Genomic DNA, 115,343 nt, shown 5'->3' on the forward strand with positions numbered 1-115,343 from the left:
GATCCGTCGGGCTATAAAGTCGTCTTCGTACCTTTCCGCGGCGGCCGCCCGAGCGGCGAACCCATCGATCTGCTCACGGGTTTCCTGAAAGACGGACACGCGAGAGGGCGCCCCGTGGGCGTGACGTACGATGAGGTGCGTGGTGTACTATATGTCGCGGATGATGTATCGAACACCGTCTGGCGTATTGCCCCACGGGGTGTAGCACGCCGCCCTTCCCCGCAGGCCACAACCCTGGGATCTGGCGAAACACGACCGCCGTCCACAGCGTCCACCACCAGGTAATTCCGTTTGGTAGCGCCGCCTGCAACCGGGATGGTGCTTGCGTCCATCGGATGCGCGCCTTGGATCGAATATCAAATCGTACGCTCAACAGCCTTTTCGGGATTGAGTAGATCGGAACATCCGCGCAGGCGCCCTAGTTAGTCAACCATGCCTGGATTTCTTCGTATTGACCGTATTTTAGTGGTGTTGATCGCCACCGCGCTTCTCTGTGTTCCCTCGGTATCGCACGCCCAGTCATCCGATCCCAAAGCGGGTATGGAGACGACGCAAGGCGACGATCTTGATTTGAAAATCCCACCCTCGGTGCCTGAAACGGCATTTTCTGGCGCTCGTTCGCGCGTAGTGCTTGCCGCGCAGGTTATGCTTGATCGGAGCCGCCATTCGCCCGGCGTGATCGATGGTCTCATGGGCGGCAACACGATGCGGGCGATCCGGCATTACCGACGAGCCCGCGGGCTTCCTGCCGAGGAAAGCCTCGATCCGCAGCTGATGCGATCCCTGATCAACTCGCAGACCGGTGAGATCTTCGAGACCTACACGATCACGCGTGACGACGTGGACGGACCGTTCTTTCGTGTGCCAAGCGCCATGTCGGCGATGGCAGCGCTGGAGCGTGTTGGCTGGACCTCGCCGCAGGAGCTGATCGCTGACCGGTTCCATATGGATGAGGACCTGCTTCGGGCGCTCAATCCGAAGGCCGATTTCAGCCGGGCGGGGACGCGGATAACCGTTGTCGCGCATGGCGCGGAGACGCTTCCTTCGCAAGTCGCCCGGATCGAGGTCCGCAAGTCGGACAATTCCGTCGTCGCTTTCGACGAACGGGGCAATGCCCTTGCCAGCTATCCCGCGACAGTGGGCAGCACCCAATTTCCCAGCCCGTCCGGTTCGATGGAGGTGGTCGCGGTAGCGCCTGATGCGAACTATACCTTCGATCCGAGCGGGCGTGAATGGGGTCCCGATGAAAAACTGATCATCCCGCCCGGGCCGAACAATCCGGTGGGCGGGATCTGGGTTGATCTGAGCAAACCCGGATACGGCATCCATGGATCGCCCGACCCGCAACTGATCGGCAAGACCGCCAGCCATGGCTGCGTAAGGCTTACCAATTGGGATGCCAAAGAACTGGCGGATGCGGTCGGGCAGGGGACGCGAGTAGTGTTCGCCAACCGGGCTGGAGGTGCATCGTGAGCGGTACTGACTATGCCGACCGGCGACGGCTGATGGTCCGCAATCAGATTGCCGCGCGCGGCATTCGCGACGAGGCGATCCTGTCCGCCTTTGCCGAAGTCCCACGCGAAGTCTTCGTCGACCCCGGCATGGAAGAATTCGCCTATGAGGACACCGCGTTGCCCATCCCTTCGGGTCAGACAATCAGCCAACCTTTTATCGTCGCTTGCATGATGGACGCGGCGGAAGTCGGGGCAGGCGACCGCGTGCTCGAAGTCGGGGCCGGATCGGGCTATGCGGCAGCCGTCCTCTCCCGCATTGCCGGGCAGGTCCATGCGATCGAGCGGCACGAGACGCTGGCGAGGCAGGCGGCGGCTCGGATCGAGGAGCTGGGCTACGACAATTGCGAGATCATTGCGGGCGATGGCCTGGAGGGATTGCCGGACGATGCGCCCTTCGATGCGATTTTGGTCGCAGCGCGGTTCGATAGCGTGCCCGACGCGCTCAAGCGGCAACTCAAAGTCGGCGGGCGGCTGGTCATTCCGGTGGGCGAGGAGGACGTCCAGCAACTAACCGCGATCATGCGGACGGGCGAGGACGAATGGACCAGCCAGGTCATCACTCCGGTGCGCTTCGTCCCGCTGCTCGAAGGCGTGGTGGCCGAAGACGGTTCGCGCGCGGCCAGCGATCATCGCAGCATGCGGACTGTGCCGTTGCCCGAAGCGATCGCAAAGGCGTGCGAGCCGCTTCCCGAAATCGACGACGAGGAATTCGCCGCCGCCTTCGATCGCTTCTCGGACAGGCGCGTCGTCATGCTGGGTGAATGCAGCCACGGCACGCACGAATTTTACGCGGCGCGCGCGGCGATCACGCGGCGGCTGGTCGAACGCCACGGCTTCACCATCGTGGCCGTCGAGGGCGACTGGCCCGATGCCGCCGCCTATCACCGCTTCGTTCGGGGGCAGAAACCGCCTGAAGGTGCGCAGCCGCCTTTCCGGCGCTTTCCGACCTGGATGTGGCGTAACACAGTCATGCCGCCTTTCCTGCGGGACTTGCGCACCATCAACACCGGCTTACCCGAGGGCCGCAAGGCCGGGTTCTACGGGCTCGACATCTACAACATGTCCGGTTCGATCGAGGCTATCCTGGTTTATCTCGACGAGACCGATCCGCAGGCCGCTGCTGTTGCGCGCGAGCGTTATGGCTGCCTCCATCCCTGGCAGTCCGATCCGGCGGTTTATGGCCGGGTGGCGCTGCGCGAAGGTTTCGCCGAATGCGAGGAGGCGGTCGTCCGGCAATGTCGCGACCTGCTCGACAAGGCTCTCGATAGCGACAGCTTCTCGGCGGCGATGAATGCGCGACTGGTTGCTTCGGCGGAGCGCTATTACCGCGTCATGTATTACGGCGGGGCGGGAAGCTGGAACCTGCGCGACAGCCATATGACCGACACGCTGGAACATCTGCTCGAGCAGGGCGGACCCGACAGCAAGGCGGTGGTCTGGGCCCACAATAGCCATATCGGCGATGCGCGCGCCACGGACATGGGCGCAGTGCGTGGCGAGCACAATCTCGGTCAGCTTGCGCGCGAACGCTGGGGCGATGATGTCGCGCTGGTCGGTTTCGGCACCCATAGCGGCACGGTCAGCGCCGCGAGCGACTGGGACGGCGAGCGGGAGGTGAAGTCCGTCGTCCCTTCGCGCCGGGATAGCTATGAGCGATCGTGCCACGATAGCGGGGTAGAGCGGTTCCTGCTGGATCTCGCGGCCGATCCCGCGCTGTCGCAGCGGCTCGCCGAACCGCTCCTCGAACGCTTCATTGGCGTCATCTACCGCCCCGAGACCGAGCGATGGAGCCACTACAGCGAAGCCGTGCTGCCGCGCCAATTCGATGCCTATTGCTGGTTCGACGAGACTAGCGCGCTCGAACCGCTTGAAGAGCATGATGATCGCCAAGGCGCGGCAGACACTTATCCCTTCGGTCTGTGAACCGGAGACCACAGCAAGCAGCCCAGGATGACAGCCATGACCGATACCCGCACGGAAACCGATTCCATGGGCGAAATCCGCGTCCCAGCCGACCGCCTGTGGGGAGCTCAGACGCAGCGATCGACAGAGAATTTCCGTATCGGGGAAGAGCGCATCCCGCGCGAACTGATCCATGCCCTCGGCCAGGTGAAACGCAGCGCGGCAATCGCCAACCGCAAGCTGGGCGTGCTCGACGAGACGCTGGCCGATGCGATCGAACACGCTGCCAGCAGGATCGCTGCAGGCGAGTTGGACGAGGAGTTCCCCCTTTCTGTCTGGCAGACCGGATCGGGCACGCAGTCGAATATGAACGCCAACGAGGTCATCGCCAATCTGGCCAACCGGGCGCTTGGCGGCGAGGTCGGGAGCAAGTCTCCGGTCCACCCCAACGACCATGTCAACAAGAGTCAGTCGTCGAACGACACGATCCCCACCGCAGTCCACGTCGCGGCGGTCACGGCGCTTAAAACGTCGCTCGCGCCTTCACTCGCGGCGATGCTCGCGGAACTGGATGCAAAGGCGAGCGCATGGAACGACATAGTCAAAATCGGGCGCACCCACACGCAGGATGCGGTGCCGCTGACGGTAGGACAGGAATTCTCGGGTTACGCCCAGCAAATGCGCGCCGGGATCAAGCGGATCGAGCAGGTTCTACCCGGCCTTCTCGAACTCGCGCAGGGCGGCACTGCGGTGGGCACCGGTCTCAACGCGCCAGCGGAATTCGGGCGGATGGTAGCGGATGAACTGGCGAAGGAGACCGGTTGGGCCTTCACCTGCGCGCCCAATAGGTTCGAGGCGCTCGCGGGGCAGGACGCGCTGGTTTTCGCGCATGGCGCGCTGAACTCGCTTGCGGCAAGTCTCTACAAGATCGCAAACGATATCCGCCTGCTCGGATCGGGGCCGCGCGCCGGCCTGGGCGAATTGTCGCTGCCAGCGAACGAGCCCGGCAGCTCGATCATGCCGGGCAAGGTCAACCCCACCCAGGTCGAGGCGCTGACGCAAGTATGCGTGCAGGTCTTTGGAAACCATGCGGCGATCTCATTTGCCGGGAGCCAGGGACAGTTCGAGCTGAATGCCTACCGGCCTGTGGTTGCCTTCAACTTCCTGCAGTCTGTGCGCTTGCTGGCCGATGCGTGCTGCAGTTTCACCAACAACCTTTTGAAAGGTCTGGAGCCGCGCCGCGAGAATATCACCGAGGGGGTGAAGAACTCGCTGATGCTGGTAACCGCGCTTGCGCCCGAGATCGGCTACGACAAGGCCGCTGAAATCGCCAAACGTGCGTACGAAGAAGGCACGACGTTACGCGAAGCTGCACTGGCGACCGGCTGGGTCAATGAAATGGATTACGACCGCATGACAAGACCGCAGACTATGGTCGGCCCCACCGATTAATACAGTGACGGGATGCGACAAACTGACTTTCCGTTCGGCAGGGGAAACCTTGCGCAGCGCTATCTATTGATTGGCTGAGGCAACCAAGGGGAGAAGGCTTGCCCGGCACGAAAACCGACACCAAGCCACTCGTTATAGTTACCGGGGCGACTGGCAATATCGGCGGCTCGCTATGCGAAGCGCTGGAGCGGGACTTCCGCGTCGTCGGACTGGACAGGAACCAGAAAGAAGGCGAGCGAGACATCTTCACTTTCGACATAACCGACGAGGCGCAATTCTGAAGAATATTTGGACCTGCGGCGTCAACCAGTCTTGGACCTGCTGGCTAGCGGGGTTGATCGGGGCGAGCTTCATGTTCATCTGCCTGATGCTGGGGCCGAGGGAACGCTTGCCGATGTCGACCAGGGCTACTGCACGCTCGAGCTAATGATCCGCTGACGATATGGAGTCCTCCGGCCTTATCGCGGTACTCGCTCTCGCGCTGCTGCCTTCGTTGGGCAATTTGCTAGGTGTGGCGCTGGCCGAGTGGCGCAAGCCGCCCGAATGGCTGGTCGGCGGCGCGCTTCATGCCGCTGCAGGGATCGCCACTGCAGTTGCCGCGATCGAACTCATCCCGCGTTCGCAGGAGCGGATCGAGGCCTGGCTACTGGTCGGGGCGCTGATCGTCGGGGCAATCTGCTCGGCGAGTATCGCCAAGGCCACACGGAAGATCCGCAACCGGATGGGTAGCGCCGCAGGCCGTGCGACCACTTGGGGTGCCTATGCCGCAGTGGGCGTTGACTTACTTACCGATGGGTTGATGACCGGCGGCGGGGGAGCGGTGGCGCGCGAACTGGGACTGTTGCTGGCCCTGTCTCAAGTTGCGGGCAATTTGCCGGGCGGCTTCGCCATCGCTGCCAATTTTCGCTCGGCAAAGATTACGCGCGGGCACCGGCTAAGCGCGCTGGCGATCTACCCGCTGCTTCCGGTGATCGGAGCGCTCGCAGGTTATACCATACTGGCCGGAGCCGGGGGTTTACTGACGGGCTTCGTACTGGCCGTGTTTGCGGGCCTACTGCTGACCGCGACGATCGAAGATATCGTACCCGAAGCCGACCAGCCGAAGGCCAAGCGCCGTATATCGAGCCCGTCCTTCGCGCTGGGATTCGGGGCGCTCCTGCTGACCTCCGCCTATCTTGGAAGGTGACAAGGCGTCGGATGCCGCGTCCGCAGGTCCTCGGAACACCTGCTACGCGGCTCCGTTGGCTCAACATGCAGCAGACCGCGACGCCATCATCGGAAACGACTGCCCCCTGGGATATCGTGACACAGCCCGGACCGGTACTGATCGCCGCGGTACACGCGGGCCACACGATCCGGGAATCCCTTAAGCCCTGGCTGGAGATCGGCGAGGCGGAGCGTTTGCGCGAAGAAGATCCACTGACCGACTTTTTTCTCGCCGCCGGCGACACTGTAGTCCGGGCCAACCGGTCGCGCTTCGAATTCGATCTTAATCGACCGCCAGAAAGTGCAGTAACCACTGATCCCGAAGATACCTGGGGGCTGCGTATCTGGAACCCCGCCTTGCCCGAACAGGAAAAAGTGCGCTCGCTTGCGCTCCACGGGCGGTTCTACGACTGGATCGCCCAGCGGGTGGAGGCAATGATTGAAGAGCATGGGCGAATTCTTGTGCTTGATGTGCATAGCTACAATCACCGGCGAGAGGGGCGCGATGCGGAACCGGATGATCCACGGGTCAGCCCCGATATCGACCTCGGGGCTACAACCCTGAACAAAGATCTTTATGGCGAACTGCTCGAACGATTCAGTGATGCCCTGCGTTCGCGGCCAGTTGATGGCCGGATTCCAGAGGTTGGTACCAATATTCGTTGGGAAGATGGCGGCCATTTTCCCGAATGGCTACATGCCGAATATGGTGATGCCGCCTGCGTGATAACGCTCGAATATAAGAAAATATTCATGGATGAATGGGGCCATTCGGCCGACATCCTCGCGCTACAAGATTTGCGCGAGGGCTTCCTTGCGGCGGTAGACGAGGCGCGCAAGTGGCTCGCTGCACACCCAGCGCCTGACCACGCACGGATCGAGGCGGGGTCGCCAACATGACAAGCCTCATGCCAGAGGGAAGTAGCCAAGAAATCGGCGACCAACCACTTTGCGAGGCCGCAATCGGTGTTGATCGAGCGCTTGCGAAAATGGACCGCAAAATCGATTGGCTCGAGCGACTGACTCCGGTCAATATTGACGCGATCTGGGACGGTTTTCAGGCTTCCGCCTTCCGGTCGATGCCAGACAGCCAGTATGGGGAGGGACTTGACCGGGATGCGCCGGTACTCCGCAGCGAGCTTTTCGAATTGCCCGTTCGCGAGATCAAAAACCCGCTCATCGAGGCGCTAATGCTCGAGAAGCAGCGCGAGCTTGATCGGCAGATCGAACTGGTGCGCATGCGTGACAGGGACGGCTTCATTTTGGCGAGTATCGATCTCTTTGGGCATGTCAGCGAACGGCTTCTCCAGACCGCGCTCGACCTGCTGGAAACCGTCCCGATCTTTCCTGCGGACGACGAGGATGTCGGCGTCATCGAGGTCTGTGAAGCGGCAGAAGCTGCGATTTCCGGCTATCGCAAGCGGGCCGTCGACTTCCGCTGTGCAGTGGTGATCGACCCCACACCGGGAACCTCGATGTACGTTTCCGCGGGTAATTTTCATGTTGCGCACGATTACCGCACTTCGCGACACCGGGTTAATCCCCTGATCGCCCACGAAATAGGCACCCATGTCGTAACGCGCCATAACGGACGTCGGCAGCCGCTGCACACATTGGCGGGAGGGCTTTGTGACTACGATGTCCTGCAGGAAGGGCTTGCGGTCCTCGGTGAATATCTCACCGGGTACCTTCCCGCCGAACGGTTGCGCATCCTTGCCGCAAGGGTTGTTGCCGCACACATGGCTGTAGAAGAAGAGAAGGGGGCCGAGATCTACGCCTGCCTGGTGGATGAACACGGGATCCGCTCGAAAGATGCATTCGACACCGCGGTGCGCGCGAAGCGCGGAGGCGGTCTGACGAAAGACGCGCTCTATCTTAAAGGGCTCGAAGAACTCATTGCCTATCTCAGCCACGATGACGAATTCGAGATTCTGTTCCTCGGTAAATTTGCGTTGAAGCAATTGCCCAGTCTGCAAAAGCTGATCGATCAGGGCATCTTACAACGTCCCGAGTTACTCCCGGCCTATTATGATGATGAGGCGGCTCGCCAGCGGCTCGCCCAAGCGCGCAAATTGCCCCTTCAGGCACTCTATCAGGAGACACCGCAGTGACTACGGAGAGGATCAAGCTGGCTTTCGTTGTCAACGATGTCGCTACAGAGCAAGACAATTACTCGACAATTCGCCTCGCCCGTAAAGCGGTGATGCGGGGACATGAGGTCGCGCTCATCGGGCTCGGCGACTTCATCTACGACTGGGAGGATGGCATTTGTGCCATGGCCATTCTCAGCAAAATCGATGAGTTCGAAGACGACACCGTCTATCTGGCGCACCTGCAGGACACCGAACTCGAGCGGACCAGGATCGTACTCAGCGAGTGGGACATCCTTATGCTCCGTAGCGATCCTGCTGAAGAACTGGTCTCGCGTAGCTGGGCACCGACATCCAGCCTGCTGTTCGCGCAGCTGGCCTCGCTCGAGCGGACGATTGTGCTCAACGACCCGCGGCATCTGACCGATGCAGTCAACAAGACCTATTTCCAGGGCTTTCCAGAAAGCGTGCGTCCTGCGACGACCATCACCCGCGAACTTGAGGAGGTCAGACGATTCCTCGACGCTCATGGTGGCAAGGGGGTTATCAAACCCTTGCAGGGTTCGGGTGGCCAGGGCGTTTTCCTTGTCGACAAGAAGAACCGGCAGAATCTTAACCAGATAACCGAAGCCGTTATTCGGGACGGTTATGCAATTGTGCAGGAGTATCTTCCCGCGGCCAAAAAGGGGGATCTGCGAATGATTACCTTGAACGGACGCCCGCTGATGGTCGAAAATACTTACGCCAGCCTCCATCGCTTTAGCCAAACCGAGGATCATAGGTCGAACATTTCGGCTGGCGGCGGGGTCGAGATGATGGCTCCCGACGAAAAAGCGCTGGCGATCGCGGAAATCGTCGGACCCAAACTGATCGATGACGGAATGTATTTGGCCGGTCTCGATATTGTGGACGACAAGATGATCGAACTGAACGTGGATACACCCGGCGGTGTCAGCTTTATGGAAGACCTCAGCGGAGTGGATTTCAGTGGCGCGATTATCGATGATCTGGAACGCAAGGTCCGACTGCAACGTCAATATGGCGGCGCGCTGACCAATCGTCAGCTCGCTGTCATATAGTGCAATGTGCGCTCCAGCAGCCTATCTATCTTCGTAGTATACGGTAACACCCAACTTTTTGTCCTGGGCGGTGAACATCGCTCCGCCAAGCTCGAGCGCATCAAACAACCTGCCGAGGTCTTCAGGGCTGACCGTCCCGTCAGTTTCGAAGCGCGTAACAATCGCATCACCGACCCCCGCCTTTTTGGCTAGGTCGCCTACTGACCAATCTAAGCCGGCTCGGGCCATCTTGCATTGAAGCGGATGCATAAGTTGTAAATTATCGTAGCTCGGCTCTTCAGACAAGGCTCCTGCTTTTTCACCTTCTGAAAACTAGTTTTAAAGCCCATTGAACGGAACCCTCGGGCTCGACAGTCTGCTTCGTCAAGAACGCAGCGGGTTCTAACTTGTTGCCGGAAACGCAGATGCGGTAGGTCAAGCTGAACTTTTCCCGAGGTGTTGCTAAGGCATCCACTCCCGGGAAGACTAGCTTCGCGTCCGCTTTTGGGGAGAGCAAATCGGGGAAGCTACGAATGAGATGAGGGCGCGAAGCTGACGATAGTAGGACAGTGAGACCAGAATTTTCCCAATGACTACCGTGCCCATCTCTTTCATGTCGGGTGCGCCACTAGCGAAGATTCGCGAAATTCTAGGATTCTCAAATTCAACCGACAGACATATGATGGGTGGTTATTAATCGAAAGCGGACTGGCGCTTTTCGGGAGCAGAAATCCGCCATACCCGTTCCGCCACAAGACGATTATTGCTACCCCTTGCTCGTGACATCGGGGAACGTTGCAAGACACCAGGGTGGGTTTTTCGCAGCTTGCCGCGCCCCGCGCTCAGTTCTGGTTCTTAGGACCTAGCACCGCCATCGGGAGGGCAGTCGGCAGACCCTCCGAACCCGCATTGCAATTGGCCAGATAGAGCAGTGCACTACGACTGGGGAGGAAGAAATAGCCTCCCGCCTTAAGGGTGACGTAGCGGCCCAACCCTTCAAGCTTGATGCTTCCCCCCGCTGTCGGGACGGTGAAGGTCCGAGCCGATCCCCCGCCGTTGCCCAGGAGCGGATCGTCCTCGTCATCCAGTGCATGAAAATGGGGTGCGCCAATCCAGCTGCGTTGGACGAACTCGAACTGACGCTCGAGATCGCCGCATATGGCCATGAAAAACAACCCTTTCTCCTTGCCATCATCTCTTTCATAGACACGTCCTCGGCGCATGAGCCGATGCCGGTTGACGATGGCGATTTCTTTCTCGTCGCCGGGCTGAAGGCTATCCCTAGGATTTGCGCGCCTGACATGCGAGCCGAGGGGGCACTGGAGGCCCCTCGGATCGTCCCGTCCGAAGTCCAGGACGAAATCCTCCCCGCTGACTTCACCCGCCCGCGCGGGATTTCGCAAGAGCGACGAGCCATTCTGCCAACGGCCGACCATCTTCGCCGCGACCCAGTCCGCATCGACGACCGATCCCAGCGCGCCGCTCAGATGGCGGTAACGGTTCCGGGTTTGAGCGGCGATATCGGCACAGCTCCGCGCGAACTCTTCGGGATGCTGCTCGAGAACGCGAACCGCCATGAAAGAGCCGTTTCGGGCGAAATCGCGAACCGTCTGCGGCGCGTGGGCTCGGCCGAAACGAGGATAGCGCCTTGCGGCGCTTGCCGTATCGGGGAGTATGTCGAAAGGATCGTCTTGTACGGGAACGGTCACCGAGGGCGGGAAATATCCCTGCGCATTGCGGTAACCGTAAACCATCTCTCCCGCGGGGATTACATCGTCGGGGTTGCGATCGCGAGCGCCCTTGAGAGAACCCTCGATGACCGGCTGCACCATACCATCGCGAAATCCGAAGTGGTCCGTTGGAAAACCCGTCTGATCCAGAGGCAGGGCATCTTGGCAATCGACCACCTGAGCTCCATGCGCAGAAGCGAGGGCGAACTGGAACGCCAGTCTCGCGCGATGGTCTTCCGCATCTGCGGAATACACGCACAGAATCGCGTCCACGGAAGACCGTCCCATCGCGTCGTCCCACCGGAGGGATGTCGTTGGGTCGTCGCCAAGACGCGCCGCCCGCTCGCGCATGCCCATCACGAATTGGCCGGGGAATTGGTCCATGAGGGGATGATCGTCGCCCACCAAGCGGCGGATGCCGCTAGCGCTCATCCCGATCGCAACGGCTCCCCCGACAGGATCGTTTTCCCCGAAGGCGATGCGAGACTGTTGAGCAAGCGTTTGATCGACGTCAATGGCATTGACGGCAAGCGTTTTGAGATGATCGTCGGCCCACTGGAGCGGAAAACCAGTCAGGGCACGCAGCCAACGGGCAGTCCGCTCAGAATCGTCCGCCAAGCGCAAGAGTATATAGGTCGCATATGGCAGCCTTCCGAAGCCGTTGAAGACGATGGCCTGAACTTCCTCGCTCTCTACCTCGCTGTCGGTCCGCGGGGAAGATCCGAACAGAGCGAGCCATTCTCTCGCCTGGCTGTCACTCACGGCTCTGGCTAAGCCGTCTCGGATCAATGAGTTACGGCGAATTTGGTCGGCCGTCAGATGGGGGAACCGCGCATACCAGAAGGCTGTCGGTATCTGCTTGCGCCGGACGTAGTGCTTGAACTGGTCGCCGTTGCGCGCTCCCTCGCCCATGAGATAACGGGCTGCCGGAAAGCCTTCGCAATTCGACCATACGGCGGTCTGCCCGATGTGCGCCCGCGTAATGAAATCTTCCAGATAGCTTTCCCAGCTCCCGTCGTAGTTCGACTGGAAGATCATCGTATCCGTGCCCGGCAATCGCACCCATCGCGCGAACTGGATCGTGCCCATGCTGAGAACGAAGCCGGGCCTGAAGTAATGGGTCACTACCTGACCGATACCCCACAAGGCGAAGGCGAGGGTGAAACGACGAAAAATCCCCCGCTTGAGAGGCGTGACCACGGTTATGTGATTCTTGACGTAACCCGGTAGATCTTCGCTCTGCGCCAGGGTCCTGAGATGGGCCAGCGTGGGACGTTCGGTATCAACCGGATCGCGGATCTCCTTCCACCGCAAGACTGCGACGGCGGCGCCGAAGATCAAAGCGAACAAGGCCAGCGTCGCCAACAGGCTCTGAAGAGCCAGCCAGGGAAGCGACAACCACAGCGCGGCACGATCCCCGTTTCCCGGATCGAGAACGAGGTAGAGAAGCGTTCCCGCGATCACAGCAATGGTCGTGAAACCCAACGCTACGCGCCTGAACAGCGAGGAGCGCAACACGATGTGCCAGAGCGTCGGACGGGTGGCGGCATCCCATCGTGACAACGCAGGTTCGCAGCCGGGCGGCTTCAGAAGCAGCGTCTCGAACTCCCGGCCCTTGGCGGCGAGCGCACGCCAGTCTGGATCACTCGCCAGTTTCGGATCCTGACGGATGAGGCGCCGGACATGGCCCAGAACGAGCGCCGGGCGGCTGCTTCGGCCGAGTTCCTTCGCCTGGTAGGCATCGATGGCTTGCCGGACATAACGTGACAGTTTGTCCTCGCGGGCGATTTCGCTCACCGAAAGGCCTGGCATGCCGTAGAAGTTCAGCGCGGTGGCCCCCCAGGGCTTTCCATGTACGCGGACGCGCTTGCCCAAGACATAGTCTACGAATTCCCCGGCTCCGGTGAAGTCTGTCGGCTCGAGGACGCGTCGCAAGGGACCCTCGATGGCCGCGATGACCGCAGCTGCATGGGAGAAATCACCATCCATGTCGATTTCGAGGAGTGCAATCGTCCGGACATCGTCGTCCTCGGCAAGATCGGCGGCCGTGAGAGAGAGGAAATGAACGGTCCCGGCCGAATCGAGGGTGTCGCGGATTGATTTGGAAGAGAATTCCGCTTCGATCTTCCGGTTGAGCGACGCGGCGTCCGTGCCACTCGGAAGGGGCAGGGCAAAGAGCAGCCCAGTCTGGTCGAACCCGTTCGAAGGGTGTTCGTCAGGCGATCGGGAATAGGTGAGGGGGGCATGGCGAGGATAGGGACCCAGCCATTCCATGCGGAGCTTCGCCAGCGACTTGTCGATGCCCTTGCATCGCAAGAGCGCTCCAATAGTCGGGGTGATCTGCGCCATCGCAAGATATTCGCCCAAGCATCGATGCGTGAGATGGCCGAAAAGAAGATCTGGCTTGCCTTCGCGATCGGCCTGGAAGGTGCCGGGGCGACGAAAGGCATGGGGATCGCGTAAGGCGGCCATGGTCGACACGAGAACCACGTTTTGTGCAGGAATGGTGAAGGTCGAGCCGTCGGGTCGCTCGACCGTGGTTTCGCGCGGGCACCAACGCCATTGACCCGGAGCCAGAGCGGGATCGAGCCGACCCGCTTCGAGCAGGATTCGTTCGAGACCAGCGGTGTCGTGGCCACGTGCGGCCACGATCGCGGCTTTGCGCGCCTTGCGGTTCTTCCGCAACAGGTTGAGCATCTTTCCGCCGGCGAGCGCATTGGTGGGGACGAATCCGACGGCCAGACCGATCAGTATCGCTCGCGCTTCGGCGTGTGTCGGGCCGTCTGCCTCTTCCCGTCCCATCCGCACGATCCGGCCCGCGAGCGTATCAGGCGGGGATGCCATGCTCGCGGCCGACGCCAAAGCACGATCGGCCAAGGGACGAAGTCGGGCGCCGGCCGCGCTTGCCAATTCGGCCGCCACGGGCTTTCCCATCGGATCTGCAAATAGGAAGTTGGACGAAGCGATGGTCCACTGCGCGAACTCGTCCGCGTCGCCTGGCGCGAAGCCGAAATAGCGACAACAGACTTCCGCGGCGACACGAGTGATCAGATCGCTTTGAGCGTCTATCTCCCCCTTGGCCGCCTCGAGCAAAGCGTCCGCAAAATCGGAGGAGAGCGCCGAGACCAGCGCAAGATCAGCCTTCGGATCGATCAACCTCTGGATGATCTTCTTTTGGCGTTCGTGGGCTGCGCCTTCGAGACCGAGGAGGAACGTCGCTCCTCCGGCGAGCGCCTTCATTTCCGGGCCGAACGGCGTGGGAAACAGCTCCGGGCGCTCGAGCACCAAGCGGACGTCCCGATCGCGGGTCAGGACCGTCAATCCTCCGATTCTCGCGACGGGAGCAAAAATCTGAAGGACTCGCAGTATGGGCCAAAGGAGCCTGCGATAGAGAGCGGCCGTCAGCCGTGCCTTCAACTTTCTCGAGCCGAGGCGCGAAATGTCGAAGGGCGGAACGTCGCGGGGTTCCGGGAGGATGTCGCCCGGCCGGTCGGAGTGGAGACGGGCATACTTCCACATCGTCATCGCTCAGGATTTTCCAACGGAGTAAAGGAGAGGCCGGTCGCCATCGTCGAATTCGACCGCTCGTCTCAATCTTCTTACCCAACTGGTATCCTGGAAAGGTATCCAGTCGAGCATTGCTCTATATCGGGCGGGATTTCCCTCGAGCATCTCGCTCCGGGCGCTGCGTGCTTCCTTCAACCGCCCAGCACAGCTGTGCGAGGCTGTTTCGATCACATGCGCGAGTACGTAGCCCGGATGTGTGGTCTTGATCGTCTGAGCGATTTCGATAGCTTCGTCGTAGCGCTCGAGCATCCAGTATACCGTTGCCAGTTCGCCGAGGGCAAAGAAGCGCTTGGCATCGAGAGGAGCGAGAAAGAGAGCATGCTGGAGCGGAGCGACCGCACTCTCGGCATCTCCCGCCAGATAATGAGCCGCCCCCAAATGCACGAAGGCCTGGGCTAGACTCGGATCCAGCTCGCAGGCGCGCCTTAGGTGCTGCATCGCCGTGCCCCCCCGATAGTGCCAGGTGTCGAGAATGCCATGAAACAGATGCCCCCGCGCATCCGTGGGATCGGCCCGCATGGCCGAGCGAATGAGCGGAGCGAGGTGGGAAGAGGCGGAGGTATCCGACCGGTCGATCCAGTGCTGCCACAGTTCCAGATTGGCCCGTAGCATCAGAAGCTCACCGTTCTCGGGATAGCGCTCCATGGCAGATTCGATCAGAGACCTAGCGAGGTCGAAGGATTCCCGGGTGAATTGATCGATATGAAACCGGATCCGCCAATTCTGCTCGGCGAGATCGAGCGGTTCATGGGGCTCGCCCAGCCGGAAATGGCGTTGCTCACAAGTGTCGAATGTCGCTCCGAAACAATTGACCGCTCGCGCTATCTCGGCCGAGAAGCTCGCATTGTCTCCCCTGTCGATCCGTCGGGTCTCTGTCCATCGAATGATCCGCCCCGGCATTTCCAGCAGCGCGAAATTGATTTCGGTCCCGCCGTCGGTCTCATGGACTTCCGAGCGTGCCAGATAGCGCACGCCGAGACGTTCCGAGACTGTTTCGCTCGACAGTTTTCCGTCTTGATCCGGCGAGATATCGTAGGCGGCGACGTTTGGCAGCCAGCGCACCTTCGTGAGCAAATCGACGAGCGAATGATAGGTGCGGTCGGCGGTCGACCGTGCTCCGTCCGAAGACCGAACTAACGAGGTGGGCATCACGGCGATCTGAGCTTTGAGTCGTCCTGTGGGATGGGCAGGTGGGGCAGAGCGCTCCAGATGCCTGTGGCCGGGTGCGGAGCGCTCTTCGAGTTCCGATCGCATGGCGCGGAGCCAATCCTCGAAGCCTTCTTCTCCGGCTAGATCCACCCCCTCGCAAAACTGTCTTTGCAGATGGTGCGTGGGATTCTCGAGAAAGTCGATCGTCACCTTGTCGGCCCTAAGCGACACCGTTCGCTGGCCGACGTCCAGGATGTCGAGGTCATGACGCGCAAGCAGGGTGCGGAGATTGGACAGTTCGCGCCGCAGACTGCTTTGCGCCTGCTTCTGGCCACGCGATCCCCATAGGACTTGCTGGAGCCAGACCCGCGAACGCTCTAGTCTGTCGGCCGTGGCGAGCAGGGCCAGCAGCGCAACCGCCTTCTTACTGGATATCTCGATCCTTTCGCCCGTGGTGGATTCCAACCTCGGAGGCCCAAGGAGATAGAGCCTAGATGTAATTTCACTGCCCATTGCGCCCCATATCGTCAGTCGCCGCGCCGACCTCAGAGTGTGTTGGATGCGAACCGCCCCGCCTTCTGTCGATTGCCGAGGCGGTTTCAATTTCGTTTGCGGACTTCCCCCGCTTTGGAAAGGGTTAATAGCCCAATAAGCGAATTTTTCACGAAACTTGAGCGCTTTGTTCACTCTCGGCGAGCGCTTTGCGAACGCCGGTTATCCGATAGCGCCCCTAATCCGCACGAATATCGAGAGCGGAGAAACGAACAGTTTTACTCAGGGATATTGGGGGTTCATCGAATGACCAGCAAAAAAACTCAGCTCGCGCTCGGGGTAGCGAGCGCAGCACTCATCACCGGTCTGACAGCTCCGGCGCAGGCGGCGTGCACGACGGACGGCAGCACCGTTACCTGCACGGCGGACAGCACTGCAGCGGAAGTCAATGCGGCGATGGCGGGAGTGGCGGGCGACGACGTCACTTTGGCGGTGCAGGCCGATGCTACGGTCGATCAGCCAGGTGGGGACGTCTCTCCCAGTCAGCAGGGCGCCGTCGAGATCGACAATGCCGGTGACCTCGGCGAGGACGCGGCCCGCGTCGGCATCTTCTATGTCGGCAATGACGCGGATGAGTTGAATACCTTCAGCCTCGACAACAGCGGCTCGGTCTCCGGTCGCGTGCAGATCTATAGCGTTGGCGGCGACATCAGCCTCGACAATAGTGGGCTGCTGGGCAACGGCGTGATCGTCGCGACCGCATCCGACGCTGCCGTCGATTTCACCAGCGCCGGCGACATCGACAGCGATTTCAACCCTGGCGTGGAAATATATACGCGCGGCGATATCGCCCTGGCTATCGACGGCAACGTCGGGACGACGGCGACCGACGCCGCGGCTTCGGACCTGCGCGACGTCATCGCCGGATCGCAGCAGTTCGTGTCCGATCCGTCCACCACGACGACCGAAACCACCGGCACGGCGACGACGACCACCACCTCATCCGGCTACGGCCGCGAAGGCGGTTCGGTCGCGGTCGCGGTTGGAGAGACCGCCAATACCGGGGCTATCACCGCTTATGGTCTGGAAGGAGCGTCAGTCTCGATCGACGGAGCGGTCGGCTCCGAAACGCAGTACAGTACGGTCTCGGCAAGTTCGAACACGGTTGAGGGCAGCAGTTCCACGGTGTCGACGGTCGACGGAGCGGATTCCTCTTCGGTGAGCACCAGCTCCACCACCGCTATCGGTGGGACCGCCAGCGTCGCTGTCGGCGAAACGGGCTCGGTGAGCGGCTTCGTCTCGGCGAACGGGCGCTCTGGCGCCGATGTCGAGATCGACGGGTCGATCGGGACCACCGCCGCGCCGGCAGGAGCCTTCGCCACGTCGAATGCTACCGACTCCGCAAACACCAATACAACCTCATCGGTCGGAGCGGTTTTCACCTCCACTACCGATCAGAGTTCCACGAGCGTCGGCGGCCTCGCTAGCGTGTCGGTAGGCGAATCGGGCGCTGTAACCGGTGGCATCTCGGCCAACGGTGTCGGCGGCGCCGAGGTCGCGGTGGATGGTACCGTCGGTCTCGCCGACGCCCCGAGCTTCGTCCAGGCTACTTCGAGCGGGTCGGCCGATACCTTTACCAACGAATTCGTTTCTGATGGAGCTACCGGGGCCAGTAGCTACGCCGAGGCGAACACTTCAGCCAGCAACGGCGGGAACGCCTCGGTCGAATTGGGCGAAACTGCCACGGCCTTCGGTTCGGTCAACGCCTTCGCAAACGGCGATGCCTCGGTTGGCAATGCCGGGGTGATCACCGGCTCGGTCTCGGCTTCCGCCTCGGGTAGCGAGAACGAGAGCGGCTTCTTGAGCGAGAACGACGGCGCCGGCTCGAGCGCCTCTGCAAGCTATTCGCGCTCGGCAGATACCGGCGGAAGTGCGTCGATCGTCAATGCGACCGGCGGCCTGATCGGTCTCGATGCAACGGCTCCAGTGAGCGTCAGCGCGAGCGGCGACACCGCGGCTTCGGTCACCAATGCCGGGCGTATCAACGGCGACGTTTTCGTCCAGTCGGACGCCTTCGAGAACCAGAACGCCAATGCCTCCGGCTTCGTCACCGAAACCGACGCGGCGACTGGCATTGTCACTTCGATCAGCACCAACGAAGACGTATCGTCCTCTGTCAATCTGGGGGGCGACGCCGCCTTTGCCAACGCCGACGGCGGTCTGGTTACCGGTAGTGTCAGCGTATCGGGTACTGGCAGCGCCGATATCGTCAACGAGGGCGCGGTTATCGGAACGACCTTCGCGCAGAGCCAGGCGACCGATTCAGCCTATTCCCGCGATTTGGTCGAAACTACAGTCTTCGTGCCCGGAGCCGATGGCGGCACCACGGTTTCGCGGACCGACGATCAGACCTATGCCGAAACCTCCAGCGGAGGCGACGTGACTGGCGTCTACGCCGGAACGAACGGAGCCGTCCAGTTCGCGCCGTTCGGCGGCGCCAGTGATGGATCCGTCAGCCAGTTCGCCAATGGTGACAGTACAGCCCTCGTAAGCGGAACCATCTTCGGCAACTTCACGGGCAATGCGACCGGTGCCGACTACGGTTATGTCTATGCAGACGTGCGTGAATCCACCTTCGACGCCGATGGAGACCAGCGCAGTTTCGATCGCACCTACGCCTATGAGGAAACCAATCGTCAGGCCGACAGCACCAGTTCGCTGGCGGTAGATGGCGGTCGCCTGACGGGCGGCGCCTCGCTCTACGCCACGGGCTCGACCAGCGCCCAAATCGGAAATGGAGGGATGATCGAGGGATCGCTCAATCTGACGACACAGGGATTCGGCGGATATGATTACGCCGAATCCTACACCCTGAGCCAGGACTTCGACGAAGATGGCGTCTTTGTGGGCAGCACCGAAACCTTCACGGAAAGCCTGCAGCAGGTGGTCAATACGGGCGATGTCTCGGTTGCCATCGGCGAGGGTACCGTCGCCGGCACGGTCACGATGAACGGCGCGGGCGGTGCCAACAGCTTCACCTTGTCCGCGGACGGGACCGTGGGCGGCTCGGTTTCGCAGATTAGCAGCTATGGGGTCTTCGGTTACGACCGGACCCAGACCGAGGAAATCACGGCTGACGGCATCATCTATTCCGACGACTACAGCCAGAGTGTCGTCGCTTCCGGCGGCGATGTGACGGCCGATGTCGACGGTTCGATCGGCAACGGTGATCTGGGGCCGCAGGCTTATGGAGATGTCGCCTTCGCAGGGGGCACCGATCTTCTGCTGTCGACCGACGCGGGGGATGCCGCAGCAACCGTCACGGGCCAAGTTCGCGAGGGGATTTCCGTCTTCGCCGGAAGCAGCGACACGACCTTTGCTTATCAGCGCACCACCGTCGACGGGGTCAACACCGCCTATGCAGAGCAGGAAAGCAGCACAGCGACGGGGGGCACTGCCAGCCTCGTCGTGGATGCGGCGGAACTCGATACGCCGGCCAATTTCGGCGACATCAGCGTCGTCGGGCGCAGCGGTTCGTCGGTCGCCATCGGTAGCGACAGCTCGGTGCTGGCCGCGACCAGCGGGGCGAGCATGCAGATCGGCGCCTATTTCTCTGACACGGCTTCGACCCGGGAAGACACCTACGAGGCCGGGGTTCTGACCTCGCAGGTGGAAACCTTCTCGTCGAGCGTCGTCGGGGGGGACTCCTCGCTCACCAACGACGGGCGGATCGGCTTCGATGGCGGAGCGGCCTATGACGGTGACGATGCCTCGGTCACGGTTGTCAGCCCAACGCTCGCCACTGCCACGAACGGCGGCCAAATCTTCGGTTCGATTACGCTAGACTCTCTGTTCGAGAACGTCTCCTCGACCACCACGCGGACGGATCTCGACGATGTGACCCGGGTCGATCAAACCGACACGACCTATGTCGCCAGCGGCGGGTCGGCGGTTCTGAATAACAACGGGCTCATCACCGGCGATGTCGCGCTCGCGGCGGTCGACGGCACGGTCGTCAACAACGGCGTCCTCCGCGGCGATCTCGACCTCGGTCGCAGTGTGGACAATTACACCACGCGTTCGACCGACACGCTGACCCAGCTCGGCGAGGAAGAGGTATTGGATCTGGCCACCGCCATCGAACAGGGTTACGCAGTCGAGCAGAATGGTCTGCTCGGCGGTACGATCTCCCTGGCCGGAGTGTTCGGGCAGATTGACGATAGCGTGCGCACCAGCTCTATCCTCGGTACGATCAACCTCAATTCCGGTTCGGTGACCGGCGGGGGCGTAATTGCCGAATATGACGAGGAAAGCGGCGAGCGCTTCACCGACACCACGGTGAACCTAAACGGCTCGGGCTACCTCGGTCTGGCCGATCTCGCACTGGCTTCGCTCGGCGACAGCTTCGGCGATGTCGATCCGGCAATCTTGGCGATGAGCGACCTTTCGGCCTATGCCGGTGGCGCTCGCGTACTTGGCGTCAACCTACTGAACAAGACAGGTGCCGGCGTCTTTCTCATTACCGGTGCCGACTTCGCACCGGTCAGCAATACGAACAGTCTTGCTGACTACACGCTCGATATCGGAACGTTCGCGATCACCGGTGGCGAGATCCAGCTGGCGACTGCCGAGGGCGGGGTCTTCGGTGTCCGGGGAGACATCTCCAACTCGGCCGGCCTGGTCTTGGGTTCGCGAGTGACCATCCCGGCGCCCCTATTCGGTACCAACGCGACGGTAACCGCAATCGACGGTGTGGAAGTGTACCAGAACGGAGATTTCACGCAGACCGATAGCGGTACGCTGTCGGTAGGTGTGACGCCTACCCTGGTGCGGGTCGTCGATCCTTCCTATTCGAGCGTCAGCCTCTCGAACAATCCGCTGGCGGTCCAGCAGATCGGTCTGGCCTCGGGCCTCTTCACCACGCCGGAAAATGCGTTTGGGCAGGCTTTCGCCTCGCTCGGAACGGGCTTCCTCACGGTTGACGGAGACCTCGATCTCGGAGGGACGGTGCAACTGGTTTCGCCTACCGGAGGCCTGTTCACCGACGGACAGACGGTAGACATCGCCAGTGTCTCGGGAGCCGTGACCGCCACTGCCGATGTAACGCTTGGCGGCAGGTCCAACTTCGTGAGCTTCGATCTGGATACCCGCACGGAAGGCGGGCGGACGATCGTGTTCGCAAGCGCCGACAGGGCGGGCTACGAAACCGTCGCCAGCAACGCGAACGCGGCTGCTGCGGGCGCAGCGCTCGGTCAGGCCCTGCCCGACGTTGTCGCGACAATCCAGGCCGGTTCGGCCGGAGGCATCGGGATCGGCGGTGATCAGTTCGTCCTTGCTCAAGACCTGGCGAACATCTTCGTTGGCTTCGACACCCTGCTGACGATGGAGCAGGTAACCGCAGCGCTGAACGACCTGGCTTCGGGCGAGTTCTACGGCTCGTTGACCACGCTGGAGACGACCGCACCATTCGTGGATGCGATCAGTTCGAACCGTGTTGCCCTCGGCGCCAGCGGCTTCAACCTGTGGATGGCGCCATCCGGCGACTTCGTCGAGATCGAGGGCGACAGCGCTATCGGCTCCTCTGACATCGACGCCGACAATTACGGCGGTTCGGTCGGGTTCGGTGTCTCTACCGGCAGCGGTGAGATCGGCATCGGCGTCGGCTATGGCCGGATCGATGCGAACGCCCGCGAAGGGCTTCTCGCTGCCCAAGCCGACACCTGGATGATCGGAGCCTATGGTCGCCAGACGTTCGGCAATTTCGCCGTCGCTGCGGATCTGGTCTACGGCTGGAGCGACTGGAATGCATCCCGTACCATGCCGACCCTTTCCCGGACCGCGCTTGCCGAATTCGACAGCACGGAACTTCGAGGGGACCTGCGGGCGGAGTACATGTTCGATTTTGGCGGCGGCTGGGTCGCACCGTTCGGACAGCTCTCCTTCCGCAAATTCGACTTCGATGGTTTCACCGAAGAGGAAGCGGCTTCGGTCGGCCTAGTGGTCGAGGGGGCGAGTGAGACGGTGTTCACTCCGTCAGTCGGGCTCCGTGCCGGTACCCGCTTCGAAACGGGTCTGGCCATGCTGCGTCCCGAAGTGAGCCTGTCCTACCACTTCGACGACAATGACACCTCGTTCCGGGATGTCGCCTATGTCGGAGCGCCGCAGAACAGCTTCCGGCTGCAGGGCGTCGATCCTGAGGGTTATTTCAAGATCGGTGCCGGCCTCTTCGCCGAGATCGGGGCGAATTCCGGAGCCTTCCTGCGCGGCAGCTATGCCACGGGTGAAAACCTCGATGTTACGAGCGTCAACGCTGGGGTGTTGATCGGCTTCTAAGAGCAACCCGGTCGATAATGAGGCGGGATCTTCCTTGAGATCCCGCCTCTCTTTTTTCCTGATTTCCAGGTGGACCAAGAGCAGATGGCCGACTGCGAAGAGTTGTTCTCTATTCTGGGAACGATATTTCCCAACCGCGTGAGAGTGCTCCTCTCCGCAGGACGGATAGACGGAATGGCAGGCCGGTACGCGTTCGAGACGCTCGAACGAATGGGGCATGCCATAGAAGCCAACTGTCCCGCGCATTCGCATTTCCCGGCAGCCGGGGCGGATGGGGTCGGGATAGCAGGTGCACAACGCCTGGTTTCAATTCCTCCCAATCCTGATATTGTCGTAAGGTATATCCATTTCCACCATGACGAGGCGGAGCCGTGCAGGCTCCTCGCAGTCGCTTCCGGACCATCAGACGCTATCGATCAGTTGGCCGACAACTCTTGTCATCCCATGCCCTTGAGCCCCCGCGAAATGAAGCTGGCAATCGAACTCGCTGCGGGACAGAGTTTGCAGGACATCGCGCAGGCCAGCGACCATTCGATTCACACGGTGCGGAACCAAGTCAAAAGCGCGATGCGGGCGACCGGCACAAGATCGCAGACCCAGTTGGTGTCTCTAGTCTTGGAATGGCTACAGTAAGTTATAATCCGATCAGCAACGTCGCAGTTATGTAGTTCGCCTTTGCGCGGCCAAAACATCGTGCGAAACAGCGGGAATTAGGGCACGAAGCTGCCGATATGAGCGCGGCGAAACCAGGATTTCCAATGATTACAGTGCCCATCACTTTCATGTCGGGTGCGCCATTTTTTCGGTCTGGTTGTCGCTTCGGTTCACACACCTCGGCGCAAGCCTGAGTCCGTTCGCACTCTTTTACCTCTAGGAATGGGCCCGCCTAAACGGTTAAGGCTCCGGGCGACCATGGATCAAACCGTCTACCGTTTCGACCCGCTGGCGATGACCGCAGCAGCCGAGGGGCGCCCTGCCGCGCCGACCAGGGGCAGCGGCGCGTCGATTTCGCGCGAGCCGCGGATCGGCGTGATCTACAATCCGCGCAGCCATCGCAACAAGGGCCAGGATCTCGACTGTACCGAGCGGCCCGGTATTACCGTGGCCCAGCCCGACCGGCGCGAGGATATTGCCAGCGCGCTTGCCGATTTTGCGCGACAGGGCATCGACTATCTCATCATCAATGGCGGCGACGGGACCGTGCGCGATGTGCTGACGATGGGGCAGGCTGTGTTCGGCGAGACGTGGCCGGCGCTCGCGATCCTGCCCAAGGGCAAGACCAATGCCCTCAATGTCGATCTGGGCGCGCCTGCGGGCTGGAACCTGCCTGATGCGATCGCCGCCTATGCGACCGGCCGCCGGATCGTGCGGCGCCCGCTGTCCGTGGCGCGCGAGGGTGCGGGCGACACTCCGATGCTCGGCTTCATCTTCGGGTGCGGCGCTTTCACGCTCGGTGTCGAGGTGGGGCAGGATGCGCATGACCTCGGGTTCTTCAATTCGCTCGCCGTCGGGGCAACGGGGGCATGGGGCGTGCTGCAGGCGCTGTTCGGCACCGATACCAACCGGTGGCGGCGCGGCACGCCGACGAAGCTGAACTATCTGCCGTCCGGCGAACCGATGCCGCGGTCGGAGCATGGTGACCCCGGGCGGCGCACGCTGGTCTTGGCGAGTACGCTCGAAAAAATGCCGCTCGATATCAAGCTGTTCGCGCCGGGTAGCGAGGGCATCAGGCTGGCCGTGCTCGACACGGCGCGGCGGCGCATCATGGGTTTGGCCCCGGCCATTCTCCTGGGTTGGCGACCCGAATGGCTGGCGAAGGGCGGCTTCCATCAGCTGTCCGCGGAAAGCTTTGCGATTGAGGTGGGGGAGCCGGTGATCCTCGACGGCGAAAGTTTTCCGGCAGGCACCTATGTTGTCGGGCAGGGGCCCGAGCTTACCTTCATCGCACCGTGACCGATACGCTGGACGAGCGGGTGCGCGAGAGCCTTGCGCGCGATGTCCGCGCGGAGGTGGCCGCCTATGCGAGGATGCTAGGCGAAGAGGCGGACGCGCTCGGCGTGCTCTTCTACGGCTCGAACCTCAGGACAGGATCGCTGGAGGGCGTGCTCGATTTTTACGTCCTGTTGCCGGGGCCGCAGCGCGAGCGGATCTGGCCGCGCGTCAGCTATCGCGAGTGGGGCTATCGCAGCGAAATCCTGCGGGCCAAGATCGCCACCCTCTCGCTCGAGCAGTTTGCCAAGGCGGCGCGCGGACAATCGCGCGACACGACGATCTGGGCACGCTTCGTCCAGCCGAGCGCTTTGATCTGGGCGCGTAACGAGGCGCAGCGCAAGGCGATTGCGGAATCGGTTTCGCAAGCGGCGCAGACCGCGGCTCGGCTGGCTGCTGCGCTAGGCCCAAAGAGCGGAACGGCGGCAGATTTCTGGCGGCCGCTGTTCCAGGCGACTTATCGCGCGGAGTTCCGCGTGGAGAAGCCGGGGCGCGAGGACTCGATCCTGTCGGTAAACCGGGCGCATTTCGACGGGCTGCTGCCGCTGGCGTGGGAGGCTCAGGGGATCGAATTCACGCGAGATGGCGAGCGACTGTCGCCCCACCTTACCGCGCGGGGGAAGGCCGAAATCCTGCGCTGGTGGCATGCTCGCGCGCGTGCGGGGAAGGCACTCAACCTGCTGCGTCTGGCCAAGGCGACGACGACCTTCGATGGCGCGGCAGACTATGCCGCCTGGAAGCTGCACCGGCACACGGGCATTACGCTCGAGGTTACGCCGTTCCGCGAAAAGCATCCGCTGCTCGCGGCGCCGGGCGCGCTGGCCGAGCTCTGGCGCAAGCGCCGCGCTCAGCGATAGCGCATCCGGATGCTGATCGATTCGACGCCCGATCCGACATTGAAGGCGGTTTTCTTGTAGCTCGGTTTGCCGAGGTTGAAGATGTTGATGCTGGGGTTGTTCGACATCGCTCCGCCGTCGGAGAAGATGTCGGTCTCGCCATTGCCGTTGATGTCGTGGCGCACGGCGATCCCGTAAGTGCCGGGCCGTGGCACAGGCATGCAGAAGGTCATCGTGCCGGCCCGTGCAGGTGCTTCCATGCGGTTGATCCAACGGCCCTTCTCGAGCCAGTCTTCCTTGGTCCCGCGATAGCTCTGCACGCGGATCGTACCGCTCGATTCTTTGATGCCGGTGATGGTCACGCGCACGGCGGGCCCTGCCCCGGCGGCGCATTTTGCCGGGTTCTCGGTAATTTTCTGGCGATATTGCGCAGCGGCAGGCGCGGTGAGTGTGCCGGCGGCAATCGCGGCGGTGGCGGCAAGGCCGGTAAGGGTCTTCAAGCGGCGTGTCATAACAATCCCTGGTGTCGTCTCTCGCGCCCGGTCGCGGGCGGAACGGGTGCGCAATCGGCGCACCTTCGATGTGCCCCGTTTTTTAGCCGGACAGCTCTGAATTGCGGCTGAACTTTTCAAGGGCACGGTGTTCAGGAAGGCTTTAGACGTCCGTTCTCGAGCGCGAACCTGAGCGATGCCATTTCTGCCAGCCTTCCACGGTGACCGATGACCAGCACGGTGCATTTGCCTTCGAGCCCAGCCACCGCTTGCGCGATCTTTTCTTCGCTGCCCGGATCGACTGCGCTGGTCGCCTCGTCGAGGATGAGCAGGTCTGGCTCGCGCAGCAGCGCCCGGGCGAGGGCGATCCGCTGGCGTTCCCCGCCAGAGAGCGCCCGGCCTGATTCGCCGATCTGGCAGTCGATGCCGCCCGGCAGGTCGTGAACGAAGTCTGCCGAAGCGCGGCGCAAGGCTTCACGGAGTTGGCATTCCTCCGCATCGGGCTCGACCCAGAGCAAATTATCGCGCACGCTACCGGAAAACAGCACAGGGTCTTGTTGGACATAGGCCACGCGCGTTCGCCATGCCTGCCGCGCCGCGCCGTCCAACGGGTCGCCGTCGACCAATACGTTCCCGCTATCGGGCGAAATCAGTCCGCCGAGCAGGTCGGCGACCGTGCTCTTGCCGGCACCGGACGGGCCGGTAAGCGCAGCGATCTCGCCGTGCGGGATTTCCAGCGAGACGTCGCGCAAGGCTGGTCGTTCACGGTCATGGGCGAAGCTTGCGAGCTCGAGCGCGATAGAGGTGCGCAAGCGCGGAGCCTCGCCGGCAGGAGGCGTCTCGGCCTGCTCTTCGGTTCGGGCGATAAGCTCGCGGGCCTCGGCGAGGGCGGGCGCGGCATGGTTCCAGCCTTGCGCCGACATTTGCAACGCCTCCATCAAAGGGATGGCGCGAACGGCCAGAGCCACGAAGGCGAGCAGCATCGCCATTGGCACGTCCCAGAGCATCATGGCCAGCCAGACCGCCAAAGCCAGCACGCACGCCGCAGCCAGCTGCAGGATGGCCCGGGCGATGGCCGCGCCGCGGATATAGGCATATTCGGCAGAGCGCATCCGCTCGAAGGTGGTCGACAGCCTGCGGGCTTCCGCCTCCTCGCGTCCGAAACTCTTGATCAGGCGCAGGCCCGAAAGGCTTGCTTCGAGCCGAGCGTAGATCGCTTCGTAGCGCCGCGAAAGCTCCTCGCCGAGGCGGCGCGCATCGGTTCTCAACCAGCGCAAGGCGACAAGCGCGGCGATACCTGCAACCGCGCCGCCCAGCGCCACCACTGGTGACAATGCCACTGCGGCCAGTGTCAGCGCGCCGAGTGCAAGGCCGGTTCTCAGCAGCGTCGTGAAATAGGTCACCGCCTCGCCCACCCGGTCCACCGAGGTAATGATAAGGGCGCGGCTGGCACTCTGCTCCATCCCGGCAAGCGCACGCCACTCCGCACCCAACAGCGCGCGGACTGCGCAGCCGCGCAATCCGTCGACCACTCCCACTTCGATCCGCTGGGCCAGCAAGCTGCGCGCGACATCGGCTATCGCGCGGATTGCTACTAGCAGGACGAACATGGCGAGCAGCACGCCGAGCGGCCAGTCTGGCAGGTCGAGCGGCAATGCGGCAAATGTGCGGTCCTGGTCGAGCGAGGCGACCAGCGGCACGAGGAGTAATAGCCCGACACCCTCGCTCGCAGCCATGAGTGCAGTAAGCCCGACGAGCAGGCTTAATCGAGGCCCCCCTGCGAGATTGGCGAGTATCCGCAAGGTCCCGATCAAAAATCGTTCCTTCGCTCGGCGTGCGCAATGAAGGTCGCTGCGCTCAACGCGCGAGTCAGGCCGATGGCGCGGGGCAGACTGTCTCGCGCATTCGCCGGAGTTCTTTCCGGCCAATGCCGCAGCAGCTGTTCCATCCGCTCAAGGTCGATGATTCGGGTCAGTTGCTCGTGCGAAGCCATCTGGCGCACAGTTTGCAGCAATTCCGCACGCCGCGCGCCCAGCCGTGCGTGCCAGTCGGCGTTGTGTCGTCCCATGCGTGTCTCTTGCCGCTGGCTTTCCGGCATGATGCCTTCCGCCAGCCGCCGCGCGAGGTAGCGCGTTTTGCCATTACGCACGAATTGGTCGGTGGGCAGCCCGTGACAGAACTCGATAAGGGGACGATGGGCGGTGACGTCGCGGAAGCCGATACGGTGCAGGCGTGCGAGGCCGAGATCGAGGTCTTCGCCGCTGTCGGCGCTGGCCCACATGCCCCGGATAGATTCGGCACGTGTGCACTCTATGGCGGCCGGATCACCGATTTTGGCCCGTCGCTGTTGGCGCTTGCGCTGACGCCAGTCCTGCCGCGCCACCTCGGTCAGCAGCGCAAAGGGCGGGATGTCGCCGGGCTTGTCGCGATGGACCAGATTTCTGATACGGGTTTGCAGCTTCGAGGGGAAATGCGGCAGCACTGCCTCCGCGAACAACCGTCGCACGGTGCCGCGTTCATCACCCTCGGTTTCGCGCGACAGCAACGCGTACAATGACCGCCACCTGCCGCGGCGCAGATACTCGGGTGCGGCCCAGCGCCCGTCGAGGCTGATGGTAAAATTGCCAAGCATGCCGGTCAGCATTGTATCGCGGCCGTCCGAGGCGGCAGTTTCCAGCAAGAGATGGAAAAACCCGATATTGGCGACATTCGCCGTCGGACTTGCCGTGAAATCGAGCAAATCGCGGAGGCGATAGTCCTGCTCTGCCGGCGCGGGGTCCGGGAAGTGAGGCCGCAACCGCGAATGCTGGCGGGCGAAAGCACGAACGAAAGGCCGGTCGTCACCGAAGGTCCCGGCAGGTGCAATACCATCCCAACCGTCGACAGGACCATGGGTGTAGCTCGGCAAAACCTTCTCATCCGGCATCGCCCGCAAAAGAGCATCGGCGACGATGGGGCTGTCGAGCCCTCCGGATAGCATGATGGCGGGGCGCTTCGAGCGATCCAGCGCATGATGAGCCGACTGGTCGAGCAGTCCGCGTGCGGCCTCGACGTAGTCATCGTCCCGAACAAAGCGAATATCGGGGATGGCGACGGGATCGTAGTAGCGGTCGATCGTCATCCTATCGCGCTCTACCACAATGCGTGATCCGAGGGGCACCCGGCCGATCCCGCGAAACCAGCCGCGTGGCTCCAGATCGTGGTGATCGAAAGCGAGCTGATCGGCCAGATGCGCGTAATCGATTTCGCGCTCGATACCGGTCCAGAAGATGGCGTTCAGGATCGGTGAAGCAGCCATGCGATCGCGGCGCGCAACGAAATGCAGCGGCGGTGCGGTCCATGGTGACCTAACAAGTCGAAGGCGACTTTCTCCAAGCATGGTAGCGGCGCAGTAATGGCCGATTACCCGCATCTCCGCAGCGTCGCCCCACCGGCCAAGTGCGGTTTGATAAATTCGTGCGGGGGTTGTGTTGGGCGCCAAGGACAACTGTTGGCGAAGTTCTTCGCAATTGTCGATCGAGCCGAAAAAAAGAGTTTGGCCTCTTCGATCGGCAGATGCATCCGAGGCGATGCAATCGAAGCCGTCCGACGACCAGCGCGCAAGCGAACCATCGCCTTCGCGCCACCACTCTGGCGCGATAGTGCCCATCTTTGCGTCTTGAACCGGTGATGAGACGAGAAACAAGGGCTGTTACCGCCTCGGAAGGCCTTGCGACAAGCGGTCAGGATCGTGCGTTCGGCCCAGCCTGGGTGCTGACGCCTCGAGGGCCTGCGATGTCGCGGATCGTGCCCAGGCGCACGAGTGCCGGGGCGATCCATTCGCGCTTTCCGGCGTGATCTTGCATATTCCGGTCGGTCATCTCGGTTTCCTTCGCGATTGCCTGGGAAGATAGCGCAAATGCAGCGAAAATCTAGTAAAGCTTAACGAGTCCGGACTGCTCCAGATCGCGGATGAGAGCGCTCACGTCCCGCTCGATGGTTTCGATGGGCGCAGAAAATTCCCGTCTCAGGGCCTCGGCGATCGCCTCCGCACTGCGCTCTCCGTCGATCATCTTCCAGACTTCCCGTCCCGTGCCCGAGAGCGAAAACAGTTCTCCGCCGTCGAGATCGACCAGCAGGATTTCGTCGTCGATCTCGGTCTCGACGAAATTCGCGGTCAGCTTGCGGGGAACGCTCATCGCATCGCCCTAGCGGCCTCGCGGCATGTGGAAAAGGCTTTGCGCCAGCTTGTTAACCGCCGTTTCGCGCGCGTAGGGCTGGCCGAGGCTCACACGCGACCAAGGCCCGCGCCCGCATGACCCAACCGTTGATCTCCCCCTCCATCCTCTCGGCCGATTTCGCGCGGCTGGGCGAAGAGGTCCGCGCCATCGACGAGGCGGGGGCGGACTGGATCCATGTCGACGTGATGGACGGGCATTACGTGCCCAATATCACCATCGGCCCAGCGGTGGTGAAGGCGCTCCGCCCGCACACCGACAAGCCGTTCGACGTGCATCTGATGATCGCGCCGATCGACCCCTATCTCGAAGCTTTCGCGGAAGCGGGGGCGGACATCATCACCGTCCATCCCGAGGCCGGGCCGCATATCCACCGCACGCTGCAGGCGATCCGCGGGCTGGGCAAGAAGGCCGGCGTGGTGCTCAATCCGGGCACGCCTGCCAAAATGCTCGACTATCTCATCGACGAGGTCGACCTCGTGCTAGTGATGAGCGTCAATCCCGGGTTCGGCGGGCAGAGCTTCATCCATTCGCAGCTGCGCAAGGTGGAGGCGATCCGCCAGATGATCGACAGGACCGGGCAGGATATCCACCTCGAAGTCGATGGCGGCGTCAATGAAGAAACCGCGCGGCTGTGCGTCGATGCGGGCGCGGATGTGCTCGTCGCCGGTTCGGCCACCTTCAAGGGCGGGCCGGGGCAATATGCCGCCAACATCGCTGCGTTGAAGGGCGGCCAATGACCGAAGGCGTCCACACGCTGCTGCGCGAGGACGACCGCACGCTCGACACCGCCGATGCGCTCGCGCTGCCGCTAGGCGATGCGGACGAGCCATTGGTGATCGATGGCGAGGCTGCGGCGGTGGGTGAGGTGCCGCAGGAGCCCGGACGCGTCCTCGCTCTTTCCGATTTCAAGCCTCCCCAGGCCGGGCCGGTGGATGCCGCGCTGCGCTGGGCGTATCGGCTGGGCGTGCCCGGCAGCCTGCTGGCGGCCCCGCTGCGCAAGCCCGCTGCGCCGCGGATGCTCGGCACGGTCATGTCGCCGCTGGAGGGCGACCGGGCGGCAGGCATGGCGCTGCGCGCGGGGCAACTGCAGGTGCACGGGCTCAAGGCGCCGATCGACAAGGTCGATTTCGCCAGTTCCGCGCCGCTGACTCCACCGTTCCTGCGCGTGGTCCACGGCTTTACCTGGCTGCGCGATCTCTCCGCCTGTGCCCCGCGCGAAGAATGCGCGCCGATTGCCGAGCGGGCCTTGCGTAAATGGCTCAAAGCCAATCCAGGTCCGGGCAAGGGCGCGGCCTGGACCGTCGAGAATGCGGGCCTGCGCCTTCTCGGCTGGTTCGTCCACGCGCCGCTGATCCTGTCGGGCGATCCCGCTGCGAGAGCGCGGATGCTGGAGCAGATGGAAACGACCGCGCGCTGGCTGGATCGCAATGTCACGAGCGCCGGCGACCGGCTGGGCCAGGTTGCAGGCTGGTGCGCGATTACCGCAGCCGGATTGCTGCTGCCCGATGGCCGTCCGCGCCGGCTCTACAGCGAAGCGGGCCTGCTCCGCGCGCTCGGCGAACTGGTGAGCGACGATGGCGGCGTATTGTCTCGCAGCCCGCTGGCACAGATGGAAGCGATCGCGCTGCTGGTCGACCTCAAGGCGTGTTACGATGCGGTCGATCGCGACCCTCCCGCCGCGCTGGAGACCATGATCGCGCTGCTGGTCCCGCCGCTGCTCACGCTGCGCATGGGCGACCGGGCGCTGGGCAGCTGGCAGGGCGCAGGCAAGACCTCCGCCGCCCGGCTGGATGCGCTGATAGAAGCGACCGGCGTGCGCGCCCGTCCGGCCAAAGATACGCGCCACTGGGGATACCAGCGCGTCGATGCCGGCAAGAGCGTGCTGGTGCTGGACGCCGCGCCGCCACCGCGCCCGCGCCACGCCCGCCATGGTTGCGCTTCGACGCTGGCGTTCGAATTCTCCGCGAAGCAACAGCGCATCATCGTCAACTGTGGCGGCGCGGAACTCGCAGGCGGGCAGGTGCCGATCCGCATCGAACAGGGTCTGCGCGGCACGGCAGCGCATTCGACGCTGGTGCTCGACGATGCCAATTCCACCGCTGTGCTGATCAAGGGCCAGATCGGCAAGGGCGTCGAGGAAGTCGATATCGCGCGCACCGTGGTGAAACAGCGCGGGCGCGACGCCACCCGGCTGGAGGCGGCGCATAATGGCTATGCCGCGCGCCACGGCCTGCTCCACCGTCGCATCCTGCTGCTCTCGGCAGATGGCGAGGAATTGCGCGGCGAGGACCTGCTCGAACCGTCGGGCAAGGAAGGCAAGCGGGGCAAGATCGCCTTCGCGATCCGCTTCCATCTCGGTTACGGGATCGAGGCTGGCCTATCGGAAGACAATCGCGGCGCGGGCCTCGCCCTCCCGGACGGCAGCTACTGGCAATTCCGGCTCGGCGGCGATAACGGCGAGGCGAAAATGACGCTCGAAGACAGCCTGTGGGTCGATGGCCATGGCCGTCCGCGGGCGACGAAACAGCTGGTCGTCGAAGGACTGACGCCGCGCAGCGGGGGGCGCTTCCCCTGGCTGCTTAAACGCATGGGGTAAATTTCACGTGACGGATGTAGCAATCAAGCGGGCACTGCTCTCGGTGTCCGACAAGAGCGGTTTGGTGGAGCTCGGCAAGGCGCTAGCCGCCAAGGGCGTAGAGCTGGTCTCGACCGGCGGCACCGCGAAGGCGCTGCGCGAAGCGGGGCTGGAGGTGAAGGACGTTTCCGACCTCACCGGCTTTCCCGAGATGATGGACGGGCGGGTGAAAACGCTGCACCCGATGGTCCATGGTGGCCTCCTCGCCGTGCGCGACAATCCGGATCATGCCGCCGCGATGGAGGAGCACGAGATCGGCGCCATCGATCTGGTAGTGGTCAATCTCTACCCGTTCGAGGCGACCGTGGCGAAGGATGCGGAACGCGACGAGATCATCGAGAATATCGATATCGGCGGTCCGAGCATGGTGCGCAGCGCCGCGAAGAACCACCAGTTCGTGACCATCGTCACCGACCCGGCGGATTACGATACGCTGCTGGGCGAGCTGGATGCGAACGGCGCGACCAGCCTCGATTTCCGGCGCAAATGTGCGGCCAAGGCGTTTGCCGCAACCGCTGCCTACGACAGCATGATCAGCCAGTGGTTCGCTTTCGCCGACCAGCAGCAGACTTTCCCCGATTTCCTGGCCATCAACGGCAAGGCGCCGGTCGAGCTGCGTTATGGCGAGAACCCGCACCAGAAGGCCGCGCTCTATACGCCGGTCGGTCCGCATGCGCGCGGCATCGCGCAGGCCGAGCAGCTGCAGGGCAAGGAGCTCAGCTACAACAATTACAACGATGCCGATGCCGCACTGGAACTGTGCGCCGAATTCAAGGGCGGCGATCCCGCAGTAGTCATCGTCAAGCACGCCAACCCCTGCGGCGTGGCGCAAGGCGCGACTTTGCTTGACGCGTGGAACGAAGCACTGGCGTGCGACAGCGTCTCGGCCTTCGGCGGCATCGTTTGCGTCAATACCGAGCTCGATGGCGAGACGGCGGCGGCGATCTGCGAGATCTTCACCGAAGTCGTCATCGCTCCCTCGGTGACCGACGAAGCGCGCGAGGCTTTCGCGAAAAAGAAGAACCTGCGCCTGCTAGTTACCGGCGACCTGCCCGATCCGCGCCGCGGCGGGTTGAGCGTCAAGCCGATCACCGGCGGCCTTCTGGTGCAGACGCGCGACAATGGCGCGATCAGCGAGGCCGAGCTGAAAGTCGTGACCGAACGCGCACCGACCGAGCAAGAATTGAAGGATTGCCTCTTCGCCTGGACCGTGGCGCGGCACGTAAAGTCGAACGCGATCGTCTATGCCAAGGACGGCGCCACCGCCGGAATCGGAGCGGGCCAGATGAACCGCCGCGATTCGTCGCGTATCGCCGCGCTCAAGGCAGACGAAGCGGCGGAGAAATACGGCTGGGAGCAAAGCCGCGCTGTCGGAAGCGCTGTGGCATCGGATGCCTTTTTCCCCTTCGCCGACGGTTTGCTGGCCGCCGCCGAAGCGGGCGCGACAGCGATTATCCAGCCGGGCGGCTCGATCCGCGACGACGAGGTTATCGCCGCCGCCAACGAACGCGAGCTCGCCATGGTATTCACCGGGATGCGTCACTTCCGCCATTGACGGCCCATTCAGCTTGCGGGCTGATCGGCTGAATAGTTCACAACCATCGCATTAAGCATGTCGCAATTGCGGCCGGTGTAACCATGTGGGCAAGACTGACGAAAGACCCACCATGGAACTCTTCACCCCCGACCTCTATCGCAACTTCGGCATCGGTTTCGCTGCCGGAGCCCTTGCCATCGTTATCGCCGGTGGCGGCGAAATCCTTGCTGCCGTCCCGCAGCTCGTGGCATCCATCTTCTGATGAAGCTTCGCGCGTCTCTCCTCGCGGCTGCGCTCTCCTTTAGCGCAAGCGCCTGTATGGAGCCCGCCATTGCCGCCGAAACGGTGGTGGAGGCTCCGCAGGCCAAGCGCATCGCCAAGGAAGGTAACGGCCTGAAGACCGCGATTTTCGCCGGTGGGTGCTTCTGGGGCGTCGAGGGCGTGTTCAGCCATGTGAAAGGCGTAAAGAGCGCCGTTTCCGGCTATCACGGCGGCACAGAGCGGCAGGCCGATTACAAGCTCGTCTCCAGCGGCATGACCGACCATGCCGAAGCGGTGAAGGTGGTCTACGATCCCAAGGTCATTCGCTACGACCAATTGCTGCGCATCTTCTTCTCCGTCGTGACCGATCCCACGCAGCTCAACCGCCAGGGCCCGGACACCGGCGCGCATTATCGCAACGCCCTTGTCCCGCTTTCGGCGGAGCAGAACGCGGTCGCCAAGGCCTATCTCGGCCAACTCAAGTCGGCGAAGCTGTGGGACAAGCCGATCGTCACGAAGATCGAGCGGGCGCAGGCTTTCTACAACGCCGAAACCTATCACCAGGATTTCATGCTGAAAAACCCTCGCCACGGCTATATCGTGCGCTGGGATGCGCCGAAGGTCCGTGCGCTGAAGGCGATGTATCCGGGCGTCTACAGCGCGAAGTTCCAGCCGAACTGACTTGATAGCGCCGCAGGGCGGGCTTACCTCTCGCCCCATGAGCGGCCATTCCCACAAAGAGCATGAAGGCGACGCGCTGATCGACGCGGCACGCCACACCCTGACCGAGCATGGCGAGCAGTGGACCGGCATGCGCCAGTCCGTGTTCGAGGAACTGGCGAAGCACGACCGGCCCGCCAGCGCCTACGACATCGCCGACAATCTCTCCGCCTCGCGCGGGAAACGGGTCGCGCCCAACAGCGTCTATCGCATCCTCGACCTGTTCGTGCGCAATAATCTCGCCAACCGGATCGAGAGCGCGAATGCCTATCTCGTCAACACCCATCCCGGCTGCCGGCACGACTGCATCTTCCTGATCTGCGACGATTGCGGGAAAGCGACCCATCTCGACGACGAGCGCGTGACGGGGACGCTGCGCGATGCGGGCAAGGCGGCAGGCTTTACCGACGTGCGCCCCGTGGTCGAGTTGCGCGGCTTGTGCGACGATTGCGCAGCCTGACACGGGCGGCGAAGCGGGTCATTCGCCTGTCAAACCGTTCATCGACAGGTCGGATATGCGGGTGTAAGGCATTCGCATGACTACCCGTCCCAAGACGCCGCTGCTCGACACGGTCGCAACACCCGACGATCTCCGCAAGCTCAAGAAAGAGCAATTGCGCCAACTTTCCGACGAACTTCGGGAAGAAATGATCGATGCCGTGGGCACGACCGGCGGGCATCTCGGGTCGGGTCTCGGCGTGGTCGAATTGACCACCGCGATCCACTATGTTTTCGACACGCCGACCGACAAGCTGGTGTGGGACGTGGGCCACCAGTGTTATCCGCACAAAATCCTCACTGGCAGGCGCGATCGCATTCGCACCCTGCGCCAGGGCGGCGGCCTCAGCGGCTTCACCAAGCGCGCGGAGAGCGAGTACGACCCCTTCGGCGCGGCGCACAGCTCCACCTCGATCAGCGCGGCGCTGGGCTTCGCCATGGCCAACAAGATGCAGAACCGCCCGGGGCGCGGCATCGCGGTGATCGGCGACGGTGCGATGAGCGCGGGCATGGCCTATGAAGCGATGAACAATGCCGAACAGGCGGGCAACCGCCTGGTGGTGATCCTCAACGACAACGACATGTCGATCGCCCCGCCGGTGGGTGGCCTGTCCGCCTATCTCGCGCGCATGGTGTCGAGCAGCGAATATCTCGGCCTGCGCAGCATGGCCTCCAAGATCGCCCGCAAGATGGGCCGCCGCGTGTGGGGCGGCCTTGAGAAGGCGGAGGAATACGCCCGCGGCATGGTGACCGGCGGGACCATGTTCGAAGAGCTCGGTTTCTACTACGTCGGCCCGATCGACGGGCACAATCTCGACCACCTCATTCCGGTGCTGGAGAACGTGCGCGACAGCGAGCAGGGCCCGGTGCTGATCCATGTCGTGACCACGAAGGGCAAGGGCTATGCCCCGGCCGAAAATAGCGCCGACAAGTATCACGGCGTCGCCAAGTTCGATGTCGTGACCGGCGAGCAGAAGAAGTCCAGCGGCGGCCCGCCCGCCTACCAGAATGTTTTCGGCGAGACGCTGGCCAAGCTGGCCGACAGCGATCCGCGCATCTGCGCCATCACCGCCGCTATGCCGAGCGGGACGGGCGTCGACAAATTCGCGAAGGCGCATCCCGACCGGGCCTTCGATGTCGGCATCGCCGAACAGCACGGCGTGACCTTCGCGGCGGGTCTTGCGGCGGAAGGCATGCGCCCCTTCGCGGCGATCTATTCGACCTTCCTCCAGCGCGCCTACGACCAGGTGGTGCACGATGTGGCGATCCAGAACCTGCCCGTGCGCTTCGCGATCGACCGCGCCGGGCTGGTGGGGGCCGACGGCTGCACGCATGCGGGCAGCTTCGACATCACCTATCTCGCCACCCTGCCGAACATGGTCGTGATGGCCGCCGCCGACGAGGCGGAGCTGGCGCATATGACCTATACCGCGGCCGAGTATGACGACGGCCCGATCGCCTTCCGCTATCCGCGCGGGAGCGGGACGGGCGTGGAAATCCCTGAGAAGCTAGAGAAGTTCGAGATCGGCAAGGGCCGGATCGTGCGCAAAGGCACCAAGGTCGCGATCCTGTCGCTCGGTGCGCGGCTGGAGGAGGCGAAAAAGGCCGCGGACCAGCTCGAAGCCAAGGGCCTCTCGACCACGGTCGCCGACCTGCGCTTCGCAAAGCCGCTCGACACCGCGCTGATCGAAAAGCTGATACGCAGCCACGAGGTGGTGGTCACGGTCGAGGAAGGCGCCATCGGCGGCCTCGGCGCGCATGTGTTGACCTACGCCAGCGACAACGGCCTGACCGACACTGGCCTCAAGGTGCGCACCATGCGCCTGCCCGATGTGTTCCAGGACCAGGACGACCCGATGAAGCAGTATGACGAGGCCGGCCTGAATGCGCCGCATATCGTCGATACGGTGCTGAACGCGCTGCGCCACAACAGCGCAGGCGTGGAAGAGGCGCGGGCTTAACTTAGCGCAGCGTGGGTGAGTTGCTGAGCATTCCCGGATGGCTCGCAGTCACGTTGTGGGTCATTTCTGCGCTTAGCATTGCTATGCTTTATGGGTTCTGGAGCATTCGAAGGGCGCACCGACGCGTCGAAGCCAGCCGCCCCAACCCGACGAAGCAGCAGTTTATTGCAATGATGGAAGAGGATTGCTCTCCGGAAGTATCGGATTTCCTTTGGGAGAAAGCAGTATTCTACGTCGAACCGAGACTTACTCCGCACCCTGACGACGATCTCATCCTCGATTTGAAGATCGACGAGGATGACATAGCGATGGACTGGCCACGAGACTGGGCCGAACAGCGCGGATTTCACGAAAGCAACTTTCCGGATTGGCCTAACGATTGGCCAGGGACGATCCGAAATTACGGCCGCTGGCTCGACAATAGTCCGACGGAACCGTCACCCCGGACTTGATCCGGGGTTCCGCTTTTCCCAAGGTCGCGCTCGAAAGTAGCTTGACCCCGGCTCGGCGGCCGGGGTGACGAAGTGATTGGGTAGTGGCATGGAGTTGGGCGAAAGGACCTTCCGCCCATGACCCTGCTCTCCATCGATACCGCCGACCACATTACGACGCTCACTCTCAATCGCCCCGACACGATGAACCCGCTTGGGGCTTCGGGCGACGGGGACGCCTTTGCGGCGGCCTGTGATGCGATCAATGCGGACATGGACGTGCGCTGCGTGATCCTGACCGGGGCGGGGCGGGCGTTCAGTGCGGGCGGCGACATCAAGGCGATGAAGGAGCGGACCGGGACATTCGGCGGGACCGCGCCGGAAATCTCGGACGGCTATCGCAACAACATCCACAAGGTGCTGCGCGCGCTCTACGGGCTGCGCGTGCCGTTGATCGCGGCGGTCAACGGGCCGGCGATCGGGCTCGGGTGCGACCTCGCTTGTCTGGCCGACATGCGCATTGCCAGTGACAGGGCGAAGTTCGGTGTCACCTTTCTCAAGCTCGGCATCATCCCGGGAGATGGCGGCACCTGGATCCTGCCGCGCATCATCGGCGAGGCGCGCGCGGCGGAGCTTTTCTACACCGGCGACGTGATCGACGCCGCGACCGCGCAGGACTGGGGCCTCGTCAGCCGCGTGGTGGAGGGTGATGCGCTGATGGACGAGGCGCGCGCGCTTGCGAGCAAGGTCGCGGCCATGCCCCCGCATGCGCTGCGGCAGGCGAAGAACCTCATGCGGCAGGGGCGCTCGGTCAGCTACGACACTGCTCTGGAGATGGCGGCGAACACGCAGGCGCTCATGCACCTGACCGAGGATCACATGGAGGGTGTGAACGCGCTAATCGAGAAGCGGCCACCGAACTTTACGGGTAGCTAGATCCAGCGAAACACACCCGCCGGGATCCCGCCCAGCGGCAGGTGCACCCACATCAGCACGCCCCAGGCGAGCAGGGCTGCAAGCCAGCCCTTCCAGCCGAGCGCCCCAAGCTTCGACAAGCGCGGGACGAAGCTCGTCTCGGCTTCCCATGCCAGCCATGCATCGCCCATCTGGCCGCGCTTCTTCGCGTCCTGCAGCTTCGCTCCGACCAGCGCGAGGACGAGGATCGCTCCGGCGACGATCAGCGTCCGCGTGCTCCACCACAGCACGATGTGGGACAATGCCCAGAGCGCAAAGCCCCACATCATCGGATGGCGCGTCACGAGAAACGCTCCCGCCGGTCCCGCCCGCGCTGCCGCCTCCGCTCCCGGCGTCGGCATCGCCGGATTGCGCGGCGTCATCGCGCCGAGGAACAGCGCCAAGGCAGGCAGGGTGAGGAGGGTCCCAACGGCCCAGCCGATTTCTCCCGAGCCGCCAAGATCGGCCGGCGGAGCGTCCTTGAAGGCTAGGTACATCCACACCATGCAGGCGATGGCCACAGCATTGTAGACGAGCATGAAGCCGCCTTCGCGCAATGCCGATACCAGCGGCGCCCGCAGGGGATGCGATAGTGCGAAATGCGTGCCGACGAAGGCCACCGATGCAGCGAGAAGCGAAACGAGAGCCTGATCCATCACCCACTCCTATGTTTACAGCGTCAACATAGGTAGCAGATCGAAACCTTTTTGCAAGCGGCATGTCTTGCGCGGCTATTTCGCGGCTTCGAAATCGATCAGCTGGACCTTGAACAGCAGCGTCGCACCGCCCGGGATCGGGCCCTTGCCCTCGACTCCGTAAGCCAACGTGGCCGGGATCGCGACTTCGATCGTGTCGCCCACGCCCATCTTCGGAATGGCGACCTGCCAGCCTTTGATCAGGCGGCCGAGCGGGAAGGTCGCCGGCTCGCCCCGGTCGAAGCTCGAATCGAAGGTTTCGCCATCGATGAAGGTCCCCGCATAATGCACCGTCACCGTGTCCTCGACGGTCGGGCTGCGCTCGCTGCCTGCATAATCGACATAGCGCCAGCGCAGCCCGCCCGGCTCGTAGCGCCAGCCGTCTTCGGCCTTCAGACCCGCGAGATAGCTCTGCTGCGCATTCATCCAGGCGATGTCCTGCGAGCGGTCGGGCGCGCCGTCCTGTGCCGACAGGGTATGGAACCCGACCGCCAGCGCCGCCGCGCCCAGAGCGAGGAAAGTCGTCCGCATATCTTTGGTCACCTTACCAGTCGTAGGCCTTGGGCAAGTCGCGTTCGTCGAGATCGCGATAACGATCGCGCAGGCGGCTCTGGTGGTTCTCGAGGGGTTGTTCCACCCCGTCGATGAAGACGCGGGTCGGCATCGCGCCGACTTCCAGCGGATCGCCATCCCATATCACCACATCGCCCGCAGCACCGGGCGCAAGCACACCCGCACGACCGCTGAGCCCGCTAATCCGTGCTGGGACCGAGGTGATGGCGGCGAACGCCTGCCCCCAGCTCAGCCCGTCGGCGCCGGGAATGCGCGACAGGGCCACAAGGTTGCCGGCATACTGGTTGAGATTACGCGGGTTCTCCATCGCGGCCGCATTGATCGCGACGGTGACGCCTGCCTTCACCATGCGGCCGATATTGCTCTGCGTCGCGGCGAGCTCTTCGAAGCCCTGCGGCAAATCGTCGAGCCCGTCGGCGATCACCGGCACCCCGGCAGCGGCGATATCGCTCGCGACCAGCCAGCCCTCGCTCGCGCCGACCAGTACGAGGTCGAGATTGGCGAATTCGCGCTTCAGGGCCAGCACGCTCCGGATATCCGCTGCGCGTTCGACCATGACGTAAAGCGGTTGCTCGCCGCGGACGACAGGCACGAGTGCAGCGGCGTCGAAGCGGCTAAGCAAGACATCGTCGCCCCGCTCCGCCCGGTTGTCGACCAGTCGCGGATCGAGGGGCACATCGTCACCCACGCCTTGTTCGGCAGGTCGCGAGCGGATGCCGGGGATGCGCGCGTCGCTGCCGAACTCGTTCGCCTCGCGCAGGGCGTTGCGCAGCAGGGCGTGGGCCGATGCACGGCTGCCACCGGCGAGGCGCGCTCCGCTTTCGCCGAGCGATACGGTCTGGAACGCCCGTGCGCGCGTCACCGCCTGCGAATCGCTGCCGAGGTCGATGATTGCGCCCTGTCCGCCGAAGATCGAACTGCTCGCCGACGTTACCGTGGCTGCGCGCGTGACGCCTGCTGCCCGGTGGATGGCGATATGCTGCGATGCCGGATTGACGATCGGCGCCGCGTCCAGCGCAGCGCTGAAGGGCGAATCGCTGGCGCGGATATCGTTCGACTCGCTGACTGCGCCCACGTCCCACAGGCCGAGGTTCGTGACCGTGGCGACGAGGCCCGGCGTGACCCAGGTTCCGGGTGCCGCCTCCATCAGCGGCATAGCATTCTGCGGCATGCCTGCAGCAGGCCCAGCGTAGACCACGCGGCCGTTCTCCACGACCACCGCGCCGTTCTCGATCGGGTCGGAGCCGTCCCCGGTGGCGACGGTCACGCCGGTCATGGCGATGTTCTGTGCGGCAGCGGGAAGGGCGGAGGCCCAGGCGAGCAAGCCGGCGGCAATGGCGAGAGCGCGTTTCATTTCACATCTCCTTCGCCCGGCTGGCCGAGTTCGAAATCGCTCACCGGCCGACGCTTGCGGTCCAGCGCGTCATACATCAGCGCGCCGTCGATCCAGACTTTCTCGGGGCGCGAATAAACGCTCAGCGGATCGCCGTTCCACAGCACGACATCGGCCATCTTGCCGGCTTCGAGGCTGCCGGTCATGTCGTCGATCCCCATCGCCTTGGCGGCGTTGAGCGTGATCCAGCCGATCACGGTCGCATCGGAAATATCGATGCCCAGGCGGCGACCCGCGGCCTGCGCCTTCGCGGCCTCCTGGTTGAGGCGCTGGATATCTTGCGCGCTGTCCGAATGGATCACTACGCAGGCCCCTTCGCGCTGGAGGAAGGCGGCGTTCTCGAGGATACCGTCGTAAGCTTCCATCTTGAAGCCGTACCAGTCGGCCCAGATCGCGCTGCACACGTCGTTTTCGCGCAGCAGGTCGCCGATCTTGTAGGCTTCGACCGCGTGGTGGAAGGCGCTGACCTTGTATCCCATCTCCTTGGCCATATCCATGACCAGCGCCATCTCGTCGGCGCGGTAGCAATGGTTGTGGACCAGGATTTCGCCATCGAGCACGCCCTTCAGCGTCTCTTTGGCGAGGTCGCGCTTCTTGCCGTCATAGGCGCGTGCATCGAGCCAGGTCTGCCGGTTAACCGCGAAATTGCCCATGCGGGTGGAGGGCATGCGGCCGCGATTGCCGTAAACGCGCTTCGGATTTTCGCCGCAGGCCATCTTGAAGCCGTAGGGTGCGCCGGGGAATTTCATCCCCTGCACCGTCCTGGCAGGCACGTTCTTGAGCGTTACCGAGCGACCGCCCATCAGGTTGGCCGAGCCCGGCAGGATTTGCAGCGCAGTGACCCCGCCATTGGCGAGCGCGCGCGTGAAGCCGGGATCCTGCGGCCAGACCGAATGTTCGGCCCAGACTTCGGGCGTGGTCGGGCTGGTCGCTTCGTTGCCGTCCGAATGTGCATCGACGCTAGGCGTCGGATAGTCGCCGAGGTGCGAGTGGATGTCGATGATGCCCGGCGTCACGAACTTTCCGCTGCCGTCGAGGACATCGTAGCCGGAAGTGTCGAGCGAGGCGTCTCCCACGCCGACCACCTCGCCGTCGCGCAGCAGCACCGTTCCGTTGTCGATGCGGTTGCCCGCGCCATCATAGACGGTTGCGCCGACCAGTGCGGTGGGCCGCCCGGGATAGCGCTCGTAGGTGGAGGAGAAGGGCACATTACCGTCTTCTCCGACAGGTGCCGTCCAGTCCTTGTCGGACGCGTCGTCGGCGCTTCCCGTGGTCGAACATCCGGCCATCGCGAGGGCGGCGGCGCAGGCGAATAGAGCGTAACGTTTCATGGGTCCCCCAAAGCAGTCGGGCCGGAGCATCGCTGCCCCGGCCCGTGCGGTCAATTGCCTTTCGTCGAGACGTGTCCGCCGATCAGCGGTTCTCTTCGTGCTTGCCGGGCATTTGCGGATTGGTCGCGGGGTGCATGCCGGCTTCCTGCGCCTCCAGACCGGCACCGGCCTGGCCTTCGAGATCGTCGCCGACATTGTCGTCGCGCAGCGTGTCGAGATGCAGCAGCTTCTTGACCAGCGGGCTGAGCACCATGACGCCAACACCGATACCGACGGCCCACCAGCCGACGGTGCCGTAAACGTCGAGGACCAGTTGCTTGCCGGCCTCCTCGCCTACACCCTCGGCGCCGGTGGCCGCGGCGATCAGGCCGGCGGCGAAGTTGCCGGTGGCCGACGCAAAGAACCACGTGCCCATCACCAGCGAAGCGATATGTGCCGGGCTGAGGCGGTTCATGGCCGAGAGGCCGACCGGGCTGAGGCACAGCTCGCCGGTGGTGTGCAGCAGGTAGATCAGGAAGATGAAAATCACCGGCGTCGGCACGTTCACACCCACGCTTTCCGCGCCCCAGACGAGGACGAGAAAACCGAGGCCGACCTGCACGACGGCGAGACCGAACTTCATCGGCGTGCTCGGCTCCATGCCCTTGCGCGCCAGGCCCTGCCACAGCATCGCGAAGACCGGCGCGAGCAGGACGATGTAGATCGCATTGACCGACTGGAAGATCGATGCGCTGACGCCTGCCGTATCGACGTGACGGTCGGTAAACAGGTTGAGGCTGGATCCGGCCTGTTCGAACAGCGCCCAGAAGACCACCGAGACGATAATCAGGAACATGGCCGCGAAGATGCGGTCGCGCTCGTGGAAGGTCTTCACCATCGATTGCTGGATCAGGACCCCGATGAGGACCAGCAGCGAAGCGCCCGCCGTGTACTGCGCCGGCTCGCTACCCTGCGAAGCCGCGATCAGCGAGACGATCAGGCCGACCGCGCTGGAGATGTAGATGAAGAAGGGCACCGTCGGTGCCGCTTTCCACGACCCGTAGGCCATCTGGAAGGTCACGATCGAGAGGACATAGGCGACTAGCGCCCCGCCGAACCCGCCAAGCAGCACGCCGACGAGTTCCTGGTACTGGATGGCCAGCCAGCAGAGTGCAACCATGCCGAGGCCCGCGCCGTAGATCAGGTATTCCTTGCCGCCTGCAATGCGTTCCGGATGCTGCGGTTCGCCCTTGCCGCGCAGCAGCGGCTTGCCGATGACGAAGAAGACGAGGCCGATGAGCATGCCGAAACCGGCGAGGCCGAAGCCGTATTCCCAGCCCACCGTCTGGCCGAGATAGCCGCAGATGATCGAGGCAGTCGCCGCGCCGACGTTAATGCCCATGTAGAAGATGGTGTAGGCGGGATCGCGGCGGATGTCGGTGCGCGAATAGAGCTGCCCGACGAGCACCGAGATGTTCGCCTTGAGGAAGCCCGAACCCACGATGATCAGCGCCAGCGCAAGCCAGAACACATTGAGCATCGGGTTATCCTGGCCAAGCGACCCGTCGCCCTCGAAAGCCATGAAGAAGTGCCCGAAGGTCAGCAGGACCGCGCCGAACAACACCGCCTTGCGCTGCCCGACATAGCGGTCCGCAAGATAGCCGCCGACGACCGGGGCGATGTACACCAGCGCGGTATAGGCGCCGTAGATGACCGAGGCTTCGGCATCGGAGAACAGCCAGTGCTGGACGAGGTAGAAGATCAGCAGGGCGCGCATGCCGTAATAGGAGAAGCGCTCCCACATTTCGGCCATGAACAGCAGGAACAGGCCCTTGGGATGGCCGATGACCTCTTCCTGCGGGCGGGTGACAAGCACCATTCCGCCGATGAGGAACGATACCAGCGCCACGACCGCGATGCGGAAGGCCCACATCTCGTACGCGGAACCGAAAGTGAAGAAGGCGCCTTCGACCATGGTGTCCGATTATCCCTATTCATGCGGCAGGCGCTCGAACGCGCGCCGCCTCCCCGAAGAAAGCGGGCACCCTAGCGGCTCAGGCGCGCATGTGAAGCCTTAGTTACAGTCGTGACCGCATTGCGCGCTGCTGAATGGCACACGTCGGGCAGTGGGCGGGAACCTTGTGCGCCGCGCTGTATTATGGCACTGTAGCAGTCTGTCTCGGGGAATCGCGATGTCAAACCAGAACAAGCCGGTCTATCTGAAGCTGCGCGACATGATTGCCGCGGCCATCATCGACGGGCGCTATGCCGAAGGCGAGATGCTTCCCTCGGTTCGGGCGCTGGCATCGGAGCAGGGCGCCAATCCGCTGACTGTCGCCAAGGCCTACCAGCAATTCCAGAATGACGGTCTGGTGGAAGTGCAGCGCGGCGTCGGCATGTATGTCGTCCGCGGCGCGGCGGATCGTCTAAGGCAGACCGAGCGGCGCGCGTTTCTCGACGAGGAGTGGCCGGAAATCCGCGCCCGGATGAAGCGCCTCGGCGTGGAACCGGCCAAGCTGCTTCAGGACGCCTGACTGGGCCGATAATCCACGGAAAATCCTAACTTGCGGGCAGGCGGGGGTTCTGCCACTATCGCCTCGTCTAGACACGCAAGGGATCGCGCGTCGGGCGGGTCGCGAAAAACACACATCGTGCTGGCTGCCGAAAGCGGAGCCGGTCGGGAGAACGCAGATGATCCGTTCCGAACTTCTGGCTGCCCTGGCGCAGGACAACCCCGACTTGCGTAACGAGGAGGTCGAGCAAGTGCTCGACATTTTCTTCGAGGAAATCGCCCAGCGCCTGGCAGAGGGTGGCCGCGTCGAACTGCGCGGTTTCGGAGCCTTCTCCACGCGCGAACGCGAAGCCCGCAAGGGCCGCAATCCGCGGACCGGCGAATCGGTCGATGTTCCGGCAAAACGCGTGCCCTATTTCAAGCCGGGCAAGGATATGCGCCGCCGCCTCAACGAGGACTGACCTCGCGCGGCCGGCCCCTGTCATCGGCGATTGCGTCGCTCTTCTTAAAACCCTAACCCTTCCGCCGCGGCGGGTGTGGCGGAATGGTAGACGCCGGGGACTTAAAATCCCCTGAGCTTTGCTCGTGTGGGTTCGAGTCCCACCACCCGCACCATCGGCGTCCGCTTGGCCCTGGACCGCCTTATCCCCGTGTTAACCCGTAGATGCCTATTTCCCATGATTGAACGCCGTTCGGGATAGGGGATTTCGAACGGACGGTTGTGAGCCGTGAGCGATTTGGGGTTGGGCGAACATGGATTTCACGGCGGGGCATCTGGCTGCCGATACGAACACCGACAACGGAACGGAGAAACGCGCCGCCGAGCGCTATACCTCGCTGATCCGTGCGGCGAAGCTGGTTTGCGGACAAGGCGAATTCGTCTGCGTCATTCGCGACGTCTCGGCGACCGGGGTCAGTATTCGCACGTTCCACGCGCAGCCGACCGACGCTGCGATCGCCCTGGAACTACAGAACGGCGAAAGCTACGAGCTGACCAAGGTTCGCTCGCGCGACTTCGACGCCAGCTATAAATTCGCGGAAAAGATCGATGTCGATCGCCTGATCCAGGAGAACTGGAGCTTTCCCAAGCGCCAGCTACGGCTCAATATCATGATGCCGGTGACCGCCTCGACGCTGACCCAAAAGTCCAACGCCTTCATCACCAACATCTCGCAGCAAGGCGCGCGGCTCGAATGCGACAATGTTTTCGCAGTCGACCAGAGCCTGCGGATCACAAACGAATTCCTGAAGGAGACGCGGTGCAAGGTGCGATGGCGGCGCGATGCGAACTATGGCCTGGCGTTCGAGAACTTCCTCTCGCTGCGGGAATTTGGGCTTCTCGCCGCGCGGGTACAGTGCCCGATCCTGCTCAAGAACTGAGTCGGTAGATCCGGCCCGATCAAGCGGGGCGGAAGTCCATCGCGACGCCGTTGATGCAGTGCCGCTTGCCGGTCGGCTTGGGGCCGTCGTTGAAGATGTGTCCCAAATGCCCGCCGCAGTCGGCGCAATGCACTTCGGTGCGCGGATAGCCGATCTTGTAATCGGTGCTGGTGCCGACCGCGCCCTTGTCGATCGGGGCCCAGAAGCTCGGCCAGCCGGTGCCGGATTCGAACTTGGTTTTCGACGAATAGAGCCGGTTGCCACATCCGGCGCAGGTGAAGGTACCGGCGCGCTTTTCGTCGTTGAGCGGCGAGGAATAGGGCCGCTCGGTCGAGGCATTGCGCAGCACGGCGAATTCGCTCTTGGTCAGCTTCTTGCGCCACTCCGCCTCGCTCAGCCTGACCGGGAAGGTCTTCGCCTCGGCCCGGCCAGACCCGCATGCGGCGAGCGCAGCGAAGCTGGCGGAGGCGCCGATCCAGCCGAGAAAGCCGCGGCGGGTGGGTACGGTCTTGGTCATCGTGTCTGCTTCCATGATGCGGGGAGGATAGCGCACCGCATCTGAACTACGCTTGAAAGCTGCTTCAGGTTACAAGCGCGGGCATCGAGCTTAGAACTCGGTGACCTCGACCTCGAGCTTGCGGAAGCCGTGCACGAAATTCGCCCGCACGCGCTCGATGTCGCCGGCAACATGCACGCGGATGCGGCGCTTGTGTAGCTCCTCCAGCAGGATCCGCAGCTGCAGCTCTGCCAGCCGCGCACCGACGCAGCGGTGGATGCCGTAACCGAAAGCGATGTGCCGCCGCGCATTCTCGCGCGTCAGGTCCAGCTTGTCGGGGTTCTCGAACACCTCCTCGTCGCGATTGGCGCTGAGATACCAGAGCACGACCTTGTCGCCCTTCTTGATCGTCTGGCCGAACACTTCGGTATCCTCGGTGCAGGTGCGGCGCATATGGGCCAGCGGGGTCTGCATGCGAAGCATTTCCTGAACCGCATTGGGGATCACATCGGGGTTCTGTTCGAACAGCTTGCGCTGGTCGGGATTCTTGTCGAGCTGGTAAACGAAACCGCTCATCGAATTGCGGGTCGTGTCGTTGCCGCCGACGATGAGAAGGACGAGATTGCCCATGAATTCCTCGGGGCTCATCTGGTTCATCGCAGGCGAGTGGATCATCATTGAGATAAGATCGTCGCCCGGTTCCTTGTCATGCGTGCGCTCGACCCACAGCGACTGGAAGTACGCGCCCATTTCTCGTAAGAACCCCCAGCGCATTTCGTCGAGTTCGCGCACGCTGGCGAGTTCGGTATCGCCCGACCAATCGGACCAGAAGGTCAGCAGGCGGCGGTCCTCCCAAGGGAAACCGAAGAGGATGGCAAGCATGCCGGTGGTGAGCTCGATCGAGACCTTGTCGACCCAGTCGAACACCTCGCCGCGGGGCAGGCTATCGAGCAATTCGCCGGTGCGCTGGCGGATCTCGGGTTCCATCTCTGACATGCCGCTCGGAGTGAATTTCGGGGCGACGGTGCGCCGCTGGCCGGTATGCTGCGGACGGTCCATGGCGATGAACATCGGCAATTCCCGGCGCCCCTCAATACCGGACGCCGCCAGCTCTTCTTCCGTCAAGCGGTTGAGGATGGTAATCCCGCCATGCTCCCAGCTGGATGAGAACACATCCGGCAGGGCCTCGATATGCTGGATCGCCTTATGGCCGACCACCGCCCAGTACGGGCCGAAGGGGCTTTCGGGAATGTAATGCAGTGGCCCCGCTTCGCGCATTTCGCGAAAGATCGGGTGCCAGGTGTTTTCGGCATAGATGTCGCTGCGGCTGACATCCCATTTGTGCGGATGCTGGAGGCGCTGCTCCGGATGGTCTTCGAAATGCTTCTTCAGCGCATCGTAGGCAGTCGGCTCGGAGCGGACTTCGGGGCGGGTGACAGCGGCAGTAGCCATGGTTCTCTCCTCGTCGGAGCGACTCTGCGATGCGGTCGCTCTCTTCGTTTCGCATCCTGCCCTAACTGACATTGGTGTCAACAGTGCGTTGCGAATCGGAACCTATCTATTGCAGAAATCGGCGTTGCGCTTGTCGGGATGCGACAGTCAGGCGGTTTTTGTCCCGCCGACGTGCCCTTTCACCGCGCGTCCCGCCTTGCCGGATTTCATCACCCGGCGCTTGAACAGCAGCGCACCGAAGCGGACGAACAGCACGACGCAAAGGGCCTGCCACACCAGCGCCAGCCCATGCGGCCACAATGCATCCGACAGGGCGGCGCGGGCGAGCATGGCGAAGGGCGAGGACAGCGGAAAGATCGCCGCGGTCAGTTCCAGCGGAGAGCCGGGCGTGGTGATTGCGGCGGCGGCCAGGAAGAACACCAACAGCTGCATCATGGTGACCGGCATGGACAGCGTCTGCACCTCGCGCACGGTCGCCGCCATCCCGCCGATCGTCAGGAACAGCGAACCGAGCAGCAGGTAGCCCATCGCGAAATAGGCGATGCCGAGTGCGATGAACGCCGGCCAGCCCAGCGCGGGCTCGGGCAGTTGCGGCAATTGGTTGCCGAGCAGCAGGGCGGCAACTCCGCCGAAGCTCGCCCAGACTGCGATGCCGACAAAGCTTACGCCGAGCATGGCGAAGAGCTTGCCGAGGAACACCGCGTCCATCGGGATGGCCGCGGCGAGGACTTCGATGACCTTGTTGGCCTTTTCCTCGACCAGGTTGGACAGCACCATCCCGGCCAGCAGCATCATCAGCAGGAACAGGATCAGCTGGCCTGCCTGCGCGGTGCGGATGCGTTCGCTGCGCGAAGTAGCGGCGCTGGAGGCGACCGGCTCGCTTGCGATCTCCGGAAAACTGCTGGGCGAACTGCCGTTGGCTGTCGCCGCCAGCAGGGCGACGGGGCCGCGCCAGCGTTCGATCTGGTCTTCGGGTGCCACGACTACAGGCGCGTCCAGCGTTCCCGTCACGACCGCAGCGAAATTCGTACCTTTGCGCTTCAATATGTCTGCGGGAGGCTCGCCGCTCGCATCGGGAACCAGCCGCGGCAGATAGCCGATCTGGTCGGAAAGCGCGCCCGAGGCGGTCTGGAGCGCCGCCGTGTCGGCCTCGCTCATCGCGACTGCCACGAGGTTGGTCGCCACGTCGCGCTGGACCTGGCCGCCGATGCCGCCTGCCAGCGCGCCGATGACCAGCGGGAACAGCGGGCCGAGCAGGAAGAAGAAGAACGCGCGGCTGAACAGGATCGCGCGGAAATCGCGCCGGGCGACCACGCGCGCAGCTTCGAACAGCGAGAGGCGGGTTGTATCGCTCATCGGCCAGTCTCCAGCGCGTTGTCTTCTGCCAGCGCGCGGGCTGCGGCCTCACCGGCGATTTCGACGAAAGCGTCGTGCAGCCCGGCACGCTCGATCGAGAGCGAGAGAATGCCCGCGCCGCCGTCGATCAGGCGCTTGAGCAGCGTTTCGATCCCGCTGTCGGGAACCGGGAAGTACCAGAAGTGATTGCCGCCCGCTTTCGCGTCGTGGCGCGCATCGCCCGGCAGGGCGGAGCGCCAGTCGCCGCTGTCGACCTTCGTTTCGAGCCGCACTTGCGCCGGGATCCGGTCGCGCGCCGCGTCGACCGATCCGGCATAGGGCACCTTGCCGCCCGCGATGATCGCGACCTCGTCGCACAGGCGTTCGGCGTGGTGGATGACGTGAGTCGAAAAGATCACCGTGGTCCCGCTCTGCGCCAGTTCGCGGATCATCACCTCCAGCTTGCCCTGGTTGATCGCATCGAGCCCGCTGAAGGGTTCGTCGAATACCACCAGCTTCGGGCGGTGCACCAGCGTGCCGAGCAATTGCACGGTCTGCGCCATGCCCTTGGACAGCTGGCGGATCTGGCGGTCCACCGCATGGCCGAGGCCGTGACGCTCGAGCAGCTCGCGCCCGCGCGCCTTGCCCTCGTCCAGCGGCAGCCCGCGCAGAGCGCCGAGGAAGGCGATGGCCTCGTCGCATTTCATCGCCGGATAGAGGCCGCGTTCCTCTGGCAGGTAGCCGATCAGCTTGGCGACCTCGTGCGGGCGGTCGTGGCCGAACACACGGCGCACGCCCTCGTCCGGGTCGATGATGCCCAGCAGCATGCGCAGCGTGGTCGTCTTGCCCGCGCCATTCGGGCCGAGGATGCCGTAGATCGCGCCTTCGGGTACGGAGATGTCCACCCCGTCCACCGCCAGCGTGTCGTCGAAGCGCTTGACGAGGCCCCGCGCCTCGATGGCGAGTTTCGCCGCGGGGTCTGCAGGGGGTCGCGTCATGAAGCCGGTCTCGGTAAGCATCGTGTCAATCTAGTCCTCGCCAGTGAACGGAGCATAGGTGACCGGGGTTAATTCGCAGTTGCAGGCGGACTTGCGCGAGGAAGCGGCGCGGCTGGGCTTCGTCGCCTGCGGCTTTACTTCGGCCGCGCCCGATCCTGTCCGCGCCGAGCGGCTGGGGGATTTCCTGGGCGAAGGCCGCCATGGCTCTATGGAATGGATGGAGGCGCGAAAAACCCAGCGCGCATCGCCACAGGGGCTCTGGCCCGAAGCGCGGAGCGTGATCGCGCTCGGCATGAGCTACGCGCCCGACGGCGACCCGCTGGCGCTGGAAAGCGAGCCGGAAAAGGCACGGATTTCGGTCTATGCGCAGGGGCGCGACTATCACGATGTGGTCAAGAAGGCGCTGAAAGCACTTGCCCGCTGGCTGATCGCGCGGGAGCCGGAGAGCGAGCTCAAGGTCTTCGTCGACACCGCGCCGGTGATGGAAAAGCCGCTGGGCGAGGCGGCGGGAATCGGCTGGCAGGGCAAGCACACCAACCTGGTCAGCCGCGAGCACGGCAGCTGGCTGTTCCTCGGCGCGATCTATTCGACTCTGCAATTTGAGCCCGACGAGCCGCATGCCGACCGCTGCGGCAATTGCCGCGCCTGCCAGGATGCATGCCCGACCGATGCTTTTCCGAGTCCGTACCGTCTCGATGCGCGGCGCTGCATTTCCTACCTCACCATCGAGCACAAGGGGCCGATCCCGGAGGAATTCCGGACCGCGCTCGGCAATCGTATCTACGGCTGCGACGACTGCCTTGCCGTCTGCCCGTGGAACAAGTTCGCCGATGCCGCGCACCGACATCTCAAGCTCGCCCCGCGCAAGGAGCTGATCGCGCCGGATCTCGCGCGCTTCCTGCAATTCGATGATGTAAGCTTCCGCCAGTTCTTTTCCGGATCGCCGATCAAGCGGATCGGGCGGGATCGCTTCGTGCGCAACTGCCTCTATGCTGCGGGTAATAGCGGCCAGGCGGCGCTGATGCCGATGGTGCAAGCTCTGACCGACGATCCCGACCCGGCGGTGGCCGACGCTGCGCGCTGGGCGCTGGTCAGCTTGACGCCATCTCCTTGAGCTGCGTCTCGCTATCGGCGAGCAGCTCCGGATCGATCTGCGCGCGGTCGACCACCAGCTTGCGACCCTGCACGTAATCCTTGACGGAGTTCACGCAGTCGAGCGCAGTTACGCGGCCCTCTTTCAGATAGACCACGCTGAATTTCGATGCTGCCGGATCGCCGCGCAGTACGGTGCTGTCGTAGCCGTTGGAGATGCCGACAGTCTGGAGCTTCAAATCGTACTGGTTGGACCAGAACCATGGCACCGCGTTGTAGTCCTGCTTGTCGCCCATGATCGCCTTGGCGGCACAGCTTGCCATGTCGTTGGCATTCTGCACCGATTCCAGCCGCAGCACGGCGTTGTCGGCGAAGGGGTTGGCATGGCTGGCGCAGTCGCCGATCGCATAGATGTCGTCGATCGTCGTGCGGCAGAAGCTGTCGACATCCACGCCGTTGCTGCCCGCCGCGCCGGCCGCGATCAGCGGACCGACGGAGGGAACGATGCCGATGCCGACCAGCACCACGTCGCAGGCGATCCGTTCGCCATCGGCAGTGACGACTTCGCCGGCCTTGCCGTCCTGCACCTCGATCCGCTCGACCGCGGTGTCCAGCCGCAGGTCGACACCTTGCGCGCGGTGATACTCGGCATAGAAATCCGACAGTTCCGGACCCGCGACGCGCGCCAATACGCGGTCGAGCATCTCGAGCACGGTGACTTCGCAGCCCAGTTTGCGCAGGACGGCCGCCGCTTCCAGCCCGATATAACCCGCACCGACGATGACTGCGCGCCGCGCCCCGCCGTCGATCTCGGCCTTCAGCGCATCCACGTCGCGCCGCGTGCGGACATAATGGATGCCCACCGCGTCGCAGCCGGGGCAGGAGAGCCGCCGTGCGTCGCCGCCACCGGCCCAAATCAGCTTGCGGTAGGTTACCGCGCTGTCGTCCGACAGCGAAAGCTCGTGCCGCACCGGGTCGATTTCGTTGACGTTGCAGCCCAGCCGCAGGTCGATATTCTTTTCGGCCCAGAATTTCTCGGGCCGGATCATGATCCGCTCGAACGGCTTGTCGCCGGCGAGATATTCCTTCGACAGGGGCGGGCGCTCGTAGGGTGGATTGCGGTCGCGGCTGACCATGAGGATGCTGTCCTCATGGCCGTTCTGGCGCAAGGCGATCGCGGCCTGGGCACCGCCGTGCCCCGAACCCACTATGACGACGTCGTAATGCTCCATCGGCGCTGTGGCTGGCGGGAAAACGCCTGCCGGTCAAGCGTAGCGGCGCCAGGGCCGCTACCGCCCCAGAAGGTTGCGCGCCATGCTGGCCACCTGGGCGAGCATGGCCGGGGCGACCGGCGACTGCGCCTGCGCGCGGGCGATCATCGTGCGGAACCCGCGCACCGCCACATCCTGTTCGTCGGCCCATTTTTCCACCGTGCCGGGCATGTCCTTCTTGGCATCCTTGCGGCGCGAGAGGCGGCGCAGCAATTCCAGCCGCATCTGCTGGAAATCGCGGGCGAGGCCCGACACGAGCAAGCGCTCCCAGACGTCCGACGGGCTCATCATCGCGGCGGTGGACTGCGCCCAGTCGAGGCCTAGACGGCGCCCGATCTCGGTGAATCCGAGCGTCAGGCCCTTCGGCTCGATACCCGTATCGCTGGCCAGCTGGGCCAGGCCGACCGAACCGTCGAGGTCGTAGAGATGGCTCACCCGGGCGGCGAATTTCTCCGGCGCTCCCGCTTCGGTCAACTGCGCCTCGAGACGCGCGGATTGCTGGCGCGATTCGGCCGAGAGGAGCTGGTCGGTCGCTTCTGCCAGCACGCGAACGCCCTTGCCCAGCTCGGCGACCAGTGCGCTCGGATCGACCTTGCCCGACGCGCTGCGCAGCACGTCGGACATGAGATTGCCGACCGCTGCGGCGAGCCGGTCGAACAGCGTCAGGCGCGCCTGTTCCGACATGTCTGCCACGTCGATTTGCGCCCACAATTCCTCGAGCCCGAACAGTTCCTCGCAGGCCACGAAGGCAGCGGCGACCTGCGACAGCTCGACGCCCTCTTCCTCGGCCAGTTCGAAGGGATGGATCGTGCCCAGCCGATTGACGATCTGGTTGGCCAGCTTGGTCGCGATGATCTCGCGGCGCAGCCGGTGGCCCGCGATCTGCGCCTTGAACTTCTTTCGCATCGGCTCGGGGAAGGCTTCGAACAGCGTGCTTTCGAGCAGCTTGTCGTCGGGCAGGTCGCTATCCTCGATGGCCGCCTGCAGCACCAGTTTGGTGGACGAAAGCAGCACGGCAAGCTCCGGACGGGTCAGCCCCTGCCCGTCGGCCGCGCGGCGGAGCAGTGTCTGGTCGTCGGCCAGCCCTTCGGTTCGCCGGTCGAGATTGCCGCCCGCTTCCAGCGTTTCGATGATGTGCCGCTGCGATGCCATGGCGCGGTCGCCGCCGATCTCGGCAATGGAAAGCGCGAGCGCCTGGAGGCGATTGTCTTCCAGCACGAGGTCGGCGACCTCTTCGGTCATCGATTCGAGCAGTTCGACGCGCTTGGGTTCCGAAAGCTTGCCCGCGCGCTTGGCGGCAGCGAGCGCGATCTTGATATTGACCTCGTTGTCCGAGCAATCGACCCCGGCCGAATTGTCGATGAAGTCGGTATTGCTGCGCCCGCCGATGTGGGCGAATTCGATTCGTCCCGCCTGCGTGATGCCGAGGTTCGCGCCTTCGCCGATCACCTTGGCGCGCAGTTCTCGCCCGTCGACGCGCAGCGCATCGTTGGCCGGATCGCCGACCTGCACGTTGTTCTCGTGCGTGGCCTTGACGTAGGTGCCGATGCCGCCGAACCAGATCAGGTCGACCGGCGCTTTCAGAATTGCGCTTATCAAAGCATCGGGTTCGATCTCGTCCTGTTCGATGTCGAGCTTGGCCTGCATCGTCTTCGACAGTTTGATACTCTTCGCGTCGCGCGGGAAAACTCCGCCGCCGCGGGAGATCAGGTCGCTGTCGTAATCTTCCCAGCTCGATCGCGGCAGGTCGAACAGGCGCTTCCTCTCCTTCCAGCTTTTCGCCGGATCGGGATCGGGGTCGAGGAAGATGTGCCGGTGGTCGAAGGCGGCCACGAGCTTGATCGCCTTGGAGAGCAGCATCCCGTTGCCGAACACGTCGCCCGACATGTCGCCGCAACCGACGACCTCGATGGGCTCGCTCTGCACGTCGACACCCATTTCGAGGAAATGCCGCTGGACCGATACCCAGGCGCCGCGGGCGGTGATACCCATCGCCTTGTGGTCGTAACCCTTGGACCCGCCGCTGGCGAAGGCATCGTCGAGCCAGAAGTCCCGGCTTTCCGCGATGGCGTTTGCCACGTCGGAGAAGGTCGCCGTGCCCTTGTCGGCAGCGACGACGAAATACGGGTCCTCGCCATCGGTGATGACCACGTCCTCGGGATGCACGACCGTGTCGTTCACGATATTGTCGGTGACCGACAGCAGCGTGCGGATGAAAATCTCGTAGCTGGCGCGCCCTTCCAGCGCCCAGCCCTCGCGGTCGATAGCGGGGTTGGGCAGCTGCTTGGGATAGAAACCGCCTTTCGCGCCGGTCGGCACGATCACCGCGTTCTTCACGCGCTGCGCCTTCATCAGGCCGAGGATTTCGGTGCGGAAGTCGTCGCGCCGGTCGGACCAGCGCAGGCCGCCGCGCGCCACCGGGCCGGCGCGCAGATGGATGCCTTCGATGCGGCGCGAATAGACGAAGATCTCGCGATAGGGAATCGGCTTGGGCAGGCCCGGCACGCGGGCACTGTCGATCTTGAAGCCGAGAGCCTCGCCTGCCGCCGGAGCGAAGGCATTGGTCCGCAGGATCGCGTCGATCAGCGAATTGTAGAGCCGAAGCAGGCGGTCGTCGTTGATCGCCTTTACCTTGGACAGGCCGCGCTTGATCGCGGCGCGCGCATCCTCGATCGCCTGTTCGCGACCGCTGCCGAAATCGGGATCGTGCCGAGCGGTGAAGAGCGCCACCAGGGCGCGGGTCACATCGGGTGCGGCGGCCAGCGCATCGACCACCGTGTAGATGGTGAAGCCCATGCCGACCTGCCGCAAATAGCGGTAGAAGGCCCGCAGCCAGTTGGCCTCGCGCGCCGACAATCCGGCTTCGGGCACGAGCCGGTTGAAGACATCGTTCTCCGCTTCGCCGTTCAGCACGGCGGCAATGGCTTCCTCGATCGCGTCGGCACGCTCTACCAGCGCGGCAGGATCGCCGCCCGGCTTCAGCTCCAGCCGGAAGTCGTGGATCGTGCCGAGCCGTCCGTCGTCCAGCACGGTCGGCATTTCCGACTGCACATGGAAGCCGAAGTTTTCCAGCGCGGGCACGCCCTCGGAAAGCGGCAGGCTGCCTTCCGACTGATAGAGCTTCAGACGCAGGCAAGTTTCGGCTTCCCGCTCGCACTGATACATGCGCGCACCGCGGGCGATCTCTTCGCTTTCGGCGCTGGCGCCAAGCCGGTGCAGCCGCACGATATCGAGCGCGGCTTCCTGCGGCCCGAACCGGCCGCGGAAGGCAGTCGGGAAACTTTCGGCAAACCGCATGGCAAGCGCAGCGGCGCGCGGCGGTTCCTCGGTCTGGCCGAGTTCGGCCTCGACCGCTTCGCTCCAACCGCGCAGCAAAGTCTGCAGGCGCTCTTCCAGAGCCACCTCGTCGGGGGCGCCCGAGCCGTCGCGAATGTCGAGGACGAAGCGTAGCGTCGCGAGATTGCCGCCCTCGACCTCGAGGCTCCAGTCGAGCAGGCGCGCAGCGGCGGTTTCTTCGAGCAGCGCCTGGATCTCCAGCCTCACCTGCGTCGCCAGCATGTCGCGCGGCAGCCAGACGAAGGCGAAGAGGTGGCGCGCCAGCGGCGCTTCCACCAGTGCCAGACGCGGGCGGGGGCGGTCGACCAGGCTCATCATGGTCGTCGCGACGCGATCGACGTCTTCTTCCTGGAAACCGATCATCAGATCGTGCGGCAGCGTCGTCAGCGCATGCACCAGCGCCTTGCCCGCATGGCCGCCCTCGTCGAAGCCATAGCGATCGTAGAGCCGCTGCAGCTGCTCGCGCAGGCGCGGGACGGCGCGCGGCGGAGCGGCCAGCGCGGCGCTGGTCCAGACGCCTGCGTGCAGCGAAAGCGCGACCAGCTTGCCGCCTTCGCGCAGCGGCACGATCAGCACGTCGAGCGGCACCCGCCGGTGGACGCGGCTGAGGTGGTTCGCCTTGATGACCAGGGGTACGCGGGTGTTCTGTTTGTCGTCGAACCACGCGAAGGCGCGGTCGAAAGACGCTTCGGCGAGCAATTGTTCGGTGCTGGTACGGCAGATGCCCAGCGGATCGTCCTGCGTGCCGTCGCGGTGCCGTGTCACATGGCCAAGCTGCGTCAGCATCCCCGAATTGAGCCATTCGAGCAGCGCCGCGCCCTCTTCGTCGACATCGGCAATGCGATTGGCATCGGCGGCCATGGCGGCTTGCAGTTTCGGCCAGTCTTTCACAGCGGCGCGAACGTCCTTCAGCGTTTCGACGATGCTGTCATCGAGCTGGCGGCGTGTCTTCGCATCGACCCGCGCGGTTTCGAGGTAGATCATCGATTCCCAATAGGCATCCTCCGGATCGCCCTCGGGAATGGCCTTCAGCACACAATCCTTCTTGCGCTCCACCGGGACGACCGGGTGGACGAGATGGTCGATCGAAAGGCCGAGCGCGGCAATCGCCGCGGCCAGCGAATCTACCAAGAACGGCATGTCGTCATTGACGATGGCGATGCGCGTGAAGCGGCGGTCTTCGGTCGCGCTTTCGACATGGATGGCAGGCTCGCCGAATTCGCGCTGGTAGGCCGTTTCGCCGAGGAAACGCGCGGCCTCGTTTATCTTCGCGTCGGTAATCGGCGTATCGCCGCGCAGCAGCGACTGGCGCATGCGCTCCACCAGCTCGGCGTGCAGTTTCTTGGACAATGTGCCGGACTTCGCTTTGGCGGCGCTCTTCGAACCCATGGGGACCTCTCGCAGGATCGCGTAGTATCGTTACTTCGCCACGCAATTTTCGACTCATGCGGCGAAGATGTCAGAGGCCGCGCCTAGGCCCCTTGTCGGCGCGTCGCAAGGTGGCACATGCGCAGACGTGCATTCCTATGCGAAACGGCGGGTTACGCTACGGCGCGTAAGGGCTGGAGCGCGTCCATCGCGAGCTCGAGCGAGCGGATGCGCGCCGCAGCGTCATAGGTGCTGCCGCCGAAAACGATCTCGTCGGCACCGGTGCGCGCGACGAAGCCTTCGACCGTGTCGCGGGCCGTTGCGGGCGTGCCGATCGCGCTTGCCTGGCCGATGTGGGCGAGCATGGCCTGCGCCTGGGGGGGCAGGCTTTCGCGGAAGTTCTCGCGCGGCGGGGGCAGCTTTCCGGGCCGCCCGGTCCGCAGCGCGACGAAGGCCTGGAGCTGCGAGCTGGCGAGATAATCGGCCTCGTCTTCGCTGTTGGCGACGAACAGGTTCATCGCCGCCATGACATGCGGCTTCTCGCAAGCTTCCGATGGCTGGAAATCGCGGCGATATAGTTCAAGCGCGGCATCGAGGTGATCGGGCGCGAAATGGCTGGCGAAGGCGAAGGGCAGGCCGAGTTTCGCGGCCAGCTGCGCGCCGAACAAGCTCGATCCGAGCATCCAGAATTCTGGCTCTGCGCCGCGTCCGGGTGTGGGGTGGATCGCCCCTTCGCCCTTCATCAGCGCCATCAACTCGACGACGTCCTGCGGGAACATCTCGGCGGCGCGGTGCAGGTCCTTGCGCAGCGCCCGCTGCAATTCCGGCCCCGCCCCCGGAGCGCGGCCAAGGCCGAGGTCGACACGGCCGGGAAACAGCGCATCGAGCGTGCCGAATTGCTCGGCGATTTGGAACGGCGTGTGGTTCGGCAGCATGATGCCGCCCGATCCGATGCGGATGGAGCTGGTGGCATTGCCGATATGCGCGAGCACGACCGAGGTCGCACCGCCGGCGATACCTTCCATCGCGTGATGCTCGGCAACCCAGAAGCGTTTGCAGCCCGCGGCCTCGGCAGCTTTCGCAAGGTCGGTCGCGGCGGTGAGCGCATCGCCGACGCTGCCGCCTTCGCGAACGGGGACGAGGTCGAGGACGGAAAATTCGGTCATTGGGCAAGTTGCTCCAGATAGGCGCGGGCGCGGTCGGCTTCTGTGCTTTCGGGTGCGACCAGCAGGACCGATTCGAAGCTGCGCCGCGCGTCGTCATCGCGGCCGGACAGGGCGGCGATCACGCCGGCCTCAAGCCCGATCGCCGGGTTGCGCGGATCGATTTCGGCAGCACGCTCGATCTGTTGCTGCGCCTCGCCCAGCCGATCGAGGCGGCGGGAGAGAGTGGCCGACAGCAACCATGCGCGCGCATTGGCCGGGTCCTCTGCGCGGGCCGAGGCGAGCGCCTCTGCCGCATCCTCCTGCCGACCCGCCGCCACGAGCGCACGGGCGCGGTCGACATGGAGACTCGCTGCGAGAGCGCCGTCGCCCGCTGCCGTCGCATGGGTGATGGCCTGCGCGAACAGCGGCTCGGCAGTGGCGGGCTTGTCGTCCGCCAGCGCGGCATTGCCGGCCATCGCCGCCAGCCGGGCGCGGTAAGCGGGCAGGGTATCCGGCGCTTCGGCACTGGCAGTCTCGAAAATCGTGCGCGCTTCTTCATACCGCTCCAGCCTCACCAGTCCCAGCCCGAGGCAATGTGCCGACTGCGCCAGCTCGAGATCGCTTTCCACCTGCACGCGCCAGGCCTGCGCGAAATCGAGCGCCTCTTCCGGCTCGCTGGTGGTCAGCGCGAGGCAACGCGAGAGATACTCGCTGCGCGGGGACGGCGTCGTTTCGACGACTTCGGCAGTGTCGCGCTGCGGGCGATTCGCCAGTTCGTCGGGAACATCGGGAATCGAGCCGACGGATGGATTGGGGCCGACCTGCATGATCAGCAGGGCAAGGGCGGACATGAACACTCAAACGTCTCCGGACAAAGATTCGACCGTGCGCAGCAGCAGGGCAATATCCTGCTCGCGCGACAGCCGGTGATCGCCGTCCTTAACCAGCAGCAACTGTACCGCATCCGAACGCAGCGCTTCGGCCAGCTTCATGCTGATCTGCCATGGCACGTCGGCATCGCATTGGCCGTGCAGCAGGCGCACCGGCGCGTCGATCGCGATTTCGCTGTCGAGCAATCGCTGCTCCTGCGCGTCGGCGAAGAAGCCGGGGTGCATCGGGGTCGGCTCCGGGCCATAGGGATTGGGATCTTGAACCGTCTCGCCGGCGCGTAATTTCGCCTTGTCCTCGTCGGAGCGGCCCCATTCGGTGAAGTCGGGCGCGGAAGCGATGCCGACCAATCCCGCAAGCCGCTCGCCCAAGGCAGTGCCGACCAGCAGCATCAGCCAGCCGCCCATGGACGAGCCGATGACGATGACCTGCCCTTCGACCTGCGCCTCGATCAGAGTCAGCACTTCTTCGGTCCAGCGCGACAGCGTGCCGTCGGCGAAATCGCCCCCGCTCGACCCGCAGCCCGAATAGTCGAGCAACAGGCAGCCCTGCCCGCGCGCCCTGGCCCGGTCGAACAGCGCAGTCGCCTTGCCGCCATCCATGTCGGACATGTAGCCGGGCAGGAAGACGAGCGTCGGACCCGCGCCTCGCGTGTGGCGGAAGGCAATGCGCCGACCATCGGGCATGGTGTGGAATTGCGTGTCGCTCATGGCGTCACGATGTCGAACCTCGGTGGCTCGAATGCAAGCCCGGCTCCGGGCGCGGCCTCAGAAGAAGTCGAACTCCTCGACGTCGGGATCGTCCTCGCACATCGACTGGAGCGCGGCGAATTCTCGCTCCGACAGGACGGGCGGATAGTCCGCGTTTCCCTTCGCCGCGTTCCTGTAGGCCCGCGCGCGTTCGCCCGCCGCAGGGTGGCTCGCCAGCCAGCCCGTCATCGCATTGCTCTCGCCATCGTCGCCATATTCCTCGGCCATGCGCTCGAAGAAACCCGCCGCGCCCAGCGGCGAGACATCGCTTTCGGAGAGGCGCGCGCGGGCATAATCGTCCGCCTCGCGCTCGGCATCGCGCGAATAGCCCATGGAGGCGACGCCGAAGACCGTGTCGCCGACGCCCGAGTTTGCACCCGCCAGCAGCACCGACATGCCGAACTGGCGCAGCAGCGCGGTCATCACATGCCGCTCGCGCACATGGCCGACCTCGTGGGCGAGCACACCGGCGAGCTCTTCCGGGCTTTCGGCCTGCTGGATTAGGCCGTCGAACAGCAGCACCTGCCCGCCGGGCAGCGCCACCGCATTGACCATGTCGATATTGGCGACACCCGCATTCACCTGCGTCGCCGCCGGATCGACCTCGTCGAGCAGCTTGGCGAGGGCTGCGTCGCCTTCGGGCGTGCTGCACAGCCGGCCGCCGAAATCGCCGATCATCGCCTGGCCCAGATTGCGCTCCCAGCTTTCGGGCACGCGCGGGCCGAGCCATTCGGGCGCGGTCATGAAGAGCGCCACGGCAACCGCGCTGGCCGCAGCGAAGATGACGGCGGCCTTGCCCAGGCCCAGCCGGTCGATCCACGCGCCGTATTCGCTTTTTTCAGGCAAATGCCGCGCCAGCCCTGGCGGCATGTCGGCGGGCAGGGTCAGCCGGAAGTCGGTCTCGCTCTCGCGGCGGTAGAAAACATGCTCCCCCCGCGCCTCGCCGAAGCGCAGGTCGTCCAGCGGCACGGCAAGCTGGCTGGTCGGCGCATCGAGCAGCAATTGCCCCCCGCCGTCCCAGCGCGCGGGGCCTTCGTGGCGGACGGCCGAATGCCCGTCATACCAGCTGGCCGCGACCTGGAAGCTGTCGTCCATCGGCTCAGATCGCGCCCATGTCGAAGGCGTCGAGCAGGCCCTCGCCATGCCTGGCCGTCTTGGTGGTCGACTGGGTCAGCTCGTCGAGCAGGATCTCGCCGCTCGCCTCCAGGTGGGTGATGAAAAACTTCCAGTGCCGATAGGACAGGAAGATCAGTCCGATCCCGAGCGTGAACACGACCAAAAGGGCATCGCCGACCAGCAGCTTGACCCACTCCAGCGTCGATGCCTCGAAGCTGAAATCGAGATCCTTCCACCGCGTCGCGCCGACCACTTCGCGATAGAACTTGGCGTAGAAAGCCACCGCAATCAGGCCGAGGCCGAGATAGAAGAACAGGATCAGGCCGATGGCTCCGAACACGCCGCCCAGCGCCATCCCGTCCTCGCCGCCGATACCGTAGCCGGCGAGCATGCCCATGGCGGCCATGAACAATCCGCCGAGAAACAGGATGATCGGGGCGAGATAGAACAGCAGGAAGCGAGCGAACACGCCGCCCGATTCGGCATTGGCTTCGAACCGGTATGGCCCGAAGCTCATCTTGCTCCAGCGCTCGTTCCACAGGCTGGTCATCGACCAGGGGATCAGCAGGCCGAGCGGGAGCCAGCCGACGATCGTCTTCCACATGTAGGACAGGCCGAACACGAAACCGGGATTGTCGCTCCCCCCGCGGATGCCCCGCCAGCGCGTGCGCGACAGGCGATAGCGCAGCGCCCGGAAGCGCGCGACGCCCATCAGGTAGAAGATCGCGACGAATGCCAGCACGCCCAGCGCCGCGCCGATCTCTTCATAACCGCGCGCGATCAGCGCCTGCGCGCCGAAGGAGATGATGAAATAGGGCAGTCCGAACAGGACCAGCACGATCAGGAAGCCGAAGAACAGCTCCTTGCCCGTTCCGGCCCATTCGAGATGCTCGTCGACGAAGCGGCTGCGCGACCACAGATATTGCCGCTCGCGCGTGGTGGCCCAGAAGCGGTAGATTCCCAGCGTGACGATGGTCAGCAGCAGATTGGTGAAAGCGATCGGTGCGAATTCGCGCCAGTTCCCTTCGAACACGAAAGCGCTTTCGCCGCCCTCGCCATCGTATTTACCGTGCATGATGCAGTAAAACCCCTTCGATCCCGTCGCCGGATGCTCGGGGATCGAAGGGGCCGTGTCAATCGCGGTGCGTGACTACGCGTCGCGCTGGAAGATATCCTCGATCGCCAGCTCGAAGACTTCGGCGATCCGGAACGCCAGCGGCAGCGACGGGTCGTAACGCCCCGTCTCGATCGCGTTCACGCTCTGGCGGCTCACCTCCAGCAGGTCGGCAAGCTGCTGCTGGCTCCAGTCGCGTTCGGCGCGCAGCACCTTGAGGCGGTTCTTCATAGCGCGCCCCAAGTGCCGTAGCTGATGCGGTTGGCCACTGCGCCTACGAACTGGCCGAAGAACCATGCGACCGCCCACCAATAGGCATCGAGGTGGATGACCACGCCGGTTGATTCGAGGAACCCCCACAGCGTGGCGGCGGCAAGCGCGAAGCCGGTGGCGATCAGCGCCTGGCGCACAATCAGCATGCGCAGGAACTCGTCCTGCTCCTCCACGATCAGGCGACCGATCGCCCAAAACACGCCGATGATGGCGAAGGCGGGCAGCAGCGCCAGCGCCACGCGGGCGGCAGTCGACGGATCGCCATCGCTCAGCAACGAGACCTGCAGCGCTATGGCGACCAGATAGGCGCTGCTGAACACCACAACGCGCTTGATGTAACGTTGCTGTGCCTCGCCCTTGGCGCTGCAGGGCCCGCGATTGTTCGCGGCCCGGTTGGCCGCGCGCATCGTCTGGAAGAACAGCGCTGCCGGAACGATCAGGAGGATCATGGCCGTGGTCGAGTTGATGGCATCGCTCAGCGCCAACCCCATCGCTGCGCCGAAGCTGGCGAAGGTCAGTCCGGCCCATACGGGCACCGAGCTGCGGAGCGCGTTTTCGCTGCTATCGGTCACGAAAAGACGCCCTTGAGCGACGCGCAGCATTTGCCCGGCCGGATCGTCGCGATCGCCAGTGCCGGGAAGACAATCAGCATCGGTTCACCGACCGCGGCGTCAATTGCGCCCAGAGACACGCCGAGCGCGGTCAGCAGCATGGCAATGGCGAAGCCACTGGAAAGGATCGTACGGTTCATTGGTCAAGCTCCTTTGCTATGGTGTAAAGTGTATTTGTCATAGGAGGCGGGTTATGTCAAGCACACTTTCCAATATGGAGCGCGACCTTTCCAGCAGTGTCGAAAGACTTGTCATGCAGGGGTCATCCGGCGCAGGCAGCAGAATGAGTGAGGAGAAACAAATGATCGCCACCGAACCGCCTGCTGCCGCGAAGCTGCCGTCGCTCGATCGCCGGAGCGTGATCAAGGGTGGAGTGCTCGGCGCAGGCCTCGCCGGGATGCCGCTGGCCGCGCAGGTGCCCGGACGCGGCTTCACGCATGGGGTCGCAAGCGGCGAGCCTGCGGCGAATGGCGTGTTGGTGTGGACTCGGTTCGTGGCTAATCAGGACACGCCGCTGACCTATGAGCTGTCGGAAAGCGCCGATTTCGGCAGTATCGCTGCGGGCGGCACGGTCACGGCCAGCGCGGATAACGACTGGTGCTGCAAGGCGACCGCGCGCGGCCTTGCCCCGGCACGCTTCTATTACTTCCGCTTCGTCGCGCCCGACGGTTCGATGTCCGATGTCGGCCGCACGAAGACACTGCCCGAAGGCCCGACCGAGCGGTTCCGCATGGCGGTGTTCTCCTGCTCCAACATCGCCTTCGGCTGGTTCAACGCCTATGCCCATGCCGCCGATGCGAACGCCTTCGACTGCACGCTGCATTTGGGCGATTATTTCTATGAATACGGGCCCGGCACCTACCCCTCCGCCGACGAGGCCTTGTCCGGCCGTACGCTGTTCCCGGCGAAGGAGATCGTCAGTCTCGACGAATACCGCCGCCGCTATGCGCTCTATCGCAGCGACCCGGATCTGCGCCGCCTCCACCAGATGTATCCGATGATCAGCGGCTGGGACGATCACGAGAGCGCAAACGATTCGTGGGAAGGCGGCGCCCAGAACCACCAGCCCGATAGCGAGGGCGAATGGTCGGTCCGCAAGGCGGCGGCGATCAAGGCCTATCGCGAGTGGATGCCCGTCTCCGACGAGCCTTGGGCGGCTTACGAAATCGGCGATCTCGCCACGCTGTTCCGCCTGGAAACGCGACTAACCGCGCGGGCGGAGCAGTTTTCCTATGGCGATATCCTGACCGGCCAGACCTCCGCCGACGAGGCGTTGGCCGCGCTGACGGCCTTCCGCGAGGGCGACTATCGCGACGCTTCGCGCGAACTGCTCGGGGCGCGGCAGCAGGCGTGGCTGGCGGATGGCATGCGGCGCTCCGCCGGGGCGGGCAAACCGTGGCAGGTGCTGGTGCAGCAGGTCCTGATGGGCAACCTCTCCACCGCGCCCGGCCTCACCGAGGGACTGCCGGGCGATTTGCCCGACTTCATTCGCCAGCGGATCCTGGCAGGCGCGATGGCTGGGCGGGCGGAACTGCCACTGAACATGGATGCGTGGGACGGCTACCCGGCCGCGCGGGAACGGCTGTTGAAATCCGCACTTGACGCGAATGCGAATCTGATCAGCCTCGCCGGCGATACGCACAATGCCTGGGCTTTCGATCTCGACCACGCCGGGCAGCCGGTCGGCGTCGAATTCGGTGTGCAAGGCGTCACGTCGCCGGGGCTCGAAAGCTATCTGTCGTTCATTCCGAAAGACCGGCTGGAGCGCGCGATCGTCGATCACAATCCGCAGCTCCAATGGATGGATTCGGCGCGCCGCGGCTATATGGCGGTGGAACTCACGCCCGGCAGCGCGTCGAGCGAGTTTCGCTTCCTCTCCAGCGTGCGCGAGAAGGGCGCGGGCGTCTCCGCAACCCACCGCATGACCACATTGGCGGGCAGTCGCAGGCTGCAAGCGACTTGAGAAGCGCAGGCTCTAGCGCTATCTGCCCGGCCATGACGCAACTGCGCTTCACCATCACGACTACCACCACCCCGGGTCTCCGGGGGCGGATGGTCGCGGCCTGACCGCAGCCACCGCCGCCCGGTTTCGGGTGGCGCGGCGTTCCTCTCGAAATCGGTTCTTCGTCGGGGCGGCGCCAGCCCTCACCCCCTCCCGGCCACCCACGGGATTATCCTATCGGGTGGCCGGGAGGGGGTGAGGGCCGGAACCGCCTCAAAACAAAAACGCCGCTTCAACGGTGCGCATGCCTGTGCCATGGGCCGCGCAAGGAAACGGACGAGATACGATGACGGAACTGCTCAAAATCAGCCTGCCCGATGGTTCGGTGCGCGAAATGGAACCCGGCAGCACGCCCGGCGATGTCGCTGCCGCGATCGGCCCCGGCCTTGCCAAGGCCGCCATCGCCGCGCGCGTCGACGGTGAACTGCGCGACATCAACCGCCCGTTCGAGGGCGATGCCGAGCTCGCACTGGTCACGAGCCGCGACGAGGAAGACGCGCTCGAATTGGCGCGGCATGATTTCGCGCACGTCCTCGCCGAAGCGGTCCAGTCGCTCTATCCCGGCACGCAGATCACCTTCGGCCCGGCGACGGACGACGGCTTCTATTACGACGTGAAAGCGCCCGCCGACCGCGAGCCGTTCAGCATGGACGACCTCCCCGACATCGAGGAGGAGATGCGCCGCATCATCAAGGCCGACAAGCCGCTGCGCCGCGAAGTCTGGAGCCGCCAGCAGCTCATCGACAAATGGGAGGCCGAGGGCGAGATCTTCAAGGCCGAGTGGGCGAAGGAACTGCCCGAGAACGAGGAGCTGACGGTCTACTGGTCGGGCGAGGACTGGCTCGACATGTGCCGCGGGCCGCATCTCGCCAGCACGGGCAAGCTCGATCCGCAGGCCTTCAAGCTGACGCGCGTCGCGGGTGCCTACTGGCGCGGCGACCAGAACAATCCGCAGCTCACGCGCATCTACGGCACCGGCTGGCTCAACAAGAAGCAGCTCAACGCCCACCTCACGCGGTTGGAGGAAGCTGCCAAGCGCGACCACCGCAAGCTGGGCCGGGAGATGGACCTCTTCCATTTGCAGGAAGAGGCGCATGGCAGCGTCTTCTGGCATCCCAAGGGCTATCGCATCTGGCGCGAGCTGGAGGCTTATATGCGCCGCAAGATGGACAAGGCCGGCTATCGCGAGATCAAGACGCCGCAGCTTATGGACGTGCGCCAGTGGGAGCAGTCCGGCCACTGGGGCAAATATGCCGAGAACATGTTCGCCGTGCCCGACATGGTCCCAGAGGTTGAGGAGTTGGGCGATGGGCCGGCAAACCCCAGCGTCGCGCCCGATGCGGACTGGATGGCGATCAAGCCGATGAACTGCCCGGCCCACGTGCTGGTCTTCAAGCAGGGCATCACCTCCTATCGCGACCTGCCGATCCGGCTGGGCGAGATGGGCTGCTGTCACCGCAACGAACCGCATGGCGCGCTCCACGGGCTGATGCGCGTGCGCCAGTTCACGCAGGACGATGCGCATATTTTCTGCACGGAAAATCAGGTGGTCGAGGAAGTGAAGGCCTTCATCGAGCTGGCCGACCAGGTCTATCGCGACTTCGGTTTCACCTACGACGTCAAGCTCGCCCTGCGCCCCGAAAAGCGCTTCGGTTCGGACGAGGACTGGGACACGGCGGAGCAGGAATTGCGCGATGCCGTCGCGGTCAGCGACATGCAGGGCGAAGGCGACGGCAAGCTCGAAGAACTGCCCGGCGAAGGCGCCTTCTATGCGCCCAAGCTCGAATGGCACCTCACCGACGCGATCGGCCGTACCTGGCAGGTCGGCACGATCCAGGGCGACCGCGTGCTGCCCGACCGCCTCGATGCGAGCTATGTCGGCGAGGATGGCGAGAAGCACCGCCCGGTCATGCTCCACCGCGCGATCTTCGGCAGCTACGAACGCTTCATCGGCATCCTGATCGAGCATTTCGCGGGCCGTCTTCCGGTCTGGCTCGCGCCAGTGCAGGCGGTGGTCGCGACCATCGTCTCCGACGCCGACGATTATGCGAAGGAAGCGGTCGCCAGGCTGGAAGCCGCGGGCATCCGCGTCGAGAGCGATCTTCGCAACGAGAAGATCAATTACAAGGTGCGCGAACACAGCCACGCCAAGGTCCCGCACCTGCTGGTGGTCGGCAATCGCGAGGCCGAGGAAGGCACCGTTGCCATCCGCACGTTGGGCGAAAAGGAGCAGCGCGTGATGAGCCTCGACGAGGCGATCGCCACGCTCAAGGCCGAGGCGACGCCGCCCGACTTGCGCGAGGGCTAGGTCGCCGATGGACCTGCTCGCGGGCTACGGCACGGCGGCCATTGTCGCCGCGCTGGTTGCCGCTTTCGGCTCGGCCTTCGTGCGCGGGCTGACGGGGTTCGGCATGGCGATCCTGCTCGTGCCGATCCTCGCGCTGGCACTGACGCCGGTGGATGCAGTGCTGCTGACGAACTTCCTTTCGGTCTTCATCGGCCTGTCGGAAATTCGCCGCCTGGTGCGCGATGCCGAGCGCTCGGCCTGGGCGATCATCGGGCTTGTCGTTGTGACGACGCCGGTCGGGCTTTTCCTGCTCGGCGCAACCACGCCTGATATCGCGCGCGTGGTGATTGCCTTCATCGCCCTGTCGGCCTTCGTCGCCATCCTGCTGCCTCGGCGCGGGGCGCTGGAGCATCATCCGGCGACGACGGGCGGCGTCGGCATCTTGAGCGGGCTCATGACCGGATATGCCGGCATGCCCGGCCCACCGGTCGTGCCCTATTACGTCGGGCGCGACATCCCGCGCGCCGTGGCTAAGGCCTCTATGCTGCTGATCTTCACCTGCGCTTCGACCACCGGGCTGGTGAGCGGCGCAGCGCTGGGCATGCTCGACTGGGCGCTTGCGCTGCTAGCGGCGCTGCTGTTCCCCGCCGTGCTGGCGGGCAACTGGCTCGGCAACAGGGTGTCGGGCCGGATCGAGGACCGCATCTGGCGCATCTGCGTGGGCGCAGTTCTGGGCGCCGCAGCGCTCGCCGCGCTGTGGAAGGCGTTTGTCTGAGATCTTAGAAAGGCAGGACCGGCCCGGCGAGTACCAGTGCGAGGCCGCAGCCGCTCACGATCAGTGCGCGCGCGAGTTCGGTCGCCGAGATCGGGGCGACATGCGTACGGGCGAGAGCGATAGCCTTGGCCATGCCGCCATTGTCGCGGGCAAATCCTAACGAAGCGTTAAAGGATGGCTCTCGCCGCGGGCATTTGCTGGCTGGCGCAATGGAAACCGCCCCCGCCGGCAAGCACGGCATCGGCGGGCACGCCGACCGTCGCGCGGTCGGGGAAGAGTTCGGCGATGGCCGCCACCCCGTCCTCGTCATGCGGACTGCCGAAGGTCGGAACGACGACCAGGTGGCTGGTGATGGCGAAATTGGCGTAGCTGGCGGGCTCGACATGATCGCCGCTGGTAACGCGGCCTGGCGAAGGAATTTCGGCGACCCCGACCCCGACATCCTGCGCACGTCGCTTGGCGTCGGCATAGACTGCGGCATTGGGATCGTCGCTGCCGGTCGCGCGCGGCAGGCACAGCGTGTTGCGGCCGACGAAGCGCGCGAGATTGTCGACGTGCCCGTCGGTATGGTCGTTGATCAGCCCGTCGCCGAGCCAGAGCACGCGTTCGAAGCCGAGATCGCGCTGGAGCCGGGCCTCGATGTCTTCACGCGAGAGCTGCGGATTGCGATTGGGGTTGAGCAGGCATTGCTCGGTCGTGACGACGAGGCCTGCGCCATCGCCATCGATCGCCCCGCCTTCCAGGATCCAGTCCGAGACGTCGAGCGGCAGGCCTGCATCCTCCGCCAGTTCCGCGCCGACGGTCTGGTCGCCCTCCATCAGGAACTTGCCGCCCCAGCCGTTGAAGCCGAAGCGCCGCGCCATGCGCTTACCCTCGCGGTCGGTCAGGACCAGCGGCCCGGTATCGCGCAGCCATACATCGCCATAGCTGCGCCGCTCCAGCTTGACCGCTCCGGTGACCAATTGTCGCGCCCGTGCCTCGTTCGCCCCGTCGCGGACCAGCAGGCGAACCTCCTGCCCGCTTTCGGCGACAGCATTGGCGAAAGCCGCGATCTGCTCCTGCGCGCGTGGCAGGACTTCGGGCCATTCATCGGCATCGTGCGGGAAGCCGATCCACAGCCAGTCCTGCGGCGCCCATTCGGGCGGCATGGTGTAGGGCATGGATCGGCTCTTTCGCTTAAGGGGCGATTACGACCCGCAAGGCCCGTCCGCGCAATCGGCATCGCGCGTGGCCTTGAACTCGTCGCCCGGGTTCCAGTTGGGCCAGCTGTCGCTTTCCGCCAGCATGCGCCCGATGCGGTAGAACAGTTCGAGGTCGCTCATCACGCCGGACCAGTCCCAGTTCGGGTCATATTCGTCCTTCGGCCCGTGATAGCGGTTCTCGGTATAGTCGCGCGCGACCTCTGCCCCGGCGATCGTGCCGCCTGCCACCAGGTCCTCGCCGCCGTCGATATACAGCATCGGCACGCCGCGCTTGGCGAAGGCGAAATGGTCGGAGCGGTAGTAATAGCCCGCTTCCGGCTTCGGATTGGGCGTCGCCACCCGGCCTTCGGACTCCAGCGCCGCGTTCATGAACAGGTCGAGTTCGGACTTGCCCGGACCGACGACGGTCACGTCTTTGGCAGGCCCGGCAACCTGGAAAGCGTCCATGTTGATGCCGCCGACCGTCTGGTCGAGCGGGAAGACCGGATTGGCCGCGTAATAGTCCGCGCCCAGCAGGCCCGATTCCTCAGCCGTCACGGCGAGGAAGACGAGGCTGCGATCTGCCGCACCCGCCCTGGCATGCGCTTCGGCCAGCGCGACCAGTGCCGCCGTGCCGGTCGCATTGTCGACCGCGCCATTGCAGATGTCGTCGCCATCGGGCGCGGGCTTGCAGCGGCCGAGGTGGTCCCAGTGCGCGGTGTGCATGACATATTCGTCCGGCCGCTCGCTGCCCGGCAGCATGCCGATCACGTTACGCGACTGGAAAGTGCGGATATCGTTTTCGAAGCTGGTCGAGGCGGTCAGGCCGAGCGGCACGGCCGTAAAGCCCTTCTGCTTTGCCGCTGCGGAAAGCTGCGCGAGGTTCTGGCCCGCTGCCTGCATGATCCGTTCGGCGACGCTCTTCTGCACCCAGCCGTTCATCTTGGTCATCATCGGCGCGTTCGCACCGCGCGCGGCATAGGCCTGCGGACCGCTCCAGCTGCTTTCGACGACGTTCCAGCCATAGGAGGCCGGCGCCGTATCGTGGATGATGATCGCGCCCGCCGCGCCCTGGCGGCCGGCTTCTTCGTATTTATAGGTCCAGCGCCCGTAATAGGTCATGGCCTTGCCGCCGAACGGCCCCTCCAGCGTCTGCGCGCCGAAATCGGGATCGTTGACGAGGATGACCGCCGTCTTGCCGCGCATGTCGAGCCCGGCATAGTCGTTCCAGCCCTTCTCGGGCGCATTGATGCCGTAGCCGACGAAGACCAGCTCGCTGTTCTCGAGCGAGGTCGCCGCGTCCTCGCGGTAGGAGACGCCGACCCAGTCGTCGCCGAAGTCGAGGCTCATCGGTCCGCCGCTGCCACCCGCGATGGTGAGTGGGGCGAAGTCCTTGCCGGTGATCTCCACCAGCGGCACGTTCTGCACCCAGCTGCCGTTATTCCCCGGGGTCAGGCCGGCGCGCGTGAATTGCTCGATCAGATAGGCGACGGTCTTTTCCTCGCCCGCCGTGCCGGGGGCGCGGCCCTCGAACTCGTCGGAAGAAAGGCGCTGCGTCACGGTCTTCATCGTCTGCTCGGACAATGTGCCTTCGGCGACCTGCGGCACATCGATGCCGGTCGGGGCGGCGCTCATGTCGCCAGCCGGTTCCATGGTCGTGCAGGCGGACAGCAACAGCGCTGTCGTGGCGGCAAGGGTCAGGCGTTTCATCGTTGCGAACCTCTCTCTCGTGTCCCGTTCTCGGCCCGCTTCTTGCAGCATGGCGGCGCGAGGGCAAGCTTGCGCGTGCGGCCCAGTGGCGGCAGGGAAGCGGCGATGGCTGCCGACTGGACCTCCGCCCTCGAACGGGCGCGCGCTCATGCGCCGTTTCTCGCGCGCGCGCTGGAAAAGCGCGAGGACCTGGCGGCGATGCTGGAGCAGGGGCGCGGCGAGGATGCGCTGCTGGCGGCGAAGAGGACGCGCGAAAGTGACGTCGCGGCGGCGCTGCGCAGCGAACGCCTCGGCCTGGCGCTGGTGCTGGCGGTGGGCGATCTCGCCGGCGCGTTCGACCTCGACAAGGTCATGCGCGAGCTGTCGACCTTCGCCGACCGGGCGCTGCATGCCGCCATCGGCGCAGCGATAACGCGGCGGGTGGAGGATGCCCGCAACGAAGGCATGATCGGCCTCGCGCTGGGCAAGCATGGAGCGGGGGAATTGAACTATTCCTCCGACATCGATCCGATCCTGCTGTTCGATCCCGAAACCCTGCCCCGCCGCGAGCGGGACGAGCCGGGGGAGGCGGCGCAGCGCTATGCCCGCGAAGTCGTCCGCCTGCTCTCCGAAGTGACGCCACTCGGCTATGTCTTCCGCGTGGACCTGCGCCTGCGACCCCAGTCCGAAGTCAGCCCGCTGGCGCTGCCGCTCAATGCCGCCACGGCGCATTACGAAAGTTCCGCGCTGGCGTGGGAGCGGGCGGCGTTCATTCGTGCGCGCGCCTGTGCGGGCGATATTGCGGCGGGCGAGGCGTTCTTGGACCATATCCGCCCGTTCGTGTGGCGGCGCAGTCTCGACTTCGGCGCGATCGACGAGATCCGTCGCCTGACGCGCCGCATCCGGGAGCAGCAGAGCGGACCGCAACAGCCCGGGCCGGGCTACAATCTCAAGCTTGGCCGGGGCGGCATCCGCGAGATCGAGTTCTTCGCCCAGACCCACCAGCTGATCCATGGCGGGCGCGATCCCTCGTTGCGAAGGCGAGGAACGCGCGCGGCGCTCGACGCGCTGGCGGCAAGCGGCCGCATTGCGGAAGAAGACGCGTGTGTGTTGGGCGAGAGCTACGACACCCTGCGCACGATAGAGCACCGGTTGCAGATGGTGCGGGACCAGCAGACGCACTCGCTCCCCTCCGGCAAGGCGCTGGATAATGTCGCGCGGCTGCACGGGCTGGATGACGGCGCGGCGCTGGTCGCGCTGTTGCATGACGTCACGGCGCCGGTGGGCGAGCGGTTCGATGCCCTGCTCGACGAGGATCGCGTGTCGGTGCCGGGGCATGCGCTGCACGTGGCGGGCACCGACGCCGCGGCGGCTCCGGTCCCGCAGGAGATCGTCGCGCGCGTCGCCGAGTGGAGCGACGGGCGCTATCCGCCCCTACGCAGCCCGGCGGCGCTGGCGGCGTTCGATGCGATCCGGCCGGACCTGCTCCAGTCCGTCGCGGCGTCGGAGGATCCGGAGCGGACCCTTGCACGGTGGGAGACCTTGCTGGGCCGGCTGCCGAGCGCGATCAACCTGTTCCGCCTGCTGGAAGCGCGCCCCGGACTGTTCGACCTGCTGGCGAAATGCCTCACCCTTGCCCCGCCGCTGGCCGACGAACTGTCGCGGCGGCCGGATCTGCTCGACGCGCTGATCGATCGCACCGCGCTCGACCTGCCCGGCGACGTCGCGGCGCTAGCGGCGGCGATGGCGCAGCGCGAGCGGGGTGACGATTACGAAGACCGGCTCGATCGCATCCGCATCGTCACGGGCGAATCGCGCTTCGGGCTCGGCGTCCAGCTGATCGAGGGCGCGCGCGATCCGATTGCCGTGGCCGAGGCGCTTTCGCGAACGGCGGAGGCGGCTCTGCAGGTCGCGGTGGCAGCGGCGGAGGACGAATTTGCCGCCAAGCATGGGCGGATCGAGGGCAGCGAACTCGCCATCGTCGGACTGGGCCGTTTGGGCGGCGGTCTGCTCACCCATGCCTCCGACCTCGACATCATCTACCTCTTCACCGGCTCGCACGACGCCGAATCCGATGGCGAGCGCCCGCTTGGCGCGACGCTCTATTTCAATCGCCTTGCCCAGCGGGTGACAGCCGCCCTCAGTGTACCGACAGCGCAGGGCGCGCTCTACGAAGTCGATACGCGCCTCAGGCCGCAGGGTGCGCAAGGCCCGCTCGCGGTCAGCGTCGACAGCTTCGAGCGCTACCAGCGCGAGGATGCGTGGACCTGGGAGCATATGGCGCTGGAGCGCGCGCGGGTGCTGGTAGGCGGCGAGACGGCGCGCGGTCAGGTGCAGGCCGTCGTGACGTCGATCCTCGAGATGGAGCGGGACGCGGGGCAGCTGCGCAAGGACGTTCTCAAGATGCGCGGCGAGATGGCGCGGCACAAGCAGGCGCGCGGGCCGCTCGACGCCAAGCTGTTGCGCGGCGGCCTGGTGGACATCGAGTTCCTCGTCCACTTCCTCCAGCTCAAGCACCGCAGCGCGCTGACGCCGCGTCTCGGCGAGGCCATTGCCGTCCTGGCCGCCGAGGACCTGCTGCCCGATACGATCGCTCCGGTGCATGACTTGATGACCCGCCTGCTCGTGGGTACGCGCCTGCTGGCACCGGACCTGACGCGCCCCAACGATGCCGCGGCGGCAATCCTGGCGCGGCAGAGCGGGTGCGAGGATTTTGATGGCCTCACCGGCCGCTTCGCGCAGGGACGGCGTGACGTCGCGGCGGCGTGGGGGGAGATATTCGGCGAAACACTGGAGATGGATGAATGAGCACAATCTTTGGCGAAGGCGATCCGATGCCCGATATCGCGATGGAAACCCCCGATGGCGGCACGGTGCGCCCGTCCGATTTCAAGGGGAAGAAGGCGGTGATCTTCTTCTACCCCAAGGACAACACGCCCGGCTGCACGACCGAGGCGAAGGATTTCACTGCGCTCAAGCCTGAATTCGACCAGGCGGGCGTCGCCCTGCTCGGCGTCAGCAAGGATTCGCCCAAGAAGCACCAGAACTTCATCGCCAAGCACGAACTCACGGTCGATCTCGCGACCGATGCGGAAGAGGGTGGGCTGTCCGACGCGCTCGGCGTGTGGGCCGAGAAGAAAATGTACGGGAAGACCTTCATGGGCATGGTCCGCTCGACCTATTTGCTGGGCGAAGACGGCAGGATCGCCCGCATCTGGCCGAAGGTTAAGGTCAAGGGCCATGCCGAAGAGGTGCTTGAGGTCGCGCGCTCCCTGTGACGGCAATGTCGTTGACGTCCCCGCGGCGAAGTGTGGCTACGGCAATCCGTGCGGCGTTGCTGACAGCCGACCCGACGGCGAAGGTCTTCGCCGCGCGGCAGGTCGCGCGCGACTGGCGGCTGGGACGGCTGGACTTCGATTTCGATGTCGCCATGCCCGACCGGCCGGCCTGGCCGGAAAATCTCGAACTCCTCCCGCCGCGCGAAATGCCGAAGCGCGGCAAGATGGGCTCGCAGCGCAACCGCATCGCGTTGTGGCATTCGCTCGCGCATATCGAATTCGTCGCCATCGACCTCGCGCTCGACATGGCGGGCCGCTTCGGCGACTCGATGGGGGAGGGCTTCATCTCGGACTTCCTCTCTGTCGCCGCGGACGAGGCGATGCATTTCGCCCTGCTCGCGCGAAAGCTGGAGTCGCTCGGCTCGGCTTACGGCGTGCTGCCCGTCCACGATGGCCTCTGGAGCGCAGCGCAGGACACGGCACATGACGTGGCTGCCCGGCTCGCCATCGTGCCGATGGTGCTGGAGGCACGCGGCCTCGATGTAACGCCCGCCACGCTGGAGCGCGTGCGCGCGCAGGGCGACGACAATGGTGCGAAAATCCTGCAGCGGATCCTTGACGACGAGATTCGCCACGTGGGCATCGGGTCAAGGCACTTCCACGAGCTGTGCGCCAGGCGCGACGAAAGTCCGCGCGAAACGTGGCAAAATCTTGTCCGAATTCACTTTTCGGGGGGTCTGAAGCCGCCATTCAACGACTCGGCGCGTTTGGCAGGCGGCCTACCGCTGGAGTTCTACGGGCCTATTGCCTCGTTAACTTCTTCGCCGTTACCCAATACTCACGAGACGCCGGGGGGTTCCGGCAGTGACTGAAAAAAGGTGACGGGGCGTCAGGGACGTCGCTTCGATCATCTCGGGAAAAGGCGCCCCGAGGCGTCGGACGGGTTTAGCAATGGCTACGAAGCGCACCACGCTCGCACTGGTGATCATGTCTGCAGGACTTACGATCGCCGCCGCACCGGCACATGCCGGCGAAACGAACACCGCCGCCGCAGTTGGTGCCATCGACATGTCGAAGGTTTCCGGCGTTACCGAAAAGGGTGACGACGCGCAGTTCCGGCAGCTGTTCGCCAAGTGGGAAGAACTGGATCGCCCCGCACCGGCGCAGGCCGTGGTTTCCGTGCCGAGCCGCATGCCGCTCGACGATACCCGCCTGACCAGCGATTACGGCATGCGCACCCATCCGGTGCTCGGCGGCCGTCGCTCGCACAATGGCGTCGATCTCGCCGCGCCGACCGGCACGCCGATCTACGCCACCGCCGACGGCTACGTCAGCAAGGCCGAGTGGTTCTCCAGCTACGGCAAGTACGTCTCGATCGAACATGGCGCAGACCTGCAGACGCGCTTCGCCCACATGTCGGACATCGCCGTTACTTCGGGGACGCGCGTCAAGAAGGGCCAGCTGATCGGTTACGTCGGTTCGACCGGCCGTTCGACCGGTCCGCACCTGCATTATGAAGTCCGCATCGCCGGCAAGCCGGTCAATCCGGTTCCCTACATGGTCGAATCGGAAGCGCAGCGCGCCTATGCCCTCGCCATGGGTGAAGGCGGCCAGGGCGGCGGCGACGAATAAGGCAAACGCCTTTCGGGATTGATGAAAAGGGGCTGCGGAGCGATCCGCGGCCCCTTTTCTCATTCCCCCCAATTTTCCTTGCTCATGTGCGCATGTCGGGTAGGTTTCATCCGGCAACCGGACGAGTCCCGCCGATAGATGCGGACCGACCGAGAAGAGAGGAAGCCCATGCACCCGATCGTTCACGCGCAGGCGCGCCCCGACCATCCCGCCCTTATCATGGCCTCGAGCGGAGAGACCGTCACATACGGTGAGCTCGATGCCTATGCCAACCGCTTCGCCCAGCTGATGCGCGCGCGCGGATTGGGGCGCGGCGATCACGTCGCGATCCTGATGGAGAACAATCCGCACTATCTCCAGATGGTCTGGGGCGCGCAGCGCAGCGGCATCATGATGGTGCCGATCTCAACCCGCCTGACCGCGCCGGAGATCTGCTACATCTTGCAGGACAGCGATACGAAGCTGCTGCTCACCTCCACCTATTTCGAAGAGGTCCTCGGCGAGATCCGCAGCGAGTGCCCGGATATTCCCATGCTGATCGCCGGCGGGAAAGGCGACGAGAGCCTGGAGGACGCGCTCGCAGCCCAGCCCGCAGAGCCGATCGCGGACCAGTTGCCCGGGCAGTACATGCTCTATTCCAGCGGCACGACCGGGCGGCCCAAGGGCGTACGCCCCGCTCCGCCGGCGGATGACGACATCCAGGCGGTGAACCCGCTGGTCGGCCTGGCAGTGATGGGCGCAGGCATGCCTGCCGACGGATCGATGGTCTATCTCTCGCCCGCGCCGCTCTATCACGCCGCTCCGCTCGGCTGGTGCACGACGGCGCATCGCCTCGGCGGCACGGTCGTGGTGATGGAGAAGTTCGATCCCGAAAGCGCGCTGGCGACGATCGAGAAATACAAGGTGACCGACAGCCAATGGGTGCCAACCCATTTCGTCCGCATGCTCAAGCTCGATCCATCGGTTCGCACGAAATACGATCTGTCGAGCCACCAGCGCGCGCTTCACGCGGCAGCACCTTGCCCGGTCCCGATCAAGCGTGAGATGATCGAATGGTGGGGGCCGATCATCAATGAATATTACGCCGGGTCCGAAGGCATCGGCATGACGCTGATCAAGGCGGAAGACTGGCTCGACCATCCCGGCAGCGTCGGCAAGGCGATCCACGGCACACTGCATGTCTGCGACGAAAACGGGGAAGAGGTGCCTGCCGGACAGGACGGGCTGCTCTACTTCGAAAACGACCTCATCCCGACCTATCACAACGACCCGGAAAAGACGCGCGAGGCGATGCATCCCAAGGGCTGGATGACGCTCGGCGATATCGGCCACGTGGACGAGGACGGCTATCTCTACCTCACCGACCGCAAGAGCCACATGATCATCAGCGGCGGGGTGAACATCTACCCGCAGGAGATCGAGAACCTGCTCGTCACCCATGACAAGGTGATGGACGCTGCCGTGATCGGTGCGCCCTGTCCCGATTTCGGCGAGAAGGTCGTCGCCGTGGTACAGCCGATGGATATGGGCGAGGCCGGGGACGGGCTCGAGGCGGAACTGCGCGAGTTCCTCGCGCCCAGCCTCGCCAAGATCAAGATGCCCAAGTTGTTCGACTTCCGGCCCGACCTGCCGCGCGAGGCGAACGGCAAGCTCTACAAGCGCGAATTGCGCGACGAGTATCAGCGCATGGCCGAAGAACAAACGGAGCAGGCGTGATGGCGACGAGGGACCGGCCCACGCTCGACCCCGCCACCGCCCGGACGGTCATCGATCCGGCCAGCTATGCCGCATGGGATCCGCTGCTCGACACGTTCGACCGCCTGCGCGAGGAAAATCCGGTCGCCTGGGTCGAATCGCAGGACGACCATGCCCATCCGCCCTTCTGGCTGATCACCCGCTATGACGACGTCATGCGCATGTCGAAGGACAATGCGACCTTCCTCAACAATCCGCATACGGTGGTCTTCAGCCTGACCGAGGGGATCGAATTCGCCAAGGCGATGACCGGCGGCAGCGAGCACCTCGTGGCCAGCCTCGTCACCTTCGACGGCGATACGCACCGCAAGTATCGCAAGCTGACGCAGGACTGGTTCATGCCCAAGAACCTGCGCACCGTCGAAGGCGAAATCCGCGGCATTGCCAGGGATGCAGTCGAGCGGCTGGTCGCCGAAGGCCCGGAGGCCGATTTCTGCAAGCTCGTCAGCGCGCCCTATCCGCTGCATGTCGTCATGCAGATCATGGGTGTGCCCGAAGAAGACGAGCCGCGCATGCTGATGCTGACCCAGCAATTGTTCGGCGGGCAGGACGACGATCTCAACCAGTCGGGCATCAAGGATCTTCCGCCCGAGGCAGTCACCCAGCTGGTGGCCGGAGCCGTCGCGGATTTCGAAGCCTATTTCGCCAAGCTGACCGCGCAGCGGCGGGCCAATCCGACCGACGATGTCGCCAGCACTATCGCCAATGCGGTGATCGACGGAGAGCCGCTCAACGATCGCGACATGATGGGCTATTACATCATCCTCGCTGCCGCCGGGCACGACACCACCAGCGCCAGCACGGCGGGCGCCATGCTCGCATTGGCGCAGGACCCCGAGCAATGGGCGCGGGTCAAGGCCGACCGCTCGCTCCTCGGCGGGATCGTCGAGGAAGCTATCCGCTGGACCACGCCGGTGCAGCACTTCATGCGCACGGCGGCGGAAGACACCGAAGTCGGCGGGCAGGCGATCGCCAAGGGGGACTGGCTGATGATGAACTATGTCGCCGCCAACCACGATCCCAGCGTCTTCGACGATCCGCGCAAGTTCGATGCGGCGCGAAGCCCCAACCGCCACCTCGCCTTCGGGGCCGGCGCGCACCAATGCCTCGGCCTGCATCTCGCACGGCTGGAGATGCGCATCCTGTTCGAAACCCTGCTCGACCGGATCGACCGCATCGAACTGGCAGGCGAACCGGCACGGTCCAAATCGACCTTCGTAGGCGGCCTCAAGACCTTGCCGCTGCGCTTCACCGCCGCCTGAAGTCCCGACGCTCGCGGCGGCGTCGCGGTCGAAGTCGCGCCACACCTCACGCCCAGTAATCGCGGTGAGAATCGTACGCGCGAATTCCGATTCTCCTCGCCAATTCGCGCGATTTCTGCTAAGTGTTCCACATGATTAAAACAGTAGGACGACGCGCTTTCGGCCCGGTCGGAGACGGATAGTCCTGCGCATCTGGAAGGGGGTCACATGACATTGCTCGAACCGCACAACCTGCCCTTTGCGGCGGCGTTGGTGGTGATGCTCGTCCTGTCCGTCGTCCAGCTGATCGGCGTGGCCGACTTCGGCGATGCGGATCTCGAGGCGGGCGGCGACGCCGACGGGATGCCGGACGCCAGCATGTTCGACGGGCTGCTGACGCTGCTCGGCATTGGGCGCGTGCCGCTGACGATCTGGCTGGCGCTGTTCCTGTTCCTGTTCGCCGGTATCGGCCTGTCGATCCAGGAGCTCGCTCAGGATCTGACCGGCAGCCCGCTCTATGGCTGGCTGGCGGCCCTGTTCGCCGGGGCGGCTGCCGTCCCCGTCACAGGCGTCTTCGCCCGCCCGCTTGGACGTGTCATGCCAAAGGATCACACGACGGCCGTCAGTACCGAAAGCCTGATCGGTCGCCGGGCGATGATTACCGACGGCGTGGCGCGCGCCAATTCGCCCGCCCGCGCCAAGGTGAAGGACATTCATGGGCAGACCCATCACGTGATGGTGGAGCCCCACGAGGCATCGTCCGAAATCCACGCCGGTGACGAGGTCCTGCTCGTCCGCCGCGAAGGCAATCAATTCTATGCGACCGCGCTCGCCGAGCGCCGTCTGTCGCCAACACACAGTTCGTAAGAAGGAGGGGTAATGGACAATCTGTTTGGAACATCGCTGGTCATGATCGGAGGTGCCACTCTACTCGGCATCATTATCATCACGTTTCTGCTGAAGATGTACCGCCGCGCATCAAAAGAAATCGCTTTCGTGCGGACCGGTGTCGGCGGCGAGAAGGTCGTGATGAACGGCGGCGCGCTGGTGCTGCCGGTGTTCCACGAGACCATGCCGGTGAACATGAACACGCTGGTACTCTCGGTCGTCCGCCGCGACGGCGAGGCGCTCATCACGCTCGACCGCCTGCGGATCGACGTGAAGGCGGAATTCTACGTCCGCGTGAAGCCCGATAGCGAAGCGATCGCCATGGCGGCGCAGACGCTCGGCCAGCGCACGATGCAGCCGGAAATGCTCAAGGACCTGGTCGAGGGCAAGTTCGTTGACGCGCTGCGCTCGGTCGCGGCCGGCATGACGATGAACGAGCTGCACGAGCAGCGCGCCGACTTCGTGCAGAAGGTGCAGCAGGTCTCGTCCAACGATCTCGCGATGAACGGGCTGGAGCTGGAATCGGTCTCGCTGACCGGGCTTGACCAGACGAGCATCGAGCACTTCAACGCCAACAACGCCTTCGACGCCGAAGGTCTCACCAAGCTGACCGAGCAGATCGAGGCGCGCAAGAAGCTGCGCAACGACATCGAGCAGGACACGCGCGTGCAGATGGAGGCCAAGAACCTCGAAGCCGATGCGCGCAGCTTCCAGATCAGCCGCGACACCGAATATGCCCGGCTGGAGCAGGAGCGCGAGGTCGAGGTCCGGCGCGCCGCGCAGAGCTCGGAAATCGCCCGCGAACAGGCCGAGCGGACCCGCGAAGCCGATGCTGCGCGGATCGAGGCGAAGAAGCAGGTCGATGCCCAGCAGATCGAGGCTGACCGGCTCGTCGAGGAAGCGCGGATCGACCAGCAGCGTGCGCTCGAGATCGCACGGCAGGAACAGCAGATCGCGGTGCAGAACAAGAGCCGCGAGGAAAGCCAGGCCAAGGCCGAAGCCGACGAAGCTCGCGCCAAGGCCGTCGCTGCCGAGGAACAGGTCGCGACCAGCCGCGAGACCGAGATCGCCGAGCGTCAGAAGCGCATCGAACTGATCGAGGCCTCCAAGCAGGCGGAACGCGACGCGATCAGCGTCCGCGTCGAAGCCGAAGCGGAGAAGGACGCCGCGACCAACCGCGCCGAAGCGCTGCGCCTCGAAGCGCAGGGCGAGGCCGAGGCCGAGAAGCTGCGGGCCGAAGCCGCGCGTGTGCGCTTCGAAGTCGAGGCCGCCGGTCAGCGGGCGATCAACGAGGCGGCGAACATCCTCTCGTCCGACCAGATCAGCCTGCAGACCAAGCTGGCGCTGCTCAAGGTCATGCCCGACCTCGTGCGCGAGAGCGCCAAGCCGATGGAAGCGATCGAGAGCATCAAGATCGTCCAGGTCGACGGCCTCACGAATGGTGGCGGCAAGTCGTCCGGCGGTGTCGGCGGCTCGAGCGGCGGCTCCGGCAACCTCGCGACCGACGCGGTCAGCGCGGCGCTGGCTTACCGCGCACAGGCCCCGGTCCTCGACGGGTTGATGAAGGAGCTGGGGCTGGACGGCTCCTCGCTCGACGGGCTGGTCAAGGGCCCGGCGCAGGCCGAGGCTCCCAAGGACACTCCCCGCCTAGCCGAAGTTCTCGACGGCATTGCGGAGCAGGTGGAGGACGTCGAAGCCAACGCCGAAAAGACTGCAAAGGCGAATGGCGAAGGCGAAAAGCCGGACGCCTGAGCTACAGTAACATCAAATAGGAGGGGGCGCTTCGGCGCCCCTTTTTTTGCATGCCTTGGAATTCGGGCTGTCCTACAGCCGAAGGCCAGTGCTAGCCGGCAAGTCAATCGCTGACGCGACTTCGAAGGGGTGCCCCCCCGGGGGGGGTCCCCAAAACCGTCACGGCAAGTCCAAGTAAAAGTGCTTAAACTATAATGGTATAAGGCCCAGCGCCATCGGGCGACAGGGTGTCGCCTTTGTCGCCTGAGTGTCGCCCTACTCCGCCAGTAACCGCTCCGCCATGGCGCGAATCTCGGCGCCCATGTCCTCGCGCTCCAGTGCCAGCGCCAGCGTCGCCTCGACGAAGCCGGTCTTACTGCCGCAATCGAAGCGGCGGCCGGCGAAAGTCACGGCGTGGAAGGCCTGGTTGCCGATCATTCGGGCCATCGCATCGGTCAGCTGGATCTCGCCGCCTGCGCCCTTTTCCTGGTCTTCCAGCACGCGCATGACTTCGGGCTGGAGGATGTAGCGGCCGGAGATAATCTTGTTCGACGGCGCTTCGGCCACCTTGGGCTTCTCGACCAGGCCGGTAACCTCGGTCAGCGTGTCCGACTTGGTTTCGCCCGGTGCGATGACGCCATAGCTGGAAACCTCGTCCTGCGGCACTTCGAGCACCGAGATCAGGTTGCCGCCGACTTCGTTGTAGGCGTCGACCATCTGCTTCATGCAGCCTGCCCCGCCGCCCTTCTGCGCGACCATCAGTTCGTCGGGCAGCAGGATGGCGAAGGGCTCGTCGCCCACGATGGCGCGGGCGCACCAGATCGCGTGGCCCAGGCCCAGCGGCACCTGCTGGCGCACGGTAATGATATCGCCCGGCGTCGCCCGCGTCGGGTCGAGCACGGTCATGTCCTTGCCGCGCTCTTCCATGGTCGATTCGAGCTCGTAGGCGACGTCGAAATGTTCGACGATCGCGGTCTTGCCGCGGCCGGTTACGAAGATGATCTGTTCGATCCCCGCCTCGCGCGCCTCGTCCACCGCATACTGGATCAGCGGGCGATCGACGATGGGGAGAAGCTCCTTAGGGATGGCCTTGGTCGCGGGAAGGAAACGGGTGCCGAGGCCGGCGACGGGAAACACCGCCTTCCTGATGGGTTTATGCTGCGAAGTGTCGTGGTGGGTCATGGGTGAGGGCGTAGGTCCGCTATCGAAGGGGGTCAATTGCCATAGGTTAAGCGCGCGACCCCGCTGGACGCGTTTTGTAACAGCGGTGTGACGCTTGCCAGCGGCGCGCGTGCGATTAAGGAGACGGCATGGACAAACTGATCGTACGCGGCGGCAATCGCCTTTCCGGGACCATTCCCATTTCGGGCGCAAAAAATGCCGCGCTCACGCTGATACCCTGTGCGCTGTTGACCGAAGAGGCGGTCACGCTGCGCAACCTGCCGCGGCTGGCGGATATCGACGGCTTCCAGCATCTGATGACGCAATTCGGCGTCAGCCACACGATTCCGGGCAAACGGCCGGAGGAGTTCGGCCGCAATGTCACGCTCGAAGCCATGCGGATCACCAGCTCGGTCGCGCCTTACGATCTGGTGCGCAAGATGCGGGCCTCGATCCTCGTGCTCGGCCCGTTGCTGGCGCGCACCGGCGAAGCGACGGTTTCGCTGCCGGGCGGCTGCGCCATCGGCAACCGGCCGATCGACTTGCACCTCAAGGCGCTGGAGGCGTTCGGTGCGCAGATCGAACTGGCGCAGGGCTATGTGAAGGCTAGCGCGCCCGACGGCGGCCTGCCGGGCGGTGATTTCGATTTCCCCGTGGTGTCGGTCGGCGCGACCGAGAATGCCGTGATGGCCGCCGTGCTGTGCAACGGGACCAGCGTGCTTCGCAATGCCGCGCGCGAGCCGGAAATCGTGGACCTGTGCAATCTGCTCACCGCCATGGGGGCGGAGATCGAGGGGGTCGGGACGTCGGAGCTGACGATCCACGGCGTGAAGAAGCTCCACGGGGCGACCTATCGCGTCATGCCCGACCGAATCGAAGCCGGGTCCTACGCCTGCGCCGCCGCGATCACGGGCGGCGAGGTGATGCTGCAAGGCGCCGATGCGGGCGACATGGGCTCGACGTTACATGCCTTGCGTAACATCGGTGTCGAGGTCGAAACCGAGAAGGAGGGCGTGAAAATCGCCGCCAACGGACCGCTCAAGGCGTACAATCTCACAACGGCGCCCTTCCCGGGCCTCGCAACCGACATGCAGGCGCAGCTGATGAGCCTGTTGTGCAAGGCCGAAGGCACTAGCGTGCTCAAGGAAACGATTTTCGAGAATCGCTTCATGCATGTGCCCGAACTGGCTCGGATGGGCGCAGATATCGAAACCGAAGGACGCACCGCGATCGTTCGCGGGCCATGCGAGCTGACCGGGGCGGAAGTCATGGCGACCGACTTGCGCGCTTCGATGAGCCTGGTGATCGCCGGGCTGGCAGCACAAGGAGAGACGACCGTCCGTCGCCTCTACCACCTCGACCGCGGTTACGAGCGACTGGAGGAAAAACTTCAGCTGGTCGGCGCTGATATCGAACGTGTGGGCGACGACTGAGCACAGTGTCAGGACCTTTCCCGCCGCGCGCTCGTTGCTTTGGGGTAACCCAATTCAAGGAGTCGTAATCATGTTGCTCAAGCTTCTCGCCCTCGGCGGTCTCGGCTATGCCGGATATCGCTATTACGAAAAGAACCGTGTCGACGAAAACGGCGTCGCATTTGCCGGCGGCGAACCGGAAGGCTCGTTTCGTAATGCCGGATCAGCGTCGACCGCCTCGCACGACCGGATGAGTTCGACTGACGAAGCGCTCGACGAGACCTATCCGGCGAGCGATGCCACCGCGAAATACTGACGCGGCGAATTCATTTTCCCGGCTAGTTGCCGGACGGAAGAGCGGCTGGAGCGATCCGGCCGCTTTTTTCGTGGGTGACCAGCCAGATGCGGATCGCACCGGCAAGACCCGGCGGATTGTCGGCTTGGATACGCTCGGCATCGATTTCCGCGACCAGTGCGTTGATAGACTGCGCGCGGGCGTAAGCTGCCTTTCCGAGCATTTCCCAAAACAGCGGCTCGAGACTGATCGACGTACGATGCCCGGCGATGCGGACGGAGTATTTCTTCGGCGGATGGTAAGGGGGAATCATCGCGCTCCCCTTACAAACCACGAGCCCCCGCGCCCACGAAATTTTTGGCTAAGGTGGCCAGCAATGGCACCCGGTTCGCAGGTTCGCGGTCTTTAATACATATGCTGTCCGCCATTGATGCTCATGGTCGAGCCGGTGACGAATTCGGCATGCTCCGAGCACAGAAAGCTCACGCCGCGCGCGATCTCGCTCGCCTTGCCGAGGCGGCCGACGGGAATCTTGGCGACGATCTTCTCCAGCACCGGCTCGGGCACGGCAGCCACCATGTCGGTGTCGATATAACCCGGGGCGATCGCGTTGACGGTGATGCCGAAGCGCGCGCCTTCCTGCGCCAGCGCCTTGGTGAACCCGTGGATGCCGGACTTGGCGGCGGCATAATTGACCTGGCCGTATTGCCCTGCCTGCCCGTTGATCGAGCCGATGTTGACGATCCGACCCCAGCCGCGCTCCTTCATTCCGGGAAAGCAAGCCTTGGCCATATTAAAGCATCCGCCAAGGTTTGTACGCATGACCGCGTCCCAATCCTCGTAACTCATCTTGAGCAGCGTGCCGTCGCGCGTGATGCCTGCGTTGTTGACGACGATGTCGATCGCGCCATGCTCTTCCTCTACGGTCTTGCAAGCGGCCTGCACGGCCTCGTGATCCCCGACGTCGAACTTGACCGTGGGGATGCCGGTGTCGTTGGTGAACTTCTTCGCCGCATCGTCATTGCCGGCGTAATTCGCGATGACGGTGCAGCCGCGCTCGTCGCGTAGCCGTTCGCAGATCGCGCGACCGATTCCGCGCGTTCCTCCGGTTACGATAGCAACACGTCCCATATTTCGCTCTCCCAAGCTTTCCGTAGCGTTTGCACATGGTCTTGGCAGAGAATCCAAAGCACGCAAAGCCATTCGGCGGCGCGACGGCTCCGAACAATCGTATTCAATTTGTTGGAGAGGGCTAAAGCCCGATCAGAAACGCAGCTGCGTTCCGACGTAAACGGCTTGGTCGTCCTCGACCCCGTCTGTCAGCGGTGACAAACGATTGCGATCCTGCGACAGGCGGACGCCTGCCGTCACGTTGAGGTTGCCCTTCACGCGATAGGAACCCTGCAGATCGACGCTCTGTTCACCAAGGCCTTCCAGAGTGCGCGGCGAACGCCCGGCCTTGCTGTCGCTCTCGATCGCAAGGCGCGATCCGAAGCGGCTCGGCTTGCCGGAGGCTTCTTCCGCCGGGCGATAGGCCGACAGGTCGGGCATCGACAGGTCACGCACGCCAGCGGGCAATGTCGCAGCCTTTTCCGGCTGGGCGAAGCCCTGATAGCCGCGGGCTATGCCGAGATTATAGCGAGTCGGTGCGATTTCGAGCGCGCGTTCACGGCCCTGTTCGCCAGCGACGGAAGTGGATGCGGTGCGGAAGGAGATCGCCCGGGCCGTCGCATCGTCGACCCGCACGGCCACGGTGACGGTCCGCTCCGCCTGGCGCTGGACTTTGGTGGCGGGAGTGAAGCGCAGGCCATCCTCGCCGATGATCGCGGCGACCTGGCGAGCCAGCTGCGGATCGATATTGGCGGGGGTGAAAGGCAGCGACACGATGTCGGCCGCTTCGATCGCGCTATTACCTGTGCCGACCGCAAGGCCCGCGCCCGGAATGGCCAGTGCAAGCCCGGCAGCGGCCAACGCCACGGGGATCGCCCGCCTTGCGCTGATGCTGTTGACCTTGCGTCCCATTATCCGTTCACTCTTCCCTGTCGGCGACCATCGGAAACATCGGAATTTATCGAACAGGGCCTGAATGCACCCTGACGCGACTCGTTCCGCAGCCGTTATCGTTTTGACAACCTATGGACGCATTGCACGCATGGCCAGCTTTTCCACAGGGCGTCCCTTTCGATTGCGAGAAAGTGTTGCGCTTTGCCCACAAAGGCTTTGGCGGGCTGGAAATTCAGGACGCATTCACGGCTGCCCGTGGCAGAACGGTACGGGCGGTTGGGAAAACTTGCCCGCGCCCTCTCAGGCTTTATAGAGCCGGAAAGATCATCGCCGTGGAAGAGCGGCTGGAAATGCTAAGGATGAACATGAGCGCTTTCGCCAATCTCCCCCGCCCTGCCACCCTCGCCATGGCGCTGGCCGCCAGCGCCACCCTCGCAGCGTGCGGCGGTGGGGAGCGTCCGGAGGCAGATCTCGCGGCCTCGCAGGTCACTACGATCGGCGTGAATTCCTACCTTTGGCGCGCCTCGCTGGAAGCCGTCAGCTTTGCCCCGCTGCTGCAGGCGGATAGCAATGGCGGCGTGATCGTGACCGACTGGTACGCCAATCCCAGCAATCCGGGCGAACGCGTAAAGGTGACGATCACCATCCTCGATCAGGATTTGCGCGCCGATGCGCTGCGGGTCGCCGCCAGCCGCCAGGTCGCGCAGGGCGGTGGCTGGGTCGATGCACCGGTGCAGGCTGCGACCGTGCAGAAGCTGGAAGACATCATCCTGACCAAGGCGCGCGAATTGCGCCGCCAGGCCGTCAGCTAAACCGCCTTTAAATCACGCGCAAAACCGGTAAGGCCGCTCGCATGAGCAGCGATACCCGTTTCGATCCCGCCAGCGCCGACGCGCGCTGGCAAAATGCGTGGGAGAAGGCACAGACCTTCCGCGCCGACAGCGATTCTCCCAAGCCCAAGAGCTACGTGCTGGAGATGTTTCCCTATCCCAGCGGGCGCATCCATATCGGCCACGTGCGCAATTACACGATGGGCGACGTGCTGGCGCGCTACAAGAAGGCGACCGGGCACGAGGTGCTGCACCCCATGGGTTGGGACGCCTTCGGCATGCCGGCGGAAAACGCCGCAATGGAAAAGGGCGTGCACCCGGGCGGCTGGACCCGCGACAATATCGAGCATATGAAGGCGCAGCTTAAGCGCCTCGGCTTCGCGCTCGACTGGAACCGCGAGCTGGCGACCTGCGAGCCGGACTATTACGGCCACGAGCAGGCGCTGTTCATCGATCTCTACGAAGCGGGCCTCGTCTATCGCAAGGAGAGCGAGGTCAACTGGGACCCGGTCGATATGACCGTGCTCGCCAACGAGCAGGTGATCGACGGCAAGGGCTGGCGCAGCGGGGCGGAGGTCGAGAAGCGCAAGCTGAACCAGTGGTTCCTCAAGATCACCGACTTCGCCGAAGAATTGCTCGAGGGTCTCGGGAGCCTCGAGAACTGGCCCGACAAGGTCCGGCTGATGCAGGAAAACTGGATCGGCAAGTCGAAGGGGCTCGAATTCAGCTTCGACCTCTCGAATGGCGAGAAGCTGCCGGTCTACACCACGCGCCCTGACACGATTTTCGGCGCGAGCTTCGTCGCGGTCGCCGCCGACCATCCGGTGGCGCAGGCGATCGACAGCGAGGAAGCGCGTGAGTTCATCGCGCTGTGCAAGCGCGGCGGCACGACGGCTGCCGAACTCGAAACCGCCGAAAAGCTCGGCTTCGACACCGGCATCACGGCCAAGCACCCCTTCACCGGCGCGGATTTGCCGGTCTACATCGCGAACTTCGTGCTGATGGATTACGGCACCGGTGCCATCATGGCGGTGCCCGGTCACGATCAGCGCGACTTCGAATTCGCGACGAAATACGGCCTGCCCATACCGCGCGTCGTTGCCCCAAGCGTCGAAGAGGCTGGTAAGTCTTTCGACGGCGAGGCGGAGGCGGGCGAGGGTGTGATCGTCAATTCGGATTTCCTTGACGGCATGAGCGTTGAAGACGCCAAGCGCGAGGTCATCCGCCGCACCGAGGAGCATGGCCGGGGGACAGGCAAGACCGTCTGGCGCCTGCGCGACTGGGGCGTCTCGCGTCAGCGATACTGGGGCACTCCCATTCCCTTCATCCACTGCGATGCCTGCGGTGTGGTACCCGCGCCCAAGGACAGCCTTCCCATCACCTTGCCCGAGGACGTCGACTTCCAGACGCCCGGCAATCCGCTTGTCCGCCACGAGACGTGGAAGCATGTCGACTGCCCGAAATGCGGCGGCAGAGCGGAGAGGGAAACCGACACGCTCGACACCTTCGTGGATTCGAGCTGGTATTTCCTGCGTTTCGCCAGCCAGCCCGCGGACAGGCCGTTCGATGCGGAAGAAGTCGCCAAGTGGCTGCCGGTCGAGCAGTATATCGGCGGCATCGAGCACGCGATCCTGCATCTGCTCTATGCCCGCTTCTGGACCCGCGCGCTCGCCCATATGGGGCAGATCGAAGTGAAGGAGCCATTCGCCTCGCTGTTCACGCAAGGCATGGTCACGCACGAGACCTACCGAGTGTTTATCCCGGACGACGAAGGTCAGACGATCGCGCCTCGCAGCTACTATGTTTCTCCTGAAGAGGTGGAGCGCCGTGACGGAAAGGTGTTCGAAAAATCGAGCGGCCTGCCGGTCGAGATCGGCCGCGTCATCAAGATGTCGAAGTCGAAGAAGAACGTCGTCGACCCCGACACCATCATCGACAGCTACGGCGCAGACGCAGTGCGCTGGTTCATGCTCTCCGACAGCCCGCCCGAGCGCGACCTGCCTTGGTCGGAAGCGGGGATCGAGGGTTGCAGCCGCTTCGTGCACCGCCTGTGGCGGCTGTTCGCGGCGCATGACGCCGGCGCGCAGGGCGAGGACAAGGCGCTCGACCGCAAGACGCACCAGACTGTGGCTGCCGTCGCGGACGACATCGAGGCGCTGGGGTTCAACAAGGCGGTCGCGCGCATTTATGAACTTACCGGCACGGTCGAGAAGGCCGCACCATCTGCCAGTCGCTCCGCTGCGATCCGCACGCTGGTCCAGCTGGTCGCGCCGATGATGCCGCACCTTGCCGAGGAAGCCTGGGCGGGCATGGGTATGGACGGCCTCGTCGCCGACGCGCCCTGGCCCGAAGTCGATCCGGCGCTGCTAATCGAGGACGAGGTCACCATTGCGATCCAGCACAAGGGCAAGCTGCGCGATACGCTCACCGCTCCGAAAGGCGCGGCGAAGGAGGATCTCGAAGCGATGGCGCTGGCATCTGAAAAGGTGCAGCGTTCGATCGACGGGGCCGAAATCCGCAAGGTCATTGTCGTGCCCGACAGATTGGTGAATATCGTCACGTGATGCGCGCGCTTCTCGCCTCCCTTTCTGCCCTGCTCCTGACCGCTTGCGGCCTCTCGCCCATGTATGCGGGCGGCGGCGATGGCGCGGTGGCGCGCGGACTTGCTGCGGTCGATGTCGCGCCGATCGAGGGGCAGGCCGGCTGGCTGGTCCGCAATGCGCTCAACGACCGGCTTGGCGCGGCAGGCGCAGCCAGCCCGCAATATCGCCTCGACGTGCGGCTCGACGACCAGCTCGAAGGCCTCGCCATCCTGCGCGACGACACCGTCAGCCGTGAGCGCCGCACGCTGCGTGCGCGCTACCAGCTGATCGATCTTGCAACCGGCGAGATCGTGCTCGACGCGACCGCAGGATCGGATGCGGGGATCGACGTCGTCTCCAGCGAATATGCCACCATCGCCGCCGAGCAGACCGCGCTCGAAAATCTGGCCGAGGATGTGGCGCAGCGGATCGTGACGCGCGTGGCGCTGACGCTGCGCGGGGAATCGTGAAGCTCACCAGCAAGGACTTCGCCGCCAAAGGCCGCAATGCGGCGCAGGACTGCGGCGTGTTCTTTTTCTGCGGCCAGGACGAGGCCGGGGCGAGCGCGGCGGCCAGCGACCTTGCCAGCTGGCTACCCGAACCGGGCGAGCGGGTTGAAATGAGCGGCGCCGACCTGCGCGGTGATCCTGCGCGGTTGGGCGATGAAGCACGCTCTACCTCGCTATTCGGCGACAAGCGCCACATCTGGGTCAGGGCCAGCGGCGACGAGGCGCATGATGCTTTGAAAACGCTGCTCGAAACCGGCGACATGGGCGCAGGCGAGGCGTGCCCGGTCATTGTCGTCGCCACCTCCGCCACCGACAAGTCGCGCACCGCCAAGCTGCTGGAAAAGCGCAGGGATGCGATCGTGGCGCTGTTCTATCCTCCCGATTTGCGCTCGGTTTCGCAGAGCGTTCGCGCGATGGGCGATGCGGCGGGCGTGCGGCTTGGCGGCGACCTGGCGGAGCGCGTGGCGCGCGGGGCCAATCTCGATGTGCGGCTGGCGCAGAGCGAAGTCACCAAGCTCGCCACCTATCTCGACGCCAGCCCGCAGAGCCCGAAACCCGCGACCGCCGAAGACCTCGACGCGGTCGGCGCGGTTAGCGAGGAGGACGGCTTCATGCCGCTCGTCAACGCGGTGATGGGCGGACAGAGCGCCAAGGTCGCCCCGGAGATTGCGCGGATGAAGCAGCTTGGCCTCAACCCTGTGGGGGTGCTGCTGGCGTTCGAGCGGCGCGCGGCGCAGCTGGCGCGGATCGCGGCAGCGCTGGGCGCGCGCGGCTATGGCGATCTCGACAAGGGCGAGAAGGCGCGGCTGGGTATCTTCTGGAAGGAGGACCGAGAGATCGGCCAGCAGGTTTCGCGCTGGCGCGGCAAGGGGCGGCTCGACCGACTGACCCACGGCCTCACCAAGATGCATCGCGATTTGCTGACCAACAGCCAGGCTGCCGAGTTGCTGCTGGCGCAGGGTCTTACCAGTATCGCCCAGCTGGCCGGCGCGGGACGGCGCTAGGCGCGGAGCCAGTCGTCGAGCCGGGCGATGGCATCGTGTCGCATGCGATCGCCGGGTGTTGCGCGCTTGGCGAAGGTGTTGCGGACTTCGCCCCCGACCCAGCGGCCGTACTCCGACAGGCTGTCGTAACGCTCGCGCCGAGCCAGAACGCGGCGCAGTTTCTTGCCGACGCCGATGTCCCTGCGGGTCAGCTTGGCTGCAGCAATGTCGCTCTCGCGAGCGTCGAGCGGTTTTCCGATCAAGGTCGGCACGTCGGATAGCATCTCCTCCGGCACCGTGACGGGACATGCGAGTGCCTCCGCCGTTCCGGACTGCGTCCACCGATCGGCGGCGTGGACGCAAAGCGCCGCATGGCGGTCCCAACCCTCGCGAGCGGCGCGATCCCACAGGGCGGGCAGGTCCAGCGCGTTGGCCTTCTCGGCCAGCATCGCGAAATCCAGCAGCATCAGGGGGCCGCCGTCGAAGCGGTGGAATGCGGCATGGACCGCCAGATGCATCACATTGTCTATTGGGGAGAGCACGAACAGACCCGGCATGGCTGCGCTCTCGATACGCCGCTCGAGCAGGCCGATGGGTTGCGGTGGCATGCGCCCGTCGTCGTCCCACAGCCGCGTGTGGATTTCGACCACATGTCCCTCGGGTGAAATTACCGCGGGCAAGTGCTTGTAGCGCGCCGCCCATTCCTCCAGCGGCAGCGCGGTCTCCTCGCATTGCTTATAGCCGAGGTCGAGCAGCCGGGTACGGGCCTCCAGCGCGCGGTCCGGAGGGACGAGAATGTCGAGATCGCGCAAGGGCCGCAGTCCGGGTTCGGGATAGACCTCCCAAGCCAGCCAAGCCCCCTTCAGCGCGGCCATGGGGATCCTCGCCTCAGCCAGATCGCGTGCAATGCGGACCAGTTCTGCACGCTTGGCAAGCGCTGCCAGCGTCGAGGCGCGGAAGCTTTCGACCCATCCCGCGCGAATGCTTTGCGGGATTATCTGCTCCCCGCCGCGCAGCCGGTGGAGCGCCGGGCGGCAGCGATGGTCGTCCGCCAAGCGGTCGAGCGCTTCCCAGTCGGTCGCCAACAGGTCGCGCCAGCGTTCATCGTCGAGCGGTCGGCTTCCGACCAGCTCGGTCAGCAGGAGATCGATCGGCAGCCCCTTCATGGGCCGCCCCTCAGTTTTCGGGGACGGAGAAGGTCCCGGTCACGCGGCCGCCCGATGTGGTCGAGCTTTGCCCGGTGACCGAAGACGAGCCGCTCGCGCTGCCGTCCACGCTGGAGACGCCGCTCGCAAGATCGATCACCAGTCGTCCGCCGTTCAGCGTGTCGCCGCCGCGATTGAGGCGGACGTTGCCGGCCATGGTGATGATCCGCCGGTTGAAGTCGTAGACCGCCGTGTCGCCGCGTGCCCGCTCGTTGCCGCGCTGCACATCGACGCCGCCGGTGGCCATGATACGCTGGATCTGGAGGCTGCCCGCGTCCGAATAATTGACGATGGTGCGACCGGCGTTGAGCGTCAGTCCGGCCTGCGTGATGCGGACGTTACCCGACAGCACCACGCGGTTCTGCCGGTCCTGCAACTCGATCCGGTCGGCGGCATAGGAAACGGGCGCGTTGGAATTGTGCCCAGCGATCGCCTGCGCCTGCAATTGCATCCCGCCGACGGCAGCAAGCGTGGCCACAAAACCGGCGATGCCCCAGCGGGCCATGGTGGGAACGAGCTTGGTCATCTCAGGTATCCTCAATTCGGCATTCTCAGCTCTCCGGGCACCATGCGCAAGCGCGCATTGCCGGACAGGGAAATGGTACGCGCTTCGAGATCTGCATCGAGGCGATTGCCGCTGAAGGTCCCTGCAGGAATGGCTCCCTCGACACCGCCTTCGCCGGTCACGGTCTTCTCCGCAAGGTTCACCGAAACGCCGCGCGCCACCATGCGATAGCCATCGGCAGCCACCATCAGCAGCGGCCCGTTCACCGACACGATCTGATCGTCGAGTTCATATTGCCCGCCATTGGCAGAGACGCGCGCGGGCCCGTCGTTCAGCAGCAACCGGGCGACCAGATCATTCATTCGCACGATGCCCTCCGCGCTCGACCGCTGCACTGCCTCGCCCGCGGTAAGCGAGAACGGTCGTCCGTCATTGTCCTCGCCGCGATAGAGTGCATTATCGACCCGCAAGCGCTCGTCGATCACCGCGACCTTGTCCCGGTCGAGCAGGAAGCTGATCTCGCCGCGCGGGCTCAGCGGCGTGATGACCATGAAGGCCGCGAGCACGCCCACCGCCATCGGCAGTGCCTTGGCCAGGAAACCCACGAGCTTGTCGTGCGACCCGCCGGGCTCGGCCCAGTCCTGCCGCCGGCCCCGCAGCGCCTTCGCATCGTCCGTTTCGATCCTGCGTTGCCGGAACACCATGGCGCGGGCTTGCCCTCTCGCTCCTTACGCGTGGCTGAAGATGTCGTGATCGGCCCAGCCGGCGATGTCGAGGCGGGCGCGGGTGGGCAGGAAATCGAAACAGGCCTGCGCCATGTCCATCCGCCCTTCGCGCTCCAGGCGCCGGTTCAGTTCCTCGCGCATGCGGTGGAGGAATCGGACGTCGCTCGCCGCATATTCGCGCTGTGCCTCGTTGATGTCCGGCCCGCCCCAGTCGGAGCTTTGCTGCACCTTCGACATGCTCTCGCCTAGCAATTCGTCGACCAGGTTCTTGAGCCCGTGCCGGTCGGTATAGGTACGCACCAGCTTGCTGGCGATCTTGGTGCAATAGCAGGGCGCGGCCATCACGCCGAGGTAATGCTCGATCGCCGCGAGGTCGAAGCGCGCGAAATGGTAGAGCTTGAGCCGGTTCTGGTCGCCCAGCACCGCCTTGAGATTGGGCGCATCGTAATTGCTCTCCGGCCCGAAGCGGACGAGATGCTCGTCGCCCTGGCCATCGCTGATCTGCACCAGGCACAGCCGGTCGCGCTTGGTAATCAGGCCCATCGTTTCGGTATCGACGGCTACCGGGCCATCGGCGAGCACGCCTGCGGGGAGGTCTTCTTCGTGGAAATGCACTGCCATGGGCCGGAGCCTTAGGCCGATTGGGGATTGCTGGGAAGGGGTGCTGGTTCATCGGTGCGCCTGTCTCTATCCCTTTCGGTTGAGAGCGAAGTGGCGGGGCGGCAACGTCCACGTCTCGCCGCTTCGCTCGATCCCGCAGGACGATGGCCTTGGCAGAAACCATTCCCGACAGCTGGAAACCGGCGCTCGAGCCGGTCCTCGATAGCGAGGAAGCGCGACGACTTGGGGGGTGGCTGCGCGCCGAGGAGGACGCTGGCAAGACGATCTACCCCGCACGCGGTTGTCGTCTCAGGGCGCTGGAGCTCACTCCGCTCGATGCGGTGAAGGTGGTCATTCTCGGGCAAGACCCTTACCACGGTCCGGGGCAGGCGATGGGCCTGTGTTTCGCCGTGCCGGAAGGCGTGAAACTGCCGCCGAGCCTCGTGAATATCTACAAGGAGCTGGAAAGCGATCTCGGCATTGCGCGGCCCACGCATGGCGATCTCTCGGCCTGGGCACGGCAAGGCGTGCTGCTGCTCAACAATACGCTGACGGTCGAGGCGGGTCAGGCGGGCAGCCATGCCGGGCGCGGGTGGGACGCCATCACCGATGCCTGCGTGTCAGCAGTCGCGGCGCGTCAGACTCCGAGCGTCTTCGTCCTCTGGGGCAGCCATGCGCAGGCCAAGGCCAAACACATCCCCGGCCTGCGCGATGGGATGCACCTCGTGATCGAGAGCCCGCACCCCAGCCCGCTCTCCGCCTATCGCGGCTTCTTCGGGTCGAAGCCCTTCAGCCGGACCAATGCGTTTCTCGAAAGCCGAGATCGCGGCGCTATCGACTGGCGGCTGTAGCTTTCGGCAGGCCGTTTAGAAAATCGAATAGCCCCCGTCGATTACCACCGAATCGCCGGTGTGGAACCTGCTGGCATCTGACGCGAAATAGACGGCGATGCCGGCGAAATCCTCGCCTTCGCCCCAACGGCGCATGGGGACGCGGCCAATGGCCTTTTCGTTGAAGGCGTCCCAGTTTTGCAGGCGCTCGGTCATTTCAGTGGCGATCCAGCCGGGCAGGACTGCGTTGGCGCGAATGCCGTGGCGGGCGAGCTCTACGGCCGTACCGCGCACCATCGCCAGCACCCCGGCCTTGGTCGCGGCATAGGCCTGGTTCTGCGGCGCGCCGTGAATGGCCGACACGCTGGAGGTGACCAACAGCGAACCGCCCTTCTCGCCGTTCTCCGCGCGTTCGACCATGTGCTTCGAGGCTTCGCGGAAGGTCCAGAAAACGGCGTCCAGATTTATCGTGGTGACCTTGCGCCACTGCTCGGTGGTCTGCTCGGTGAGCGGGGCACCGCCGCCCACCCCGGCATTGGCGATGCAGGTGTCGATCCGGCCAAGGCGCGAAAGGCTTTCCGCCATGGCATCGACCACCGCCTGCTCGTCGGACACGTCGACCTCCAGCGCCTCGACGCGCGTGCCATGCGCTTTGAGCCGCTCAAGAGCGGAGGCGTTCTTTGATTCGTTGCGGCCCCAGATGGCGACATCCGCCCCGGCCGCGGCGAGCCCTTCGGCCATACCAAGGCCGATGCCGCCATTGCCGCCGGTCACCACGGCCACCTTGCCGGTGAGGTCGAAGGGTTGGAATGCCATCTGCGCGTCTCCTCTCGTTTCTCTCGCGCACACTCAACGCGAGTGACGGGCCGATTGCAAGCTGCAACCTATCCGCTAGGCTGCACGGCATGACCGATCTCATCCTCACCGAAATCGCCGACGGTGTCGCGACCGTCACTCTCAACCGTCCAGAAGCGATGAATGCGCTGTCGAAGGCGCTGCGCCACCGGCTCTACGAGGTGATGACCGGTCTCGACGCCGATGACGAAGTGTGCGCGGTAATCCTGACCGGTGCGGGGGAGCGCGCCTTTACCGCAGGCCTCGACCTCAAGGAACTCGGCAGCGAAGCGGGCGCGCTGGGCGCTGCCAATGCCGAGGGCGCGGACGAAAACCCGGTCAAGGCGATCGAGGTCTGCCGCAAGCCGGTGATCGGGGCCATCAATGGCGTGGCGATTACCGGCGGCTTCGAGGTCGCGCTCGCCTGCGACGTGCTGATCGCCAGCACTAACGCGCGGTTCGCCGATACCCATGCGCGGGTCGGGATCGTGCCGGGCTGGGGCTTGTCGCAAAAGCTCAGCCGCATGATCGGCATCAGCCGCGCGAAGGAATTGAGCTTTACCGGCAATTTCCTCGACGCCGAAACGGCCGAGCGCTGGGGGCTCGTCAACCGCGTGGTCGCGCCCGACGAGCTGCTGCCCGAGGCACGCCGCATCGCCGCCGACATGGCGAGCATCGACCCGGCTTTCCTCACGCAATACAAGGCGCTGATCGACGAAGGCTATGCGGCGAGCTTCGGCGAGGGGCTTGCGATCGAGCACAAGCTTTCTTCTGCAAAGAACAGCGCGGTCAGCGCGGAGGAGGTAGAGGCGCGCCGGGCGGCAGTGCAGGCGCGGGGCCGCACGCAAGGGTGATGCGCCGCACGCAACAGGCGGTGCCGGGTAAGCGTTTCGCCTGACATGGGGAAACGTGTAGGCAAGCGACATGGAACGGCAGCTCCCCGCCCGCCTGATCCGCCTCGCGCCGGTCCTCCTCCCCTTGCTTGCCATAGCGCTCGCGCGCGCGATGACCTTTACCGACTGGGCGGCGGCCAATGCCGTAGTCGCCGCGCTGTTGTTCGCGTGGATCGTCGCCGACAGCCTGCTGCTGGCAACCATTGCTAAGGCCGAGGACCGCAAGGCCGGCCTGCGCGCGATGCTGGGCGCGGGCGCGGCGGCGAGCGTGATCGTGCTGATCGGTGCTGCCGCGCCGGTGCGAGAGGCGATTTACGCCATGCCTCCGCTACTCGCTGCTGCCGCGTTGACACTGGCGCTGTTCGTGGCGTGGAGCGGCGCGCTGGTCGTCCGCGCGCTGGCTGGCGGTGCCTCGATCGAGGATGCCGCCGCGATTGTCCTGCCGCCCAAGCTCGTCCGCTTCATGAGCGCCGAATCGCGCATCATGCGGCTCGCGCTTTGGGGCTGGCGACGCGAACAGGACATTCCGGCAGGTGCGCAAGGTTTCGCCTATCACCGCTTCTTGCTGCCGATGATCTATGTTTTCCTCGCGCTACAAGCGATCGAGCTGGCGGTGATACATTTCCTCCTCATACAGTGGAATGCGACCGTCGCGTGGATCTGGTTCGGACTCGGCATCGCCGGCAGTTTGTGGATCGTCGGCCTGGCGCAAGGCTTTCGCATCCACCCGGTGCTGGTGACCGAGCAGGGCCTGCGCGTACGCAGCGGCGTGATGGTGGACCTGTTGGTGCCCTACGATGCGATTGCGGCCATCGTGCCCAGCTTCGGTGCCGAACAGGTGAAGGCGGCCGACACGCTCAACCATGCGGTGCTTTCCTGGCCCAATGCGATGCTGGAGTTGGATCGCGAACTGACAGTGCGCCCGCTATTTGGCGCCGAGCAGCGGGTCCGCCGTATCTCCTTGCGAATCGATGAGAGCGCCGCCTTTCTTGCCGCGCTGGCCGAGCGTGTACCTCAGCTATGCAGGTAGATTTGCCAGCACGAAATCGGCGCGCTCGCCGACGCTGACGAGTGGTAGCTCGACGGGCTCGTAACCGAGTGCCGGAAGCAGCAATGCCAGATGCTCATATTCGACGACGGCGGCTTCGAAATCGTGCCGCCGCATCGAGTCCTGCGCATAGATTTGGGGCCATGGCGGTGCGAGAAACACCCCACATGCATAGGGACGATCCGCCCCTAGCGCCTCCGAGACTGTCGGCCCTCCGTCCCGCTCCAGTCCGGCAAGCGCGTCGATCAGGCCGCGATCGTAGAATACTGGGCGCGCCACATGCTCGTGCCAGCCGAGATCGGCGCGGGCCATGTCGGCGGCGGCAGTGAGAAAACCGCGCAAATCGCCCCATGGTGTGATGCCCGCCCCGATCAGCCGACGGCCGGGTTCGTGTACGACAGTGTAGCCGCGACGGTCCAGTTCATCGAGCAGCGTCGACTTGCCGCCGCCCGAACAGCCGGTGATAAGGATGTCGGCCACCCGCCTAGCGCGGTAGCTGGGTCTCGCCCATCAGCGCCTTGTCGACCGCGTGCGCAGCCTGTCGTCCCTCGCGGATCGCCCAGACGACCAGACTCTGTCCGCGCCGCATGTCGCCGCAGGCAAACACGTTCGGCTCGCTTGTAAGGTACCACTCGGTATCCGCCGCCACATTGCCGCGCCCGTCTAGATCGACGCCTGCCCGGTCGAGCAACCCGCGCCGCTTAGGCCCGGTGAATCCCATCGCCAGCAGGATGAGGTCGGCCTTCAGCGTGAATTCGCTTCCCTCGATCTCCTGCATCTTGCCGTCTTTCCACTCGACGCGAACGCATTCCAGCCCGGCGACATCGCCGTTTTCCTCAACCACGCGCTTGGTCAGCACGGCCCAGTCGCGGTCGACGCCTTCTTCGTGGCTCGACGAGGTGCGCAGCTTCACCGGCCAGTCGGGCCAGGTCAGCGCCTTGTCTTCGCTTTCAGGCGGCTTGGGCATGATTTCCAGCTGCGTGACGCTGGCCGCGCCCTGGCGGTTGCTGGTGCCGACGCAGTCGCTGCCGGTGTCGCCGCCGCCGATCACGATCACATGCTTGCCGGTTGCAGTGAGCGAACCGCGCGGCGCGGCGCGCACTTCGTCGTCGCCCGCATTGCGCTTGTTCTGCTGGGTCAAGAATTCCATCGCCAGGCGCACGCCGTTGAGCTCGGAGCCCGGAATGTCGAGCATGCGGGCCTCTTCCGCGCCACCCGCCAAGACGACTGCGTCGAAATTTTCCTGCAGCGCCTGGAAGCTGACTTCGACACCCACCTCGCTGCTGGTGCGGAACTGGACGCCTTCGGCTTCCATCTGCACCGCGCGGCGATTGATGAGGTGCTTCTCCATCTTGAAGTCGGGAATGCCGTAGCGCAGCAGCCCGCCGATGCGATCGCTCTTTTCGAATACGGTGACGGCGTGGCCGGCACGCGCCAGCTGCTGCGCGCAGGCGAGGCCGGCGGGACCGCTTCCAATCACGGCAACCGACTTTCCAGTCCGCTTCTCCGGCAGCTGCGGCTTGACCCAGCCTTCCTGGAAGCCGCGATCGATGATCGCGCATTCGATCGACTTGATGGTGACCGGGCTGTCGATGAGGTTCAGCGTACAGGCCGCCTCGCACGGGGCGGGGCAGACGCGGCCGGTGAACTCCGGGAAGTTGTTGGTCGAGTGCAGGACCTCGAGCGCGTCCTTCCAGTCGTCCTCGTAGACGAGGTGGTTCCAGTCCGGGATGATATTGTTCACCGGACAGCCGTTGTGGCAGTAAGGAATGCCGCAATTCATGCAGCGCGCGGCCTGCTTGCGGAGCTGGTCCTCCGACAGCGGAACGACAAATTCCTTGTAATGGTTCAGGCGTTCTTCTGGATCGCGATAGGTGCGATCCTCGCGCTCGTATTCGAGAAAGCCGGTTTCCTTGCCCATTATTCGGCAGCCTCCATCGCTGCATTCTCGCGTTCGTCTTCGAGAGCTTTGAGCGCCTTGGCGTAGTCGCGCGGCATGACCTTGCGGAAATGCTTGAGTTCCTCGGCCCAGTTGTCGAGCAACGCCTTCGCCTTGGCCGAGCCGGTGTGCAGCTGGTGCCGCTCGACGAGTATCTTGAGCCGCGCGGCATCGTGATAGAGCGGGTCGCCCATGCCTGCATCGTCGACCGATCGGCCGCGTTGCTGGGGTTCGCCCCAGCTCTTCTCCGCGCCTTCCCCATCGCCGGGCGTGACGTCGAGCAAATCGACCTGGGAGTGGTTTAGCAGCTTTTCGAAATTGCCGTCCGGATCGTACACATAGGCAATGCCGCCACTCATGCCGGCGGCGAAGTTACGGCCCGTGCTGCCGAGCACGCAGACCACCCCGCCGGTCATGTATTCGCAGCCGTGATCGCCGGTGCCTTCGACCACTGCGACCGCGCCCGAATTACGCACCCCGAAGCGTTCGCCTGCGACGCCTTCGAAATAGGCCTCGCCCGCGATCGCACCGTAGAGGACGGTATTGCCGACGATGATGTTGTTGCCCGGTTTGCGTGGAGCTTCCTCCGGCTGGCGCACCACGATGCGGCCGCCCGACAAGCCCTTGCCGACATAGTCGTTGGCATCGCCGGTCAGGCTGAGCGTGACGCCGTGGGCGAGCCATGCGCCGAAGCTCTGGCCCGCGACCCCGGTGAAATCGATGCGGATCGTTTCAGGTGCCAGGCCGGAATGACCATGCGCTTCGGCAATCCGGCCCGACAGCATTGCACCGACGGTGCGGTTCACATTGCGGATGCTGCGCGTCAGCTGGACCGCCTGCCCGCTCTCGATGGCGGGCTTGCAGGCTTCGATCAGCTCGACATCCATCGCCGCTGCGAGTCCATGGTCCTGGGTTTCGGTGTGATAGGGCTTGCGGCCCTCCTCCAGCGGCACGGCATGGAGAATGCGCTTGAGGTCCACCCCATGCGCTTTCCAGTGACGCTCCACCCGGCGCATGTCGATCCGCTCGACCCGGCCGATCATTTCCTCGACCGTGCGGAAGCCCATGGTCGCCATGATCTGGCGCAGCTCTTCCGCTACGAAGAAGAAGTAGTTGATGACGTGCTCGGGCGTGCCGACGAAGCGCTTGCGCAGCACCGGGTCCTGCGTCGCGACGCCGACCGGGCAGGTGTTGAGATGGCACTTGCGCATCATGATGCAGCCCGCCGCGATCAGCGGGGCAGTGGCGAAACCGAACTCGTCCGCGCCCAGCAGCGCGCCGATGGCAACATCGCGGCCCGTGCGCAGCCCGCCGTCGACCTGCACCGCGATGCGGCTGCGCAGATCATTGAGCAGCAGTGTCTGCTGCGTTTCGGCAAGGCCGATTTCCCACGGGGACCCGGCATGCGTCAGGCTGGTCAGCGGGCTCGCGCCGGTGCCGCCTTCGTAGCCCGAGATCGTGATATGGTCCGCTTTGGACTTGGAGACGCCCGCCGCGACCGTGCCTACGCCGACCTCGGAAACCAGCTTTACCGAGATACGGCTCTTCGGTTGCACATTCTTGAGGTCGTGGATCAGCTGCGCCAGATCCTCGATCGAGTAGATATCATGGTGCGGCGGGGGCGAAATCAGGCCCACCCCTGGGGTCGAGTGCCGCACCTTGCCGATGCGCTTGTCGACCTTGTGACCGGGCAGCTGGCCGCCTTCGCCGGGCTTGGCCCCCTGCGCCATCTTGATCTGGATATCGTCCGAATTGACGAGATATTCCGTCGTCACGCCGAACCGGCCACTGGCGACCTGCTTGATCCGGCTGCGCATCGAATCGCCATTGTCGAGCGGTACGAAACGCTCCGGCTCTTCCCCGCCTTCGCCGGTGTTCGAGCGCCCGCCGATGCGGTTCATGGCGATGGCCAGCGTCGAGTGCGCCTCGTGGCTGATCGAGCCGAAGCTCATTGCGCCCGTGCTGAAACGCTTCACGATCTCGACTGCCGGTTCGACCTCGTCGATGTCGAGCGGCTGCTCTGCCGGGGTCAGCTCCATCAGCCCGCGGATGGTCAGCAGGCGTTCGCTCTGCTCGTTTACCGAGCGGGCGAATTCCTCGTAATTCTTCGCATCCTTGCCACGCACCGCATGCTGCAGCTGTGCGACCGATTGCGGCGTCCAGGCGTGCGCCTCGCCGCGGATGCGGTATTGGTAGATGCCGCCGACATCGAGCATGCCCTTGTAGAGCGGACTGTCGCCATAGGCCTGCGCGTGGCGCATCACCGCTTCTTCCGCCACTTCCTTGAGGCCGATACCCTCGATCGTGGTCGCGGTGCCGGTGAAATAGGTGTCGATGAAGTCGGAATTGAGTCCGACCGCGTCGAAGATCTGCGCGCCGCAATAGGACTGGTAGGTCGAGATGCCCATCTTGGACATGACCTTGAGAATGCCTTTGCCGATGGCCTTGACGTAGTTCTTCGCGACATCACCCGGTTCGAGGTCGGGGAAGCGATCCGCGCGCAGGTGCTCCAGCGTCTCGAAGGCGACGTAGGGGTTGATGCCTTCCGCGCCATAGCCTGCCAGCGCGCAGAAGTGGTGCACCTCGCGCGCCTCCCCGGTCTCGATGACGAGGCCGGTCTGCATCCGCAGGCCCTGGCGAACGAGCTGGTGGTGCACGGCGGCGGTCGCCAGCAGGGCGGGCATGGCGATCCGGTCAGGCCCCTGCCCACGGTCGGACAGGATCAGGATGTTGGCATCGCCAAGCACCGCCTCGGTCGCGGCCCAGCACATTTCCTTCAGCGCCATGGCGAGGCCATCGGCCCCGCTGCTCGCATCCCAGGTGATGTCGATCGTGGCGGTGCGGAACGCACCGTCGAGCGCGGCTTCGACCGAGCGGATCTTGGCAAGGTCCTCGTTCGTGAGGATCGGCTGGCTTACTTCCAAGCGCTTGTGCGTACCCCCATCGCGGCCCAGCAGGTTCGGCCGCGGACCGATCATGGAGAGCAGGCTCATCACCAGCTCCTCGCGGATCGGATCGATCGGCGGATTGGTCACCTGCGCGAAGTTTTGCTTGAAGTAGTCGTAGAGCGGTCGGCTGCGGTCGGACAGCACGGCGATCGGCGTATCGGTGCCCATCGACCCGATCGGGTCCTCGCTGCCGCGCGCCATCGGCTCGAGGAAGCGGGAGATGTCCTCCTGCGTATAGCCGAACGCCTGCTGGCGGGTGAGCAGATCGCCGGGCGACAGAAAGCCTTCGGCCGCGGGGAAGTCCGACAGCTCCGCATCGATATGGTCGAGATCGGCGAGCTTGTACTGCGCCTTCTTCAGCCACGCCTCGTAAGGCTCCGCCGCAGCGAGGTCTGCCTTGACCTCCTCGTCCTCGACGATGCGACCTTCTTCGAGGTCGATCAGCAGCATCTTGCCGGGCTGGAGACGCCACTTGCGCGTGATGTCCTCGTCCTTGAACGGCAGCACGCCGCTTTCCGAGGCGAGGACGACGAGGTCGTCCTTCGTCGTGCACCAGCGCGCCGGGCGCAGGCCGTTGCGGTCGAGACACGCGCCGATCTGGCGACCGTCGGTGAAGCATACCGCTGCCGGGCCGTCCCAAGGCTCCATCAGCGCGGCGTGATATTCGTAGAAAGCGCGGCGCGCCGGATCCATGAGCGTGTTCTTCGCCCACGCTTCCGGCATCAGCATCATCATCGAATGCGCGAGGCTGTAGCCGCCGGTAATCAGCAGCTCGAGCGCATTGTCGAGGCAGGCCGTGTCGGACTGGCCGTGCGGGATCAGCGGCCACATCTTGTCGAGGTCCGCGCCCAGCAGGTCGCTTTCCATTGTCCTGCGCCGCGCTTCCATCCAGTTCACATTGCCGCGAACCGTGTTGATCTCGCCATTATGCGCCATGAAGCGATAGGGGTGCGCCAGCCGCCAGCTGGGGAAGGTGTTGGTGCTGAAGCGCTGGTGGACAAGGCCCAATGCGGACACGCAGTCGGCATCGCGCAGATCGTCGTAGAAACTGCCGACCTGATTGGCGAGCAGCAGGCCCTTGTAGACGACGGTCCGGCTGGAGAAGCTCGGGATATAGGCAGTCGAGAGGGTCGGGATGCCGTGCTTCTGCTCCAGCGCCGCGAGCGGGTTGAGCGTCTGCTTGCGGATCACGACCAGCTTGCGCTCGAAGGCATCCTGGTCGGTGCAGTTGGTGCCGCGCGCGATCACGCATTGGCGGATGACAGGCATGGAATCGACCACCGCCTTGCCCAACCCGTCCAGCGTAACCGGAACGTCGCGCCAGCCGATGACGCGCTGGCCTTCCTTCTCGGCGAATCGCTCCAGCTGGCGCTCGACGAACTCGCGCGCTTCGTCGGCTTGCGGCAGGAAGCACATGGCGACCGCATAGTCCCTCGGCGCGGGGAGGTCGTAATTTCTCGCCTCCGCCCATTTGCGCAACAGGGGATCGGGGATTTGCAGCAGGATGCCCGCACCATCGCCCAGCAGCGGGTCCGCACCGACCGCGCCGCGGTGGTCGAGATTGGCGAGGATTTCGAGCGCCTGGGTGACGATGCCGTGGCTTTTCGCGCCCTTGATATGCGCGACCATGCCGACGCCGCAGGCATCGTGTTCGTTGCGGGGATCGTAAAGACCACCATGATCGAGGGGCGGCTGGCTGCCCATAAGCGAAGCGTCCTCCTCCGTGCCCGCCCGTCCGCTTCCTCAACGAAGCGAACCGGGGACAGGTTTCCAGGTGCCCTGTCGGCACCGCAAAATTGCGCGAAGCCTCGTCATGGCGGGGCGCTCGCTATTTTGCAACTGCGAAGAGAGAAGCAATATTTCACCCGCGCGAAGATTTCCGCACGGATTGGCGCTAAACTTACGCCACGGTCGATGGGAAATTTTTAGCGACGAAGGGTCGCAGTGGCCGGTTCAGGACCGCTTACCGACCTGCGACAGGCGCTCGAGCGCGCTTCTAATGCTGGCCTGCGCGTCCTCGTCGTCCTCGCTCGGACCCGATCCCACAGGGGCGGTGCGGTCGGCTTCGCGGCGCAGGAAGGCGATCACAGGGTCGGCATCGGGAGCAATCGGTTGTGGGTCCCCGACCTCTGCCTTGCGCTGCGCGGCGAGGGCCCGTTCGAGCCGTTCGGTCAATTCGCTCAGCGACAGGTCGCCCATCGCTTCGCTGCGCGGCGGGACGGGCTGGGTTTCCTGCTCGGCCGCCTCGAGCATATCGGCGGTAGTTACTGTCGGCTCTTCAAGCTCTTCCGAGCCGTGCTCGGACCCGACGTCGAACCACTCGTCCGCAGTGTCGGGTTCGGCATTTCGATCCTCATCGTCGGGTTCGAGGTGGCCGAACTCTGCGGCGACCTCCACCTCTTCGAATTCGGCGTCGACCGGTTCGGCGGTGACGATGGCGTCGCGCTCGATATCGGCTTCGGTTTCGAGACCGTCTTCGGTCAGATAGTCGCGGGGATTGAACATCCGGCGAGGAGTTTCCTCAGGCAGCACCATTTCTGGCTCTTCGCCGATATCATCGTCAGCCAGCCACACCGCATCATCGCTCGGTTCGCTGTCGTCGTAGGTGCTATTCTCGGAATCTATGGTTGGCGTGGCCAATTCGGCATTGCCGCTTTCGTCAGAAATCCTATTCGCCTTCGCTCGCGAAACGCGCCGCGCGATGGCGACACCCACCAGCAGGCCCAAGATGCCGAACAGAACGCTCAGGACCAGCTTGGCTGCGAGGGCGTTGCCTACCAGCGCTTCGATCCCCAGCCAGCTTCGCAGGTTCGCATGGACTGCATCCGGCATGACGAACAGGCCACCGGCCAGCAACACGGCGAAATAAAGCCCCACCACCCATGGAAAGGCGGGGTGGCTGCTGATCGGCATTCTGGTGTGGGTGCCGCTCATCTCTCGTGGTTATTCCTTCGCATGGTGCGCGCCAGCATTTCGGCTCGCCTGATCGGCCTTCGCGTCTAGCAGTTTTCGGTAAACGCCGAGATAACGATCCACGTTCCGCGCCCAGTCGTGGTTCTGGACCACATGGTTGCGCGCTGCTTCGCGCATGGCAGGCCAGCCGGTTTTCGCCTCCACCAGCCCGGCGAGCGAGTTGGCGAGTGCGCTGGGGTCGTCGGGCGGGAAAAGCATGCCGGTCTCGCCGTCCGCGATCAGCTCGCGATGGCCGCCGACATCGCTCGCCGTCACGATCCGGCCCTGCGCCATCGCCTCGAGCGGCTTGAGCGGGGTGACCAGTTCGGTCAGTCGCGAACGCTTGCGCGGATAGGCGAGGATGTCGATCAGCGAATAATAGCGCTCGACCTCGCCATGCGGGACTCGGCCAGTGAACACTATCGCGTCTGCCGCCGGTGACGCCGCTGCCTGCGTCCGCAAAGTACCCTCCATCGGCCCGCCGCCCACCAGCAGCAATTGGGCCTGCGGATGGTGCTCGCGCAGCATGGGGAGGGCGGCGATAAGGTCGTCGAGCCCTTCATAGTCGTAGAAGCTGCCGACGAAGCCGATCACCGGTACACTGCCGATGCCGATCTCGCCAGCCAGCGTCTCGTCGCGCGGGACCGGTTCGCCGAACAGCGTCAGGTCCACGCCATTGGGCGACAGGCCGATTGTCGCGCTGTCGTGCCCTCGGGCGACGAGATCGTCGCGGAGGCCCTTGGCAATGGTGAAGACCGCGTCCGCGCCGCGCACCACCCGATTCTCCAGCCAGCGCGTCAGCCGGTATTTGAGCGATCCTTCACGGCCCGTGCCATTGCCGACCGCCGCATCCTCCCAGAAAGCGCGGATTTCATAGACGAACGGGAGGCCCAGCCGCTTTGCAGCACGCAATCCCGCCATGCCGCACAGGGCGGGCGAGTGGGCGTGGATAATGTCCGGCTGCCACTCGGCGGCGAGCGTCTCGATCGCGCCTCGCAGCGCCTCGATCTCGCGCCACTCTCGAGGGCCGGGAGGGCCGGAAGCGCTACCAAAGGTGCGATGGAAGGTCAGGCCCTCCGCCTGCTCCATCGCAGGGCCTTCGGCAAAATGTCGCTGCCCGGTGATGCCACGCACCTCCAGCCCGGCCGCCGCCTGCGCTGTCATGATCGCTCGGGTGCGGAAGGTGTAGCCGGAATGCAGCGGCAGCGAATGGTCGAGGATGTGCAGGACGCGTGTCATTTGAACAGGCTTGTGACACAACAGGCTTAAGAGCGCGTCAACCGTAAGCTGGTAGTGGCCGCGCAAAGGACGGACCGCAGCTTGATCGACTATATCGCCCTCGGATTGACGCATGCGCTGATCATGCTGGCGCTGCTGCGAGTGCTGGTGCGGCCCGATCTCGACTGCGAAGATCCGCTGGCGGATGAGCCGGAGACGGTACCCGCACCGCCGCCCTCGTCGCGCGACAAACGCCGAGCGCGTCGCACCGGAAAGCGGGGCGGCGATGCTTGATATCGCGTTGTTCCTGACGGTGGCGATCATGCTCGCCATGGGGATCCGGCGGCCCTTCATCTGGGTGCTCGCCTATCTCTACATCGATATCCTCGCCCCGCAGAAGATGAGCTGGTCGTTGCTGCAGTCGCTGCCGATTTCGCTGATCGCCTTTCTGCTCGCTTTTGCCGGGTGGATGATCGGCGATACCAAGGCGAACACGCAGTTCACTGTGCGCCAGGGCATCCTGGTGGCGCTGCTCGGCTGGTGTTTCATGACATTGCAATGGGCCGATTTCCCGGATTCGGCACAGGCCAAGTGGGACTGGGTGTGGAAGGCGCTGGTATTCGGCATCTTCCTGCCGGTGACGCTGATCACGCGGCTGCGGATCGAGGTGGCAACTCTGGTCATGGTGCTGACGGCAGGCGCGATCATCATCTCCGCCGGCATGAAGACCGTGCTTGGCGGCGGGGGCTATGGCGACCTTTACCTGTTCGTGAACGACAATTCGAACATGTATGAAAGCTCCACCCTGGCGACGGTGGCGATCGCAATCATCCCGATCGTCCTGTGGCTGGCGAAGCATTCGACGATCTATCCGCCCGACTGGCGCGTGAAGACCTTTGCCGCCCTGCTCATCTTCGCCTGTCTGACGATCCCGGTGGGGACCGAAGCGCGCACGGGCCTCGTCTGCATCGCCGTGCTCGGCGTGCTTATGCTGCGCGATGTGAAGAAGCGCATGCTTTACCTCTCCGGCGCGGCGGTGCTCGGGCTTGCCGCGCTGCCGTTCCTCCCGGCGAGCTATTACGAGCGCATGTCGACTCTGGGCTCGGTCCAGCAGGACCAGTCGGCTTCCACACGCATGCAGGTCTGGGGCTGGACGCTCGACTATGTTTCTGAGCGGCCGCTGGGTGGCGGCTTCGATGCCTATCGCGGCAACAGCTTCACTTATAACCTGCCGGTGGTCGAGACCGACGGCACTACGACCTCGGTGGAGTACAAGGAGATCACCGACGGCGGGCGTGCCTATCACAGTTCGATCTTCGAGATGCTCGGCGAACAGGGTTGGCCGGGCCTGTTCCTGTGGCTGGCCTTGCATGCCATCGGCCTGTGGCAGATGGAAAAGATCCGCAAACGCTGGCGCGAACGCAAGGCGCCAGGCGAGCAATGGCAGGCGCCGCTCGCGAGCGCATTGCAGTTCGCGCAGATCATCTACCTTGTCGGCGCGACCTTCCAGGGCATCGCCTTCCAGCCTTTCGTCCTGATGCTCGTCGGCCTGCAGATCGGCTTGTGGACCTATTGCAAGAAGCGCGAGTCGGCGAAGGTCGAACTCGCCCGCAAGGCCGCGCGCGACGCCCGCCGCGCGGCTGCCTCGGCCAATCCCGCGATGCCGTAAGGGCAGCATCGGCGCGGTTGCGCCTGTCCTGTCCATGCGCCATGAGTCGCGCCGCACGCGCGGCTGCAGAGTCGCGCAAACCCCAGGATTTCGCGAAGAGGAGACGCGTCTATGAGCCCGCAGGAACTGGCAGAGAAAGTCGGCGAGAATATCGGCACCAGCGAATGGGTCGAGATGAGCCAGGAACGCATCAACCAGTTCGCCGATGCGACCGGCGATCACCAGTTCATTCATATCGATGAGGAAAAGGCCAAGATGACGCCCTTCGGCGGCACCATCGCGCACGGCTTCCTGACCCTGTCGATGATCCCCTATCTCGGCGCGAATTCGGACATGCCGAAGATCGACGGGGTGAAGATGGGCGTGAACTACGGCGGCAACAAGACGCGCTTCATCAGCCCGGTCCGCAGCGGCAAGCGCATTCGCGGCCACTGGAAGCTGGTCGAAATGATCGAGAAGCGCCCCGGCCAGTGGCAGCAGACCAGCGAGATCACGATGGAGATCGAAGGCGAGGACAAGCCCGCCCTGATCACCGAATGGATCACCCAGCTTTTCGTCTGATTTCCCCCTCCTCCCCAAGAGGCATCGGACCCCAGTAGCAATTCAAGGAAATACCCATGCGTGACGCAGTCATCGTCTCCACCGCCCGCACCGCCATCGGCCGCGCTTACAAGGGCGGGTTCAACGACACCAAGGGCCCGACGCTCGGCTCCTACTCCCTGAAGCCCGCGATCGAGCGTGCCGGTATCGAAGCCGGCGAAGTCGACGACGTGCTGTGGGGCGCAGCGCTCCAGCAGGGCACGCAGGCCGGCAACCTCGCCCGCCAGGTCGCGCTGCGTGCCGGCTGCCCGATCGGCACCAGCGGCATGACCATCGACCGCCAGTGTTCTTCGGGCCTGATGAGCATTGCCACGGCGGCGAAGCAGATCATCACCGATCGCATGGACGTGGTTGCCGCCGGCGGACAGGAAAGCATTTCGCTGGTCCAGACCAAGGAAATGCGCGTGATGCCCGATCCCGAGCTGATCGCGATGCACGGCGCGATCTATATGCCGATGCTGCAGACCGCAGAAACGGTCGCCCAGCGCTATGGCATTTCGCGCGACGCGCAGGACGAATACGCCCTCCAGAGCCAGCAGCGCACTGCCAAGGCGCAGGAAGAAGGCCGCTTCGACGACGAAATCGTGCCCGTTAGCACCACCCACAAGGTGCAGGACAAGGAAACCGGCGAGATTTCGGACGTCGACATCACCATCGCCAAGGACGAGGGCAATCGCCCCTCGACCACGCTGGAAGGCCTGCAGGGCCTGAAGCCGGTGATGGGCGAAGGCACCACGATCACGGCGGGCAACGCTTCGCAGCTGTCGGACGGGTCCTCGGCCAGCGTACTGATGGAAGCCAAGGTCGCCGAACAGCGCGGCCTCGAACCGCTCGGCCGCTATGTCGGCATGGCGGTCGCCGGGACCGAGCCCGATGAGATGGGGATCGGCCCGATCTTCGCGATCCCCAAGCTGCTCAAGCGCTTCGACCTCAGCGTCGACGACATCGGCATCTGGGAACTGAACGAAGCCTTCGCCGTGCAGGTGCTCTACTGCCGCGACAAGCTCGGCATCGATAACGACAAGCTGAACGTCAGCGGCGGTTCGATCTCCATCGGCCACCCCTACGGCATGACCGGCGCACGCTGCACAGGCCACGTCCTGCTCGAAGGCAAGCGTCGCGGTGCCAAGTACGGCGTGGTCACCATGTGCGTCGGCGGCGGCATGGGCGCAGCGGGTCTGTTCGAGATCTTCTGACGGCGCTCGGCGAGTTTTGGACTTAGGAGGGGAGCGGGCGACCGCTCCCCTTTTTCGTGAGGGCTGCCGCCTCAGCGCCGCCCGATGCGGCCCGAGCCGTTGCGTTCCTGGCGCAGGATGCGCTCCGCCGAACGGTAGCGGATTTCGCCCGAGCCGTTGAGCACGGCATCGAGTTCGCCGACCTGACCGGCTTCGATCGTGCCAGAGCCGTTGATCGTCGCATCCAGCTTACGCAGCGACCCCATACGGATCGCGCCCGAGCCTTCGATGTCGGCATCGACGTAGGACAGTCGCGTGGGGGAAAGGTCGATATCGCCGGAGCCGCCGATCAGCGCGCGAACATTGCTCACGTCGCCGCCCAGCTCGATGTCGCCCGACCCGCCGATCGCAAGGTCGATCGCGCGGGCGTTCCACCCGTCGAAACGCACGTCGCCGCTGGCATTGATTGCGACCGCATCGAGGCTCGGCACCGTAAGCACCGCGCGGATACCGATATGGGTGCGGAAGCTGCCGGTGGTATCGAGCGACAGCGTCCCGCCCTCGCTGCGCGCGCGGACCAGATCGATAAGGTTGTCCTCGGCGGTAATCACCAGCGACCGGTTCGCACCCTGGCGGATGACGACATCGACCGGCCCGTCGATCGCCAACCGGTCGAAGCTGCCGATCGCGCGGCTCTCGGTCATGAGCTCGCCGGAACCGATAAGCTGGGTGTCGCCATAGCCGTAGCTCGAGGCTTTCCATTCGCCCTTGTCGCCTGCGGTTGCGCCGCCGCAGGCTGCCAGCTCTAAGAGAGCGCTGCAGGTCGCAGCCAAAATCGTGAACTTCCTCATTTCAATTCTCCCATATGTTTACAGTTGTAAACGTTACGAGATCGAGGGATCGGCGGTCAATCCGCGCATCGACCGTCCGTCGGGCGACGAATGTCGTTGGACGAAGCGCGCCATTCAGGCTTATGCTGCGCGTCCATGGGCATCATGGAAATCATCGGCATTGCCGGGAGCGTCAGCCTGCTAGCCGGCTGGCGGCTCTATCTTTGCATTTTCGCCACCGGCCTCGCCATGCGGATGGACGTGGTGCCCCTGCCCGAGCATCTCGCCAGCCTCGATGTGCTCGCCAGCCCGTGGGTGATGAGCATCGCCGCGCTGGCTGCCGTGGCGGAGTTCTTCGCCGACAAGGTGATGTGGCTCGATTCGATCTGGGATGCAGTGCACACTTTCGTGCGACCGATCGGCGGGGCGCTGCTCGCACTGGCCATCGTCGATCCGTCGGACCCGGCAGTGCAGGTGATCGCTTTCCTGCTCGGCGGCGGTGCCAGCTTTGCAGCGCATGCGGGGAAAGCGGGCGCGCGCGGCGTGGTCAATGCGAGCCCCGAACCGGTCAGCAATGTCGCCGTATCGACTGCCGAGGACGTGGCGACAGTCGGCCTGCTCTATCTCGCCTACGAATTTCCGCTGATCGCAGCCGGGATCGCGATCGTGCTGCTCGGCCTGACGATCTGGCTGCTGGTCATCGCCCGGCGCATTATCGGCAAGCTGTTCGGGCGCCGCAAGGAACCACCGGTCGCCTGAGCCACCTAGCCATGCGCGGCGATGAATTCCTCGACCACCGGGGCGATTTTCGTGCGCCAGCGGCTGCCGTTGAAGATGCCGTAGTGGCCTGCGCCTTCCGCCATGAAGTAGCGTTTCTTCGACGCGTCGAGACCCGGCGTCAGTTCCAGCGCGGCGCGCGTCTGGCCTAGCCCCGAAATATCGTCGCGCTCGCCCTCGATGGCGAGGATCGCGGTCTCGGCGATATCGCCGAGATCGACGCGCTTGCCGCGATGGGCGAAGGTGCCGTTGGGCAGGGCATGGTCCTGGAAGACGACTTCCACCGTCTGGAGATAGAACTCCGCCGTCATGTCGGCGACGCTGCGATATTCGTCGTAGAAATCCTTCGTCGCCTGCGCGCTTTCCTCGTCGCCTGCGGTGAGGTGCTTGAACATCTCGTAATGGCTCATGAGGTGATTGCCGAGATTCATGCTCATGAAGCCGGCCAGCTGCATGAAGCCGGGATAGACCCGCCGCCCCGCGCCGCGATACTGCATCGGTACGGTCGCGATGACATTGTGGCGGAACCACTCGATCGGGCGGTCCATGGCTAGATCGTTGACCGTGGTCGGCGAACAGCGCGTATCGATCGGGCCGCCCATCATGGTCAGCGTCTTCGGCGTGCACGGATGCCTGTCGCGGTTCATGATCGCAGTGGCGGCGAAGACCGGCACCGACGGCTGGCACACGGCCATCACATTGGTGCCTTCACCGATATGCTCGAGGAAGCCGATCACGTAATCGATGTAATCGTCGAGATCGAACTCGCCCTCGTGCAGCGGGACCGTCTTGGCATCGGCCCAGTCGGTCACGAAGACGCGGTATTTCTGCAGCATCCGCTCCACCGTACCGCGGAGGAGGGTGGCGAAATGGCCGCTCATCGGCGCGACCACCAGCAGGCGGGGCGCATCATCGGGCAGGCTCTCTCGGTAAAATTCCTTCAAGTCGCCGAACGGGCGATTGATGACGGTTGCCTCGATCACCGGATCGGCCTTGCCGTCCACCTCGACCGCCTCGATACCCCAGGCCGGCTTGCCATAAGGCGCGGCGGCATGGGCGAAAACTTCCAGCGCACTCGCAGCGGTCGAGCCCAGGCCCATATAGCCCATCGGGCCAACGTAGTTCATCGGGTTCGACGGGTTGGAGAGCATCTCCGCCCCGATCGAAGCCCAGGCACTGGCGGAATTGAGCCAGCTGCGCTGGAGTTCGTAGGCGTGGTATAACATGTTCGTCCCCTGCTGGCCGGTGGTTCGCCTTTTACCGTGCCGCGACCTGAAAGTCGGGTATCCTGACGTCTGTGCGCCCATTGTGCAATGCACAAGGGAAGGAAATGTGCCAAATGCCGCGTCCGCTGTGGATTTTCGCATCTGCCGCGCTTACGTGAGCCGCATGGACGGGCCCGCCGATACTGCACCGCGGAAAAAGCGGTTGTTCCAGCGCACGCGGCGCGGGGACGAGCAGCAACCCCGCTCGCTCAAGCCGCTGCGCATGGTCTGGCAGTCGGCGAAGCGATACCCCGGCCATGTCGCCCTGGCGATCCTCGCATTGTTCATCACCGCCGGCGCGACCCTGGCCATCCCGGCAGGGTTCAAGATGGTGATCGACCGCGGCTTTGCGGAGGGCGGCAATGCGGACGAAATGCGCTTCTGGTTCCAGTCCCTGCTCGGTATCGTCGGCGTGCTCGCGGTGGGCACGGCGATGCGGTTCTATTTCGTCAGCTGGCTGGGTGAGCGTGTCGTCGCCGACATTCGCCTACGCGTGCAGCGCAACTTGCTGCGACTGGCCCCGGGCTTCTATGAAGAGAATAGCCCCAAGGAAATTTCCAGCCGGATGACCAGCGACACGGCGCTGATCGAGACGGTGGTCGGCACCACGATTTCGGTGGCGCTGCGCAACACGCTGATGGCGATCGGCGGGACCGCCTATCTCTTCTGGCTCGTGCCGAGCCTCACGATGGGATTGTTCTTGGTAATCCCGGCAATCGTCGTCCCGATCACCTATTTCGGACGGCGTCTGCGCAAGGTCAGTCGCACCAGCCAGGACCGCGTGGCCGATATCGGCGCCATGGTGACCGAGGTGCTCTCCGCGATGAAGATCGTGCAAGGCTTCAACCAGGAAAATCGCGAGCACGAGCGCTTCGAGGCCGCCGTCGAGCGGACCTTCATCGTCGCCAAGCGGCGCGTCATCATCCGCGCGATCATGACCGCAGTGGTCATTCTCTGCGTGT

The 115,343-nt window shown here is 64.5% G+C and carries 97 protein-coding genes, 1 tRNA gene and 1 pseudogene (1 of these 99 running past the window's edge); 53 read left to right on the forward strand and 46 right to left on the reverse strand.

Annotated elements, in window-relative coordinates; all coding sequences use genetic code 11:
* The 9 genes and pseudogenes from P8R33_RS11320 to P8R33_RS11360 all read left to right on the forward strand — a co-directional run.
* Positions 1-285 (forward strand): annotated as a pseudogene (locus tag P8R33_RS11320) (hypothetical protein); the annotation flags it as partial.
* A 360-nt stretch (positions 286-645) separates the two neighbouring features.
* Positions 646-1,473, forward strand: a complete 828-nt coding sequence (locus tag P8R33_RS11325) for a L,D-transpeptidase family protein (RefSeq protein ID WP_278329067.1) — start codon at positions 646-648, stop codon at positions 1,471-1,473.
* On the forward strand, positions 1,470-3,437 hold the full coding sequence (locus P8R33_RS11330) for a protein-L-isoaspartate(D-aspartate) O-methyltransferase (protein ID WP_278329068.1): 1,968 nt from the start codon (positions 1,470-1,472) through the stop codon (positions 3,435-3,437). Before P8R33_RS11325 ends, P8R33_RS11330 begins: the two co-directional genes overlap by 4 nt.
* Positions 3,438-3,473: 36 nt before the next feature.
* Entirely contained in the window at positions 3,474-4,868 is a 1,395-nt protein-coding gene (gene fumC / locus P8R33_RS11335; protein ID WP_278329069.1) for a class II fumarate hydratase, read from the forward strand.
* Between the two features lie 98 nt (positions 4,869-4,966).
* Positions 4,967-5,149, forward strand: coding sequence for an NAD-dependent epimerase/dehydratase family protein (locus tag P8R33_RS11340; protein WP_278329070.1), 183 nt, complete (start codon positions 4,967-4,969; stop codon positions 5,147-5,149).
* Positions 5,150-5,310: 161 nt separating this feature from the next.
* Positions 5,311-6,054: a ZIP family metal transporter gene (locus tag P8R33_RS11345; protein ID WP_278329071.1), complete on the forward strand. Its 744-nt coding sequence runs from the start codon at positions 5,311-5,313 to the stop codon at positions 6,052-6,054.
* A gap of 65 nt (positions 6,055-6,119) precedes the next feature.
* A complete protein-coding gene (locus P8R33_RS11350; RefSeq protein ID WP_278329072.1) occupies positions 6,120-6,974 on the forward strand; it encodes an N-formylglutamate amidohydrolase in 855 nt (284 codons plus the stop codon).
* A complete protein-coding gene (locus P8R33_RS11355) occupies positions 6,971-8,185 on the forward strand; it encodes a tyrosine/phenylalanine carboxypeptidase domain-containing protein (protein WP_278329073.1) in 1,215 nt (404 codons plus the stop codon). The genes P8R33_RS11350 and P8R33_RS11355 overlap by 4 nt, the downstream gene beginning before the upstream one ends.
* A complete protein-coding gene (locus tag P8R33_RS11360) occupies positions 8,182-9,243 on the forward strand; it encodes an ATP-grasp domain-containing protein (protein WP_278329074.1) in 1,062 nt (353 codons plus the stop codon). Before P8R33_RS11355 ends, P8R33_RS11360 begins: the two co-directional genes overlap by 4 nt.
* Positions 9,244-9,264: 21 nt before the next feature.
* On the opposite strand, the gene P8R33_RS11365 is transcribed toward P8R33_RS11360, so the two are convergent.
* The 3 genes from P8R33_RS11365 to P8R33_RS11375 form a co-directional block, all read right to left on the reverse strand.
* A complete protein-coding gene (locus tag P8R33_RS11365; RefSeq protein WP_278329075.1) occupies positions 9,265-9,528 on the reverse strand; it encodes a helix-turn-helix domain-containing protein in 264 nt (87 codons plus the stop codon).
* A 536-nt stretch (positions 9,529-10,064) separates the two neighbouring features.
* A complete protein-coding gene (locus P8R33_RS11370; protein ID WP_278329076.1) occupies positions 10,065-14,273 on the reverse strand; it encodes a Dyp-type peroxidase in 4,209 nt (1,402 codons plus the stop codon).
* 207 nt (positions 14,274-14,480) lie between these two features.
* On the reverse strand, positions 14,481-16,355 hold the full coding sequence (locus tag P8R33_RS11375) for a hypothetical protein (protein ID WP_278329077.1): 1,875 nt from the start codon (positions 16,353-16,355) through the stop codon (positions 14,481-14,483).
* 111 nt (positions 16,356-16,466) lie between these two features.
* On the opposite strand from P8R33_RS11375, the gene P8R33_RS11380 reads away from it, so the two are divergent.
* The 4 genes from P8R33_RS11380 to P8R33_RS11395 all read left to right on the forward strand — a co-directional run bounded on the left by P8R33_RS11380 (position 16,467) and on the right by P8R33_RS11395 (position 25,339).
* Positions 16,467-22,493 carry an autotransporter outer membrane beta-barrel domain-containing protein gene (locus P8R33_RS11380; protein WP_278329078.1) on the forward strand — a complete coding sequence of 2,009 codons (6,027 nt, stop codon included), beginning with the start codon at positions 16,467-16,469 and terminating at the stop codon, positions 22,491-22,493.
* 69 nt (positions 22,494-22,562) lie between these two features.
* Complete coding sequence (locus P8R33_RS11385; protein ID WP_278329079.1) at positions 22,563-23,126, forward strand: helix-turn-helix transcriptional regulator; 564 nt, start codon at positions 22,563-22,565, stop codon at positions 23,124-23,126.
* 279 nt (positions 23,127-23,405) lie between these two features.
* Positions 23,406-24,446, forward strand: coding sequence for a diacylglycerol/lipid kinase family protein (locus P8R33_RS11390; protein WP_278329080.1), 1,041 nt, complete (start codon positions 23,406-23,408; stop codon positions 24,444-24,446).
* Positions 24,443-25,339, forward strand: a complete 897-nt coding sequence (locus tag P8R33_RS11395) for a hypothetical protein (protein WP_278329081.1) — start codon at positions 24,443-24,445, stop codon at positions 25,337-25,339. The genes P8R33_RS11390 and P8R33_RS11395 overlap by 4 nt, the downstream gene beginning before the upstream one ends.
* Here P8R33_RS11395 and P8R33_RS11400 read toward each other — a convergent pair.
* The 5 genes from P8R33_RS11400 to P8R33_RS11420 all read right to left on the reverse strand — a co-directional run bounded on the left by P8R33_RS11400 (position 25,330) and on the right by P8R33_RS11420 (position 29,987).
* The gene (locus tag P8R33_RS11400) at positions 25,330-25,830 is read right to left on the reverse strand and encodes a DUF2141 domain-containing protein (RefSeq protein WP_278329082.1); all 501 of its coding nucleotides are present in this window, start codon (positions 25,828-25,830) and stop codon (positions 25,330-25,332) included. The genes P8R33_RS11395 and P8R33_RS11400 overlap by 10 nt on opposite strands.
* A 131-nt stretch (positions 25,831-25,961) precedes the next feature.
* Complete coding sequence (locus P8R33_RS11405; protein WP_278329083.1) at positions 25,962-27,623, reverse strand: ABC transporter ATP-binding protein; 1,662 nt, start codon at positions 27,621-27,623, stop codon at positions 25,962-25,964.
* Positions 27,620-29,107 carry an asparagine synthase-related protein gene (locus tag P8R33_RS11410; RefSeq protein WP_278329084.1) on the reverse strand — a complete coding sequence of 496 codons (1,488 nt, stop codon included), beginning with the start codon at positions 29,105-29,107 and terminating at the stop codon, positions 27,620-27,622. The genes P8R33_RS11405 and P8R33_RS11410 overlap by 4 nt, the downstream gene beginning before the upstream one ends.
* Before the next feature lie 424 nt (positions 29,108-29,531).
* Positions 29,532-29,669, reverse strand: a complete 138-nt coding sequence (locus P8R33_RS11415; RefSeq protein WP_278329085.1) for a hypothetical protein — start codon at positions 29,667-29,669, stop codon at positions 29,532-29,534.
* Between the two features lie 51 nt (positions 29,670-29,720).
* Complete coding sequence (locus tag P8R33_RS11420; protein WP_278329086.1) at positions 29,721-29,987, reverse strand: PqqD family protein; 267 nt, start codon at positions 29,985-29,987, stop codon at positions 29,721-29,723.
* A 116-nt stretch (positions 29,988-30,103) separates the two neighbouring features.
* Here P8R33_RS11420 and rpe point away from each other — a divergent pair, with 116 nt between their 5' ends.
* The 9 genes from rpe to P8R33_RS11465 all read left to right on the forward strand — a co-directional run bounded on the left by rpe (position 30,104) and on the right by P8R33_RS11465 (position 39,008).
* Complete coding sequence (rpe, locus tag P8R33_RS11425; protein ID WP_278329087.1) at positions 30,104-30,766, forward strand: ribulose-phosphate 3-epimerase; 663 nt, start codon at positions 30,104-30,106, stop codon at positions 30,764-30,766.
* Positions 30,763-32,625 (forward strand): heparinase II/III family protein, encoded by a 1,863-nt coding sequence (locus P8R33_RS11430; RefSeq protein ID WP_278329088.1) that lies wholly within the window; start codon positions 30,763-30,765, stop codon positions 32,623-32,625. The genes rpe and P8R33_RS11430 overlap by 4 nt, the downstream gene beginning before the upstream one ends.
* Positions 32,626-32,632: 7 nt before the next feature.
* A complete protein-coding gene (gene purH / locus P8R33_RS11435) occupies positions 32,633-34,219 on the forward strand; it encodes a bifunctional phosphoribosylaminoimidazolecarboxamide formyltransferase/IMP cyclohydrolase (protein ID WP_278329089.1) in 1,587 nt (528 codons plus the stop codon).
* Between the two features lie 112 nt (positions 34,220-34,331).
* Positions 34,332-34,463, forward strand: coding sequence for a hypothetical protein (locus tag P8R33_RS11440; protein ID WP_278329090.1), 132 nt, complete (start codon positions 34,332-34,334; stop codon positions 34,461-34,463).
* Positions 34,464-34,519: 56 nt separating this feature from the next.
* Positions 34,520-35,143, forward strand: a complete 624-nt coding sequence (gene msrA, locus P8R33_RS11445) for a peptide-methionine (S)-S-oxide reductase MsrA (RefSeq protein WP_278329091.1) — start codon at positions 34,520-34,522, stop codon at positions 35,141-35,143.
* Positions 35,144-35,180: 37 nt separating this feature from the next.
* Positions 35,181-35,642: a Fur family transcriptional regulator gene (locus tag P8R33_RS11450; protein ID WP_278329093.1), complete on the forward strand. Its 462-nt coding sequence runs from the start codon at positions 35,181-35,183 to the stop codon at positions 35,640-35,642.
* 76 nt (positions 35,643-35,718) lie between these two features.
* Positions 35,719-37,641 (forward strand): 1-deoxy-D-xylulose-5-phosphate synthase, encoded by a 1,923-nt coding sequence (gene dxs / locus P8R33_RS11455; RefSeq protein ID WP_278329094.1) that lies wholly within the window; start codon positions 35,719-35,721, stop codon positions 37,639-37,641.
* Positions 37,642-37,652: 11 nt separating this feature from the next.
* Entirely contained in the window at positions 37,653-38,093 is a 441-nt protein-coding gene (locus P8R33_RS11460; RefSeq protein WP_278329095.1) for a hypothetical protein, read from the forward strand.
* Between the two features lie 117 nt (positions 38,094-38,210).
* Positions 38,211-39,008, forward strand: coding sequence for a crotonase/enoyl-CoA hydratase family protein (locus P8R33_RS11465; protein ID WP_278329096.1), 798 nt, complete (start codon positions 38,211-38,213; stop codon positions 39,006-39,008).
* On the opposite strand, the gene P8R33_RS11470 is transcribed toward P8R33_RS11465, so the two are convergent.
* The 5 genes from P8R33_RS11470 to P8R33_RS11490 form a co-directional block, all read right to left on the reverse strand.
* The gene (locus P8R33_RS11470) at positions 39,005-39,682 is read right to left on the reverse strand and encodes an NnrU family protein (RefSeq protein ID WP_278329097.1); all 678 of its coding nucleotides are present in this window, start codon (positions 39,680-39,682) and stop codon (positions 39,005-39,007) included. The two genes, P8R33_RS11465 and P8R33_RS11470, sit on opposite strands and share 4 nt — an antisense overlap.
* A 75-nt stretch (positions 39,683-39,757) precedes the next feature.
* Positions 39,758-40,252 (reverse strand): FKBP-type peptidyl-prolyl cis-trans isomerase, encoded by a 495-nt coding sequence (locus tag P8R33_RS11475; RefSeq protein WP_278329098.1) that lies wholly within the window; start codon positions 40,250-40,252, stop codon positions 39,758-39,760.
* A 13-nt stretch (positions 40,253-40,265) separates the two neighbouring features.
* Positions 40,266-41,648 carry an amidohydrolase family protein gene (locus tag P8R33_RS11480; protein ID WP_278329099.1) on the reverse strand — a complete coding sequence of 461 codons (1,383 nt, stop codon included), beginning with the start codon at positions 41,646-41,648 and terminating at the stop codon, positions 40,266-40,268.
* Positions 41,645-43,018 (reverse strand): amidohydrolase, encoded by a 1,374-nt coding sequence (locus tag P8R33_RS11485; protein WP_278329100.1) that lies wholly within the window; start codon positions 43,016-43,018, stop codon positions 41,645-41,647. The genes P8R33_RS11480 and P8R33_RS11485 overlap by 4 nt, the downstream gene beginning before the upstream one ends.
* An 82-nt stretch (positions 43,019-43,100) precedes the next feature.
* Entirely contained in the window at positions 43,101-44,972 is a 1,872-nt protein-coding gene (locus P8R33_RS11490; RefSeq protein ID WP_278329101.1) for a peptide MFS transporter, read from the reverse strand.
* Positions 44,973-45,189: 217 nt separating this feature from the next.
* On the opposite strand from P8R33_RS11490, the gene P8R33_RS11495 reads away from it, so the two are divergent.
* From P8R33_RS11495 to P8R33_RS11510, 4 genes are all read left to right on the forward strand, one after another.
* Positions 45,190-45,531 (forward strand): GntR family transcriptional regulator, encoded by a 342-nt coding sequence (locus tag P8R33_RS11495; RefSeq protein WP_278329102.1) that lies wholly within the window; start codon positions 45,190-45,192, stop codon positions 45,529-45,531.
* 157 nt (positions 45,532-45,688) lie between these two features.
* Positions 45,689-45,970: an integration host factor subunit beta gene (locus P8R33_RS11500; RefSeq protein ID WP_278329103.1), complete on the forward strand. Its 282-nt coding sequence runs from the start codon at positions 45,689-45,691 to the stop codon at positions 45,968-45,970.
* Positions 45,971-46,039: 69 nt separating this feature from the next.
* Positions 46,040-46,124 (forward strand) — tRNA-Leu (locus tag P8R33_RS11505).
* A 138-nt stretch (positions 46,125-46,262) separates the two neighbouring features.
* Positions 46,263-46,889 (forward strand): PilZ domain-containing protein, encoded by a 627-nt coding sequence (locus P8R33_RS11510; RefSeq protein ID WP_278329104.1) that lies wholly within the window; start codon positions 46,263-46,265, stop codon positions 46,887-46,889.
* 19 nt (positions 46,890-46,908) lie between these two features.
* On the opposite strand, the gene msrB is transcribed toward P8R33_RS11510, so the two are convergent.
* The 4 genes from msrB to P8R33_RS11530 form a co-directional block, all read right to left on the reverse strand.
* Complete coding sequence (gene msrB / locus P8R33_RS11515) at positions 46,909-47,406, reverse strand: peptide-methionine (R)-S-oxide reductase MsrB (protein ID WP_278329105.1); 498 nt, start codon at positions 47,404-47,406, stop codon at positions 46,909-46,911.
* A gap of 90 nt (positions 47,407-47,496) precedes the next feature.
* Positions 47,497-48,837, reverse strand: a complete 1,341-nt coding sequence (locus tag P8R33_RS11520) for a cytochrome P450 (protein WP_278329106.1) — start codon at positions 48,835-48,837, stop codon at positions 47,497-47,499.
* Between the two features lie 147 nt (positions 48,838-48,984).
* The gene (locus tag P8R33_RS11525) at positions 48,985-50,193 is read right to left on the reverse strand and encodes an ABC transporter permease (RefSeq protein WP_278329107.1); all 1,209 of its coding nucleotides are present in this window, start codon (positions 50,191-50,193) and stop codon (positions 48,985-48,987) included.
* Positions 50,190-51,191 carry an ABC transporter ATP-binding protein gene (locus P8R33_RS11530; RefSeq protein ID WP_278329108.1) on the reverse strand — a complete coding sequence of 334 codons (1,002 nt, stop codon included), beginning with the start codon at positions 51,189-51,191 and terminating at the stop codon, positions 50,190-50,192. Before P8R33_RS11530 ends, P8R33_RS11525 begins: the two co-directional genes overlap by 4 nt.
* Positions 51,192-51,228: 37 nt before the next feature.
* Here P8R33_RS11530 and queG point away from each other — a divergent pair, with 37 nt between their 5' ends.
* Positions 51,229-52,284: a tRNA epoxyqueuosine(34) reductase QueG gene (gene queG, locus P8R33_RS11535; RefSeq protein ID WP_278329109.1), complete on the forward strand. Its 1,056-nt coding sequence runs from the start codon at positions 51,229-51,231 to the stop codon at positions 52,282-52,284.
* Here queG and P8R33_RS11540 read toward each other — a convergent pair.
* The 10 genes from P8R33_RS11540 to P8R33_RS11585 form a co-directional block, all read right to left on the reverse strand.
* Complete coding sequence (locus tag P8R33_RS11540; RefSeq protein ID WP_278329110.1) at positions 52,262-53,494, reverse strand: NAD(P)/FAD-dependent oxidoreductase; 1,233 nt, start codon at positions 53,492-53,494, stop codon at positions 52,262-52,264. The genes queG and P8R33_RS11540 overlap by 23 nt on opposite strands.
* A gap of 57 nt (positions 53,495-53,551) precedes the next feature.
* Complete coding sequence (locus P8R33_RS11545; RefSeq protein WP_278329111.1) at positions 53,552-58,258, reverse strand: NAD-glutamate dehydrogenase; 4,707 nt, start codon at positions 58,256-58,258, stop codon at positions 53,552-53,554.
* A 152-nt stretch (positions 58,259-58,410) separates the two neighbouring features.
* On the reverse strand, positions 58,411-59,403 hold the full coding sequence (locus P8R33_RS11550; RefSeq protein ID WP_278329112.1) for an LLM class flavin-dependent oxidoreductase: 993 nt from the start codon (positions 59,401-59,403) through the stop codon (positions 58,411-58,413).
* Positions 59,400-60,233, reverse strand: coding sequence for a tetratricopeptide repeat protein (locus P8R33_RS11555; protein WP_347569050.1), 834 nt, complete (start codon positions 60,231-60,233; stop codon positions 59,400-59,402). The genes P8R33_RS11550 and P8R33_RS11555 overlap by 4 nt, the downstream gene beginning before the upstream one ends.
* Positions 60,234-60,239: 6 nt before the next feature.
* Positions 60,240-60,980 (reverse strand): alpha/beta fold hydrolase, encoded by a 741-nt coding sequence (locus P8R33_RS11560; protein ID WP_278329114.1) that lies wholly within the window; start codon positions 60,978-60,980, stop codon positions 60,240-60,242.
* Between the two features lie 57 nt (positions 60,981-61,037).
* Positions 61,038-62,114 (reverse strand): M48 family metallopeptidase, encoded by a 1,077-nt coding sequence (locus P8R33_RS11565; protein ID WP_278329115.1) that lies wholly within the window; start codon positions 62,112-62,114, stop codon positions 61,038-61,040.
* Positions 62,115-62,118: 4 nt separating this feature from the next.
* The gene (locus P8R33_RS11570) at positions 62,119-63,210 is read right to left on the reverse strand and encodes a YjgN family protein (RefSeq protein ID WP_278329116.1); all 1,092 of its coding nucleotides are present in this window, start codon (positions 63,208-63,210) and stop codon (positions 62,119-62,121) included.
* Between the two features lie 75 nt (positions 63,211-63,285).
* A complete protein-coding gene (locus P8R33_RS11575) occupies positions 63,286-63,480 on the reverse strand; it encodes a helix-turn-helix transcriptional regulator (RefSeq protein ID WP_278329117.1) in 195 nt (64 codons plus the stop codon).
* Positions 63,477-64,094, reverse strand: a complete 618-nt coding sequence (locus P8R33_RS11580; RefSeq protein ID WP_278329118.1) for a hypothetical protein — start codon at positions 64,092-64,094, stop codon at positions 63,477-63,479. The genes P8R33_RS11575 and P8R33_RS11580 overlap by 4 nt, the downstream gene beginning before the upstream one ends.
* Positions 64,091-64,273, reverse strand: a complete 183-nt coding sequence (locus tag P8R33_RS11585; RefSeq protein ID WP_278329119.1) for a hypothetical protein — start codon at positions 64,271-64,273, stop codon at positions 64,091-64,093. The genes P8R33_RS11580 and P8R33_RS11585 overlap by 4 nt, the downstream gene beginning before the upstream one ends.
* Positions 64,274-64,434: 161 nt before the next feature.
* On the opposite strand from P8R33_RS11585, the gene P8R33_RS11590 reads away from it, so the two are divergent.
* From P8R33_RS11590 to P8R33_RS11600, 3 genes are all read left to right on the forward strand, one after another.
* Entirely contained in the window at positions 64,435-66,096 is a 1,662-nt protein-coding gene (locus P8R33_RS11590) for an alkaline phosphatase D family protein (RefSeq protein WP_278329120.1), read from the forward strand.
* Positions 66,097-66,421: 325 nt separating this feature from the next.
* Positions 66,422-68,443 (forward strand): threonine--tRNA ligase, encoded by a 2,022-nt coding sequence (gene thrS, locus P8R33_RS11595; RefSeq protein ID WP_278329121.1) that lies wholly within the window; start codon positions 66,422-66,424, stop codon positions 68,441-68,443.
* Positions 68,444-68,450: 7 nt separating this feature from the next.
* Positions 68,451-69,197 (forward strand): sulfite exporter TauE/SafE family protein, encoded by a 747-nt coding sequence (locus P8R33_RS11600; RefSeq protein WP_278329122.1) that lies wholly within the window; start codon positions 68,451-68,453, stop codon positions 69,195-69,197.
* Positions 69,198-69,201: 4 nt separating this feature from the next.
* On the opposite strand, the gene P8R33_RS11605 is transcribed toward P8R33_RS11600, so the two are convergent.
* The 3 genes from P8R33_RS11605 to P8R33_RS11615 are packed head-to-tail and all read right to left on the reverse strand — an operon-like array spanning position 69,202 to position 72,088.
* The gene (locus P8R33_RS11605; protein WP_278329123.1) at positions 69,202-69,330 is read right to left on the reverse strand and encodes a hypothetical protein; all 129 of its coding nucleotides are present in this window, start codon (positions 69,328-69,330) and stop codon (positions 69,202-69,204) included.
* Between the two features lie 34 nt (positions 69,331-69,364).
* Complete coding sequence (locus P8R33_RS11610) at positions 69,365-70,357, reverse strand: agmatine deiminase family protein (RefSeq protein ID WP_278329124.1); 993 nt, start codon at positions 70,355-70,357, stop codon at positions 69,365-69,367.
* A gap of 27 nt (positions 70,358-70,384) precedes the next feature.
* Entirely contained in the window at positions 70,385-72,088 is a 1,704-nt protein-coding gene (locus P8R33_RS11615) for a M28 family metallopeptidase (RefSeq protein WP_278329125.1), read from the reverse strand.
* Positions 72,089-72,193: 105 nt separating this feature from the next.
* Between P8R33_RS11615 and glnE the strand changes: the two genes are divergently transcribed.
* The 8 genes from glnE to P8R33_RS11655 all read left to right on the forward strand — a co-directional run bounded on the left by glnE (position 72,194) and on the right by P8R33_RS11655 (position 82,613).
* Positions 72,194-74,875 carry a bifunctional [glutamate--ammonia ligase]-adenylyl-L-tyrosine phosphorylase/[glutamate--ammonia-ligase] adenylyltransferase gene (gene glnE, locus P8R33_RS11620; protein ID WP_278329127.1) on the forward strand — a complete coding sequence of 894 codons (2,682 nt, stop codon included), beginning with the start codon at positions 72,194-72,196 and terminating at the stop codon, positions 74,873-74,875.
* A complete protein-coding gene (locus tag P8R33_RS11625; RefSeq protein ID WP_278329128.1) occupies positions 74,872-75,345 on the forward strand; it encodes a peroxiredoxin in 474 nt (157 codons plus the stop codon). Before glnE ends, P8R33_RS11625 begins: the two co-directional genes overlap by 4 nt.
* A gap of 5 nt (positions 75,346-75,350) precedes the next feature.
* Positions 75,351-76,217, forward strand: a complete 867-nt coding sequence (locus P8R33_RS11630) for a ferritin-like domain-containing protein (RefSeq protein ID WP_278329129.1) — start codon at positions 75,351-75,353, stop codon at positions 76,215-76,217.
* A gap of 79 nt (positions 76,218-76,296) precedes the next feature.
* Positions 76,297-76,977 (forward strand): M23 family metallopeptidase, encoded by a 681-nt coding sequence (locus tag P8R33_RS11635; RefSeq protein WP_278329130.1) that lies wholly within the window; start codon positions 76,297-76,299, stop codon positions 76,975-76,977.
* Between the two features lie 168 nt (positions 76,978-77,145).
* Complete coding sequence (locus P8R33_RS11640; RefSeq protein ID WP_278329131.1) at positions 77,146-78,693, forward strand: acyl-CoA synthetase; 1,548 nt, start codon at positions 77,146-77,148, stop codon at positions 78,691-78,693.
* Complete coding sequence (locus P8R33_RS11645; protein WP_278329132.1) at positions 78,693-79,994, forward strand: cytochrome P450; 1,302 nt, start codon at positions 78,693-78,695, stop codon at positions 79,992-79,994. The genes P8R33_RS11640 and P8R33_RS11645 overlap by 1 nt, the downstream gene beginning before the upstream one ends.
* A 207-nt stretch (positions 79,995-80,201) precedes the next feature.
* On the forward strand, positions 80,202-80,840 hold the full coding sequence (locus P8R33_RS11650) for a YqiJ family protein (RefSeq protein WP_278329133.1): 639 nt from the start codon (positions 80,202-80,204) through the stop codon (positions 80,838-80,840).
* Between the two features lie 12 nt (positions 80,841-80,852).
* Positions 80,853-82,613: a flotillin family protein gene (locus P8R33_RS11655; protein ID WP_278329134.1), complete on the forward strand. Its 1,761-nt coding sequence runs from the start codon at positions 80,853-80,855 to the stop codon at positions 82,611-82,613.
* A 255-nt stretch (positions 82,614-82,868) separates the two neighbouring features.
* On the opposite strand, the gene galU is transcribed toward P8R33_RS11655, so the two are convergent.
* Entirely contained in the window at positions 82,869-83,774 is a 906-nt protein-coding gene (galU, locus tag P8R33_RS11660) for a UTP--glucose-1-phosphate uridylyltransferase GalU (RefSeq protein ID WP_278329135.1), read from the reverse strand.
* Positions 83,775-83,902: 128 nt separating this feature from the next.
* Between galU and murA the strand changes: the two genes are divergently transcribed.
* Positions 83,903-85,186, forward strand: a complete 1,284-nt coding sequence (gene murA, locus P8R33_RS11665) for a UDP-N-acetylglucosamine 1-carboxyvinyltransferase (RefSeq protein WP_278329136.1) — start codon at positions 83,903-83,905, stop codon at positions 85,184-85,186.
* Positions 85,187-85,256: 70 nt separating this feature from the next.
* Complete coding sequence (locus P8R33_RS11670) at positions 85,257-85,481, forward strand: hypothetical protein (RefSeq protein ID WP_278329137.1); 225 nt, start codon at positions 85,257-85,259, stop codon at positions 85,479-85,481.
* A gap of 22 nt (positions 85,482-85,503) precedes the next feature.
* Here the strand turns inward: P8R33_RS11670 and P8R33_RS11675 are convergent, their stop codons facing one another.
* The 3 genes from P8R33_RS11675 to P8R33_RS11685 form a co-directional block, all read right to left on the reverse strand.
* Entirely contained in the window at positions 85,504-85,773 is a 270-nt protein-coding gene (locus tag P8R33_RS11675) for a ribbon-helix-helix domain-containing protein (protein WP_278329138.1), read from the reverse strand.
* 92 nt (positions 85,774-85,865) lie between these two features.
* Positions 85,866-86,591: an acetoacetyl-CoA reductase gene (phbB, locus tag P8R33_RS11680; protein ID WP_278329139.1), complete on the reverse strand. Its 726-nt coding sequence runs from the start codon at positions 86,589-86,591 to the stop codon at positions 85,866-85,868.
* A 132-nt stretch (positions 86,592-86,723) separates the two neighbouring features.
* Positions 86,724-87,482 (reverse strand): hypothetical protein, encoded by a 759-nt coding sequence (locus P8R33_RS11685; RefSeq protein ID WP_278329140.1) that lies wholly within the window; start codon positions 87,480-87,482, stop codon positions 86,724-86,726.
* Positions 87,483-87,829: 347 nt separating this feature from the next.
* Here P8R33_RS11685 and P8R33_RS11690 point away from each other — a divergent pair, with 347 nt between their 5' ends.
* Genes P8R33_RS11690 through holA form a run of 4 tightly spaced genes read left to right on the forward strand, consistent with a single transcriptional unit; the run spans position 87,830 to position 92,389 of the window.
* Positions 87,830-88,276 carry a DUF3576 domain-containing protein gene (locus P8R33_RS11690; RefSeq protein ID WP_278329141.1) on the forward strand — a complete coding sequence of 149 codons (447 nt, stop codon included), beginning with the start codon at positions 87,830-87,832 and terminating at the stop codon, positions 88,274-88,276.
* 41 nt (positions 88,277-88,317) lie between these two features.
* Positions 88,318-90,858 carry a leucine--tRNA ligase gene (gene leuS, locus P8R33_RS11695; RefSeq protein WP_278329142.1) on the forward strand — a complete coding sequence of 847 codons (2,541 nt, stop codon included), beginning with the start codon at positions 88,318-88,320 and terminating at the stop codon, positions 90,856-90,858.
* Positions 90,858-91,346: an LPS assembly lipoprotein LptE gene (gene lptE, locus P8R33_RS11700; protein WP_278329143.1), complete on the forward strand. Its 489-nt coding sequence runs from the start codon at positions 90,858-90,860 to the stop codon at positions 91,344-91,346. Before leuS ends, lptE begins: the two co-directional genes overlap by 1 nt.
* On the forward strand, positions 91,343-92,389 hold the full coding sequence (gene holA, locus P8R33_RS11705) for a DNA polymerase III subunit delta (RefSeq protein WP_278329144.1): 1,047 nt from the start codon (positions 91,343-91,345) through the stop codon (positions 92,387-92,389). Before lptE ends, holA begins: the two co-directional genes overlap by 4 nt.
* Here holA and P8R33_RS11710 read toward each other — a convergent pair.
* Genes P8R33_RS11710 through P8R33_RS11725 form a run of 4 tightly spaced genes read right to left on the reverse strand, consistent with a single transcriptional unit; the run spans position 92,386 to position 95,424 of the window.
* A complete protein-coding gene (locus P8R33_RS11710) occupies positions 92,386-93,534 on the reverse strand; it encodes a nucleotidyltransferase domain-containing protein (RefSeq protein ID WP_278329145.1) in 1,149 nt (382 codons plus the stop codon). The genes holA and P8R33_RS11710 overlap by 4 nt on opposite strands.
* Before the next feature lie 10 nt (positions 93,535-93,544).
* Entirely contained in the window at positions 93,545-94,099 is a 555-nt protein-coding gene (locus P8R33_RS11715; RefSeq protein ID WP_278329146.1) for an LptA/OstA family protein, read from the reverse strand.
* 11 nt (positions 94,100-94,110) lie between these two features.
* Entirely contained in the window at positions 94,111-94,782 is a 672-nt protein-coding gene (gene lptC / locus P8R33_RS11720; RefSeq protein WP_278329147.1) for an LPS export ABC transporter periplasmic protein LptC, read from the reverse strand.
* A 24-nt stretch (positions 94,783-94,806) separates the two neighbouring features.
* On the reverse strand, positions 94,807-95,424 hold the full coding sequence (locus P8R33_RS11725) for a ribonuclease D (protein ID WP_278329148.1): 618 nt from the start codon (positions 95,422-95,424) through the stop codon (positions 94,807-94,809).
* 149 nt (positions 95,425-95,573) lie between these two features.
* Between P8R33_RS11725 and ung the strand changes: the two genes are divergently transcribed.
* Positions 95,574-96,254 carry a uracil-DNA glycosylase gene (ung, locus tag P8R33_RS11730; RefSeq protein ID WP_278329149.1) on the forward strand — a complete coding sequence of 227 codons (681 nt, stop codon included), beginning with the start codon at positions 95,574-95,576 and terminating at the stop codon, positions 96,252-96,254.
* Positions 96,255-96,269: 15 nt separating this feature from the next.
* On the opposite strand, the gene P8R33_RS11735 is transcribed toward ung, so the two are convergent.
* Entirely contained in the window at positions 96,270-97,049 is a 780-nt protein-coding gene (locus P8R33_RS11735) for an SDR family NAD(P)-dependent oxidoreductase (RefSeq protein ID WP_278329150.1), read from the reverse strand.
* Positions 97,050-97,138: 89 nt separating this feature from the next.
* Between P8R33_RS11735 and P8R33_RS11740 the strand changes: the two genes are divergently transcribed.
* Together P8R33_RS11740 and P8R33_RS11745 are read left to right on the forward strand one after the other, a co-directional pair.
* Positions 97,139-97,921, forward strand: coding sequence for an enoyl-CoA hydratase (locus P8R33_RS11740; protein WP_278329151.1), 783 nt, complete (start codon positions 97,139-97,141; stop codon positions 97,919-97,921).
* Positions 97,922-97,991: 70 nt separating this feature from the next.
* Positions 97,992-98,990, forward strand: coding sequence for a hypothetical protein (locus tag P8R33_RS11745; RefSeq protein WP_278329152.1), 999 nt, complete (start codon positions 97,992-97,994; stop codon positions 98,988-98,990).
* On the opposite strand, the gene P8R33_RS11750 is transcribed toward P8R33_RS11745, so the two are convergent.
* The 5 genes from P8R33_RS11750 to P8R33_RS11770 form a co-directional block, all read right to left on the reverse strand.
* Complete coding sequence (locus P8R33_RS11750; protein ID WP_278329153.1) at positions 98,979-99,488, reverse strand: AAA family ATPase; 510 nt, start codon at positions 99,486-99,488, stop codon at positions 98,979-98,981. The two genes, P8R33_RS11745 and P8R33_RS11750, sit on opposite strands and share 12 nt — an antisense overlap.
* Positions 99,489-99,492: 4 nt before the next feature.
* A complete protein-coding gene (locus P8R33_RS11755; RefSeq protein WP_278329154.1) occupies positions 99,493-100,929 on the reverse strand; it encodes a glutamate synthase subunit beta in 1,437 nt (478 codons plus the stop codon).
* Entirely contained in the window at positions 100,929-105,599 is a 4,671-nt protein-coding gene (gene gltB, locus P8R33_RS11760; RefSeq protein ID WP_278329155.1) for a glutamate synthase large subunit, read from the reverse strand. The genes P8R33_RS11755 and gltB overlap by 1 nt, the downstream gene beginning before the upstream one ends.
* 249 nt (positions 105,600-105,848) lie before the next feature.
* Entirely contained in the window at positions 105,849-106,829 is a 981-nt protein-coding gene (locus P8R33_RS11765) for a hypothetical protein (RefSeq protein ID WP_278329156.1), read from the reverse strand.
* A 9-nt stretch (positions 106,830-106,838) separates the two neighbouring features.
* The gene (locus P8R33_RS11770; protein ID WP_278329157.1) at positions 106,839-108,086 is read right to left on the reverse strand and encodes a TIGR04063 family PEP-CTERM/XrtA system glycosyltransferase; all 1,248 of its coding nucleotides are present in this window, start codon (positions 108,084-108,086) and stop codon (positions 106,839-106,841) included.
* An 81-nt stretch (positions 108,087-108,167) separates the two neighbouring features.
* On the opposite strand from P8R33_RS11770, the gene P8R33_RS11775 reads away from it, so the two are divergent.
* From P8R33_RS11775 to P8R33_RS11790, 4 genes are all read left to right on the forward strand, one after another.
* On the forward strand, positions 108,168-108,359 hold the full coding sequence (locus P8R33_RS11775) for a hypothetical protein (protein ID WP_278329158.1): 192 nt from the start codon (positions 108,168-108,170) through the stop codon (positions 108,357-108,359).
* On the forward strand, positions 108,352-109,734 hold the full coding sequence (locus tag P8R33_RS11780; RefSeq protein ID WP_278329159.1) for a DUF5935 domain-containing protein: 1,383 nt from the start codon (positions 108,352-108,354) through the stop codon (positions 109,732-109,734). The genes P8R33_RS11775 and P8R33_RS11780 overlap by 8 nt, the downstream gene beginning before the upstream one ends.
* A gap of 111 nt (positions 109,735-109,845) precedes the next feature.
* A complete protein-coding gene (locus P8R33_RS11785; RefSeq protein WP_278329160.1) occupies positions 109,846-110,295 on the forward strand; it encodes a MaoC family dehydratase in 450 nt (149 codons plus the stop codon).
* 56 nt (positions 110,296-110,351) lie between these two features.
* Positions 110,352-111,530, forward strand: coding sequence for an acetyl-CoA C-acyltransferase (locus tag P8R33_RS11790; RefSeq protein WP_278329161.1), 1,179 nt, complete (start codon positions 110,352-110,354; stop codon positions 111,528-111,530).
* Between the two features lie 71 nt (positions 111,531-111,601).
* Here P8R33_RS11790 and P8R33_RS11795 read toward each other — a convergent pair whose 3' ends face one another.
* On the reverse strand, positions 111,602-112,360 hold the full coding sequence (locus P8R33_RS11795; RefSeq protein WP_278329162.1) for a head GIN domain-containing protein: 759 nt from the start codon (positions 112,358-112,360) through the stop codon (positions 111,602-111,604).
* 135 nt (positions 112,361-112,495) lie between these two features.
* On the opposite strand from P8R33_RS11795, the gene P8R33_RS11800 reads away from it, so the two are divergent.
* Entirely contained in the window at positions 112,496-113,098 is a 603-nt protein-coding gene (locus tag P8R33_RS11800) for a DUF4126 domain-containing protein (protein WP_278329163.1), read from the forward strand.
* 5 nt (positions 113,099-113,103) lie between these two features.
* Here the strand turns inward: P8R33_RS11800 and P8R33_RS11805 are convergent, their stop codons facing one another.
* Positions 113,104-114,342, reverse strand: coding sequence for a polyhydroxyalkanoate depolymerase (locus tag P8R33_RS11805; RefSeq protein ID WP_278329164.1), 1,239 nt, complete (start codon positions 114,340-114,342; stop codon positions 113,104-113,106).
* Between the two features lie 262 nt (positions 114,343-114,604).
* On the opposite strand from P8R33_RS11805, the gene P8R33_RS11810 reads away from it, so the two are divergent.
* Positions 114,605-115,343, forward strand: partial view of an ABC transporter transmembrane domain-containing protein gene (locus P8R33_RS11810; protein ID WP_278329318.1) — the start only. It continues 989 nt past the right edge of the window; only the first 739 of its 1,728 coding nucleotides appear in the window; its start codon is at positions 114,605-114,607; the stop codon falls past the right edge of the window.

The sequence above is a fragment of the Qipengyuania flavescens genome, assembly GCF_029688735.1.
GTDB lineage: Bacteria > Pseudomonadota > Alphaproteobacteria > Sphingomonadales > Sphingomonadaceae > Qipengyuania.

What these genes read in the sequence shown, in the direction of transcription:
- P8R33_RS11650 (WP_278329133.1), top strand. Translation starts at nt 80,202, where the DNA reads ATGACATTGCTCGAACCGCACAACCTGCCCTTTGCGGCGGCGTTGGTG.
- P8R33_RS11630 (WP_278329129.1), top strand. Translation starts at nt 75,351, where the DNA reads ATGTCGTTGACGTCCCCGCGGCGAAGTGTGGCTACGGCAATCCGTGCG.
- P8R33_RS11785 (WP_278329160.1), top strand. Translation starts at nt 109,846, where the DNA reads ATGAGCCCGCAGGAACTGGCAGAGAAAGTCGGCGAGAATATCGGCACC.
- P8R33_RS11745 (WP_278329152.1), top strand. Translation starts at nt 97,992, where the DNA reads ATGGAACGGCAGCTCCCCGCCCGCCTGATCCGCCTCGCGCCGGTCCTC.
- msrA (WP_278329091.1), top strand. Translation starts at nt 34,520, where the DNA reads ATGGAGCCCGCCATTGCCGCCGAAACGGTGGTGGAGGCTCCGCAGGCC.
- P8R33_RS11350 (WP_278329072.1), top strand. Translation starts at nt 6,120, where the DNA reads ATGCAGCAGACCGCGACGCCATCATCGGAAACGACTGCCCCCTGGGAT.
- lptC (WP_278329147.1), bottom strand. Translation starts at nt 94,782, where the DNA reads ATGGTGTTCCGGCAACGCAGGATCGAAACGGACGATGCGAAGGCGCTG.
- P8R33_RS11645 (WP_278329132.1), top strand. Translation starts at nt 78,693, where the DNA reads ATGGCGACGAGGGACCGGCCCACGCTCGACCCCGCCACCGCCCGGACG.
- P8R33_RS11440 (WP_278329090.1), top strand. Translation starts at nt 34,332, where the DNA reads ATGGAACTCTTCACCCCCGACCTCTATCGCAACTTCGGCATCGGTTTC.
- P8R33_RS11485 (WP_278329100.1), bottom strand. Translation starts at nt 43,018, where the DNA reads ATGAAACGTTACGCTCTATTCGCCTGCGCCGCCGCCCTCGCGATGGCC.
- P8R33_RS11495 (WP_278329102.1), top strand. Translation starts at nt 45,190, where the DNA reads ATGTCAAACCAGAACAAGCCGGTCTATCTGAAGCTGCGCGACATGATT.
- P8R33_RS11465 (WP_278329096.1), top strand. Translation starts at nt 38,211, where the DNA reads ATGACCCTGCTCTCCATCGATACCGCCGACCACATTACGACGCTCACT.
- thrS (WP_278329121.1), top strand. Translation starts at nt 66,422, where the DNA reads ATGACGGAACTGCTCAAAATCAGCCTGCCCGATGGTTCGGTGCGCGAA.
- P8R33_RS11525 (WP_278329107.1), bottom strand. Translation starts at nt 50,193, where the DNA reads ATGAGCGATACAACCCGCCTCTCGCTGTTCGAAGCTGCGCGCGTGGTC.
- P8R33_RS11755 (WP_278329154.1), bottom strand. Translation starts at nt 100,929, where the DNA reads ATGGGCAAGGAAACCGGCTTTCTCGAATACGAGCGCGAGGATCGCACC.
- P8R33_RS11545 (WP_278329111.1), bottom strand. Translation starts at nt 58,258, where the DNA reads ATGGGTTCGAAGAGCGCCGCCAAAGCGAAGTCCGGCACATTGTCCAAG.
- P8R33_RS11530 (WP_278329108.1), bottom strand. Translation starts at nt 51,191, where the DNA reads ATGCTTACCGAGACCGGCTTCATGACGCGACCCCCTGCAGACCCCGCG.
- P8R33_RS11655 (WP_278329134.1), top strand. Translation starts at nt 80,853, where the DNA reads ATGGACAATCTGTTTGGAACATCGCTGGTCATGATCGGAGGTGCCACT.
- P8R33_RS11585 (WP_278329119.1), bottom strand. Translation starts at nt 64,273, where the DNA reads ATGAACCGTACGATCCTTTCCAGTGGCTTCGCCATTGCCATGCTGCTG.
- P8R33_RS11470 (WP_278329097.1), bottom strand. Translation starts at nt 39,682, where the DNA reads ATGGATCAGGCTCTCGTTTCGCTTCTCGCTGCATCGGTGGCCTTCGTC.
- phbB (WP_278329139.1), bottom strand. Translation starts at nt 86,591, where the DNA reads ATGGGACGTGTTGCTATCGTAACCGGAGGAACGCGCGGAATCGGTCGC.
- P8R33_RS11725 (WP_278329148.1), bottom strand. Translation starts at nt 95,424, where the DNA reads ATGGCAGTGCATTTCCACGAAGAAGACCTCCCCGCAGGCGTGCTCGCC.
- galU (WP_278329135.1), bottom strand. Translation starts at nt 83,774, where the DNA reads ATGACCCACCACGACACTTCGCAGCATAAACCCATCAGGAAGGCGGTG.
- P8R33_RS11670 (WP_278329137.1), top strand. Translation starts at nt 85,257, where the DNA reads ATGTTGCTCAAGCTTCTCGCCCTCGGCGGTCTCGGCTATGCCGGATAT.
- P8R33_RS11780 (WP_278329159.1), top strand. Translation starts at nt 108,352, where the DNA reads ATGCTTGATATCGCGTTGTTCCTGACGGTGGCGATCATGCTCGCCATG.
- P8R33_RS11685 (WP_278329140.1), bottom strand. Translation starts at nt 87,482, where the DNA reads ATGGGACGCAAGGTCAACAGCATCAGCGCAAGGCGGGCGATCCCCGTG.
- P8R33_RS11550 (WP_278329112.1), bottom strand. Translation starts at nt 59,403, where the DNA reads ATGACCGAATTTTCCGTCCTCGACCTCGTCCCCGTTCGCGAAGGCGGC.
- P8R33_RS11590 (WP_278329120.1), top strand. Translation starts at nt 64,435, where the DNA reads ATGATCGCCACCGAACCGCCTGCTGCCGCGAAGCTGCCGTCGCTCGAT.
- P8R33_RS11500 (WP_278329103.1), top strand. Translation starts at nt 45,689, where the DNA reads ATGATCCGTTCCGAACTTCTGGCTGCCCTGGCGCAGGACAACCCCGAC.
- fumC (WP_278329069.1), top strand. Translation starts at nt 3,474, where the DNA reads ATGACCGATACCCGCACGGAAACCGATTCCATGGGCGAAATCCGCGTC.
- P8R33_RS11605 (WP_278329123.1), bottom strand. Translation starts at nt 69,330, where the DNA reads ATGGCCAAGGCTATCGCTCTCGCCCGTACGCATGTCGCCCCGATCTCG.
- P8R33_RS11800 (WP_278329163.1), top strand. Translation starts at nt 112,496, where the DNA reads ATGGGCATCATGGAAATCATCGGCATTGCCGGGAGCGTCAGCCTGCTA.
- P8R33_RS11690 (WP_278329141.1), top strand. Translation starts at nt 87,830, where the DNA reads ATGAGCGCTTTCGCCAATCTCCCCCGCCCTGCCACCCTCGCCATGGCG.
- P8R33_RS11790 (WP_278329161.1), top strand. Translation starts at nt 110,352, where the DNA reads ATGCGTGACGCAGTCATCGTCTCCACCGCCCGCACCGCCATCGGCCGC.
- P8R33_RS11765 (WP_278329156.1), bottom strand. Translation starts at nt 106,829, where the DNA reads ATGAGCGGCACCCACACCAGAATGCCGATCAGCAGCCACCCCGCCTTT.
- P8R33_RS11325 (WP_278329067.1), top strand. Translation starts at nt 646, where the DNA reads ATGCTTGATCGGAGCCGCCATTCGCCCGGCGTGATCGATGGTCTCATG.
- rpe (WP_278329087.1), top strand. Translation starts at nt 30,104, where the DNA reads ATGACCCAACCGTTGATCTCCCCCTCCATCCTCTCGGCCGATTTCGCG.
- P8R33_RS11575 (WP_278329117.1), bottom strand. Translation starts at nt 63,480, where the DNA reads ATGAAGAACCGCCTCAAGGTGCTGCGCGCCGAACGCGACTGGAGCCAG.
- P8R33_RS11740 (WP_278329151.1), top strand. Translation starts at nt 97,139, where the DNA reads ATGACCGATCTCATCCTCACCGAAATCGCCGACGGTGTCGCGACCGTC.
- P8R33_RS11450 (WP_278329093.1), top strand. Translation starts at nt 35,181, where the DNA reads ATGAGCGGCCATTCCCACAAAGAGCATGAAGGCGACGCGCTGATCGAC.
- P8R33_RS11400 (WP_278329082.1), bottom strand. Translation starts at nt 25,830, where the DNA reads ATGACACGCCGCTTGAAGACCCTTACCGGCCTTGCCGCCACCGCCGCG.
- P8R33_RS11610 (WP_278329124.1), bottom strand. Translation starts at nt 70,357, where the DNA reads ATGCCCTACACCATGCCGCCCGAATGGGCGCCGCAGGACTGGCTGTGG.
- P8R33_RS11570 (WP_278329116.1), bottom strand. Translation starts at nt 63,210, where the DNA reads ATGCACGGTAAATACGATGGCGAGGGCGGCGAAAGCGCTTTCGTGTTC.
- P8R33_RS11560 (WP_278329114.1), bottom strand. Translation starts at nt 60,980, where the DNA reads ATGAGCGACACGCAATTCCACACCATGCCCGATGGTCGGCGCATTGCC.
- P8R33_RS11770 (WP_278329157.1), bottom strand. Translation starts at nt 108,086, where the DNA reads ATGACACGCGTCCTGCACATCCTCGACCATTCGCTGCCGCTGCATTCC.
- P8R33_RS11615 (WP_278329125.1), bottom strand. Translation starts at nt 72,088, where the DNA reads ATGAAACGCCTGACCCTTGCCGCCACGACAGCGCTGTTGCTGTCCGCC.
- murA (WP_278329136.1), top strand. Translation starts at nt 83,903, where the DNA reads ATGGACAAACTGATCGTACGCGGCGGCAATCGCCTTTCCGGGACCATT.
- P8R33_RS11625 (WP_278329128.1), top strand. Translation starts at nt 74,872, where the DNA reads ATGAGCACAATCTTTGGCGAAGGCGATCCGATGCCCGATATCGCGATG.
- P8R33_RS11355 (WP_278329073.1), top strand. Translation starts at nt 6,971, where the DNA reads ATGACAAGCCTCATGCCAGAGGGAAGTAGCCAAGAAATCGGCGACCAA.
- P8R33_RS11390 (WP_278329080.1), top strand. Translation starts at nt 23,406, where the DNA reads ATGGATCAAACCGTCTACCGTTTCGACCCGCTGGCGATGACCGCAGCA.
- P8R33_RS11735 (WP_278329150.1), bottom strand. Translation starts at nt 97,049, where the DNA reads ATGGCATTCCAACCCTTCGACCTCACCGGCAAGGTGGCCGTGGTGACC.
- dxs (WP_278329094.1), top strand. Translation starts at nt 35,719, where the DNA reads ATGACTACCCGTCCCAAGACGCCGCTGCTCGACACGGTCGCAACACCC.
- glnE (WP_278329127.1), top strand. Translation starts at nt 72,194, where the DNA reads ATGGCTGCCGACTGGACCTCCGCCCTCGAACGGGCGCGCGCTCATGCG.
- P8R33_RS11415 (WP_278329085.1), bottom strand. Translation starts at nt 29,669, where the DNA reads ATGACCGACCGGAATATGCAAGATCACGCCGGAAAGCGCGAATGGATC.
- P8R33_RS11555 (WP_347569050.1), bottom strand. Translation starts at nt 60,233, where the DNA reads ATGTCCGCCCTTGCCCTGCTGATCATGCAGGTCGGCCCCAATCCATCC.
- P8R33_RS11675 (WP_278329138.1), bottom strand. Translation starts at nt 85,773, where the DNA reads ATGATTCCCCCTTACCATCCGCCGAAGAAATACTCCGTCCGCATCGCC.
- P8R33_RS11480 (WP_278329099.1), bottom strand. Translation starts at nt 41,648, where the DNA reads ATGAAACGCGCTCTCGCCATTGCCGCCGGCTTGCTCGCCTGGGCCTCC.
- lptE (WP_278329143.1), top strand. Translation starts at nt 90,858, where the DNA reads ATGCGCGCGCTTCTCGCCTCCCTTTCTGCCCTGCTCCTGACCGCTTGC.
- P8R33_RS11410 (WP_278329084.1), bottom strand. Translation starts at nt 29,107, where the DNA reads ATGGCTGCTTCACCGATCCTGAACGCCATCTTCTGGACCGGTATCGAG.
- P8R33_RS11805 (WP_278329164.1), bottom strand. Translation starts at nt 114,342, where the DNA reads ATGTTATACCACGCCTACGAACTCCAGCGCAGCTGGCTCAATTCCGCC.
- P8R33_RS11345 (WP_278329071.1), top strand. Translation starts at nt 5,311, where the DNA reads ATGGAGTCCTCCGGCCTTATCGCGGTACTCGCTCTCGCGCTGCTGCCT.
- P8R33_RS11600 (WP_278329122.1), top strand. Translation starts at nt 68,451, where the DNA reads ATGGACCTGCTCGCGGGCTACGGCACGGCGGCCATTGTCGCCGCGCTG.
- P8R33_RS11795 (WP_278329162.1), bottom strand. Translation starts at nt 112,360, where the DNA reads ATGAGGAAGTTCACGATTTTGGCTGCGACCTGCAGCGCTCTCTTAGAG.
- P8R33_RS11430 (WP_278329088.1), top strand. Translation starts at nt 30,763, where the DNA reads ATGACCGAAGGCGTCCACACGCTGCTGCGCGAGGACGACCGCACGCTC.
- gltB (WP_278329155.1), bottom strand. Translation starts at nt 105,599, where the DNA reads ATGGGCAGCCAGCCGCCCCTCGATCATGGTGGTCTTTACGATCCCCGC.
- P8R33_RS11565 (WP_278329115.1), bottom strand. Translation starts at nt 62,114, where the DNA reads ATGGACGACAGCTTCCAGGTCGCGGCCAGCTGGTATGACGGGCATTCG.
- P8R33_RS11635 (WP_278329130.1), top strand. Translation starts at nt 76,297, where the DNA reads ATGGCTACGAAGCGCACCACGCTCGCACTGGTGATCATGTCTGCAGGA.
- msrB (WP_278329105.1), bottom strand. Translation starts at nt 47,406, where the DNA reads ATGACCAAGACCGTACCCACCCGCCGCGGCTTTCTCGGCTGGATCGGC.
- P8R33_RS11520 (WP_278329106.1), bottom strand. Translation starts at nt 48,837, where the DNA reads ATGGCTACTGCCGCTGTCACCCGCCCCGAAGTCCGCTCCGAGCCGACT.
- P8R33_RS11540 (WP_278329110.1), bottom strand. Translation starts at nt 53,494, where the DNA reads ATGGAGCATTACGACGTCGTCATAGTGGGTTCGGGGCACGGCGGTGCC.
- P8R33_RS11380 (WP_278329078.1), top strand. Translation starts at nt 16,467, where the DNA reads ATGACCAGCAAAAAAACTCAGCTCGCGCTCGGGGTAGCGAGCGCAGCA.
- P8R33_RS11475 (WP_278329098.1), bottom strand. Translation starts at nt 40,252, where the DNA reads ATGCGGACGACTTTCCTCGCTCTGGGCGCGGCGGCGCTGGCGGTCGGG.
- P8R33_RS11510 (WP_278329104.1), top strand. Translation starts at nt 46,263, where the DNA reads ATGGATTTCACGGCGGGGCATCTGGCTGCCGATACGAACACCGACAAC.
- P8R33_RS11490 (WP_278329101.1), bottom strand. Translation starts at nt 44,972, where the DNA reads ATGGTCGAAGGCGCCTTCTTCACTTTCGGTTCCGCGTACGAGATGTGG.
- leuS (WP_278329142.1), top strand. Translation starts at nt 88,318, where the DNA reads ATGAGCAGCGATACCCGTTTCGATCCCGCCAGCGCCGACGCGCGCTGG.
- P8R33_RS11710 (WP_278329145.1), bottom strand. Translation starts at nt 93,534, where the DNA reads ATGAAGGGGCTGCCGATCGATCTCCTGCTGACCGAGCTGGTCGGAAGC.
- P8R33_RS11715 (WP_278329146.1), bottom strand. Translation starts at nt 94,099, where the DNA reads ATGACCAAGCTCGTTCCCACCATGGCCCGCTGGGGCATCGCCGGTTTT.
- P8R33_RS11420 (WP_278329086.1), bottom strand. Translation starts at nt 29,987, where the DNA reads ATGAGCGTTCCCCGCAAGCTGACCGCGAATTTCGTCGAGACCGAGATC.
- P8R33_RS11640 (WP_278329131.1), top strand. Translation starts at nt 77,146, where the DNA reads ATGCACCCGATCGTTCACGCGCAGGCGCGCCCCGACCATCCCGCCCTT.